Genomic DNA, 84752 nt, shown 5'->3' with positions numbered 1-84752 from the left:
TTTTCGTTTCAGTGCATAGGTATTTGATGTATAATTAGCCATAGGGAATCTCCTTCTTTTTTGTTTAGTAAGATTTTTCTTTGATAGCTTAATTTTACATCAAAAAGGAATCAGATTCCTTATATTTGGGGCATTTTTTGAAAGTTGTTTATAAAGACATGGTTTAATTCAGGTCTATGTGGATAAAACTGCGGAAACTCAAGTAGACTTTTGTCTTGACAACTGTACCAGTATAGCCGATAATAAGAAACAGTTCATATAGAAACGCTTAAAAATCGGAAAAATTTGGGATAGGAGAGAATATGGATTTAATAAAAATAAGTATAATAGTCCCTGTATATAATGCTGGTATTTATTTCAAGCAATGTATCAATAGCATATTAGATCAGACTTATACAAATTATGAGCTTATTTTGATTGATGATGGATCCAATGACGGTTCAAGAGAAAAGTGCTTATTTTATGCTGAGAATAATAATAAAGTAAAAGTATTGCTTCAAAACCGCAAAGGCGTATCAGCTGCCAGGAATAAGGGAATAAGTAATGCCATTGGTGATTATTTAATGTTTATGGATAATGATGATTTTTATAAAAGTAATGATGTATTCTTCAATGTAGTTAACTGTTTATCTCAAACCCATCCAGATGTACTTATATTTGGAAGAATTAATTTCTGGGAAAATGGAGAAAATTCAGAAAAAGCCGGCTCAGTAAATAGAAATATAATTAATACTTCTTCAAAAGCTGAAGCCTTAAAATATTGTATTGAAACAGATATTTTAACTCGTGCAGTCTGGACAAAAGCAATTAAACGCCAATTAGTAATTGATTGCAATATTCTTTTCCCTGAAGGCAAACGTAATGAGGACACCTATTTTACAGGTAAGCTTATACAATATGCTAATACCTTTGACTGGTGTGATTCAGCTACATATATGTACCGAAAGGGTACCGGAAAATCACAGTCCGATCAGAAAGTGTCTTATCAAATAGTCAAAGATTTAAAAGATGTATGTATTGAGTTCATAACAAATATTAAGGAATCAAATGAATCAAATGAATTAAAAGAAGCATATTATTCCTATATTGCTTATCCATATGCTGTTTTAATGATGTTTTCTGGTGAAATAAAAGATAATAGAATCAAGCAGGATGCTATGGACATAAAAAAATATGCTTTTGTATTAAATTATGATATAAATCCTTATGTGAAGGTAATTAAAAAACTTTATAAATTGTTAGGATTTTCATTCACAATCAAAGCCTTAAATCTATATGATTTCATTAAAAAACATAAGAAACGAAATCTCTTCTTAAGGACAGTAGCAATACTTGCAAAAAAATTTACAACAAGAAAAACAACTAAATAATGGTGCAAAGCAGCAAACCTCGTTTCCCATTTTGCACCATCTTGTTACTTAATATGTATTGTCATATCATAAATCATCCGCTCATACATCTCCTGCAGATCAACCTCCGGCTGCCAGCCTAATGCCCGCATTTTTTCACCACTTAGTTTCAGTTTCACTGCCGGAGCATAGCCAAATGTCTGAGCCGATTCTGGTATCTCGAACCTGACTTTGATCTTTCCTCCGCTGATTTTCTCTGCCACCAGCTGAGCCATCTCTCGTATCTGCATGTGAGTATTTTCGTTTACGATGTTATAAGATTCACCCTTTTCTCCCTTATATCCCAAAAGAAGCAACGCCTTCACAACATCTCTGATGTAACAATAGTTTCCATCTGATGTGCCGTCTGTATGCAGTATGATATCTTCTTCGTGAATTGCACTTCTGGCGAACTGAACATATACCCTGTTATCATTGGGCAGTACTCCGGCACCAAAGGTCTGGGCCAGTCTTGCTGTCTTCACAGGTATATTGTACTCCGAGGCATAGGCCGTACATAAGCATTCGCAAATTCGTTTTCCTTCCGAATAGCCGCTTCTCACATTACTGATATCTATATACCCAAGATTATCCTCCGTCACATACTTAAGATCTGCTTCCGGCCTTCCGTATACCTCCATAGAAGACAAATATACCAGCCCGCTGACTCTTTTTTCCCTGGCGAATTCCAATATATTCCGGGTTCCCTGATAAGCGGTTTCTATCGTACAGGTGGGGTGCTCCACCATAGTTTTGGACGCAGTTACACTTGCCGTATGAAAAATATAGTCCACTTTACCTTTGTATTCCAGGGGCTCTGTAATATCACGGATATAAAGTTCCATATCCGCTCTCTGTATTAATTTTCCATATATCCTTTCAGCCTTTTCCCGGTTTCTGACAGCTGCAACCAAGTGAATATTTAGATTCTTCTTCCGGTTACAGCAGAGAAGGCTTCTTATAATTGAAGAGCCAAGCAGACCAGTCGCCCCTGTTACAAATACAGTGGTATTTATGTACCTGTCAAAATCAATGCCGCTGTCTGCAATCATTTCCAGATCTTCCTGCTGTTTTGAATTCTCTTTACACTCAGTTGATAACGCTGTGCTTTCTGTCATCCTGTCCTCCTAATCCCGATAAAATATATCCCTTGTATATACTTTTTCTTTCACATCATTCAGTACTTTGTCATAGCGGTTGGCAATAATTACATCTGCCTGATTTTTAAATTCCTGCAGATCATTTATTACCTCTGAATGATAAAACTCTTTTTCCTGTATTGTAGGTTCATGCACAATTACCCGGACGCCTTCTCCTTTTAGTCTCTTCATCACGCCTTGAATCGAAGAATGTCTGAAGTTATCCGAATTTGCTTTCATAGTCAAACGGTACACACCTACCGTCCGAGGATTTCTTTTTAATATCTGAGTTGAAATAAAATCTTTCCGCGTACGGTTGGCCTCTACAATGGCTGTCATAATGTCATTCGGCACATCATTATAGTTTGCAAGTAGCTGTTTTGTATCTTTGGGCAGACAGTAGCCCCCATATCCAAAGGAAGGATTATTATAATGATTCCCGATACGGGGATCTAAACCTATTCCCTCAATAATCTGTCTTGTGTCCAGTCCTTTTGTCTCTGCATAAGTGTCCAGTTCATTGAAATATGCAACTCTCAGCGCCAGATACGTATTTGCAAACAGTTTTATTGCCTCCGCTTCCGTTGTATCTGTAATTAAAACTGCAATTTTTTCTTTTATTGCTCCCTCTTCCAGAAGTTCGGCAAATTCCTGGGCCTTTTTATGAAGCTCTATATTCCCTTTTGGTGCTCCCACCACAATTCTGGAGGGATATAGATTGTCATAAAGAGCCTGTCCTTCTCTTAAAAATTCTGGTGAGAATAAAAAATTATGTCTGCCGTATTTATCAAGCATTCTTTCTGTATACCCCACGGGAACCGTTGATTTAATCACAATAACGGCCTCTGCATTCGCTGAAAGCACCTGTTCAATCACCGTTTCCACAGAAGAAGTGTCAAAATAATTCTTATCTGGATCATAATTTGTTGGCGTGGCGATAATCACATAATCCGCCGCCTGTAATTCTCCATCCAGAGTACTGCCCGCTCTAAGATTTAATTTTCTATGTTCCAGATATTCTTCTATCTCCTTGTCCTGAAGAGGAGATTTACGTTCATTAATTAAATTTGCCCTTTCCTCTGAAATATCATATGCATATACTTCATGGTTCTGTGATAATAATACTGCATTTGACAATCCCACATACCCAATACCTGCCACTACAATTTTCAACTTCTACTCCTCCTTAATGGCGCAATACCCTGACTTTATCTAATATTTTATTCTTGTATTCCTGTAAATACGGATCCCTTATCAACATCAAGATTACAAAGTACCCACATATACAGACCACTAACGTAATAAAAAGACGTGGCAACAGTCCTGTTACCAGCATATCTATACACCAGCGCACAGCGAAGAACCAGATACTCGCTGCCAGATAAACTGGAAGCCGTTTATACAGTGCCTTCACTTTCAATATATGCCCCGCATAATGGGTCAGTATCAAAAATACAATTATTTCCGCACATAATGTTGCGACAGACGCTCCATTTACCCCTGCCACAGGAATCAGTAGTGCATTTGCCGCCAGATTAAAGACTGCCCCTGCAGCTGTGGATATAAGCACCTCTTTGTCTTTCTGGTAAGGTGTACACACCTGATATGCTAAAACTCTGTTTACCGCACCAATCACCACTCTGACAGACAAAATCTTTGCCGCCAGACTACCAGACATAAACTCCTTGCCACTGAACAGATAGATGAGAATATCGCTGGTACATATCATCCCGATTGCAGCAGGTATAGATATCATAAGAAGTACATCCATGGATGCCTTCATCAGTTTTTCATATTCCTTTTTCAGTCCGTTGCCTATATAATATGAAACCCTCGGAAGAATCGTAGCTGATATAGTACCAATCAAGGTGCTGATTACCAGATTGATTTTTACTGCAGCAGTGTAGATTCCTACTGCTGAATCCCCCTGCATAGCCCCTAGCATTGTTGTATCCATTGTGGAGTAAATACTGGATGCAAGACTTGTCCCGAAAATAAGAAAAATTGGTTTTAAGTGCTTCCGGTATTCAAGAGAATACTTTCTTCTCCAGTCTACAAATTTTCTGGAGTGCCACAGGTTCAGTATGGCTGACCCACCGGAAGAAATCACTGTAAGTGCCGCATACCAGTAATAGTCGTCTTTACTTTTCACAAGAAGAAATAGTAATACAAGGGAAACTAATTGAAATACAATAGCACGCTTCGTAATATATGCATATTCTTCCTTAATAATAAAGAGCCATTCCGTACCTATGGTGGTAAATACAATTCCTGCACTAAATATGACCAGTAGCTTCTTGTACCCCTGCAGCACTGGCAGATTCAGAAAAACAAGCAGAAGCCCATAAGAAATCAGTGTGGTACACAAGTTGATATTTAATATTTCTTTTGCAAACTTATTAAATTTTTCTTTGTCATCCCGTATCCTGGCGCCTTCCCTCACAGCATAGGTGCTGATTCCCAGGGACGCAATAAGCATAAAATAAGAAATAATTGAACTGGCATAGTTCACCTTCCCAATGCCAACGGTCCCTAAGATCCTGGAAGCATACGGAAAAGTAATGAGTGGAAAAAGAACACTCATTAACGTCTTTATCCCATTTGCGATAAGATTAACGGTAATTGACTTTTGTTTTTGTTGCATGTTCATATCTCCAAATGAGCTTTTACTGCTCTTCTCCAAAATCAATCAAGTAAGGTCTGTGATTGATACGCTTGTCTTCGGGGGGGAGCTGCATATAATCACCAAAAATTCTGGTCAGAAGCTCATCTGTGTTTTTAGGCACCTTTACAGTAAAATCCATAAAAGGCATCTCCTTTAAAGGATACACATCATTCTTTCTCATGGCATTGACCCAGGGTTTAGGAGTCTCAAAAGCCGCATAATATTCTGTATGTCTGTTATTGTATCTCTGTGAAACCTTCTGGAACCTTCTGTACACTTTTATTGGAGTAATATGCAATACCCTTAAGCAAAGACGGGCCAGACTGCAGATCAACTCTGCCGCCTTTTTTTTCGCACCTGTATAAGGGATAAAAGGAGTTCCTTTTCCGCTTAAATACAACAGACGCCCCAGGAACCAGGTCATAAAGTACTGATACTTTCTTGCTATATACCCATCCGCCAGATGATCATATACAAAAATATCGATATTAATCCCCGGTGTATAGTCACAGTCCTTCACATCCCTTGAGATAAACTTCGTTCCCTTTTTCTGAAAATGTGTCACTGTACAGGCGTAATTCTTGTTTGTCTCGCAGGTAAGAAGCTCATACCTGTCCCCTAGTTCTTTTGCCGCAGCTCTTTTAAAACGCGGCAGATCTTCACGGAAAATCCCGATATCAATATCGTCGTCCCAAGGAATGAACCCCTGGTGGCGCACCACCCCCAGAGCACTTCCAAAAATAATAAACGTATCTATCCTGTGTCTGTCACATAAGGCAAGTACATCTTTTAATATGCCTGCCTGAGTCTTCTGAACCTTTTCCAGCGTCTCTTTATCATAAAATTCTTCCATAATTACCAGCCTTCGCCTTTATCCAAAAATCTGTGAATTTTCCTCTGCTTCCACAATCGCACGGAATGTATAAAAATCAGAGGGTGTAGTTATCTTTATATTGTCCGGCTTTCCTGTCACGGGATATAAAGTATATCCTGCTTCTGACATCATTGTGGCAGAGTCAATCATATTATCAATGCCTGCTGCTCTCGCCTTATCATGTGCATTCATCAGATTCTGATATATAAAGCTCTGAGGGGCCCGTACCACACGGCATTTATTTCTGTCAACGCTCTCCACAATCTGCTCATTTTCATCCACCAGCATCACCGTCTCGATTGCCGGTACAACTGTAACAGCGCATCCCTTTTCTTTTGCCGTTTTGATATTATCCGAAATGAGCTCTGCATCTATGAGCGGCCTGACACCATCGTGAACCAGCACGATTGAATCATCTGCAATGTCTCCGCGCATGGCATTGAGGCCGTTATATATGGACTCCTGTCCTGTACTGCCTCCGGTCGAAATCCATTTTGCCTTTTTTATGCGATAGCGATCCAACAAGTTTTTCAAATAGTCTATCCATTCTGCAATGCAGACAACAGAAATTCCATCTATATCAGGATGATTCTCAAAATGTTCCAGTGTATATATTATGATTTCTTTTCCATGTAGCTTGAGGAACTGTTTCGGACATGTTTTTGTATTCATTCTCGTACCAGTTCCTCCTGCAAATATCACTGCATAGTTCATCAATCTATCTCCTTTATATGGTTAAAAATCATCTTTCACATTCGTAAAGTATAACACTATTTCCAGAGTCCCGCAACCGGCGAATTATCAATATAGATTACTGTCTTTGGCCAATAATTTTAAGTTTGCTTCAGTACCTTTTCGCAAAATTTGCACTCTTAAATTTCTTGTTATACACCAAAAGGCTGCTCAGCGGAGAGCAGCCTTTGGTGTACTATTATACAATTCCTATTTCTTCCATTTTCCTACATAAGTAATGTCATCTTTATGGCCATATAGTACAATCTTATCTGCGCCCCCACTAGTAATGCTATTTTTGATATAGTAGGCATTCCCTCTTCTGACACAAATTGTATCTATATTGTCTCCATCCCAGTCTCCTACAAGGACTTGATCGGATATGTATCCGTAAGGCACAATGCTATCTGCCACTCCGGGAGCAAAGCTATTTTTAATATGGTAGACATTTCCACGGCGTACACAGAGGGTATCTGTTCCGTTTCCGTCCCAGTCTCCCGACAGTACGGTATCGTTTGATTTTCCATAATTCACAACCATATCTGCCTCCCCGGGAGTAAAACTATTTTTAAAATGATATGCATTTCCGCGGCGCACACAGAGAGTGTCTACTCCATCTCCATTCCAGTCTCCTACCAGCACTGAATCTGCAGCCTTTCCGTAAGAAACAACAATATCTGCCTCGCCAGACGAAAGACTGTTTTTAAAATAATACGTATTTCCACGGCGCACACAGAGAGTATCTACCCCATCTCCGTCCCAGTCACCAACCAGAATTTCATCCGACGAATAACCATACGGAACAACCAAATCCGCCTCTCCGTCACCCAGAGTATATTTGATATAATATTTGTTTCCTCTTCTTACAGCCAGAGTAGTTTCTGTAGAGATACCGCCGTTCTCTGTTCCCATGTCTGCATTCATCAGAAAATTAAAATCTACGTTCTCATTTATTCCCGAAACGCGGCCGGAGGATGTGCACTGCCACAAGTCATATGCCCCAGTATACTCACAGATTATATTATACTGCGCTACCCATTTTGACCAGGAATTGTTTTTAAATACCGAATCTGTGAGATAATTATTCCACCAGTCTAAATTCGCATAAATCCCCACATCATATCCTGCTGCGGCAATTTTATCACAGAAAGCTTTTGCCATAATTCCTTTCATAGCAGCACTTGTGCCAATCGTACAGGCATCCTCCATGTCGAAGTACACCGGATAGGACAGCTTGCGCCCGTTAATTAGTCTAAGTACATGTTCTGCTTCGCACTCTGCCATACTTTTATTCGTTGCGTATGAATAAATGTAAACTCCGTAAGGAATGCCAAGACTCTCACAGGCAGATACATTGGCCTTCCAATATTTGTCATCTTGGTATGTGTAATTATTTCCATATCCACAGCGAATTATGGCATAATTAATTCCATCAGCCTTCACCTTTGCCCAGTCAATCGCCCCCTGGTGTTCACTGACATCAATCCCTTTCTTCACCGCCCCCACAATTTCCTCACCAATACTGTTCACATAAACTCCGTTAACCTTATCCCATGCATTCGGATAGGATAATGTTCTTGCTCTTGGTTCCGGAGTGGAAATAGCTTCTCCCTGTTCATAGCGCCAACTGTTTTCCAGCTGTTCCGTTTGTTCCTGAAGATTTTCCTCTACTTCCGGGATAAGCTCCTCAGGAATTGTTGTCTCCTGTTCTTCCTCCTGTTCTTCCTCCTGTACTATCTCATCTGCTGCATAAACTTGATACTCCGTAAGTGAACCTCCTGCAAGCAGACTCACTGCAAGGATTCCTGCCATTACTTTTTTTATATTTCTTATCATACCATTTCTCCTTATAGCTCGATTATATACGAATTTTACTTTTTCCAGGTTCCCGCATAAGTGATATCGTTTGCCTTTCCATATAAAACTATAGCGTCTGCCTCTCCGACAGCAATACTGTTCTTAATGTGATAAGCGTTCCCCCGTCTCACGCACAAAGTATCTTTTCTATCTCCATTCCAATCTCCTGCCATAATCTGATCGTCAGCTTTCCCGTATATAATCTCAGCATCTGCCTCCCCATTTGACAGACTGTCTTTAAAGTAATAAGTCTTTCCTCTCCGCACACATAAGGTATCCATACCGTCTGCGTTCCAGTCTCCAACAAGAACATCATCATTTTTCCTGCCATATAACACTACATGGTCCGCCTTTCCTTCTGACAGACTGTTCTTAATATGGTACGCATTCCCACGGCGTACACACAGTGTATCCGTTCCGTCCCCGTTCCAGTCGCCTATGAGAACTTCATCCTCCGCTTTTCCATAACGCACAACAGAATCAGCTTCTCCAGGTGTCAGACTGTTTTTAAAGTAATACACATTTCCCCGGCGCACACAGAGTGAATCCACCCCGTCTCCGTCCCAGTCTCCGACATAGACTTCATCATTTTTATACCCATAATTTACCATCAGGTCAGACTCTCCGTCTGATAAAGTATATTTAAAATAATAAGCATTCCCTCTGCGCACCATCAGTGTGTCCCCGGTGCCCGTCCCCGGATTTGGTGATGGACTTACATTCCCGGATACAACTGTTAAATAATCCGCACTTGTGTAGGCATACATATTTGAAAAATTATACGCTCCGCTGGTACTGTTAATTGCTGTTCTACCAGCATTTAGCACAGGATCACTCTGAACCTTGTAAAAACCATTCTCCTTCCCTAAAATTAGGAACGAATAACCCGTCTGCCCGCCCGTCGTAAAGAAAGTGGTCGAAAGAGTGTTACTTCCTGCTCTGACATTCAAATCAGTATGGCTAGTACCACTGACATCCTTTATACCAATCGTATACTTGAATCTGTCCGTCGCTGCACTGTCCAGGCTCCACGCAATGTTGGCTGCCTTTTCACCCCAGTATGGATCAGAGGCATACTTCACATTAATTCCGCTTGCCTTGTTACCCAGAAAGCCACCATAATACACTCCGTTGTTTGGATTACAGTATCTTCTTGACATCCAGCCCTCCGCAAAGTTCTGGACACAGTTACTCGGTGAAGAAAAGGTGTCCGCATTACCTCCCGGATTGTTATCAACAGCATTTAATCCAAAGAGGTTATTTTTGCTCATTGCGATAGAACTTATACCCCAAGCGCTTTCATTGCCTGCTATTCCTGTCGCCAGAAGTGCGTTTATTCCATATGTATTCTGATTCGTAATCAGGCTGCTTCCCAGATTGAGCATTTTAGACTCTGCAATCGTTTGGGCCTGAATTTTGCTGTTTAACTGGGCATCTGTATAGGTCGTTTTGCTCCGCAATGGTAGGTATTGGAAATAGTTGTAATAGGGATTACTTGAATTTATGGAATTTTTTCTCGTTCCACTCCTGTAATCTGTCAACATAGCGGAATAACTTGTATAAAAATAGTGACCATCATAGCTATAGTATGTAGTTCCCGTTTTCATGTAAGACTGCTGTGGTCCGACATTTAACGTACTGGTCGCATCATCATCATTTAAATTTGTAGCAATATTATGTATGATGTTGGATCCATTTGCATAATAAGTACTGACTATAACGTTATTCATTTTTACAAGCTGAACATCTTTTTCAGAAACCTCTCCTATTACTCCGCTGATCATAAACCTGACTTTACCGCTAAATGTTCCCAAATAGGCAGCATCTGTCCCCATAGGTCCAAACACATATCCGGCTTCTCCAGTACCATATTCTGTGTAATTAACAGCTGTGTTGCTATCATATGCCTGGCCTTTCTGATTGGCCCGCAAATTTACAACTTTATCACCTAAAGTAATAGAGCGCGCCATCATGGGCGGTTCTTCTACCACCGGTGATTTATCATCCGTAATAAAAGTTATATTTCCTTCTTCGTCCATTACCTGAATTTCCACAGGAGTGACCTGTTCTTCAGTTTCTGGAGTCTCCCCCTCCGCTGCTAAAGCATTAGACTCACCCTCTGACGGCGGTGCCTCATCTTCTGCCGGTTCTTGTTCTTCTATTGGTGCATGTACTTCTTCCGGTACAGCCGTCTCTTCTTCGGCCGGGGCCTCCTGCGTGTCTGCAACAGCGTCATTCTCCTCCTGCCCCTGTACAGTTTCCCCTCCTTCTGTCTGAACTGTTTCCTGGTCCTCGGCAGAAACGCTTATTGCAGAAGAATAAAACATACCCGACGCCAGACAGATACTAAGCCCAATTGCTAACCATCTTTTTTTCATATACTCACCCTTATCGCTAGTACTCTAGTCCTTTCCATGATTTTCATCAATTTCCACAGTAATATGCTTCTATTTCCCCTATTCATTTAAAAATGAAGTGACATCGGTAACATAGATGTACTCTGTCTGACTTTTGTTTTCCCTCCCATCCGCTGCATAGTATTCTTTCTGCATGAAAATATTTATTTTTTTGCTCTGCTTCCACAGTGAAATATCGTAATTAGGTTCCCACTCCTCCAGACTTACACCTGTTACATCAATCAATTTCTCTGTTATGATTTCGGTACCATTCAGGCTTAATTTTGCGATGGATGCCTTTCCGCCTCTTTCATCATCTCTGAAGAGTACATAAATATCCGCCTCTTCTCCGGCACCATCCACTAAAATCTGAGGTCTTGCACAAGGAAGCTGTCTTGTACCTGTCCCGGATAAATCAAACCCAGTTTTTCGGATATCAGTGTTATAAATAATCCATTTTTCTCCTGTAAATCGAATGACGTTGTACTGTACTACATCATCAATTTTCCAATAGGAAATAATATATGGTCTGCCTTCATCGTCTGTCGTCATGGAAGTCTGGTTAATCAATGAACTGCCTTTTGGAATCTCACAAATAGGTTCCACCTTATCTTCTGTAATGGGAATTCTCAGAGATTCACCCTCATCGTCCACAAATTCACTACCGCTTGCATCTGTAGAAACTGCATAACACATATTATAATTGGTGGAGGCATCTCCTGTTTCTCTCCAGACCCAGGATATATGCAGACGTCCTACTTTGTCCACACATGCCTGCCAATAAGGAGAAATTTTCCCCTCACCTGAAATCAGGCTATTCTGCTCTCTCTGCCAGGTTCCCATTGCCACATTATATTTGTTCAAAACAAGATCCCCATTGCCTGAGCCCCCGTTTCTATACAAAAAGAACATGTCTCCGGAAGGCTGTACATAAAACTCTGGGTATGTGACTTTATCTTCCTGCATACCTATCATCTGGCCTGCTGCCATTGTCATTGCGCCGGAGGCAGTCGATTTTGCATACATTAAAGCGCCTGAATGCTGGCTCCAGGCCATGTGAAGATACCCGGCACCATCCACTGCCAGTGACACCGTATTGTGTGCATCTTCGATGTCTCCTTTAAAATCTGTCCACTGATAATTCCATTCACCCTCATTGACTCTTTCTGCCAATACAATCGTGCCGTCATAGGCATAAAATGCACAGTATTGAAGTTCGTTCCCCGCCCCGTCAACATAGGTCGTAATCGCATTTTTCCGAAATGCTGTTCCATTGATACTATTGCCTGCAAAGGCTTGTGGCAGCTGACTGTAAGCGAATCCCCGGGAGTTATTAAATGTCAGATTTTCGGCATTATTTGCCTGGACCTTAAACTGTGAGGTCCATACCCCTGCATAAGTGACATCGGCCGCTTTCCCGTAGAGGACAATGGAATCAGCCAGGCCACTCTGGATACTATTCTTTATATGGTATGCATTTCCTCGTCTCACACAGAGCGTATCAGTATAATTTCCATCCCAGTCTCCCGCCAGAACTTCGTCTCCTGCTTTCCCATAAATTATCACGGAATCCGCTGGGCCAGCAGATATACTGTTCTTAAAGTGATATTCTTTACCTCGTCTCACACAAAGAGTATCCCCCTTGTCTCCGTTCCAGTCTCCCACCAAAATCATATCTCCCGACTTGCCGTAATTCACGATAGAATCGGCCAGACCGGGCGATATACTATTTTTAAAGTGATATTCATTTCCACGCCTTACGCAGAGAGTATCTTTGCCATCTTTGTCCCAGTCTCCCACTAGAACTTTGTCTCCCGATTTCCCATAATTTATAACGACATCTGCTTTTCCGTCAGATATGCTGTTCTTAAAATGATACTCATTTCCCCGTCTTACACACAGTGTATCTCTGCCGTCCCCGTCCCAGTCTCCGACTAAGACTTCATCGCCTGTCCTGCCATATTTCACAACTTCATCTGCCTCACCGTTACTTAATGTGTTTTTGAAATAATATGTATTCCCTCTGCGGACGACCAGTGTATCGGCTTTTTTTTCAAACGCACAGGACAAAGTTCCTTTTTCAAATTTCTGGTAAACTCTTGAGTTTTCTATTCTCTGTTCCTCCACCGGAGCTCCAAGGCTTTCTGCCCCACCGGCGGAAATAAATGTATTTAAAATGGGAAGATGCACGCTGTAGGTTCCTCTGTCCGATGTAAAAATTATCAGATTTTTATACTCGCAAAAAGCTGTGTTTGTGTTTTGTATCTGTCCATGTTTCACTAGCGTCCCTATATTCAATTTCCCTTTGTTCTGCTTTATATATGAATCTATTTTATTTTTCAAATCAACTTTCATTTTACCAATTTTCATTCCAGAAGAAATGGAAGTAAACTGATCTTCATCACTGTCCTGAGTCTGGGGTGTAATTCCTCTGCCCATTCCCCAAATTACCTTTTCCTCCGAATCCCCTTCTTCTGTCTGCACAATAGCCTGCCCGGCATCCTGCGACTCATCCGGCATCAGCTGCTCATCCGGTGTCTGCTGCTCTTCCGGAGGCTGCTGCTCTTCCGGAGACTGCTGCTCTTGAGGAGCCTGTTGCTCTGAATCCTGCAGTTCTGTTCCTTGCTCCGGAATCTCTATGTCCCCTATGTCCTCTGCATAGCTCACATTAGAAACACTTAGCAGCATTGCCATCAGCAGGCCTGAAACCTTTTTCCATTTCATATATAAACTTGTCCCTTCTTTTTTTGGATACATATGTAAAACTGTCGTAAGATATATATTTATAATTTATTATATAATACTATCTTTGTCAAGCCTCTCCCTTTATATCAGCTGTTTCGCAGTAATATTATGTTATTTTTGTGTGATTTAACATTTTTGTAACATGTATAAACATCCATATTTACGAATATAAAAAGCTTTTATCCTCAAAATAAATTTTAGTCCACAGCTTTTCAAAAAGGTGGTAAAACACAAGAAGCATATGCACCCTACTTTTCGGATACATATGCTTCTCATCTCTTTACCTTAAAATAACTTTGCTGGATACACGCCTTCTTCAATCAGTCCTCTTACGGCTGAGACTACGGCATCTTTATCTTCCCTGTAAGTTACCCCAAACCATTTATCTTTTGATTTTAATACTCTGACCGACAGCTTGTCCTCTTCCAGCAGTTCCCCAATGATTGTCGGAAGCAGGTATTCAGCCTTTAAATCAGATTTTTCCAGGCGGGATAAAAATTCACAGAACCCTTTTTCCAATATTTGGAAGAATCTGGGTTCCAACCCCCACATATTCATGGAAACAGGTGATTCCAAGTCTATTTCCTGTCCACTGATTTCTTTTTTTGCGACAGCCTTTCCATCTATCTTTTCTATGCCATGTGTCTCTACTATCTGTGACAGCATTCCTTCGTCATCTACCCGGCAGACTCCGCGGGTCACCGCCCCGTTATCGCTCAATGTATTCTTCAGAACAAAGCTGATCATGCAGATTTCCATTCTGTCTTTTTGAGACTCCCCGGTCAGATATTCGTATCCTTCTTTAAAAGCCTGCTTTCCGTAGTAGTCATCCGCATTGATGACAAGAAATGGAGCGTCCACCACTTCTCTGCAGCAGAGTATTGCCTGCCCTGTCCCCCAAGGTTTTGTTCTGTCACGGAATGTTTCTTTGTATGTATCGGGTATATCGTCAATCTCCTGATATGCATAGTCCACATCTACAATCTTTTCGATGCGGTTTCCGATTACCTCTTTAAAATCTTTCTCCAAATCTTTCCTGATAACAAATACTACTTTGTCAAATCCTGCTTCCACAGCATCATAGATGGAATAATCCATGATGATTTCACCGTTTGGACCAACAGGCTCCAGCTGCTTGATGCCACCGCCGAACCTGCTGCCAATTCCTGCTGCCATAATTACCAATGTCGCTTTACTCATTTGTTTACTCCCCCAATCCATCTACTACAATGCGCACCATCTCCCCGAGGGCCGTTTCCTCATCCTCGCCCTCACATACAATGGTGATTTCATCACCACTCTTGATGCACGCTCCAAGAACGCTCAGAACGCTTTTTGCATTTGCAGTTATATCCTCCGTTTTTGACTTTTTTTCTATAGTAATTTTACTTTCATACTGCATAGCAGTCTTACAGAATAATCCTGCAGGCCGCAAGTGCAGCCCTGTAGGATTCTTAATCGTAACCTTCTCGCTAACCATACCTGAAATGTCTCCTCTTATAATTTATCTTCTGCCGCCATCGGGTTCTACTCTTGTTTCTTATCTTCACCCGTCTCATCCTTGGCTGACTCTTCCTTATTAGCCAAGGTTATTTTTACTTTTGGCTTTTCTACCAGATTAATGCTGGCTGCAGTTTCTATATCCACTGGCACCTCGTAACTTCCTGCCTTTGTATATTTCTCAAGATTTATAGAAACGGCATTCCTTATATCCAGGTTATTCAGAACTTCTTGTACCCCCCTGAACTGGAGTTCAATATCTGCATCTGAATCAAAAGAAACCTTTAATTTATCCTGCAGGTTATCCACACGGATAGCATACACCGAAAGTTCAATAGTGCGGGTTCCTTCCTCCTCTATAGATACTGTTACAACAATATTATTGGCAGTTTCATCCAAAAGTTCTATTTCCTCCGGCAGATAAGGCAGAATGTCGACTGTCTTCTCCATTTTTTCAGTTGCCCCAGTTACATCAAGTTCCGATGCCGGAATGTCCAGCTCATTAAATTCGGCAAGAGCTTCCGGTGTCCCGGACACTTGGATGTTATCCGGCTCACAGGTGATTCCGCTGACCAGATGCCCCTCCTGGGGAGTGCCGGAAGTGCTGAATTTAAGCGGCACGCTCTTCGTATTAAGCACCTGAATGTTTACAGTGATTCCTTCATCACCCAGATTATCTTTCAACTGAGTTTTGTCAAGAGGATTTCCGTTCTTGTCATAATACACCAATTCAGCCTTCTTTGTTGTAGTTTTTGACACACCGGACACATCCACTTTAGCAACAGCTTTATCTATGCTGTTAACAAGGGACTCCGCACCACGTACAGTAATTTTTACCGGATTTGTTGTCATTTCCCCTACAACATACCCATCTCTCGGAATTCCCGAAGCACTTACAGTCAATGGTATCACATTTTTTGTCTGTTCTTCTACTTTTACCCTCAAATTTCCGGGAGATGCTTCCGCGGAGTAATAACTTCCCTCATACCCGGGAATTGTTGCTTTGATAGGCACCAGCGATTCAAACTGCATCTCGGCCATATCAGCGGTTGCGACGATCTTATCAGCCTTCAGCTTAGATAACACAGAACGCTTAGCTTTTACAGAAACACTGACATTCTTTGTCTCATCCACAAATTTAAATGTTCTTCCTTTGTTTGTTATGACCTCCTTATTTTCCGGTGTCACGGGTATATTGCGATAAGTATAGGTTTCCACCGGATCATCAGCATTCACGACTACCAGCCACAGGAGAGCAGCAGAAAAGAGTGCCATTATTTTTAAGCCCAGGTTTTTCGTAAACTTATACTTTTTCATGTCCATGCCGTCCTTTCCATAAGTTTAACTTCTTAAGTTCTGAAGCTTTAAACTGGATCTGGCTTAGCCTTGTAGAAAGGTATTCCGGGGTAATTCCCCTTACCAGCTGCCCGCCCATGGCTACTGAGACCTGCCCGGTCTCTTCTGACACAACAATCGTCAGGGCATCACTAACCTCACTCATTCCGAGTGCGGCCCGGTGCCTGGTTCCAAGTTCTTTACTAATCTGCATGTTGTCTGAAAGAGGAAGATAGCATGTAGCCGATACGATTCTATCCCCCCGTACGATAATAGCCCCATCATGGAGAGGGGTATTGTGCTCAAATATATTCAGCAGAATTTGAGATGAGACTTTACAGTCCAGTTCAATTCCGGTGGCTTCATATTCTGTAAGCTGGGTAGCCTGTTCCACAACGATAAGCGCCCCTGTGCACACACTCCCCATATCGAAGCATGCCTTTACCAGAGCCTCCAGTGTAATATCGGAAAACCTGTGATTATCTCTGCTTCTGTCAAACGGATTGATATTGTTCAGCAGATTCTTTTCTCCCAGTTTTTCCAGTGCTCTCCGCAGTTCGGGCTGAAACACGACTACAGCTGCGGTGGCCAGTGCAGGTATCGATTCTCTGGCAAGAAATAGTATTGTATACATCCGCAATATGGCCGCCACCATAATAAAAGCTGCAAGAACAATCATTCCCTTTAGAAGCATCCATGCCTTTGTATTCTTTATCCAGAGCATAACACGGTATACGATAGCTGCTATAATGAGAATTTCTATAATATCGGTTAGGCGGACATCAGGAAAGTACATATCACTTACATAATTATCAAAAAAGCTTTTTATCCACTGTTCCATTTATGCACCTCCTGTTTGAATATTCTTAATTCTCAGACTAAATCGGGCAGCATTATTTGTCATCTGGTTTCCCCAGTCCAAGTTCTTTTGTGAGACTTCTTGTCAGCAAAATATCGTCTGCTGCCCTTGCATGATCTACCTCTTCTTCCCTGTCTTTTGCCTTTGGGTCAACAGGACTTACCCGGGGCTGACTTGCATTGATATGCTTTACACTGACCTCAGGTGCAGAGACTACAATCTTTGGAACAGCCTTTACATAATAATAGTATTCATCATCTTCAAAACGCATACGCTCCGTACTTGAATAATTCACTGAAAAAAAGAGAAATTCCAGAACCAGTCCTACAGCAAAAGCCAGCAGACCGCCAAGTACCATAGCACCGTAAGAAAGGTGAACATCCAGAGTTACATTTCCCACTGCCCCAATCACGATAGCGGCAATGCTTCCTGCCGCAGATCCAATCTTCCACGCATGATCCACAGATCTGGTACGGGCTGCATATACAATCAGAAGACTGACCGTAACTGCCAGAACCATGATCCACATTTCCTTATTTGCCAAAGACTGCTTTGTAAAAGCCATAAGGCTATCTGCCAGACCACTTGTACCTGCATCCTTTAATGCGGAAGCAGATATCTTCACGTAATGCAGTATATAATAAACAATCGTTCCCAATGCCGCCGGTACCACAAAGACCGGCGTTCCCAGAAGCCCAAATGCAACTGGTATCACAAAAGGAACCTTCAATGCAAATGCCACCGGAGTCAACAGAATGAGCCACGCCTTCCCGGGGGTAAATCTGAAATAAAAGATATACATAATGAGAAATATAGCTAAAGATACCAGTGCTATCGGTGCAGATAATGCATAGAAATGCAGTAGTATCAGAATGGTCGCCGCTACCACCATCACAATCAGCGGCAGAAATGCACATATGGCTGAAAGCCCTAAAGTACACAAAATCGATGAAGCAGTCTTCATAAATCCTATGTTGGAGTTAATAAGGCCAAACACACACAGGCCCAGAATAAATTGCAATGCTTTCACTATATATATGGAAAACCTCGCATAAATCTTCTGAAGTTGCTCTTTCCAGACAAGTAATGTACTCATATTCTTATTTTTTCTCCTTCACATACATCTTCCTCAACCGTGATAGATTCCGGTAATATCTTTTTACACGCTGCTTTGCCCGGCTGTGCTTCGAGTTATAGAAACTTCCCGCATAAACACAGTACACTACCAGCAATACAATATATATACCAACCGCAATTGCTACAATAATAATGAATTTCGCTATCGTCAGATTTTTCATCAGGGCGTCAACTTTGGCAAGCGCGATCAGCCCGGCCAGAAGAACATACCCGACAGTAACCCAGATAGCCGTAATGAGTGTATTCAGACTCGTATAATCTTTTTTATAATATCTGCTGATTTTCAGGTCTTCGGCTGCCTGAGACTTCTCGTACTTCGCCGTCTTTGCCATCAGTCTGATACGATTTTTATCTAACATTTCGTTCACCCAAAATATCCTTCCGTTCTAAACATTGTTTTTAGTATAGCATATACTCAGAGCCCTTGTCCAATGCTTACAGTCAAAAAATATACTTTTTCGGCACCCCCCAGTTTCAGCATGTGGGCCGCTTTTTTTATGGTGCTTCCGGTGGTATAAATGTCATCTATAATCAATACATTCTTCTTTACTCCATACTGCTTTGACACTGCAAAAGCCCCTTTCAGGTTTCTGCTTCTTTGTACATCATCCAGACTTTTCTGAGGCCGTGTATTTTGAATCCGGTACAGTGTTTGATTATGCACCGGAATGTCTACTATTTTCCCCAGTTCCTCAGCCAGTATCTGGGCTTGATTATACCCCCGCATTTTCTGTCTGGCAGGATGAAGAGGAACAGGGATAATTTCTTCGATTTTCCACCTGTGGATCTGTTCCCCAAATGACTTTGCCATCTCTTCGGCAAATATTCCGCCATAATATCTCTTGTTTTTATATTTAAAGCGGTATATCGCTGACGAGACAGGAACTCTATGTACCCAGAGACTCCGCCCCTGCTCATAGGGCGCATGGGAACGGGAACAATCCCTGCAAAATTCCTGTTCTTCTTTTCCCACAGGTTTTCCGCAGCGCATACATCTCGGCTCTTTTATATATATAACTTTCTTTCTGCAGGATCCACAGATTCCCTCCGCTGATATTTTTTTGCAAAATGGACAGACACTCGGGTAAAGAAGATTTAAAATTCCCGAATACGCTCTGCCAGACTTGTGTAACGGTTTTGCTCGTTTTTGTTTTGTATCATTTCCTGAAATGTTATATCACTCCCCACAATAGTCAGGCATTTTTTTGCACGTGTCACTGCTGTATAAAGCAAATTTCTGTTGTAAAGCATCCTCGGCCCCTGCAGTAAAGGTATAATAACAGCCGGATACTCACTGCCCTGAGACTTATGTACCGTGATAGCATAGGCCAGTTCCAGCTCATCCAGCAGCTCTAAGGGATACTTTACTTTCCTGTGTTCATCATATTCTACAATCACCGTATCCTCATAGGTGTTGATATCTGCTATTATTCCCATATCACCGTTAAAAATTCCCACGCCCTTGTCCACCGTGAGCCCATATCTGGTACTGATTTCCCACTCCAGCTGGTAGTTATTCTTAATCTGCATCACTTTATCTCCCACCCGGAAGATACGCTGTCCATGCTCCCTCTCCCTTTTTTCCGGTGCAGGAGGGTTTAAGTACTTCTGTAAAATTATGTTTAGACGTTCCACCCCCAGAAGGCCTTTTCGCGTAGGTGTCATGACCTGTATCTCATAAGGGGCTGCATCCACATATTTAGGAAGCTTCTTCTGTATCAATGTAAGCATTACACGAATGATAACGTTTGGGTCCTGACGCTTCAGGAAAAAGAAGTCCCTGCTCTTATTGTTCAGCTGCACCGGCTCTCCTGCATTAATTTTATGAGCATTGACCACAATGTCACTTTCTCCTGCCTGACGGAAAATTTTTGTCAGTGTCACAACCGGAAAGCGGCCGGATGCAATAATATCCTTTAAAACGCTGCCGGGTCCCACTGACGGCAGCTGATTCATATCGCCTACCAGTATCAGACGGGTTCCTTCCACCACTGCAGATAAAAGAGCGTGCATCAAAGGCAGATCCACCATAGACATCTCATCTATGATTAAAACATCTGTTTCCAGAGGGTTCTGCCGGTTTCTCATAAAACCGTTAACGTTTCCCTCTTCCTCCGGGTTGCCGCTTACCTCTAAAAGGCGGTGAATCGTTTGGGCCTCATACCCTGTCGTCTCTGTCATCCTCTTAGCCGCCCGCCCTGTGGGTGCAGCCAGAAGAATACTCATACCTTCGTTCTCGAAAAACTGTATCATGGTGTTAATTGTGGTGGTCTTTCCTGTCCCGGGACCGCCTGTCAGAACAAGAAATCCGTGCTTAATAGATGCAATCACAGCCTTGTGCTGCATCAGATCCAATCCGATCTGCTCCTTTTTTTCCACCTGATGCAGGCGTTTTTCCATCATATCCTCCGGCATGCTGCAGTCAATATTCAGATCGTGGAGCATTCTCGCCGTGTTCAGCTCCATATAATAATAATGAGAAGGGTAAACTCTGATTTCCCCTCCCACTTCTTTTTGAACCGTCTTTTTCTCAATACAAAGGTCCATCACATATTTTTCTATATCCTGAATTTCCACGCCGAGAAGACGTCCTGCTCTTGCCGTCAGAACCGGCCTGGGAAGATAAATATGCCCCTCTCCCACAGACTGCTGAAGGGTGTAAAAAATACCGCTTTGAATTCTAAAATCCGAGTCCATATGAATTCCTGCTTTAGCGGCAATTTCGTCCGCTGTCTTAAAGCCCACACCCTCTATATTGTCAGCCAGCTGATACGGGTTTTCTTCCAGAACCTGATATAATTTTGCACCGTAATATTTATAAATCTTAACCGCGAGGGTAGTGGAAATTCCATACTTCTGCAGATAGATCATTGCCTGGCGCATGTCCCTTTTTTCTTCCACCTGCTCTGCAATTTCCCTGGCTTTTCGTTCGCTGATTCCTTTTACTTCGGCAAGTCTCTCCGGCTCCTCTTCTATGATCCTAAACGTGTCCTTTTTAAATTTTCTCACAATCCGGTCCGCCAGGGCAGCTCCCACACCTTTTACCGCACCTGAACCCAGATAACGTTCAATGGAGATTAAATCCTCCGGTTCCTTCAGCTCATGGGAGCTGACCCGAAGCTGATTTCCGTAAATATTATGATTGACAAAATCACCGTGAAGCTCAAGCATCTCTCCCTCATTTATAAAATTAAAGTTACCGACACATGTCAGTTCCCCTTCTTTATTCTCCAGATTAAATACTGTATATCCATTTTCTTCATTGCGGAACACAATGTGTTCCACATATCCGGTAACTACTTCCACGATTGCCTCCTGGTTAAATGTCACTTCTCCCGCTCATAAATTCCACGAACTGGCCTGTCCCGATTGCAACGACTTTCATAGGATCTTCGGCCGTCATTGTATGGATTCCCGTCCTTTCTTCTATCATCTCTTCCATACCTCGCAGCATAGCGCCGCCTCCCGTCAGGACGATTCCCCTGTCCAGGATATCCGCCGATAATTCCGGGGGAGTCTGCTCCAGGATATTGATGACCGCCTCCACAATCTGGCCGGTAGACTCGCGAAGGGCTTCTTCTGTCTCTGAAGATGTCACTTTGACAGTCTTTGGAAGTCCTGTCACAAGATTACGCCCTCTTACTTCCAGACTTTCTTCTTCTGCAAGGGGATATGTTGTGCCTATCTTAATCTTGATATCTTCTGCAGTCCGCTCTCCTATTAAAAGGTTGTGCTTCTTTCGCATGTAGCGGACGATTGCCTCATCGAAATCATCGCCGGCTATCTTGATGGATGTATTGACCACAGTACCACCCAGAGAAATGACCGCAATATCTGCCGTACCGCCTCCGATATCCACAATCATATTTCCGCAGGGTTTGGAAATATCAATCCCTGCCCCGATAGCTGCTGCCACCGGTTCCTCTATAAGGTGCACTTCTCTTGCTCCGGCGGCGAAAGTGGCCTCTTCCACCGCTTTCTTCTCCACCTCTGTGACACCGCTGGGCACACAGATGCTGATCCGTGGTTTCTTAAATGTTCTCTTTCCCAGGGACTTCTGGACAAAATATTTAATCATCTTCTCAGTCACCGTATAGTCGGATATAACACCCTGGCGCAGTGGGCGGACTGCCACAATATTACCCGGGGTTCTGCCCAGCATAAGGCGGGCTTCTTCCCCGATTGCTTTAATCACATTCGTATCCCGGTCAAAAGCCACCACAGATGGTTCCTTAAGTACAACTCCCTTTCCCTTTACATATACAAGCACACTGGCTGTTCCTAAATCTATTCCAATATCTATAGGCATTTTAACTCTCCCTTCCAGAACCCTTATTGCATTTCTTAATTTTCTTTGTATCTCACTGCCGTCTCATTGACAAGGCATAATTCCTTTGTAAATATTTTTCCACTTCATCTTCTTTTCTATCACAGCTCTCCCCAAGCTGCAACACTAGTATAATAAAATTTCCCTGAAATGGAAACCCTTTTTTAAAATTTTACTTTTTCTTTATGATATACTGTTAGTATGGTGTCTGCAGGTATCTTTTTATACTCATGAAGATAATAATACAGAAAGCAGGAATATACAGAACAAACATTCGATTCATCTCTATACTTTTTGAACATATTCTGCTATAATCAATTTTAGCACAATGTAAGACTATTGCTAAATCATATGAGGTGACTATGAGCGAACAAAAGTTTAAATTACAATCCCCCTACAGCCCCACCGGGGACCAGCCCCAGGCAATTAAGGAACTGGTCCGGGGTTTTAAAGAGGGCAATCAATTTCAGACTTTGCTGGGGGTTACGGGATCCGGCAAGACATTCACTATGGCGAATATAATCCAGCAGATTCAGAAGCCGACCCTGATAATTGCACACAACAAGACACTTGCCGCTCAGCTCTACGGGGAGTTCAAGGAGTTCTTTCCCGAGAATGCGGTGGAGTATTTTGTATCTTACTATGACTACTATCAGCCTGAGGCTTATGTGCCTTCATCTGATACGTATATTGCCAAAGATTCCGCTATCAATGACGAAATCGATAAGCTGCGCCTGTCTGCCACCATGGCTCTGGCGGAACGCAGGGATACAATTATCGTTGCCAGTGTCTCCTGTATCTATGGACTAGGCAGCCCAGTGGATTACCAGAACATGGTCGTTTCTCTGCGACCGGGCATGACTCGAGACAGAGATGAAGTAATGGCAAAGCTTATTGAGATCCAGTACGACAGGAATGAAATGGATTTCCACAGAGGTACCTTCCGGGTGCGTGGCGATGTGCTGGAGATAATCCCCGCCAATTCTGCCGACACAGCGATTCGGATTGAGTGGTTCGGCGATGAAGTGGACCGGATTGCGGAAATCGACATTCTCACCGGAGAGATAAAAGATGAATTGAAGCATATCGCTATATTTCCGGCTTCTCACTATGTTGTAGACAAGGAAAATATATCCAGGGCCGTTAAGGCTATCGAAGCGGAACTGGAAGAGCGCGTAAATGAATTTAAACGCCAGGACAAGCTGCTGGAGGCACAGCGAATTGCAGAACGCACGAATTTTGATATTGAAATGCTCAAAGAAACTGGATTCTGTTCCGGAATTGAGAACTACTCCCGTCATATGGCAGGACTGGCACCGGGACAGCCTCCCTACACATTAATTGATTATTTTCCGGACGATTTCGTGATTATGATCGATGAGTCCCACAAGACTGTACCACAGATTGGCGGCATGTATGCCGGTGACCAGTCGCGGAAATCCACCCTTGTGGACTATGGATTCCGTCTGCCCTCGGCAAAAGATAACCGTCCCTTAAATTTTGAAGAATTTGAAAGTAAGATTAATCAGGTTCTGTTCGTCTCTGCCACACCCGGATCCTATGAAGATGAACATGAACTGCTCCGGGCCGAACAGGTGATTCGTCCCACGGGCCTTTTGGATCCTCACGTAGAAGTCCGCCCGGTGGAGGGCCAGATCGATGATCTTGTGGGCGAGATAAATAAAGAAGTTTCAAAGAAAAACAAAGTCCTTGTCACCACTCTTACCAAACGGATGGCAGAGGACCTCACCGACTATATGCGTGAAGTTGGTATACGTGTAAAATATCTGCACTCCGATGTGGACACACTTGAGCGCAGTGAAATCATCCGTGACATGCGGCTGGACGTATTCGATGTCCTTGTAGGCATTAACCTTCTGCGTGAGGGACTGGATATTCCTGAGATCACTCTGGTTGCTATCCTGGATGCGGATAAAGAAGGCTTCCTCCGCTCATCTACCTCTCTGATTCAAACTATAGGGCGTGCAGCGAGGAATTCCGAAGGGCATGTCATTATGTATGCCGATACTGTCACAGACTCCATGCAGATCGCCCTGGATGAAACAAAAAGACGGCGCGAGATTCAGATGAAGTACAATGAAGAGAACAATATTACACCTCAGACCATACACAAAGCAGTCCGGGATTTAATCAGTATCTCTAAAAAGGTTGCCGCCGAAGAGATGAGAATAGAAAAAGATCCGGAATCCATGAGCAAAAAAGAACTGGAAAAATTAATCGCAGATTTGTCAAAGCAAATGAAAAAAGCTGCTGCAGAACTGAATTTTGAAGCTGCTGCGGAGCTTAGAGACAAACTGATAGAGTTAAAGAAAACTCTGAATGAAATAGATAAGTAAAAAGCAAGGAGATAAGATGGGGAAAAAAATGAACGCCAGAGAATATATTAGGATACGAGGCGCAAATGAAAATAATTTAAAAAATATTGATGTAGACATTCCGAGAAATGAGCTTGTTGTACTTACGGGACTCAGCGGCTCCGGAAAGTCTTCTCTTGCATTTGACACGATTTATGCAGAGGGACAGAGAAGATATATGGAATCTTTGTCCTCCTACGCAAGACAATTCCTGGGTCAGATGGAAAAACCCAACGTAGAAAGTATAGAAGGGCTCTCTCCTGCAATTTCCATCGACCAGAAGTCTACGAATCACAATCCCCGTTCCACCGTGGGGACCGTGACGGAAATTTATGACTACCTTCGTCTGCTTTACGCCCGTGTAGGAATTCCACACTGCCCGAACTGCGGAAAGGAAATCACAAAGCAGACAGTGGACCAGATGGTAGACCAGATTATGCAATTGCCGGAACGCACAAAAATCCAGCTTCTGGCCCCTGTCGTCAGGGGGCGAAAGGGAACCCACGTTAAACTGCTGGAAAGGGCCAAAAGAAGCGGATATGTTCGGGTAAGGATTGACGGCAGCCTGTATGAGCTTTCTGAGGAAATTGTCCTGAATAAAAATATGAAACACAATATTGAGATTATTGTAGATCGTCTGGTTGTGAAGCCCGGCATTGAAAAGAGGCTCACCGATTCAGTGGAAAGTGTGCTTTCTTTAGCCGAAGGACTTCTTATTGTAGACATTATCGATGGTGAGCCCATGAATTTCAGTCAGACTTTTTCATGCCCGGACTGCGGCATCAGTATTGACGAGGTCGAACCTAGAAGTTTCTCTTTCAATAATCCCTTTGGGGCATGCCCGGTCTGCTTTGGTCTTGGGTATAAGATGGAGTTTTCTGAAGATCTCATGATCCCGGATCCGTCACTTAGCATTAACCGGGGGGCAATCGCAGTCACGGGCTGGCAGTCCTGTACGGACAAATCCAGCTTCACCAGAGCAATCCTCGACGCTTTATGCCAAGAGTACCACTTCGATCTGGATACTCCATTTGAAGACTATCCCAGACAGATACATGATGTTATTCTCTATGGCACCAACGGCAAATCCGTCAAAGTTTATTATAAAGGGCAGCGTGGCGAGGGCGTCTATGATGTTGCTTTTGAAGGTCTAATCAAAAACGTAGAACGTCGTTATCGAGAAACCGGCTCGGATACCATGAAGACAGAGTATGAAAGTTTTATGAATATTACCCCCTGCCCCGAGTGCGGCGGGCAGAGGCTGAAGAAGGGTGCTCTGGCCGTCACCGTAGGAGACAAGAATATTTCTGAAGTCACCACTTTGTCCATTGACAAATTCCAGAAGTTTTTGAAGGAACTTCAACTGACTCAGACACAAATGATGATCGGAGGACAGATTCTCAAAGAGATTACCGCACGCATTCAGTTTCTGATGGACGTAGGGCTGGAATACCTGACTCTGGCAAGGGCAGCCGCATCCTTATCAGGGGGTGAAGCACAGCGAATCCGTCTTGCCACACAGATTGGTTCCGGTCTGGTGGGCGTAGCATATATTCTGGATGAGCCAAGTATTGGTCTTCATCAAAGGGATAACGATAAGCTGCTTGGTACCTTAAAGCATCTCCGTGATCTGGGAAACTCATTGATTGTTGTGGAACACGACGAGGACACCATGCTGGCAGCGGACTGTGTGGTCGATATTGGCCCGGGAGCCGGCGAATTCGGCGGTGAGGTTGTCGCCATAGGCACAGCCCAGGAGATTATGAAGAATAAAAACTCAATTACCGGCGCATATTTGAGCGGCAAAATCCAAATTCCGGTTCCCGAAAAAAGAGAGAAGCCAACTGGTTTTCTCAAAGTGATCGGAGCGAGCGAAAACAACCTAAAAAATATAGATGTGGATATTCCTCTGGGGATCATGACCTGCGTAACCGGGGTATCCGGTTCCGGAAAGAGTTCTCTGGTAAACGAAATATTATATAAAAAACTGGCAAAAGAGTTAAACCGGGCAAGGACAATCCCCGGAAAGCACAAGAGAATTGAAGGAATGGATCAGATTGACAAGGTCATCAATATTGACCAGTCTCCCATCGGGCGCACGCCACGGTCCAATCCCGCAACATACACTGGAGTATTTGACTTAATCCGGGATTTGTTTGCCGCAACGCCGGATGCAAAGTCCAGAGGCTATAAAAAGGGAAGATTCAGCTTCAATGTAAAGGGCGGACGCTGTGAAGCCTGCAACGGCGATGGAATTTTAAAGATTGAGATGCACTTCCTGCCGGATGTCTATGTCCCATGTGAAGTGTGTGGCGGAAAACGCTATAACAGGGAAACACTTGAAGTTAAATATAAAGGGAAAAATATTTATGATATTCTAAATATGACTGTGGGTGAAGCTCTGAGCTTTTTTGAACATGTTCCCAGTATCCGCAGGAAGATGGAGACACTTAACGATGTGGGTCTTTCTTATATCCGTCTCGGCCAACCCTCCACAGAGTTGTCCGGAGGTGAGGCACAGCGGATAAAGCTGGCCTCCGAACTAAGCCGACGCAGCACAGGAAAGACTGTTTATATTCTGGACGAACCGACGACAGGGCTTCATTTTGCCGATGTCCATAAACTGACGGAGATTCTGCGCCGGCTTTCTGGTGACGGAAACACTGTTATTGTTATTGAACACAATCTGGACGTCATAAAGACTGCGGATTATATAATTGACATAGGTCCCGAAGGCGGGGACAAAGGCGGAACTATTGTAGCCACCGGTACCCCCGAGAAAGTGGCACATAACCCCAAATCTTATACCGGAAAATACATCGCTGAAACTCTCAGCAAAAGCAAATAATAGTGTGAGGAGTCTGGCAGTTCAGACTCCTCATTTCTTTTTATCGGGTTCTTCTCTTAAGCCCAGAATTCCATCCACCAGAAGCGTCACATCGTTTAAAATATAATCAAAAGCTCCTGCCCGTATCATATTAATCAGTACCATGCCGATGGGCACTGCCAGAATCATTCCAAGGATACTGCTCACCTTATATCCTATATAAAGTAAAAGAAGTGTCACAAGTGGGTTCAAACCCATGCTGTCTCCCACAAACTTGGGCTGAACCAGCTGGCGCATCAGCTGCGTCAGAATATAGACAATGATAAGAGCAACTGCCATCTTATAATCTCCCATGAGTCCCTGGTAAAGAGCCCACGGTATCAGTGCGGTACCCGTCCCAAAAAATGGGAGAAAATCCAAAAAAGAAATTAAAAACGCAATTAATATAGAATAATGCACGTCAAGCACTACAAAACTAACAAAAAGAACTACGAACACAATCGCCATAATTTTGAATTGCGCTTTAAAATATCCTCCGACTGCATATTTCAGGTTATCGCTTACCAGTTCCATTCTCTTTGCAATCGAAGGCGGTGAAACCTTTTTCATCCATTGAATTACTTCTTCTCTGTTCACCGTAAACAAATAGGCCGACATCATTGTCACAATAAATGAAATCAGATAAGACGGAAGGCGCTTTGCAAAGTTTCCGGCCGCAGCCACTGTCGGTTCGCTGATGTTTGCAACCACTTTGGCTGCATACTCATTCAGGTTATCTACCGCAGTGTCCCAGCCACTCTCCACTCCCTGGGGCAGCCTGGAAAACACACCTGAAAGCGCGTCTCCGATTTGTTCCAGTCCTGATTTAAATTGAGCATATAAATTCGGCGAATTTGATATCAGATCTCCTATTTCTCCGACAATATGGCTGATTGCAAAATAAATCACCAATACAATCAAGACCAGAACTATAACTACAATAAGAGCAGATCCCAGCTTTTTAACAATCTTCAGTCTTTTCTCCAGCCAGTTAACTACCGGGGTGGCAATTGTAGACATAATCCACCCAATAACAAAGGGCATAAAAAACCCCAGCGCTTTTATTCCAATAATCACAAAGGCTGCTGTCGCAGCCAGACTAAACACAAGACTCACAATAATCTGCCAGTAGGGCCGTCTGCTCTCCATTGTCATACCCCCAGTTGTGTCTCCACAAACTCCCATATCTCATCCCGACCTTGTTTTGTCACAGATGAAAAGGGAATAATCTTTGCATCTTTTTCAAGTTCCAGTCCTTCTTTGACCATTTTTATATGCTTCTGGATCTGGCTCCTCTTTAGTTTGTCCAGCTTTGTCGCTATGATAATCGGCTTGTAGCCCTGCTCCACAATCCATCGGTACATCATCTTGTCATTGGAAGAAGGTTCGTGCCGGATATCAAGCAAAAGGAAGACAGTTTTCAGCCGGGAAGAGCTGTGCAGATAACGTTCCACCAGCCTTCCCCACTGCTCCTTTTCCTTCTCGGAAACTTTAGCATACCCGTAACCCGGAAGATCTACAAGGTACATCTCTCCATTGATGTTGTAAAAGTTGATTGTCTGCGTTTTTCCGGGTGTTGCCGAAATTCTGGCATAGGATTTTCGATTCATCAGCGCGTTGATTAATGAAGATTTTCCTACATTAGACTTCCCTGCAAATGCGATTTCCGGCTTATCATTATCCGGAAGCACACTTGTTATGCCGCATACCGTCTCCAAATTAATATTCTTGATAACCATCCCATGTCCTTTCCGCAGACTTATTTTTCTGTTACAAGAGCTGTTTTGAGTACTTCATCCATATTTTCCACAGGCAGAATTTCCAGACCTTTTGTAATCTCACCGGATAGTTCTTCCACATCCGCCTGATTTTTACCGGGAACAAGTACTGTCTTAATACCGGCGCTTTTTGCGGCAAGCAGCTTCTCCTTCAGTCCTCCGATGGGAAGAACTCTTCCCCGGAGTGTAACCTCACCCGTCATTGCCAGGTCTGCTCTGACCTTATATCCGGTAATAGCTGACAACATTGCAGTCGCCATAGTAATTCCTGCAGACGGTCCGTCCTTAGGCACTGCTCCCTCCGGTATATGTACATGAATATCGTGCTTTTCAAAGAAATCCTCTGCAACCTTGTACCGGTCGCTTACAGACCGTATATAACTGATTCCTGTACGTGCAGATTCTTTCATTACATCACCCAGCTTCCCGGTGAGCATAATTTCCCCATCTCCGTGCATGACGTTCACTTCAATCTGAAGTGTATCGCCTCCTACACTGGTCCAGGCAAGCCCTCGCGCAATGCCTACTTCATCAGAAGGATTTACCATCTGATATGTATACTTTTCCTTCCCCAGATATTTATGGATATTCTTTTCTGTTATTATAACCCTCTTTTTCTTTGTTGTCAGTATTTCTTTTGCAGCTTTTCTGCAAATGTCTCCTATCTTTCTCTCCAGCTGTCTGACTCCCGCTTCTTTTGTGTAGTTGCGTGCCATCTTCCAGATTGCAGGTTTACTAAAAGACAGTTGTTCCGGTTGTAATCCGTGCTTTTGAATCTGCTTTGGTATCAAATGCTCCACCGCTATGTGCAGCTTCTCATTTTCCGTATAACTGCTGATTTCAATAACCTCCATACGGTCGACAAGTGGTCTGGGTATGGTCTGGAGCGTATTTGCTGTCGTAACAAATAAAACTTCAGACAAATCCAGGGGGAGTTCCAGATAATGATCCCTAAACTTGCTGTTCTGTTCGCTGTCCAGCACCTCCAGAAGGGCGGAAAACGTATCCCCCTTATAATCTGTACTCACCTTGTCAATCTCGTCTAAGAGCATTACAGGGTTCTTCACTCCCGCCGATTTCATCGCCTCTGCTATCCTGCCCGGCATCGCTCCCACGTAAGTCTTTCTATGTCCTCTGATTTCCGCCTCGTCCCTGATTCCTCCCAAAGAGATTCTCACATAAGGCTTCTTCAATGCTCTTGCAAGAGATTTTGCAATGGAGGTCTTCCCCGTCCCCGGAGGGCCTACAAGACATAAAATAGGGCTCTCACCCTTCTTTGTTAAAGAACGAACCGCCAGAAATTCCAACACTCTCTCCTTGACCTGTTCCAAACCATAATGGTCCTCTTCCAAAATCTTCCGGGCATATTCTATATCCCGGCTGTCCTTTGCCACCTTGTCCCAGGGCATTTCCAAAAGATTCTCAATATAAGTACGGATGACTCCTGTCTCCGCCGGACTGTTCAGAGAATTTTTAAAACGCCCTATTTCCTTTGTAAGCTTCTCTTTTACTTCTTTAGGAGCCTTCAGTGCTTTTGCTGCCTTTTCAAACTCATCTGCATCCGAAAGTGTGGTATCATCTCCCAGTTCCTCACGTATTAGTTTTAACTGTTCCCGTAGAATATATTCTTTCTGATGCTTGTCTACTCTCTCTTTTACTTTTATCTGAATCTGCTCTTTGATATCCATAATCTGCACTTCATTCACAAGCTTGAATGCCAGTGCTTCATATCTCTTCCAAAAATCTGTCTCATTTAAGATTTCCTGAAGATCTTTATAAGGCAGCGGTGTGTTTGCGGCGACTTCATCCACCAGCTTTATCAGACCCTGCACCTCCAGAATCTGAGCAACCGACTCTTTGGACATCTTACCGTTTTTTGCAGCGAAATCTACAAACATATCCTTTAAGCCGCGCTCCATAGCCTCTCCGTTCAAATCATCCGGTATGGTAATTTCAGAATCGTCAATTTCCTCCACGCTGGCACGCATATAGGGTTCTTCATACTCTATATTCTGAAGCACACCTCTTTTTTCTCCTGCCACAAGAACCCGGACAATATGTCTGGGCAGCTTGATAATCTGCTTGATTGTCCCGATAGTTCCTACCTCGAACAAGTCCTCCTGCTTTGGTTTCTCGACTTCAGCGTCTCTCTGGGTTATCATAAAGATCTTCTGGTCTTCCACCATAGCTTCTTGAATCGCTGCTATAGACTGCTCCCTGCTTATGTCAAAATGTACGACCATCTCCGGCATAATCGTTATGCCTCTTAAGGCTACCATAGGAAGGCTCTGTGTCCCACTATTCATATATGTCTTTCCTCCTGCGTTTCAAAATATAGTATAAGAAAGGCGGATACTATTGCACCCGCCCAATTTCCTATGCACTCTCTGATGTAAGAAATGATCTGCGTTCTTCCCCGTCACACTCATAAAGGGGATTTCCTGTTCCTTTCACCACTTCTTTTGTTATCCGGCATCCCTTGATTGTATCATCAGACGGCACCTTAAACATCGTGTCCATCATAATGTTTTCCATAATAGCCCGCAGGCCTCTGGCTCCGGTCTTTCTCGCAAGAGATGTCTCCGCAATTGCCAGAAGAGCATCTTTATCAAATTCCAATCGCACTCCGTCTAATTCCAGCAGTTTTTGATACTGCTTTACGATTGCGCTCTTTGGTTCTGTTAAAATTCTAATCAACGCTTCTTTATCCAGCATATCCAGAGATACTGTAACCGGCAGACGTCCCACCAGCTCCGGTATCAATCCAAACTTCACCAGATCCTGAGGCAGTACCTGATGTAAAAGAACATCCACATTCTCCTCGTGTTTAGAAGCAATTTCAGCATTAAAGCCGATAGATTTCTTATCAAGACGTGTCTCAATCAACTTATCTATCCCTTCAAAAGCGCCTCCGCAGATAAACAGGATATTGGTGGTGTCGATCTGTATCAGCTCCTGATGGGGGTGCTTTCTTCCGCCCTGAGGCGGAACAGAGGCCACTGTGCCTTCGATGATTTTCAGCAGGGCCTGCTGAACTCCCTCCCCCGACACATCACGGGTAATGGAGGGATTCTCTGACTTTCTCGTAATCTTGTCAATCTCATCAATATAGATAATACCATGTTCAGCACGCTCTATATCTCCGTCCGCAGCCTGAATTACCTTCAGCAGAATATTCTCCACATCTTCCCCCACATAACCTGCCTCAGTCAATGCTGTAGCATCTGCAATCGCAAAAGGTACATTTAATATCTTTGCCAATGTCTGGGCAAGCAGGGTCTTTCCGCAGCCGGTAGGCCCAAGCATCAATATATTGCTTTTCTGCAGTTCGACGCCCAGATCCTGTTCAGCCATAATCCGCTTGTAATGATTGTAAACGGATACAGAAAGAACTCTTTTCGCCTCATCCTGTCCGATGACATATTCATCCAGAAACGTCTTTATTTCTTCCGGTGTCAGGAGGTTAATATCTTCGTATTTGCTTCCTTCCTCGTATTCAAATTCTTCTTCAATAATTTCAGAGCACACCTCGATGCACTCGTCACAGATAAATGCTCCGTTGGGTCCCGCTATCAGTTTCCGCACCTGCGACTGTGTCTTATTGCAGAAGGAACATCTCACTGCTTCTTCGCTTACTCTTCCTGCCATAATGCTATCTCACCTCATATTGCCATCAATGATTGGCAATTACTTCGTCTATTAATCCATATTCCTTTGCTTCCTGGGCAGTCATAAAATTATCTCTCTCTGTATCGACTTCAATAACTTCCAAATCCTGCCCTGTATTTGCAGCCAAAATCTCGTTTAACTTCTTGCGGGTCTTTAAGATATGGTCCGCCGCAATCCGAATTTCAGTTGCCTGTCCCTGAGCTCCGCCTGAAGGCTGATGAATCATAATTTCTGAAGAAGGCAGCGCAAAACGCTTTCCCTTCTTTCCGCCTGAAAGCAGGAATGATCCCATACTTGCTGCCATGCCGATACATACTGTAGAAATATCGCACTTAATATACTGCATCGTATCATAAATTGCCAGTCCGGCTGTTACAGATCCTCCCGGGCTGTTAATGTAAAGCTGGATATCCTTGTCCGGATCGTCCGCCTCCAGAAATAGAAGCTGCGCAACAATCACACTTGCCGACACGTCAGTTACTTCTTCTCCCAGAAAAATGATTCTTTCTTTTAATAATCTTGAATAAATGTCGTAGGAGCGTTCCCCCCGGCTGGTTTGTTCAATGACATAAGGTACTAAACTCATTTAAATTCCTCCTGTCTACTCTTCAACTGCAGCATCTGCAATAAATGTAACTGCCTCCTGCACTGCGATATCTTCTTTCATTTGTTCTTTCTCACGATCACCCATGAATTCTTTAAGCTTATCCATTTCCATCTGGTAAGCATCCGCCATCTTCTGCAGTTCTTCATCCAGGCGCTCATCAGAGACTTCAATATTCTCAGCTTTTACAACTGCTTCCAGAACCAGCCTCGTCTTAATCTGTTTCTCTGCCTGTGGCCTCATCTCTTCTTCCATCTTCTGTGCTGTCATTCCCGTAAACTGAAAATACTGCTCAACTGACAGACCCTGCTGCTGAATGCGGCGTGCAAAGTCTTCTGTCATCTGTTTCACCTGACCGTCGATCATGGCCTTAGGGATGTCCATCTGTGCATTCTTCACAGCCTGCTCTACGGCCTGATTTTCTTTCTGTTCTTTATATTCGCGCTCCTTGCGCTCTTCAACATTCTTCTTTACTTCTGCCTTGTACTCTTCCAGTGTATCATGCTCCGACACTTCAGATGCAAACTCATCATCCAGTTCAGGGAGCTCTTTTGCCTTGATTTCATGTACAGTACATTTGAACACCGCCTCTTTACCGGCCAGCTCTGCTGCCTGGTAATCCTCCGGGAATGTCACCTTTACTTCCAGCTCTTTATCAATCTCAGCACCGATCAGTTGTTCCTCAAATCCCGGGATAAATGAACCGGAACCAATTGTAAGAGGATAATTCTCAGCCTTTCCGCCTTCGAACGCCTCCCCGTCTGCAAATCCTTCGAAATCCAATACTACCTGATCTTTGTCCTGTACTGATCGGTCTGTCACCTCGATAGTTCTTGCGCTCTTCTCACGTTCCTTATCAATCTCTGCGTTGATCTCTTCTTCTGTGACTCCCTCCGGTGCCTTTTCCACTTTCATTCCCTTATATTCGCCCAGTGTAACTTCCGGTTTTACTGCAACTTCAGCTGTAAAAATAAAGGGTTTGCCTTTCTCTATCTGAACCACATCAATCTGAGGCTGGGAAACCAGCTCCAGCTCACACGCATCGTATGCTTTGCCGTATGCGTCAGGAATCATACGGTTTACCGCTTCATCATAAAACACTTCCGGTCCATACATCTTTTCAATCAGCTGCCTCGGAACCTTTCCCTTGCGGAATCCGGGAATATTAATCTGTCCGCGCTGTTTCAAATATGCGGACTGAAGTGCTTTCTCTACATCCTCTGCACCGACTTCGATGGTTAGTTTGGCCATGTTATGTTCTAAATTTTCTACCTGTAAACTCATTTTTATTTTCCTCCTTGATTTGTAACATAATAGATAATATGAAAATCATTCGAATGGTAATTTTGCTTTCGCAGTCATTGAAAGAGTATATCACATTCAGTACTAAATTTCCAGTATTTCTTATATAAAGCTTCTATTAAGCTTCTATAAACACACTTGACTTCTTTATATTTTATTCCCTTCTGCCTTAGAATTTACCTGCAATTTCCACATGTTCTCAGTGTAACAAATGATAAATAAAAATGCAATGGTTTACATTTCAAAGCGGGCATATTAAGATGGTACCAGATTCACAGAGTGCGGAGCAATCCGCACATATCATACATTAGTCAAATACCCCGGCTCGTTGCTCGAGGGAATAAAGAAGGAGTCAGCCATGGAAATTGAACGTAAATATCTGATAAATGAGAAAAATGTTCCTGCCAATCTACATGACTATCCCTGCCGGAATATTGAACAGGGTTATCTCTGCCGGGAACCTGTCATCCGTATCCGCAGGGATAATGAGGAATACATCCTCACCTACAAATCAAAAGGACTTATGGTGCGAGAAGAATATAACCTTCCTCTCACAAAAGAAGCATATGAACATTTAAAACCCAAAACAGACGGAACATTTATCCGCAAGACCCGGTATATGCTGCCCTTGAGGGATAACCTGACTATTGAACTCGACATATTTCTGGGGAGCCTCGCCCCACTGGTTTTAGCCGAGGTCGAATTTCCCGACGAGGAATCTGCCAATACTTTTGTGCCTCCTGTCTGGTTTGGCGAAGATGTCACCTTATCCTCTCGTTACCATAACAGTACGCTGAGTATTTAGCAACTTTCTGTTGCACTTTTATGTAATACTACGTTTTGTCGCAATCATTTCTATTTACAGGGAAAATTGTTATAATTTATAACATCTGTACAGAAGAGCAGAAATATCCACAAGCAGCTCTTGCAAGCTTGCTTGCTAACGAGCTGCTTGTGGATATTTCTATCCGGCGTTCAGCTGCAGCAAGATGAAGCAAAGCGCAATCGAGATGCTCTCCGGAAGAGTTATAAATAATTCCCTGTAAGTGGAGGTGACGCAGCATTGTCTAACATACAACTGGTAGAAAACTTATGCAACTTGCGGAAAGCAAAAAAGTACACACAGGAAGCTTTGGGCGAAAAGCTAAATATCTCCAGGCAGGCATATTCAAATTATGAGACAAGTAAGCGGGTTCCTGATTTGGATCTTCTGATTAAGCTCTCACAAATTTATAATGTAACACTTGATCAGCTGGTCAATCAGCCTATCTCGCCGGAAGGTATTATACGGGAGCAGAAAGGGCCCTATACATCTGCTATGGAAATTGAGACCGCCGACACAATCTATCTTACAGCGGAGGAAGTTAACTTCATCAAGAGATACCGAAGGACAGACCATGAATGTAAAATCATCATAAATAAACTCCTAAACCAATAAAGAGCTCCCCTTTTGAAACAAGATTCTCTTCTTTCAAAAAGCAGCTCTTTTTATATTATTCTTAATCTGCCAGTCCGAACCCATCGTGTACTGCACGCATAGCTCTTTCCACATCATTTTCATCTATCAGAACAGTTATCCGCACCTCAGATGTGGATATCATGCTTATGTTTATATTTGCATTGAAGAGTGCTTCAAACATTTGGGCCGCAACTCCCGGATTGCTCATCATACCTGCCCCTACTATAGATATTTTTGCTACATTGTCTTCATAGCTGATTTCCTGGATCGTCAGCATCTCTTTGTTATTATCCAGCACTTCCAGTGTCGCATCCCGGTCATCCTGAGCAACCGTAAAGGAGATATCTTTTGTCCCCTCACGGCCTACAGACTGCAAAATGATGTCCACGTTGATACCGTTTTTTGCAAGCGTATTAAATATCTTAAATGCCACGCCGGGCTTATCATCTATTCCAATTACAGATATCCGTGATGTATTCTTATCGGATGCAACTCCACTTATTAACATTTTTTCCAATTTTCCCACCTCCTTGACAACCGTTCCTTCTTCCCGGTTCATGCTGGAACGCACTACCAGCCGCACGCCATATTTTTTTGCCATCTCCACTGATCGGTTATGGAGAACTTTCGCTCCCAGCGAAGCAAGCTCCAGCATCTCATCATAACTGATAGTATCCAGTTTCCTTGCATTTGGCACAACTCGTGGATCTGCTGTATATACACCGTCCACGTCTGTATAGATTTCGCAGATATCCGCATGCATTGCGGCTGCAATAGCTACAGCTGTAGTGTCAGAACCGCCTCTGCCTAAGGTGCTGTAGTCCTCATATTTATTTATTCCCTGAAAGCCTGCTATAACTACAATTTTTTTGGAATCAAGTTCATGTCGTATCCGCTCGGCCTCCACACGCTTCATTCGAGCTTTTCCGTAGGCAGAAGTGCTGTGCATTCTTATCTGAAATGCATTCAAAGAAACTGCAGGGATCCCCATTGAATTAATCGCCATAGCCATCAGAGAGACCGAAACCTGCTCCCCTGTTGTCAGCAGCATATCCATTTCCCGCTTTGACGGCTGCGCTGTAATATTTTTAGCCTTTTCAATCAGCTCGTCCGTTGTGTCACCCATTGCAGATAATACAACAATGACCTCATTTCCGTTTTTGTAATCTTCTACACAGCGCTCTGCCACACGGAAAATACAATCCCGGTCTGCAACTGAGCTGCCTCCAAATTTTTTTACTATCAGCATATTCTCCTCCTGGCCGCCTATATTTCATCTTACCTCTCCCCATAAAATCCCGGTCATTCTTCTATACGTATCATATGCAGAATTCCCGGAAACTCTTTTGCCTGCTCTACATATGCACCTTCCGTCATCTCTTCGGTCACAAAGCCGAACTCCTGTCCCAGCTCCTCAACCTGCACAATTTCAACAGGACCGAATTTGCTTTCCAGATGTGCTTTCAGGGCATCCGGGTTCCCCTTGATTCTCACAAAATATTTCTTACTTGTATCTTCTATAGGCTGCAGCTTTAACTTTTCACTGTCCCACATAGTCAGGATGTTTCTGTTTAAATGCTTTGCCTCATCCACAATATCGGCAACTACCGCACTGGCAGTGGGCAGTTTGCCTGCACCGCTTCCATAAAACATAAGGTCGCCCGCCACGTTGCCGTGAACAAAAATAGCATTAAATACATCATTTACATTATAAAGAGGATGATTTCTGTGAAGCATATAAGGAGCCACAATAGCATGCAGATGATCACTGTCCCTCCTGCTGGAGGCCAACAGCTTGATTGTCATGCCCAGAGCCTTTGCATACATCATATCCTGGGTCGTGATTTTCGTAATTCCCTCTGTATGGATATCCTCAAAATCAACCTGCCGGCCGGAAATCAGTGAAGATAAAATAGCAATTTTTCTGCAGGCATCATAGCCTTCTACGTCGGCTTCCGGATTGCGCTCCGCATATCCCTTTGCCTGGGCTTCTTTCAGGACCTCATCATAATCGGCCCCCTCATAAAACATTTTGCTTAACATATAATTTGTGGTACCGTTTAAAATGCCTGTGATTTCTTCAATCTCATCTGCAGTCATGGAAGAATTTAAGGGACGTATAATCGGGATTCCACCTCCTACACTGGCTTCAAAGAGGAAGTTAATATTGTTTGCCATGGCAATGGACAAAAGCTCCGCCCCGTGTTTCGCCACCAGGGCTTTGTTCGAGGTGGCAACGCTTTTCCCGGCCTGCAGGCACCTTTTCACAAAAGTATATGCAGGTTCTATGCCTCCCATCACTTCCGCAACAATTTTGACCTCCGGATCCTTTTCAATGGTTTCAAAATCATGCACAATTTTTTCCTGCACCGGGTCTCCCGGGAAATCTTTCAAATCCAGGACGTATTTGATGTTGATGTGGTCTCCCGCTCTCTGATTGATTCGTTCTCCGTTAGTATTGATGACCTCCACGATTCCCGAGCCAACTGTACCATATCCCATTATCGCTATGTTAACCATCTTTTCCTCCTTTTGTCTCATTTCCCTTCTTTTATCTATGACTTTGCAGCCAGAAATGCGTTGATAAACAGGTCGATATCCCCGTCCATAACTGCATTTACATTGCCTGTTTCTACATTCGTCCTGTGGTCTTTTACCATGGTGTACGGCTGCATCACATAGGATCTGATCTGATTTCCAAATCCTATGTCCTTTGTCTCACCCCGAATGTCAGATACCTTTTCCGCCTGTTCTTGCTGCTTTAGAAGATACAGCTTTGCTTTCAGCATCTGCATAGCCTTATCTTTGTTCATGTGCTGAGAGCGCTCATTCTGGCACTGTACTACAATTCCTGTGGGCAGATGCGTGATGCGCACTGCAGAGGATGTTTTATTCACATGCTGCCCCCCTGCACCGCCTGAGCGGTACGTATCAACACGCAGATCATCTTCATTTATTTCAATGTCTATCTCATCTTCAATGTCCGGTATGACATCACAGGAGGCAAAAGAGGTCTGCCGTTTTCCCGCTGCATTGAAAGGTGAAATCCTGACCAGACGGTGCACACCTTTCTCAGAGCGGAGATACCCATAAGCATTCTCCCCCGCCACCTCAAAAGTGACTCCTTTTACACCTGCTACGTCTCCGTCCAGATAGTCCAGAACTTCAAGAGAGAACCCTTTTTTCTCAGCCCAACGGGTGTACATCCTGTACAGCATGCCGGTCCAGTCGCAGGACTCTGTGCCTCCTGCCCCTGCGTGGAGAGTAACAATTGCGTTGCAGCTGTCATACTCACCTGTAAGAAGTGTCTGGATTCTCAGGTCTTCAAATTTTTCCGAAAAACTGTTCAGTTCTTCCTCAATTCCTTTTACTGTCTCTTCATCGGAATCCTCTTCGCTTATTTCAATCAGAAGATTCATATCCTCGTAACCCGTGTAGAGATCTTCAATTTGTTTCACAGAATCCCGGAGCCCTTTCAAGAATTTCATAGTACGTGTGGAATCCTCAGGATTATCCCAGAATCCCGGTTCTTCAATCTTGCGCTCCAGCTCCTCTATCCGCTTTTTCTTTGACGCTAAGTCAAAGTGAATCCCTCAGATCTTTCAGCGGTTCTTCGTATGCACTCAGCCTTGTTTTCAGTTCTTCTAACAAAACCACCTCTATCACCTCTTTCTTATTTTAAATGAGAATCTGTTTTTGCAGATTCTCATATGGCATTCAGATTCTTTATTCTATTTAGGCCCTTCGTCCGTGGCATTGTTTGTATTTCTTACCACTTCCACAGGGGCATGGGTCGTTGGGATAAATCTTCTTCTCTGCCTTCTTTTTTGGTTCGCGCAGGGCACTCTCCTCTTTATTCGTACCTGTAGCCTGCGCAACCTGTTCTCTTTCTACTTTCTGCTCAATACGGATGTGGAACAAGGTGCGGACAGTGATCTCCGCTATAGCGTTTGTCATCTCACCGAACATATCATAGCCTATCATCTTATATTCCACCAGGGGATCCCTCTGTCCGTACGCCTGAAGCCCTATGCCCTGACGAAGCTGATCCATATCGTCAATGTGGTCCATCCATCTACCGTCAATTGCCTTCAGCAGCACAACACGCTCAATTTCACGCAGATGTTCTGCCTCCGGAAATTCTGCTTCCTTTGCCTCATATGCTTTTACCGCACGCTCTTTGAGCAGATGTTTCAATTCTTTCTGCTGCATGTCTCGTGCTTCCTCTGCAGTGGGCAGCTGAAGTTGAGGAATAACACCATGCAGAGTAACATCAAGACCCTGCATATCCCACTCCTCTGCTTCTGCCTCAGAAGAAGCAAAACGGTCTGTCACATTTTCCACATACTCAGTGATCATGTTGTAGATAGTGTCCCGCATGCTTTCGCCGTCCAGAACCCGCCGCCTCTCTCCATAAATGATCTCACGCTGCTCATTCATGACCTGATCATATTCCATCAGATTCTTACGGATACCAAAGTTGTTACTTTCAATCTTCTGCTGAGCCTTCTCAATTGCATTGGAAAGCATCTTATGTTCAATCTGCTCTCCCTCTGCCACTCCAAGAGTGGTAAAGACATTCATTAATTTCTCGGAGCCGAACAGACGCATCAAATCATCCTCCAGCGAAATGTAAAACCGTGACTCGCCCGGATCCCCCTGACGTCCGGAACGTCCGCGGAGCTGATTGTCGATACGTCTGGATTCATGGCGCTCAGTACCAATGATTTTTAGCCCCCCGGCAGCCCTTGACTCGTCGTCCAGCTTAATATCCGTACCACGGCCCGCCATGTTGGTAGCAATAGTAACGGCACCGTGAATACCTGCATCCGCCACAATTTCAGCTTCCAGTTCATGGTATTTTGCATTCAGTACCTTGTGGGGTATACCCTCTTTTTTCAACATTTTACTCAGAAGCTCGGAAATCTCTATAGTAATAGTACCTACCAGCACCGGCTGTCCTTTTTCGTGAGCTTTCTTCACTTCCTCCACAACAGCCTTGAACTTCTCTTTCTCAGTCTTATAGACAGCATCCTGCAAATCCACTCTTCGAACCGGCTCATTGGTCGGGATCTCTATAACATCCATCCCATAAATATCGCGAAATTCTTTTTCCTCGGTGAGAGCTGTACCGGTCATACCGCTCTTTTTGTCAAATTTATTAAACAAATTCTGGAATGTTATATTAGCGAGAGTCTTGCTTTCTCTTTTTACCTTCACATGTTCTTTTGCTTCAATTGCCTGATGCAGCCCGTCCGAATAGCGGCGGCCCGGCATGATACGCCCGGTGAACTCATCAACGATCATAACCTCCCCCTCCGGGGTCACTACATAGTCCTGATCACGGAACATCAGGTTATGTGCGCGCAATGCAAGTATAATGTTATGTTGTATCTCCAGGTTCTCCGCATCTGCCAGATTATCGATGTGGAAAAACTTCTCTGCCTTTTTAACCCCGTCTTCTGTAAGGTTGACCGTCTTTTCCTTTTCATTTACAATGAAGTCTCCGGTCTCTTCAATCTCTTCCCCCATAATGGCATTCATCTTGGAGAACTCACCGCTGGCTTCTCCCCTTTCCAGCTGACCAGCAAGTATATCGCACGCCTCGTACAGTTTTGTAGATTTGTCGCTCTGTCCGGATATAATCAGCGGAGTCCTTGCCTCGTCAATCAATACCGAGTCAACCTCATCAATAATTGCATAATGCAGTCCCCGCTGAACAAGCTGTTCTTTGTAGATAACCATATTATCACGGAGATAATCAAATCCCAGCTCGTTATTCGTCACATACGTAATATCACAGTTGTACGCCGCACGTCGCTCATCGTTGTCCATGGAATTTAAGACGACGCCAACCGTCAGCCCGAGAAACTCATGCACCTTCCCCATCCACTCGGCATCACGTTTTGCAAGGTAGTCGTTGACTGTTACAATATGCACGCCTTCTCCTTCCAGCGCATTCAGATATGCCGAAAGAGTGGAAACCAAAGTCTTTCCTTCACCTGTCTTCATCTCAGAGATACGCCCCTGGTGAAGTATAATACCGCCGATAAGCTGCACCCGATAATGGCGCATTCCCAGGCTTCTGGAAGCAGCCTCCCTTACAACGGCAAATGCCTCGGGGAGAATATCATCCAGAGTTTCTCCTTCCTCGAGGCGTTTTTTAAATTCTCTTGTTTTATCTTTTAATTCTGTATCAGACAGGGCCTGCATCTCTGGTTCCAAGGCCTCTATACGGTCTACAATCGGATAGATACGCTTCAATTCATTTTCGCTGTGCGTTCCGAAAATCTTTTCAATCAAACCCATAATATAAAATTACTCCTTGTCTAAATTTACTCTATTGCTCATTTTAACACTATCCTTTCGTTTATTCAACATATTCCGTACCTGCCTGTCCGATCTACCGCAAGAACAAACTTAAAATAAATATTTCCAATATGCCGGCAATACCTAAAATCAGTGTTGCCACAGTCTGTGTCTTATATCCCTTTTCCGGAGTCATGGCTCCAAAGTTGGTCACTACCCAGAAATAGGAATCGTTTGCATGGGAAACAGTCATGGCACCTGCACCGATAGCCATAACAACGAGCGTAACACGAACCGGACTGTCAAATCCCAGTACCGGAAGCAATGGCGCAATAATTCCGGCAGTGGTTGTCAGTGCTACTGTAGAAGATCCCTGGGCAGTCTTTAAAATAGCCGACAAAAGGAATGGGAAGAAAATACCCATAGCACTTAGGGCTGTGGCGTGTGCTTCAATATAGTTTACCATGTCAGTGGAAGCAATCACCTTGCCCAGCACACCACCGGCTGCCGTTACGAACAGGATAGGGCCGACAGTTTTCAAGGTATCATCGGTTAGTTTATAAAACTCACTCATTTTCCCCGCCCCCATCAGCTGGAAAATACCGCATAGGGTTCCCACTGCCAAAGCGATAATGGGAGTTCCTAAAAATTTGACAATATCTGCTCCAAGTCCTGCTATTCCCGCCATGGATATAATGGAAGAAGCCGCCATGAGGAGAATAGGAATGATAATCGGCGCAAGGGCATTAAACCCGCCGGGAAGTTTTCCATATTCAGCAACCAGTTCCTCATAAGTCTTTGCCACTTCACCCATATCGGCTTCATCGTCAGCCTTTACCTTCCCTCCGATATATTTTGCGAAGGAAAATCCGGCAATCAGCGGAAGTATGGAACACAAGGTACCCATGCCCATAACCAGGAGCAGATTATCCCCAATTCCCAGAGTGGAAGCCGCAGCAATAGGCCCCGGTGTGGGCGGAATGAAAACATGAGAAATGTAAAGTCCTGATGACAGACCTACGGTCATTGCCACAGAAGATGCCGCGGTCCTGTTTACCAGGGCTTTCCGGATAGGATTTAAGATGACGAATCCGGAATCACAGAATACCGCAATGGATACTACCCACCCCATCAACTCTACAGCGAGAACAGGATTGTTTTTCCCCACCACCCGGATCACCATATCGGCAAGCTTTAAAGCCGCGCCGGTTTTCTCCAGAATATTTCCTATTAGTGCACCAAGAATGATAACAATACCGATGCTGGTAAACGTTCCCGAAAATCCGGCACCGATAATAGTCGCCAATCCGCTTACTTCAGTGCCGTCTGCCAAAGTTTTATCCACCAGAGGAATCCCGGCAATTAACCCTAAGAGCAGGGAAATGGCCATGATGGAAAGAAACGGATGAATCTTCCATTTGGAAATGGAGACAATCATTAGTATGATTGCCAGTACAAAAATAAAAATTAATGGTAAACCTGTCATAATGTAACCCCCTTTTTATAATTTTAACGCACGCAATAGCTATAATGAATTATAGCACCATTGTCCCACATTTTCCATAGGAACAGTACTGATGTTTCCGGCTACAGCTTTGCGATAAATTCATAGGGAATATTTCCGCCGAATAAATCCAGGGCACTTCCGATAGTAAAGTCAAGGTTTCCGCCGCTCATTTTTCGGAACCTTTCCAGATCCTCTAAACTGCCAATCCCCCCTGCATATGTGATTGGTATTTGATCCCATTGCCCCAGCATACGCACAAGTCCTGTCTCCACCCCTGAAGACCTGCCTTCCACATCTACTCCGTGTACAAGGAATTCATCACAATATCCGGATAAATCAGACAGTAACTCCCGGGTAAGGCATAAGTTTGTAAAGTTCTGCCAGCGATCCGTCACAATGTAATAATACCCTTCCCTTCTCCGGCAGCTCAGGTCCAGCACCACATGTTTTCTGCCCACAGCCTTTACCAGCTCCTCCAGCTTCTCCCTGCAAAACATTCCGCCCCTGAAAACATAAGAAGTCACAATCACATGGCTGGCCCCGGCCTGCAGATACCCGGCAGCGTTTTCTACCGTAATTCCGCCGCCTATCTGCATTCCTCCGGGGTATGCCGCTAGAGCATTCAACGCCTGATTTTGTGTCGCCTCAAAGTACTCTGACTCCCGGGAATTTAAAAGAATAATATGCCCCCCTGCAAGGTTTTCTCTCCGGTAAAGGTTTGCATACCATGCAGCATCAAGCTGAGAGGAGAAATTCGTCACTGCCTGATTCCCCTCATCCTTAAGACTCCCGCCTACAATCTGTTTCACCTGTCCATTATGAATATCAATACACGGTCTAAATCTCATAAAAACCTCACATTCCTGTCTCAAAGGGGTCTTCAAAAGGGTCAGACCCCTTTCTCCACTAATATCTGTTGTCAAATATTCTGGTTGATTTTTTTTCGCTTCTTGGCAGATCTCCGATGGAGACTGGCATTACTTTTACCGTGATGCCAATTTTTGTTTTGAATTCTTTTTTCACTGCACTCTCAGCCTGTTTTTTATCAACACCTGGGTTGATTTCCACAAACAGGGTGCAGACATCTTTTCCGTTCAAATGGTCCAGCATGAATTGATACTCGCTGGATGCCTCCGGTACGATTTTGAGCATTTCCTCTATCTGACTCGGGAAAATATTGACACCCTTTACTTTTACCATATCATCTGTTCTTCCGATCAGGGTATCAATTCTGGGAAAATGGGAACCACATTTGCATTCCCCGGGCAGAAAACGGGTCAGGTCATGGGTGCGGTATCGAACCAGAGGGGCCCCCTGCTTGCGCAAGGTTGTAATAACCAGCTCTCCGATTTCTCCGTCGGGAACATTTTTACCTGTCTTCGAATCCACAATTTCAAAGTAGAGATAATCGTCCCAATAGTGCATTCCGCATTCATAATCACAGCTCATGGCAATGCCGGGTCCGTATACTTCCGTAAGCCCGTAAATGTCATATAGCTGTACTCCCAGCTCATCTGCAATGCGTCTCCTCATTTTTTCACCCCAGCGTTCGGAACCGATGACACCCTTTTTTAAGTGAATTTTATTTCCTATTCCTCTCTTTGCAATCTCCTCTGCCAGAAGGAGGGCATAGGAGGAGGTGGCACACAAAACCGTTGCCCCCATGTCCTGCATCATCTGGAGCTGTTTATCGGTATTACCAGGTCCCATAGGTATGGTCATAGCTCCCAGATACTCTGCTCCCGCCTGAAAGCCGATTCCGGCGGTCCACAGTCCATATCCCGGCGTAATCTGTATCCTGTCCAGGGTGGTAATTCCCGCGACTTCATAACAGCGGGCAAACATCTTTGCCCAGTCGTCCACATCCTTCTTTGTATAAGGAATAATTACTGGGGTGCCTGTTGTCCCTGAGGAAGAATGGATGCGAACAATCTCCTCGTCCGGTACAGCCTGCAGTCCCAGGGGATAGGCTTCTCTCAGGTCCCCTTTCCAGGTAAATGGGAGTGTTTCGAATTCTTTCTGGCTTTGAATAGATGAAATGTCAATGTCTTTGAACTTTTCCTTATAAAAGCAGTCCTTTGAGGTAAGTTGTCTTAAATTTTCCTTTATCAGTTCTAACTGAAGATTTGTCATTTTCATCCCATATTCTCCTCTATATCTGTTCAAAGGCTGCTTTTCCAAGCTCCAATGCTTTATGATTCATTTCCTGGTATTTGTCTTTTACATTCTCTCTCACAGCCCGGCTCATTTCTTCTATAGAAATATCAAGTGACCCGCTGGCTGCGGCCGCTCCCAAAAGTGCCACGTTCAATACTTTTGCCGATCCTGCCTGTCTGCAGATATACTGGGCGTTTAGTACAGCCACTTTAGCCACCTTTTTCTTCAGATAGTCCAGCATTTCTTTTCCGTCATAGGCGCTGCCGCCCAGAGTAGAGGTCACCGGCTTTATGGGCTGACTGCTCACGATTACTGTGCCTCCCTCTTTTAGATAGGGCAGGCTTCGCACCGCCTCTGCCGGTTCAAAGGCAAGAATCAGATCTGCACTTTTCAAAGGAATCTGGGGAGAATATATTTCTTCACCAATGCGTACATGGCTGACAACGGATCCTCCTCGCTGTGCCATCCCAATAGTTTCCGCAGTGCGTACAAGTTTTCCCTTTTCCATTGCCGCAAATGCAATCAATTTGGAGGCAAGAACCACGCCCTGTCCGCCTACACCACATAACAGACAACTTTTACTCATTACATTTCACCTCCCCAATTGCATGGAACGGGCAGACCTGACTACACAGCCCGCAGCCATAGCAAAGTGACGATTCTATCTCCACTGTACCACCGTTTATTGTAATTGCCGGACATCCCAGCTGATTGATACAGGTTTTACATTTTCTGCACTCATCCGGATCTATGCACAAAAGTTTTCCCGGCCCGGAAACCGCAATACATGGGGACTTAAATATGACTGCACGGACTCCCGGTGCATCTGCTGCCTGTTTCACTGCATCCACAGCGGCATCCAGCTGCAGCGGGTTCACCGTCTCTACAAAGGTCACGCCAATCCCCTTTAAAATATTTTCTATACTGATTTTTGCTACTACATCTCCCATCATAGTTCTTCCTGTACCCGGATGAGGCTGGTGCCCCGTCATGGCTGTTGTAGAATTATCCAGCACGATCAGGACAATATCGGTCTGATTATAGACTGCATTTACAACACCTGTGATTCCTGATGCGAAGAATGTAGAATCCCCTATAAATGCAAAATTTACCACATCCTTCTCAATAATATGTAGTCCCTGGGCAATGGTTACATCGGCACCCATGCACAGGCAGGTGTCCACCATATCTAGGGGTTTTGCATTACCCAGAGTATAGCATCCTATATCTCCGCTGAATATAGCCTTCTTCCCCTTCATAGCCTTTTTCACAGCATAAAAAGACGCCCGATGAGGACAGCCCGCACATAGGACTGGCGGTCTGACTGGCAGGGCAGGCACTTTCTCCGATACCGGCTCCGTTTTTTTCTCTTCGTCCACGCTTTTCAAAAAACGTTCCAGGTCTCCTGCGATACTCTCCACACTATTCTCGCCGGCATTTTTCGTATCGTGGGTCAATTTTCCCCGTATAGTTACATCGAGATGATATTTGCCAACAATCCGAAGCAGCTCCTTTTCAATCACGGGATCAAGCTCTTCCAGAACCAAAACCTCATCCAGCTGCTCTATAAACTCCTTTGCAAGGCGCTCCGGGAAAGGGCAGGGTGTACCGACTTTTAATAGTGGAACTTCTTGGGGCAGCACTTCCTTTATGTAAGCATAACTCACCCCGCCTGAGGCGATGCCTTTTTTCCCTTTTCCCCCACTCACACTGTTTCCTGCATAGAAGGAAAGCATTTCTGAAAGCTTTTCATTTCTGGCTTCAATTTTTATATGGTTCTCGTAAGAGGTTCTTGGAAAAATTACCCACCCCATTGTATCTCTCACAAACCCCTCCGGCTCAGGCACTTCCAGATCCGGAAGCAATGTAAGGCTGAAACAGGCATGGCAGATTCTGGTGGTCGGCCGGAAGAGAACCGGAGTCTGGTATTTCTCCGAAAGCTCGAAAGCATCCGCTATCATCAGGTATGCTTCCTCCGGAGAAGAAGGGTCAAAAACAGGCAGCTTGGAGAACTGGGCAAAATTTCTGGTATCCTGCTCAGTCTGGGAGGAAATGGGACCCGGATCATCTGCGGAGATTACTACCATCCCGCCTTTTACTCCTACATAGGCAAGACTCATCAGTGGGTCCGACGCCACATTCAACCCAACCTGTTTCATCGTCACCATGGTTCTGGCCCCTGCATATGCCGCACCTGCGCCGACCTCCATTGCCGCCTTCTCATTGACGGACCACTCCACATGGATATTGCTCCTATTCTGCTTTGCGACTGTCTCCAGTATTTCCGTAGAAGGTGTCCCCGGATATCCGGTCACCATGCGCACACCGGCACGAATGGCCCCCAGAGCAATTGCTTCATTTCCCATCACAAGTTTCCTGTTTGCACTCATATGACTCTCCCTTTCAATTTTTAAATATCTCACTGTACCATTTTACCACATTAAAGTCGAAAAAGAAAGTAAAAAGGGGGAGCCCCCCCCTTTTCAATTATTTATCATTCGTGTTTCTTTCATTCAGGTTGTCTTTCTTAGGTCCGTTGTCATCCGTCAGATCATCTGTAGCGTTGTCTACTTTGTCTGTAGCCTTATCCACTGCATCATCCACTATTCCGTCATTTTCGTCATCGACAGTCGTGTTATTTCTGTCATCCGTATCGTTTACTCCGTTATTGTCGGTCGTATCGTTTACTCCGTTATTATCGGTCGTATCTGTCGTATCTGTCGTTCCATTGGTTGTGTCTTTGTTGTTGCCGCAGGCTGTCATGCTTCCAAGTACGCCTACGCACATCATTAATAATAAGAATCTTTTTATTTTTTTCATTTTATTTCTCCCTTTCCATAAATAATCTTGCGTTAGTAATATTTGCATTTTTAGATTCTTTATGTATGGGAATTTTTTCTAAATTTTTTCTTTTATCTCACCGCTTCGATATGCACCCAATAAACGTTCCAAATCTGTTACCTGATCCTTTAAGTCTTTTCCGATATCTGTATCTCCGACCAGTCGGCGTTCCATTACACGTTTTACAATCATATAATCGGAATGAATGTCACTTCCCTTCTGAATCGCCGCCTCTGTAGATTCAAAAGGTTCATGGGCAACGAGAAGGAGCCCATAAGAATTGTAGATTAATGTATATCCTGCAATTCCTGTTTCTTTCTGATATGCTTTGGAAAACCCGCCGTCTATGACAAGCACTTTGCCACCGCACTTTATCGGGCTTTCTCCGTTTTTGCTTTTTACAGGCACATGACCATTCACGATATGCGCCTCCTCGGCGCTCAGGCCGAATTCCCGGAGGATACTGTTCACCACTTTCTCCTCTTCCAATAGACTATAGTAAGGATTTTTTCTCTCCAGATGGGTCTCCTTCTCCGCAAGAAAATATCTCTCAAAGGTGGCCATTTTATCCTTGCCAAACAAAGGCGAACCGGGGTGCAGCCATATATACCACATCATATCCTTGCCCTCCTCCTTCGCCTGTGGATCCAGAGCAAAAAAGCCTTTTCGTATATATCGTTCCAGGGCATCGTACAAAGACTTTCCTTTAAACTTTTTGCCAAACAGAGAAATTTCCTTAAAGCTGCCATCTTCATTCAAAGGAACACATCCGTGATACAATAAATTGTTATTATAAACCTTATACAATCCTCCTTTGGCAAGTAAAAAGCGTATATGCCTCTGGAGTTTCTCACAACCCAGAAAAGCGCGTTCCAGACGTTCCATTACTCCTTCTTCTTCCTCTGACAGGCGATAAGGATCTTTGGGGTCTATTGTGGGAAAATTTGTATCCAGAAGCTGATATTCCTTTTCCCCCAGCATAATAGTTCCCTTCTCATAATCAATGCGGTGCAGAAGTGCCCTATCCTCCAGTCCCAATTCTTTCCGTCTCTTAATAATCTGGCCTTCCACCTTAAACTGTATGACAGAAATTGCCTTGTGCATCCTGAGATCCATCTCCATCTCAGCCTTGTTCGGCTTTTCCGGGCCTTTCAGTGCAAAACAAGTGCAGGGATCCTCTTCGTAAGTCCGCAGTGAAAATGTGGCCAGCGGCAGAAGATTGATTCCATACCCATCCTCCAGAATATCCAGGTTTCCATATCTGGCACAGATGCGGATCACATTGGCTATACACCCTCTCTGGCCTGCCGCTGCCCCCATCCAGAGAACATCATGGTTTCCCCACTGAATATCAAGAGAATGATAGGTCATCAGTTTGTCCATAATGATATGAGGACCCGGTCCTCTGTCATAGATATCACCCACAATATGTAAATGGTCAACCACCAGCCGCTGAATCAATTCAGAAATTGCTTCAATAAACTCTTCTGCGCGGCCGATCCTGATAATCGTCATTATAATCTCACTATAGTAAGATTCCTTGTCATTAACCTCAGATTTCTCTGTAATCAACTCTTCAATTACATAGGCAAAATCCTTTGGCAGGGCCTTCCTCACCTTTGATCTGGTGTACTTGCTTGCTGAACGCTTGCTAACTTCAATCAGACGGTACAGATTAATCTTGTACCAGTCCTCCATATTGGCTTCCACCTTCTTCACCTGAGCCATCTTTTCCTTCGGATAGTAAATCAGTGTGGCAAGAGACTGCTTATCCCGCTTGCTCAATGTATTACCGAACACATCATCAATCTTCCTCCTGATGGACCCGGAACCATTTTTTAGCACATGGGAAAATGCTTCGTATTCCCCGTGTATATCGGTGAGAAAATGTTCCGTTCCTTTGGGCAGGTTCAAAATAGCCTGCAAATTAATGATTTCTGTGGATGCCGCTGCAATGGTTGGGTAACACTCCGAAAGCCGCTCCAGATATCTGGTTTCCAAGTTTTTCATAATCTCTCCCCTGTCTCACCCGTTTAAAACTGAATCACGTCACTCATATCATACATTCCGGCTGGTTTTCCCGCTAAAAATTTTGCCGCCTCCACAGCGCCTTTCCCAAAAACACTTCTGGAATATGCCGTGTGTTTAAACTCTATGACCTCGTCCGGACCCGCAAAGATTACCTCATGATCCCCTACAATTGTACCGCCGCGGACCGATGAGATGCCCATTTCCTTTTTGTCACGTTTTCTTCTCACCTGACTTCGGTCATATACATAAGTATATTCATGATCTAAAGCATCATTCATAGAATCCGCCAGTGCAAGAGCTGTTCCGCTGGGCGCATCCACTTTCTGGTTATGGTGACGCTCCACCAGTTCAATATCATAGCCCGCAGGTGAGAGTACCTTTGCTGCATCCTTCAGCAATTTTAAAAGCAGATTAATTCCCATAGACATATTGGCGGATTTAAGCACTGCAGCCTTACCAGAGGTTTCCCGAACCCTTTCCAACTGTTCTTCCGTAAGTCCCGTTGTGCAGAGCACTACCGGAACCTGCTTTGCGGTGCAATAGTCCAAAAGTCCCTCCACCGCATTTGCATTGGAAAAATCAATCACCACGTCTGGCTTTAAGTCACATGACTGAATATTTTCAAAAACCGGATAAGTATTGGCAATTCCCGTAAATGTATCCACCCCGGCGATAACCTCCATCCGCTCATCTTCTCTGATAAGCGCGGTTACCATCTGTCCCATCCTTCCATTACATCCATGAATCAATACTTTCACCATATTCGTTCCTCCTGACCCTTTTTCTTAAAGTTCTTAACCATTATTATTTGCAGAAAAAAGGATACCATATCTGAGCCTGTTACTCAACGCATGATATCCTTTTCACAATTATCTTTGTCTACTATGCCAGCTTTATACCAAAATCAGTCATTGCTTTTGCAAGACCTGCCGCATTTTTCTCTGTCATCTCTGTAAGAGGCATTCTCAGTCCGCCAACTTCCATTCCCATCAGATTCATAGCCTTCTTAACCGGAATGGGATTCACCTCGCAAAACAGCTTCTCGACCAGCGGAAGTGCTTTGAATTGCAGTGCCCGGCTGCCTTCCAGATCTCCGGCAAAGAACTTTGCACAGATATCGTGCGTTTCTCTGGGTGCAATATTGGACAAAACTGATATAACACCCTTAGACCCAAGTGCAAGAAGCGGCAGAACCTGATCATCATTACCGGAATACAGATCGGCCTTGCCTTCCGTCATCTGCATAATCCTGGAAATCTGAGAAATATCACCGGAAGCTTCCTTAATCCCTACAATATTCTCCACCTTGTTCACCAGGCGGGCTACCGTAGCAGGCTCAATATTCACTCCTGTTCTGCTCTTCACGCTGTATAAAATAACCGGTATCTTTGCTTCATCTGCCACAGCCTTATAATGGGCAAAAAGTCCGTCTTGTGTAGCCTTATTATAGTAGGGTGTCACCAAAAGCACACCGTCAGCCCCTGCCTCCGCAGCTTCCTTGGACATCTCCATAGCGGTACGTGTACAATTGGACCCGGTCCCTGCTATCACCGGAATCCGTTTCCTTGTATGCTCTATTGTAAACTTAATACAATTTATGTGCTCCTCTTCTGTTAACGTGGAAGATTCGCCGGTCGTGCCACAAATAATAATACTGTCAGTGCCGTTCTCACAATGGAAATCAATCAATTCATCCAGCTTATCGTAATTTATACTTCCGTCTTCATGGAACGGCGTAACAATCGCCACCCCGGCTCCCTTGAATAATGACATATACATCCTCCTAATCTAAACGCTCCTCTTTCTTCAAATTTTAACACTAATTATATCTACTGTCAACGCAAAGAAAGGGCGCCATTTGTGGACATGGCGCCTGTTTTTTTTACATTCTATTCCTCTACACATTCCAGTTTACTGACGGAAACTTCATATGCAATGCGAGTTTCAGTCTCTGTCTCAGATAATTTCTTTACATACTCCCTGCTTTGTATTCTTCCCAGTAACTGTACATGGTCTCCTACTTCGAATCCTGATGCATACCTGGCATTTCTGCCCCAGCAAATACACGGAATATAGTCTGATTTTCCATATGGTCTGTTTACTGCCAGAAGCAAATCTGCAATTTCTCTTCCCAGCGGCGTTTTTCTGTATACGGGTTTTTTGCAAATATATCCTTCCAGCAAAATATTATTAGTCTTTGCTCCGTCCAACTCTTCATCAATAAATTCAACCTCACGGACGAAAACAGACAGAATCAGTCTGTTCTTCTGCTCTTCATGCCGGTTATAAGACCGGAACTGCCCCAAGGCCATAATAAACTCTCCCGTATAATCCTGCGTCACATCGATGAGTCTCTCTGAAATCATGAGCGGAATCCTGTCTTCCGAATTGCTGAGCCTCTTTACCAGCACATCCACCATATAAAAGCCTTCTCCAAAGACCTCGTGGCTGTATGTAAAACCGGAAGCCACTTCCCCCATAATTGTTACCTGATTGTTTTCAATAATCTTATCTGACATGATTTGTAGCTCTCCCTTCCTCTGATTGGTATTTTTGAGTCAATACTAAGTTTATGAATATAGTACATGCATTAGAACGAAAATGGCCCGGTAATCGCTCGACAAAGTTCTGAGGAAAATGCATATTTGAAGGAAAACCCTCTTATTTTGTCAGAAAAAAGAACTAAAAATAATATCTTCCCATATTAGATGTTTTGTGATAGAATAACAAAGTTGCAAGCACATAATAATACACATAATATAAGTAGAAAGAGTGTTGAATTTTTATGAAGACAAAACGTGAAGATGTTAGAAATATTGCGATTATCGCCCATGTAGACCATGGCAAAACCACTTTGGTAGATGAACTTTTGAAACAGAGCGGTGTATTCCGCCAAAACCAGGAAGTAGCCGAGCGTGTCATGGACTCTAACGATATTGAGAGGGAGAGAGGCATTACGATTCTCTCCAAAAATACTGCCGTAACCTACAAGGGGACAAAAATCAATATTATTGATACTCCCGGACATGCAGATTTCGGCGGTGAGGTTGAGCGTGTACTGAAGATGGTAAACGGTGTTATCCTCGTGGTGGATGCTTTCGAAGGCCCCATGCCCCAGACTAAATTCGTGCTCCGCAAGGCATTGGATCTGGACCTGCCGGTCATTGTATGCATTAACAAGATTGACAGACCGGAGGCAAGACCCGACGCAGTAATCGATGAGGTGCTGGAGCTTTTCATGGATCTGGATGCGTCCGACGAACAGCTGGACTTCCCCTTTGTATATGCCTCGGCCAAGACAGGCATTGCAGTTCTGGACCTGACAGACGAGGAAAAGAACATGCAGCCCCTGTTTGAGACTATTCTGGATTATATTCCTGCGCCTGAAGGTGACCCTGAAGCTCCAACTCAGGTTCTCATCAGTACCATAGATTACAATGAATATGTAGGGCGTATCGGTGTAGGAAAAGTGGATAACGGAGCTATCGCTGTCAACCAGGATATGGTTCTGCTCAATCACCATGATCCAGATAAACAGGAAAAAGTAAAAATCAGCAAGTTATACGAATATGACGGATTGAAGAAAGTAGAAGTCAAAGAAGCATCCATCGGTTCCATAGTAGCTATTTCCGGTATTTCCGACATTTCGATCGGAGATACCCTATGCTCCCCTGAGAACCCGGTGGCAATTCCTTTCCAGAAAATTTCGGAACCCACGATTTCCATGCAGTTTATTGTCAACGACAGTCCTCTCGCAGGCCAGGAAGGAAAGTATGTCACTTCCCGCCATATTCGTGACCGGCTGTTTAGAGAACTGAACACCGATGTCAGCCTTCGTGTAGAAGAAACAGAAGATACAGACAGCTTTAAAGTGTCTGGCCGTGGTGAACTTCACCTTTCTGTTTTGATTGAAAATATGAGACGTGAAGGGTATGAATTTGCTGTAAGTAAAGCAGAAGTGCTTTATAAGACAGATGAAAACGGGAAGAAACTTGAGCCTATGGAGATGGCTTATATCGATGTGCCTGACGAATTTACAGGAATTGTCATTGAAAAGCTGGGCCAGCGCAAGGGTGAACTGCGAAACATGGGTACTTCCAACGGAGGGTATACACGCCTGGAGTTCTCCATTCCGGCCCGCGGGCTGATTGGCTACAGAGGGGAATTTCTTACAGATACAAAAGGTAACGGAATTCTGAACACTATCTTTGACGGATATATGCCCTATAAGGGTGATATCCAGTACCGCAAGCAGGGCTCTCTGATTTCCTTTGAAACCGGGGAATCTGTCACTTACGGATTATACGCAGCTCAGGAGCGCGGTACATTATTCATCGGTGCCGGACAAAAAGTATATTCCGGCATGGTAATTGGACAGAATGGGAAGGCTGAGGATATCGAACTTAATGTATGCAAGACAAAGCATCTGACAAATACCCGCTCCTCCGGCGCCGACGATGCCCTGAAGCTGACAACTCCTCATATTTTAAGCCTGGAAGAGGCTCTGGATTTTATTGATACGGACGAGCTTCTGGAAGTAACGCCAAAATCCTTACGTATCCGCAAAAAGATTCTGGATTCAAGAATGCGCAGAAGAAGCACTTTGAAATAGGAAAAAATGATTCATTCTATACAATAAAGAGTATCCATGCTATAATATGGATATAATACAGACAAGATTTTTATTCCGCCTGTATAATATGAACAAAGGAGTTGATCATCATGAATTTTATTATTAGCGGAAAGAACATTGATGTAACGCCAAGCCTTAAAGACACTATCGAAAGTAAATTGGGAAAACTCGAAAGATATTTTACTCCTGAAACAGACATTATCGTAACCCTCAGTGTGGAAAAGGAAAGACAAAAGATTGAGGTAACTATTCCTGTAAAAGGGAATATTATCCGCTCCGAGCAGACAAGCAGTGATATGTATGTATCCATTGACCTTGTAGAGGAAGTTATTGAACGTCAGCTTCGCAAGTATAAAAATAAACTGATTGCCAAAAATCAGGGACACCCCACAGCGGCCACCGGCGGAAGCAATTTTAAGAAAGAATTCTTCGAATCGGAGAATGAAGGCCAGCAAGATGAGGAAATCCGTATCGTAAGAACTAAGCGTTTCGGGATTAAGCCAATGTACCCGGAAGATGCATGCATTCAGATGGAGTTGCTGGGGCATTCTTTCTTTGTATTCAGCAACGCAGAGACAGACGAGGTAAATGTAGTATACAAGAGAAAAGACGGCTCCTTTGGATTGATTGAACCTGAATTCGATTAATATTCAAAAAAGAGACAGGTACCTTTGAGTTTATAGGTACCTGCCTTTTAATATCCTCATTTTCATTTCTGAGCTGCCTGTTCAAAAGTTTTTATCTCAGTTCCTAGCTGTGCATACCAGTACTCTCCTTCTTTCCTGATATCACTCTTTCCGTTGGTCTCGTCTATAATACTTGCAGAGACCTTGTCTGCCTCATGCAGAGGAACCATAATTTCCATCTCGACTTTTTCTGTGTACTCTGTCCCAAGGGGGACCAGCCCCCTATCTGCAATAAAATACTGTATCTTTCCCAATTCTGTATAATCCATTGTTATTTTCAGTTTTACCCCGTGAATTCTGGTAATAATTATACTATGTGCAAGACTTTCACAGGCTGCAGCCGTATATGCCCTTACAAGGCCACCGGTGCCAAGCAGTGTCCCTCCGAAATAACGGGTCACCACAATCAGTACGTTACACAAGTTCTGTCCTCTGAGCACCTCCAAAATGGGTTTCCCTGCAGTGCCTCCCGGCTCGCCGTCATCACTGAAGCGTTCCAGCATGCCCGCTGTCCCTATGATGCAGGCCCAGCAGTGATGTTTTGCATCCCGGTATTGCTTCTTTACATGCTCCAGGCAGTCCGGGATTTCCTCCTCGGAGGTTACAGTAAATACATCGGCAATAAATCGCGACTTTTTTTCGACTATTTCCGCACTTCCACCCTGGTATACTGTTTTGTAATCCATTGACCTACCTCGTTTTCTGTATTTCCGACACCTGTGGATTGCAGCACACTGGTATCAGTATATATACAACAATACATCAAATTTATGAAAAACCGCAAGACTTTATTAAGATTCTTTTAGAAATGTGAACTTTTCTATTTTTTCTTTATTTAAGCAGGCAAATTTGTTATAATAGGTAGAATGAATAAAGGAGGATATTATTCATGAACTTTGGAAAAGAAAATCTCACGAAAAAGAAGAAAGATATCTCTTCAAAAAAAAATATGAAAAAAAAGCGGGTGGGAGTCCGACTATTCAAAGCCATCATTATCTGCCTGCTGCTGATAATTGTAATCGGCGCCGCCGGTGCCGGCCTATTTGTTAAGAAAATCATAGACAACACTCCAAAGGTCACCCCTGCCGATGTAAGGCCTTCCGGAGCTACTTCTTTTGTCTATGCCGAGGATGGTACAATGCTGGACACGTTTTTGCAAAAAGGGTCCAATCGTATTTATAAAAATTACGATGATATTCCCATTAATCTTACCCATGCCTTCGTGGCAATAGAAGATGAACGTTTCTACCAGCATAACGGTATTGACATGCAGGGTATTTTGAGAGCCGGAGTCGTTGGACTGACGTCCGGAAACTTTTCAGAGGGTGGAAGTACACTGACACAGCAATTAATCAAGAACAATGTCTTCCCTAACTTCACAGAAGAAAAGACCTTCTATGACCGTTTGGAAAGGAAACTTCAGGAGCAGTATCTTGCCGTGAACATCGAGAAACAGATGAGCAAGGAAGAAATTGTGGAATCTTACATGAACACCATCAATCTTGGGCAGAACTGCCTGGGGGTACAGACGGCTGCAAAGAGGTATTTTGGCAAGGATGTGTCGGAACTGAATCTTTCGGAGTGTGCAGTTTTAGCAGGAATTACACAGAGTCCTTCTGATTATGATCCGGTTACACACCCGGAGGATAATAAAAAGCGCCGGGATAAAGTCTTGAAGAATATGCTCAAGCAAAAATATATCACCCAAAAGGAATATGATGAAACCGAGGCCGACCCCGTATATGACCGAATTCAGGCGACGGCACAGGAAACTACGACCGATACGCCCAATTCCTACTTTATAGATGAACTGGCACAGCAGATTATCAAAGATCTCCGGGAACGGAAGAACTATACGGAGACACAGGCCTACAATGCTCTTTACAGCGGCGGTCTTAATATTACCGCCACACAGGACCCTGCCATTCAGCAGATTTGTGATGAAGAGGCGGCTAATCCCGCTAATTATCCTTCCACTGTGGAATATGGACTGGAATATGCCCTTACTATCACACGGGCAGACGGTACTTCAGAAAACTATAGCAAGGAAATGCTTGCAGAATACATCAAAGTTGCCTGGGGAAGAGAATTTCCTCTTGTTTTCTCCTCACCGGATGAGGCTAATCAGGCCATTGCAGAATACAAAGGCACATTGAACATTGTCGAGGGAGACACTGTCAATGAGACAATTGATATCACACCACAGCCACAGATTTCAGTAGTCGTGATGGAGCAGTCCACGGGTCAGGTCAAGGCTATCGTGGGAGGGCGCGGTGAAAAGACAACCAATCTTTCGCTGAACCGTGCAACCGATTCTACGAGACAGCCTGGTTCCTGCTTTAAGATTGTTTCCACCTATGCACCTGCGCTGGATTCCGGCAAATACACTCTGGCCAGCACTATATTGGACGAGCCGTATGCCTATGCAGACGGCAAGCCAGTCAACAACTGGGATAACAAATACATTGGCAATACGAGAGTAAGGTATGCAATCGAACACTCCATGAATATCTGTGCAGTGAAAACTCTGACAGATATTGGTCTTCAAACCGGCTTTGACTCTCTGCTCAACTTCGGCTTTACCTCACTTGTAAATTATGATGATCCCAATTATCCTAACTATACCGATGTAGCGCAGGCTACTGCGCTGGGAGGAATTACGCGGGGTGTATATAACCTGGAAATGACCGCTGCATATGCGGCAATTGCAAACAACGGCACCTACACAGAACCCATTCTATACACAAAGGTTCTGGATCGTGACGGGAATGTCCTTTTAGACAACACTTCCCCCGCCACCCATCAGGTGATCAAGGACTCCACGGCTGCACTTCTTACCAGTGCAATGCAGGATGTTATTAATCAGGGAACCGGTACTACGGCAAAGCTTAACAATATGCCGGCAGCAGGAAAGACCGGTACTACAGAGAACAGCACAGACCTCTGGTTATCAGCCTACACACCGTACTATACCTGCTCTGTATGGACCGGATTTGACTCTAATAAGCCAATGGAAGGCTGGGCATATGCGTCACAAAACTGGCATGAGGTTCTCTGGAAAAGTATTATGGACAGAGTACATGCGGATCTCCCATATAAGGACTTTACGATGCCTACTTCTGTCGAGCAAAAGACTGTATGTACCATAACCGGGCTTCTTGCAACTTCAAGCTGTCCTCCGCTAACGGAATATTTTGCCCAGGGAACTGCTCCCACGCAGAGCTGTCCCGGCCATGTGGTAGAAAGACCGTCAGAGAAAACTACGGATGATGAAAGCAAAGAAAAGCCCAAAGATGAAAAGGACGAAAACTCCCCGGAGAATCCCGAAGAGGGCAGCGAAACGCCCGATACAGAAAAACCCAATCCGGAGGAGGACGGCGACACTGAGCCAGAAAAGCCGGATGACAGCAGTACACCTGATCCCGGGAACTCAGGTGGCGGTGAAGAAGGCGGCGATGCTGAAACAGCACCATAATCCCGACTCTCAGATGATTTTAACTAGAAGAAAGTGGCAAAGAAGATGTCAATTTTTCTCATCTTCTTTGCCACTTTTTTATTCCCGCAAGCAACGAGTCAAGCGGAAATGCCAGCATTTCCATTTGGTATTGTTGTGCCGGTCTAAAGAGATTAGCCTTCTATAATCATTTTAGCTGAGCCACAAATCCCGGCATCATTCCCAAGAGTTGCCAGCGCAAATCTTACATCCTTTATAGCAAAAAAAGCGCTCTCACGATACGGCTCTTGTATAAAAGGAATCAGTATCTCCCCAGCCTTAGATACACCGCCTCCAATGACAAAAACCCCCGGGTCCACTGCTGTTGCCATCCTTGCAAGTGCATGTCCCAGATAACGTCCAAACTCCTTTGCTACTTCCACCGCAACAGCATCTCCTGCCTTTACGGCATCAAACACGGCTTTGGCAGTCACGGTGCTTTCTGTCAGCATGGTGTTTCTTTTGTCTATTTCCAGCTTTCTTTTTGCCAGCCGCACAATTCCTGTGGCGGAGGCATATTGTTCCAGACAGCCGTAATTTCCACAGCCGCACTGTTCTGTTTCCGCGTCATTCACGTGCATATGCCCGATTTCCCCGGCTGCACCGTGAGCACCGTTTACAATCCGGCCTTCCGAGACAATACCGCTGCCCACGCCTGTGCCCAGTGTCACCATGATTAGATTTTTCTCTCCGAGACCGCCGCCTTTCCACATTTCCCCCAATGCGGCTACATTTGCATCATTTCCAAACAGTGCTCTTAGTCCTGTGAGATGTTCCAGTTCGTTTTTTGCTTCCTTATATTCCCAGCCAAGATTCGCGCTGCCGTGGACTACTCCGTCATCACTGACAGGTGCGGGCACTCCCACGCCTACACCCAGGACCGCGTCCATGGGAATTTCTCTTTCTTTCATTTTTTTAAGGATAGAGGACGCAACATCCGGGAGGATGGCTTCGCCTTCATTTTCCGTACGGGTTACAATCTCCCATTTGTCAAGAATTTTCCCCGTTTCTTTAAACATTCCCATCTTTACTGTTGTTCCGCCGATGTCTACGCCAAAACAATATTTCATAGTTCTTCTCCTGATCTTCTGTACTTTTTTCTGCCCTAATGTGCTATTTGTTTTTATTCAGGTTCTCCTGCACCCGTTTATATAGTGCCTGTGCTGCATTGTACCCCATCTGTTTCTGTCTGTGGTTTACAGCTGCAGACTCTACAATAATCGCAAGATTACGTCCCGGACGCAGTGGAATCCTATGGCAGACCACCCGATTTCCCAAAAACTCTGTATACTCTTCCTCCAGTCCAAGCCGGTCATATTGTTTATCTCTATCCCATTCCTCAAGGGTAATTACAAGATCTATATTCTGTGTCTCTCTAACACTCTGTACACCGAACATAGATTTCACATCTACAATGCCAATTCCTCGAAGTTCTATAAAATGCCTGGTAATATCAGGCGCCGCGCCTACAAGAGTAACGTCACTTACTTTTTTAATCTCTACCACGTCATCGGATACAAGACGGTGTCCTCTCTTAATAAGCTCCAGAGCAGCCTCGCTTTTTCCTATTCCGCTCTCTCCCATTATCAGAACCCCTACACCATACACATCCACAAGTACACCATGGATAGATATACAGGGAGCAAGTTCTACATTCATCCAGCGGATAATCTCCCCCATGAAAGAGGATGTGGCTTTTGAGGTGCCAAAAACAGGAACTTTGTATTGCACGGCTTTTTCCAGAAGGACCTTCTCCGGTTCTAAATCTCTGCTGAATATAATACAGGGAATCTGGTTGCGGAGAAGCTCATCATACATTTTATTTTTTTTCTCTTCGGACAAAGTCTCCAAGTATGTGTACTCCACATATCCGATGATCTGAACCCTGTCAGAATCAAAATGTTCGAAAAATCCAGCCAGCTGCAGTGCAGGCCTGTTAATGTCCGGAATATTAACCTCTTTGCCAGTCAAATCCACCTCCGGAGTCAGATTCTTCAAATCCATAGTTTCAACAATTTTTTGTAATTTCACGCCTCGTCCCATTGCGTTCTCCTTTTCTATGTTTTTCAGGTACAGCATCTTTTTTCTGCTCATGGAAAAACTGATGCACTGCCTCTGCTGCCTTTCCATTCATGGACGGTACCGCAGCCAGCTCTTCCACTGTTGCAGCCCTTATGGCATCCAGATTCATATAATGGCGCATGAGCGCCTTGCGGCGGGCCGGTCCTATTCCGTCAATATCATCTAAAATGGAGTGTACCTGTCCCTTTCCCCTGAGCTGTCTGTGATATTCTATGGCAAATCGGTGGGCTTCATCCTGAATTCTTGTGATTAGCCGGAAGGCCTCAGAGGATTTGTCAATAGGAATCTCTTCATTGTGGTAATACAGTCCCCTGGTTCTATGGTAATCATCTTTTACCATGCCACACACCGGAATATTAAGATGGAGTTCCTCCAGTACCTGCAGAGCTACATTCACCTGTCCTTTTCCTCCATCCATAAGAATCAGGTCAGGAAAAGCAGTAAAGCTTCCCAGATTCTTGTTCTCTTCTCTCTCTCGCAGTCCGTGGGTAAATCTCCTTGTGAGTACCTCCCGCATGCTACCGTAATCATCTGCTCCCTGGATTCCTTTAATCTTAAACTTCCGGTAATCGTTTCTCTTAGGTCTTCCCCTTTCATATACAACCATAGAGCCGACAGACTCAAACCCATTGGTATTGGAAATGTCAAAAGCCTCCATACGGCTGATATCTTCCACCTCTAAAAGTTTCTCGATTTCTTTCACCGCTCCGATAGTCCTGCCTTCTTCCCTCTTCAGTCTTTCTTTATCCTTGCTCAGCACAAGGCTGGCATTATCTGCAGCCAGTTCCACAAGCTTTTCTTTTGTCCCTTTCTTTGGAACTCTGATAGACACCTTTTGTCCCCGCTTTGCACTCAGCCACTCTTCCAGAACATGCACATCATCCGGTTCTTCAGGGAGCATCAGCTCTCCGGGAATAAACGGAGTGCCGGCATAATACTGTTTAATAAAACTGTCCAGAATCTCAACAGCCGGTTCATCCTTTGTGATGCGGAGATAAAAATGATCTCTGCCGATAAGTCTTCCTCCACGGATAAAGAAGACTTGAACTACGGCGTCCTCCTCCTTTGATGCCACTGCCAGGACATCCCTGTCCTCCCCGCTGCTGTCCGTAATCTTCTGCTTCTGCGCCACCTTCTTCACACTGTCCATAAGTTCCCGGTATTCAATGGCCTTTTCAAACTCCAACTCCTCTGAAGCCTTATGCATTTTGGATTCCAGGTCCTTTATAACGTCATCAAAATTTCCGTTTAAAAAACGAAGGACCTCCTGTACAGACTTGCCATATTCCTCCTGGGAAACATACCCCTGACACGGGGCATCACACTGCTTGATGTAGTAGCTCAGACAGGGACGCTCCTTTCCTGTATCTCTTGGCAGATTGCGGCTGCAGTTTCTTATATGGTACAGTTTATGCGTCAGGTCAATTGTATCCCTAACCGCCTGTGCGCTCGTATAAGGCCCGAAATACCTGGACTTATCTTTCTGCATCTTTCTGGCCAGCATCACCCGGGGAAAAGGCTCATTTACTGTTACCTTAATGAACGGATAGGCCTTATCGTCCATCAGCATGGTATTATACTTTGGCCTGTGCTCTTTGATCAGATTGCATTCCAGAACAAGTGCTTCCAGCTCCGAATCCGTCACGATGTACTCAAACCGACGAATATGAGTGACCATCTGCTCTATCTTAACCCCCTTATTCCTGCTGCTCTGGAAATACTGACGAACTCTATTCTTCAGGCTGATGGCCTTGCCTATATAAATGATGTTGTCCTTCTCATCATGCATAATATAAACCCCGGGTCTTCCGGGGAGTTTTTTTAATTCTTCCTGTATGTCAAAATTATACGTATCCATATCTGTATTATAATTGTTATCCCAAATAATTGCAACGCGAAATCGAGTCTGTCCCCTTGAATTGTTACAAGTAAAGCCGGTTGATTAATCAACCGGCTTCATGGAAACCCGTACTTCTTTTTTCGGTTCCGCTCCTTCTTCTGGTTCTTCGATTCCTTTTACTTCGCGGAAAATCTTCATGAATTCTTTTCCTGTGATTGTTTCCTTTTCTATCAGGAAGTCCGCTATCTTATCCAGAGCCTCTCTATTTTCACTCAGGAGACTCTTTGCCTCCTCATATGCTTTCTTAAGCATCTTCATAACTTCTGTGTCGATCTCGCCCGCCGTTGCATCTCCGCAGTTCATAACCGGACGTCCGTCCAGATAGCGGTTTTGAATAGATTCAAGTCCAATCAGACCAAACTTGTCGGACATACCATACTGGGTAATCATAGCTCTTGCAATCTTGGTGGCCTGTTCAATATCATTGGAAGCACCTGTCGTTACGGTATCAAATACGATTTCCTCGGCGGCACGCCCTGCAAGCGCACCCACCAGCATAGCCTGTAGTTCCTTCTTGGTATTAAGGAACTTCTCTTCCTCCGGAGTCTGCATTACATATCCGAGTGCGCCCATGGTCCTGGGCACGATTGTAATCTTCTGTACCGGTTCTGCATCTTTCTGAAGGGCTCCTACCAACGCATGACCCACCTCATGATAAGATACGATTCTTCTCTCCTCTGTACTCATGATGCGGTCTTTCTTCTCTTTGCCAACCAGCACAACCTCTACTGCCTCAAACAAATCTTTCTGACGCACTACTTTCCTTCCATGCTTTACAGCATTGATGGCGGCTTCGTTAATCATATTAGCCAAATCGGAACCTACAGCCCCTGAGGTTGCCAGGGCAATTGCTTCCAAATCTACGCTCTCATCCATCTTTACATCTTTAGAATGTACCTTCAAGACATCTACACGACCCTTTAAATCCGGCTTATCCACAATAATACGCCTGTCAAAACGGCCGGGACGCAGAAGTGCGGGATCCAGCACTTCCGGACGGTTTGTGGCAGCCAGCAGCAGTAATCCTTTGTTGGTATCGAATCCGTCCATCTCAGCCAGAAGCTGATTCAGCGTCTGCTCACGCTCATCATTTCCACCGCCCATTGCAGTATCACGTGACTTTCCTATTGCGTCAATTTCATCGATAAATACGATACACGGTGCCATCTGCTGTGCCTGCTTAAACAGGTCACGGACACGGGAGGCACCTACGCCTACATACATCTCGACGAAAGCGGAACCTGACAGAGAAAAGAACGGTACCTTAGCCTCTCCGGCCACTGCTTTTGCAAGCAGTGTCTTTCCTGTTCCCGGAGGTCCCACCAGCAATGCTCCTTTCGGGAGTTTGGCACCGATTCCTGTATATTTCCCTGGATTGTGCAGAAAGTCCACTACTTCCTGCAGTGATTCTTTTGCCTCATCCTGGCCCGCCACATCCTGGAAAGTGACGCCGGTCTCCTTTTCTACGTAAACTTTTGCGTTACTTTTGCCGATTCCCATCATACCGCCGCCTTTTGACATGCGCTTCATCAGGAAATTAAATAAAACAAGCAACATGATAATGGGGAGAATTACTGTAACAAATATCTCGAAGATCATAGACGATGCGGTGTCAGGAATCTTCTGTTCATATTCCACCCCTGCCTTATACAGGCGGTCCGATAATGTATCATCTTTCACAACACCGGTGTAATAATCCGGCTCTTTCTCTCCGGTTCTCTGCTCGATCTGTGCGACGAGGTCTGTGGCAGTACCTTTCTTCTCGGCAGCTCTTGCTTTGTCTGTAAGGGTAATATAAATCTTTGTTGAATCGATGGTGACCTTATCCACCTCTTTGTCATCCACCATCTGAAGAAATTTACTATAACTGATTTCATCAGGGGTCTTATCCTGCATCATAGAATACAGACCCATTACTATAAAAACGGTCAGTAGTGTGGTAATAAAAATAATACCCCACCCCTGCCGGTTATTCTTGGGATTATTATTTCTGTTTTGATTATCCATTCTTCGCCTCCTAAAATCCACTACCTTCATTATAAGTACAGCCACCCTATAAATCAATAAAAAGATTATGAAAATATTGTAAACACAAGGCGCTTTATAGTATACTAGGTAAGAATATGTAATGGTTTAGCCAAGTTGAGCTGATAGCTGAACCGTTAAAGGAAAAGGAATAATAAAATGAAAATAGGATTTGACAACGAAAAATACTTGACTATGCAGTCAGAACACATCCGTCAGCGGATTGACCAATTTGACAACAAACTTTACCTTGAATTTGGAGGGAAATTATTCGACGACTATCATGCAGCCAGGGTGCTGCCCGGTTTTGCGCCCGACAGTAAGCTCCGCCTTCTAGAGCAACTTGGAAGTCAGGCAGAGATTGTCATCGTCATCAGTGCAAAAGACATTGAAAAGAATAAAGTCCGCGGAGATTTAGGGATTACCTATGACCTGGATGTCCTGCGTCTTATGGATTCTTTCCGCGACAACGGCCTATATGTGGGCAGCGTTGTCATCACCCAATACTCAGGCCAGGAAAGTGCAGCGCTTTTTAAACACCGTCTGGAGAATTTGGATATCCGTGTTTATATGCACTATAACATCAACGGTTATCCATCCAACACCCCACTGATTGTCAGTGATGAGGGCTACGGTAAAAATGATTATATTGAAACAACACGTCCTCTGGTCATCATAACCGCCCCCGGTCCGGGAAGCGGCAAAATGGCAACCTGCCTTTCTCAGTTATATCATGAGCATAAACGTGGAATCCATGCGGGGTATGCCAAATTTGAAACATTTCCCATCTGGAATCTTCCACTGAAACATCCTGTCAATCTCGCTTATGAGGCAGCCACTGCAGATTTGAATGATGTGAATATGATTGATCCTTTCCATTTGGAAGCATATGGTATTACAACAGTAAATTATAACAGGGATGTAGAAATCTTTCCGGTGCTGAATACTATTTTCAAAAAAATCTATGGCAAGAGTCCCTACAAATCTCCTACCGATATGGGGGTCAATATGGCGGGAAACTGTATTTGCGACGATGAAGTCTGCCGTGAAGCATCGCGGCAGGAAATTGTCCGGAGATATTTTACTGCGCTTGGCCGTCTGTTGAAAGGGACATGCTCAGAGAAGGAGGTTCAGAAATTGGAGTTACTGATGAATCAGGCTAATGTAACTGTGCAGGACCGGCAGGTAGTCGGAGAAGCGCTTAAGCGCGCCAGGGAAACTCGTGGTCCTGCCGCTGCCATGGAATTGGACGACGGCCGCATTATAACCGGCAAGACCTCCAACCTGCTGGGGGCCTCCGCTGCACTGCTTCTCAATGTACTAAAGGAGCTGGCCGGCATTGACCATGAGCTGCACGTGATTTCTCCGGAGTCCATTGAACCGATTCAGAAATTAAAAGTAGATTATCTTAAAAGCAAAAATCCCAGACTGCATACAGATGAGGTTCTGATTGCACTGTCCACAAGTGCCGCCGGAAATCACGATGCGAGAAAAGCCTTGGAACAGCTTCCGAAATTAAAAGGCTGTCAGGCCCACACTTCTGTTATGCCCTCAGACGTGGATATCAAGCTTCTTAAAAAGCTCGGCGTACAGCTTACCTGTGAGGCTGTTTACGAGACAGATCATATTTACCATTAGAAAAAGCTGTATTTTTTCTCGGAATTGGTGTATACTCTTTAAGTATTTTTTTAATGTTCATTACTAAAGGAGGAACGTATGGCAGTAAAATATGTATTTGTCACCGGTGGGGTTGTTTCTGGTCTGGGAAAGGGTATCACTGCCGCATCACTGGGCCGTCTGCTGAAGGCGCGCGGATATACGGTGACCATGCAGAAGTTTGATCCCTACATCAACATTGATCCCGGAACCATGAACCCGGTACAGCACGGAGAGGTATTTGTAACAGACGACGGAGCGGAAACAGATCTGGACCTGGGACATTATGAACGTTTTATTGATGAGAGTCTCACAAAGAATTCAAATGTCACAACGGGAAAGATTTACTGGTCTGTCCTGCAGAAAGAGCGCCGGGGCGATTTCGGCGGAGGAACCGTACAGGTCATTCCCCACATCACAAATGAAATCAAAAGCAGATTTTACCGCAATCCGGCTGCTGCCAAAACAGAGATTGCTATCATAGAAGTGGGCGGAACCGTCGGAGATATTGAGAGTCAGCCTTTTCTCGAGGCCATACGCCAATTTCAGCATGAGAAAGGGTTCGAGAATGTTATTTTGATACATGTAACTCTGATTCCTTATCTGAAAGCCTCCCAGGAAATGAAGACTAAGCCAACCCAGGCAAGTGTAAAAGAGCTGCAGGGAATGGGAATCCGGCCGGATATCATTGTCTGCCGCTCGGAATACCCGCTGGATAATACCATGAAAGATAAGATTTCCCTCTTCTGTAATATCCCGGCAAAGCATGTTTTACAGAACCTGGATGTGGAATATTTGTATGAAGCACCTCTTGCCATGGAACGTGAAAATCTAGCCCAGGTAGTGTGTGAATGTCTTCATCTCGACTGCCCCAAACCGGATCTGGAAGACTGGACAGAGATGGTGGATAATCTCCGCCACCCTACCCAGGAAGTAACCGTTGCACTTGTAGGTAAATACATTCAGCTTCATGACGCTTACATAAGCGTGGTGGAAGCATTGAAGCACGGAGGCATCTACAGTCATACTACGGTCAATATTAAGTGGATTGACTCCGAGACAGTTACCCCCGACAACGCAGCTGATTTGTTCCGGGATGTCAGCGGAATACTTGTACCGGGAGGTTTCGGTGACAGAGGCATTGACGGCAAAATAGAATCCATACGATACGCACGCACTCACAATATTCCATTCCTCGGCCTGTGCCTCGGAATGCAGCTTGCCATCGTAGAATTTGCACGAAATGTTCTCGGCTACAGTGATGCACACAGCATGGAACTAAATCCAGACACGACCCACCCTGTGATTCATATTATGCCGGATCAAGTTGGTATTGAAGACATCGGCGGAACTCTTCGACTAGGTGCCTATCCCTGCGTTTTAAAGAAAGAATCCAAAGCTTACACATTATATGGCACAGAGGAAATCAAAGAGCGCCACCGTCACCGCTATGAAGTAAATAACGACTATAGGGAAGCTCTGGAGGATCACGGCATGATCCTCTCCGGACTTTCACCTGACGGACGCATTGTAGAAATGATCGAGATACCAAAACATCCCTGGTTTATTGCCACACAGGCCCACCCAGAGCTGAAATCCCGGCCAAACCGCCCCCATCCGCTATTCAAAGGATTTGTGGAGGCCGCGGTGGCAAAGGGCGTCTGACACTTTAGTAAAAGGGGTCAGTCCCTTTTGCAGCTCGTTTTCAGAATATTCTTAAGATTTATAGAGATCGATAGTGTTTCGTCTCATTGGCTTCCCCGCAAGCTATTGGGGAACGTTAATGAGACAGTACGCTAGGCAGAGTAATCTGTATCAGATTTGATTTTCCGGTCTATGTATTCAACAAGGCGCAGGGCTGCCCATGCAGCCAAAATGCCGATTGCCGCACCTGCCAGGACGTCCGTCGGATAATGCACTCCTACGTACAGACGGGAAAAGGCAATCAGGGCAGCCAGCACAACTGCCGGTATTCCCCACTTTTGAGGCAGCCTCAGAAAATATACGGAAGCTGCGGCAAAAGAAGCACATGCATGGCCTGAAGGAAAAGAAAAATCACGCTGTCTTGCAATCAAAAGTTTCAATCCCTCCACAGTTTCATACGGGCGTACTCTCGCCACTACATTTTTCAATACCAAATTTGTTATTAAAAACCCTACGGCCATCGCCAGCAGCGCGGTAATTCCAATCTTCCTCGTTCTCTTCGGGAACAACAGCAATGCAGAAACCATCAGCCAGAACCATCCCTCATTTCCCAGTGATGTTATGAACACCCAAAAAGGAGTCATCCAGTCCTGTCTGATATGTTCCTGTATAAAAAGTAAAATATTTCCATCCATTTTAAATTCTCCTAAAAAGGGGCGGCCCTCTTGCGATCCGCTTCGGGATCTTTTATCTGATATTTACGATACCATTCTTTACTTGCATCGTTTCTTAGTACTTCAGACCTGTTCTGTGACAGGAACCTGACCAGAGGATAGACATCCACCCATATCTCATGGTTTCCTTCTCTCTGTGATTCATCGAATATAAGCTGCAGTCCGAAATGCAGGTGATAGATGTCAATGTTGTTGACGTTTTCCTTCGTACTGTACCCGGTTCTTCCCATATATCCGATGACGTCCCCGGCCTGCACTACATCTCCCTCTTTCAGCGATTCTGCAAAGGGGATGTTCTGCCTTAGATGAGCATAATAGAAGTATTTCTTCCCGTCAAAGCTGCTGATTCCAATCCGCCATCCACCGTACTGATTCCACCCCAGAACCTTTACATAGCCAGTTTGTACACAAATCACCGGCGTACCGACCTGGCCCATCATGTCATGTCCTAAATGGTTTCTCCGGTAACCATAACTTCTGGATACGCCGAAATCATCAAAATCAGAATAGGGAAATCCTTTGGCAATCGGTCCAAACGCCTTTAGCCCGTAACGCTTTTTCCATATCTGCTTTTCCGCTTTCTTAACGGGTGCGGTCTCCCCAGCAGTCTCTTTTGTCTCAACGGCTTCCTCAATCTCATATTCTCCTACCATGCCATCCAGCACCGTACCATATGCTTCATGATAATATGGATAATACTGCATATCTGCAGTCAGCTTTTCCATTGTTACATCACCTGAAAGAAGCTTTTCGGCCACTTCTGACATATCTTTTTCTTTGTATCGGGTAAAATCTCCCCCATATTTTGCTCCCAAATAGGCCAGAAGTTCCACCCAGTCCAGGTGTACATCTTCCATGTAAGTTTCCACATCATATGTATAGGCCCGATTCAAAGCCTCATAAGTAACATTAAATTCCACCCATTTAATAAAATCCTTTTTCTTCTCCGGGGTTCCTGTAGAGCCGGTATCTTCCTCTGATAAAAGGTCGGCTTTCGTCTCCCTGTCTTCAAAAACGGAATGATTTTTGCTCTGCCAGACACCCAGCACAAGAAGCAGCAACAGTATTTCTGCCATAATCCCAATAGGGGAAATGATATGTTTGCGCATGTACAGGCTCCTGATAAATCAACTCTTAATAGTCTATGCATAAGGAACGCAACAAATACTTCTGAATATACTGAAAAAAACAGCTGCCATGAAATGAGGAAAAGATTATGCATCTTATTTCATCACTTCTATTTGCTATTTCCGCAAACATAGACAGTTTTATTGTTGGATTGTCCTATGGAATTAAAAAAGCAAATATCAGCCTCCTAAAAAGTACTATCATCAGTTTGGTCACCCTGGTCGGAACAGTAACAGCAATCTTACTGGGAGCCGAAATCTCCCAGTTCCTCCCGTCCTCCTCTTCCCAGGCCATCGGATGTGCACTGTTAATCGGTCTTGGAATGTATTATATCATAAAATCCCTTTATACTTATCTCTGTATACAAATAAAAAAAGCGGAGGTAAAAGCCAGCGAATCTTCATCCGAGCCTAAAGACAGCAGCCAGACTGAAGATTCCCTTCTCACTATAAAAGAAGGACTTTTTCTGGGGCTCACCCTCTCAATAAACAATGTAGGCATGGGCATCGGTGCCAGTATCACCGGATTAAAGCTCTTGCCTACCGCCATCCTTTCTCTCATTGTATCCGTAACATTTCTTTATGCCGGAAATGTCATAGGTAAGTCAAAGGTTCCACATATTTCCGACCGGGCGGCAGATGTACTTTCCGGCCTGATTCTGGTGGGACTTGGCATTTATGAGCTGTTTTAACTCTCCAAGATTTCCTGTTCAGCAAACAGTGCCTCCACGGTATTTTCATACACTGTCAGTCTCTCCGCTTTTTTTATCCTTTTTGCATATTTCTCATAATTGGTAAAAATAGCGGCCATGTAAGACCATAATTCCTTCATCTTAAATAAAATATTTTTCTCGCCGTACAATTCTTTCTGATATGCCTCATATATCTGATTATGAAATGCCTCAAATGTAGATTTATCCGTTTCTGCTTCACCACGGATAGAACCTGCCAGTCCCGGGTGAAAGAGAATTCCCCGTCCCAGCATGATACAGTCCGCTCCCGGAAATGCCGCAGTAAATTTTTTATAATCCGCCACCGTAAAAATATCTCCATTGTAGCATACACTACATTTACAGCTTTTCAGTGCACCTCCAAATATCTCCCAGTTGGGTGTATTCTTATAGAAGTCCGTTTGAAGCCTTGGGTGGATAATCAGCTCCTTTAGAGGGTAGCGATTATATATTTCCAACAGCCCCTCGAATTCCTTGGGGCTTTCCTTTCCGATTCGGGTTTTAATTGATATCTTCATATCTGTGTGATCAAATATCTCTTCCAGAAAACCATCCAGTTTATCCGGAAATGCCAGGAACCCGGAACCCCGCCCCTTCGACACTACTGTCTTTGAAGGACACCCCAGATTCAGGTTTACTTCACAATATCCATATTGTTGGAGCTTACGCGCTGTCCTGATAAAGTCTTGGGCCGAGTTCGTCAAAATCTGTGGAACTGCATGCATTCCCTCATTGTGCTCTGGTAGAATATTATTTTTCTCTTTTGAGCTAAGATGCCCAAACTGATTGGGGTTGATAAAAGGAATAAAATACTTGTCCATCTGGCCAAAGTATTTATAATATGCATTTCGGTATATATAACCGGTGATTCCCTCCAAAGGGGCTAAGTATAATTTCATTCTGCTATTCTTCCTTTTCCCAATTTGCATTTTTCGGTACACTACTCTACTCTTTCGACGGCTTAAACAATACTTTTAAATCCACTCTGCCTTCTGAAAGTATCAGTCCTGCCAAAGCCAGTCCTGCCCCAACCGCCACTACTCCTGTTAGTTGCTCATGCAAAATTAGAACAGAGGTGATAATTGTCACCACAGGGGTTATATAGATATACACGCTGGTCTTTACCGCCCCCAGCGTCCTCACTGCAAAATTCCATGTCGCAAAGCACACAGCAGATGCCACCGCTCCTAAAAACAAAAGGTTTAACAGATTAACAGGATTTACAAATGCCGCCGGCTCCGGATGAAAGCCCAGTATAAGTGACGCCGGAATCATGAACAAAATCCCATAGCCGAACATGTGCCGTGTCATCTGGATGGTCGGATACCCGTAGCTGCTGATTTTTTTCGACAATACAGAATAGCACGCCCATATAAACGCCGCCCCAAGAGCCAGCAGATCACCTGCAGGATTCAAGTGCAGGCTCTTGCTGCCCCCAAAACTTATCATCCCGATACCTATCATTGCGAGCACGAAGCCCACAAAAAAAGGAACCGTCAGCTTCCCGTCAGCTTTCATAAATATATGGCTCAGAACAGCGGTAAAAAACGGAGCTACCAGTATGATAACTCCTACATTTGATGCCAATGTGTATGTAAGCGCAATATTTTCCATAAGATAATAAAGACAGATGCCGCATAACCCTGCTCCTGCAAATATCCACTCATGACTTTTCTGCTTTACTTTAAATTTCCCGGGCTTTGCAAGAAATAAAAGCACAAACCCGAGTACCATTCTGATTAAAAGTATCTCAACTGGCTGAAAACTCCGGAGCAGAACCTTCGTGGAAATATAAGTAGTACCCCAGACTACAATCGTAAACAATGCCGCTACATGCCCAATTCCATTATTTTTCATTTGCATACCTTCTTCATTTATCTCTTTTTATTATCTGTCGGGTAAGTTTAAAATATATTTTCAGCCATCTTACATTACCCGACTCTGTTACCTCAGCATAAAGCTCGCTGTCCATTTTTTCCGCAAGATACTTTGCGATTGAAAGTCCAAGACCAGTACCATCCCGGCTCCGGGAACTGTCGGCAGTATAAAATCTTTTAATAGTGATACTGCCCCCTTCTGACTCAAATGTTCCGTATCTTCCGCTTCTCCTTTTGCCATGTCTACTAGTTTACACTATAATGCAGGAGAAAAAAAGTGTGATATTTATCCTATATGAAAAGAAGAAACAGAAAAAAGCAAAAGAACAAAAAGATAACAACGTAAGCCAACTTGTCATTTTTCCCATATATGAGGGGATACATTCTGGATGTCTGTTTCTCACCAGTGTAGCCCCTCGCCTCCATAGCCATTGCCAGGTCTGATGCTCTGCGTACCGTAGATAAAAACAATGGAATAAGTATAGAAAACAGATTTTTGCATTTCTTTACAAAGGAACACTTTTTAAATTCAGCTCCCCTTGCCGCCTGAGCGTCCATCAGTACATTTAACTCTTCAATCATAATCGGTATAAAACGAAAGGCAATCATTGTGATTACAGCCATATCCTGTATAGGTATATGTATTTTTTCTAAAAATGACAGTGACTTTTCCAGTCCATCGGCTAGCTCCCTTGGAGTGGACGTATAGGATAAAAGGGAGGCCCCGACAATCATTAAAGCAATTCTTAAGGTCATTCCTATGGCTTTTATGACGCCTTCCTCTGTCACTGAAATGATTCCCCAGTGGTATAAAAGTGTGCCCGGAGTTGCAATCAGGCGGAAAATAAATGTAAAAAGCAAAAGAATAATGATACCTTTGAGCCCCTTCAAAAAATACGACAGCGGCACCTGTGCCAAACGGTACAGTATCAGCACTGCTGCAAGACATAGAATATACCACCATGGATTCTTCACCAGAAATAACGTAATTATATACACCAGTGCCCCCATTAGTTTTGTGCGCGGATCTAATTCATGAATCACGGAGTTCCCTGCATAATACTGTCCAATTGTAATATCACGAATCATGCTGTTCTCCTCTCTCTAAGTAAAAGTTCTGTACAATCATCTCCTCCGCCTCGCTTACTGTAACCGCTGGGTTTTTTATTGGAAAGCCTTCTTGCATAAGCTTTTTTGTAACGCTTGTAACCTGCGGCACTCCAATACCAATTTCACGTAAAACTTCTGTCCGGGAAAATATTTCTTTGGGAGAGCCAGTAAGCTGAAATTTTCCCTCATGCAAAACCCAGACTTTATTGGCATAGTCGGCCACATCCTCCATGTGATGTGATACGAGTACAACTGCGATATTCCTTTTCTTTTTTATTTTCTCTAATAATTCAAACACCATCTTCTTTGTTTCAGGATCTAATCCCGCTGCAGGTTCATCTAAAACCAGGATTTTGGGATGCATTGCAAGTACCCCGGCAATAGCCACACAGCGCTTTTGGCCCCCCGACAAATCAAAAGGACTCATTTTATAACAGGACTCATCCATTCCCACCAGCTTTAAGCTTTCTTTGGCAGAAATACCAGCTTCTTCTTTTGTCATGCCTAAATTTAATGGTCCGAACATCGCATCCAGAAGGACCGTTTTTCCAAATAACTGCTGTTCAGGATACTGAAAAACAAGGCCTACTTCTTTTCTTAAATATGTCAGGGAATATTTCTTATTATAAATATTCTGGTTTTCAAAATATATAGTTCCTGAATCTGCTTTCAGCAGCCCGTTCAGGTGCTTCATTAATGTGGTTTTACCTGAGCCCGAGTTACCAATGAGTCCAATAAAGTCCCCTTCCTGTATTCCAAAAGAAACGTCATCTAAAATTGTGTGCCCATTGCCGGTGTCACTTCCATAACAAAACCTTAGGTTTTCCCCTTTGAGCAGCGCTTTTCCCTTTCTTTCCGACTGCATGCTTCCGCTTGGTTCAAAATCATTTTGCGAAGACTTTAGAAGCATATTTTCGTTCTTCTTTCCTTCCAGATTCTTAGAGTATGCCTTAATTACCTCTTCAACGAGCTGCTCCTCTGTTAAAACAGGAACATCAATTGGTACACCCCTTTCTTTTAATCTATAAGCCAGTTCTGTCACCTGAGGCACATCCATTTTCACTTGATGCAGTAATTCTAAATCTCCAAATATTTTCTCTGGAGTCCCCTGCGCTAAAATTTGCCCTTTATCCATTAATATCACGTTATCTGCCTGCATGACCTCCTCGGTATGATGCGTAATTAGAACAATCGTAATTTTGCTCTCCCTGTTTAACCTGTGAACAACCTCTAAGACCTCTCTTCGAGATTTTGGGTCCATCATAGCCGTAGGCTCGTCCAGAACAATGCAGCCGGGCTTTTCCGCCAGGACTCCGGCAATTGCAACCTTCTGCTTTTGCCCTCCTGACAGCCGGGAGGGAGAATCCTTCCTTCTATGCAACAGGCCAACAGTACTAAGACTGTCGGCCACCTTTTTTTGAATAACATTAGAAGATAGGTTTTTATTTTCGGGACCAAAAGCCACATCTTCCTCCACACTTGTACCAATGATCTGGTTGTCCGGGTTTTGGAAAACCATTCCTACTGTACTGCGGATTTCCCATAGTTTTTCCTGATCTTCGGTATTTTTTCCGTCGATCCACACCGTTCCTTCATCCGGCAGTAAAAGAACATTTAAATGCTTTGCCAGAGTAGATTTTCCCGAGCCATTTGGTCCGAGTATGGCAGTAAACTGACCGGACGGTATATCCAGGGATATTCCATCCAGTGCAGTTTTTTTGGCTTTTTTATTATCATCTTCCCATACAGTATAATTATGTACCAGACTTTTTATATTGATCATACTCTGCTCTCTTTTGCATCCTTTTTAAAGTTTTCTAAAAAGCGCATCGGCATTGCCTTGATCAGAAGACATCCAATTATACATGTCCCAATTTTGTCTATTAAATTTGAAGCCACATTTCTTAAGAAAGAGGCCTGGAAAATGGTTTTCCCACCTTTTACCAAAGACATTACTAAGACATCAGAAAATGATCCGTTGAGTCCTCCATACACAAAAATCCCAATAGGTGTCCCGATTGCCGGGCAGATAAAGCTCAGTGCAAGACCGGTAATAACTGCGGGTATCAGTCCAAAATTGAACTTTTTAGCAACGAGGCCCACAACGAGTCCAACTGCCAGGTTTACCAGGAAGAAGGGGATGTCAGACACACTATAAATTAACCCTGTAATAATATTGCTCAGCGCTCCTACAATCATGCCCGGTACCGGTCCAAGAATTGCTGCGGACAATACCGTTCCTAACGTATCCAGATAAAGTGGAATTCCCAAAGCGGATGTAATAATTCCAAGTACAATGTTCATGGCAACTGCTACCCCGCAAAATGCAGTTACGTATACCTTTCTGTTTTTCATTGATAGTTCTCCTCCCTATTCACTTAACAACTAATTTAGGAAAGCCTTTCTATTGCTTCCTCCATGCTCACGATTGGTATGTTCATATTCCTTATATCTAGCTCCTCCTTCAGTATCTGCATAAATGCTCCCGGTTCCTTCTTTAACTCCAGGCCATTGTGTATATCTGCAAGCCTTTGAGGATCCTCTCCTATTTCTCCGCCCCAGTCCCCGGTACATGTCAGCTTATAGCCACAACTTGGACTTCCCTCAACCGAAACAACTCCAAGTACTTTAAATTCTTCAGAATACATCAGGTATTCCTCCAGCTGCAGCAAAACTGGCTCCAACATTTTTCTGCTTTCTTCCCGAAAATGTGGATGCAAAAACTGATCCTTCACATGCCCCCACCTCCTGGAGCCATACATAATAAACTCCGGACACGGAAGCTGCAGCAATTGGATGTCCCGCTCCAAAACAAGATGAAGCAGTTTATTTTTCACCTTATATTCCTCGGTAAGCTCCTCTTCATTCTGGGCAACTTTTGATGCTGTGTTCAAAATACAATGGGATACAACTAAAAGAGTTTTCATAGGCTATTCCTTTCTTTCCAATCCGCACATATTATACCACCTTATATATCAAAGCTTCCAATAGAATTTTGCGATAAGTTCCTCTTACTTATAATTTTTATCTATATATTCTATTGAGTAATTAGTCCATTTCTATTTTCACACAAAAAACAGGACCTGATATCCCAAAAAAATACCCGTCCTGATGTATTTCAGCAACAATCGACTGATTCAGGAGAATAATCTTCCCCTGAATTTCCCCCATATATGTCTCTGTACGTATTCATATGCCCTGTCATATATCCAAAGAGCAATCTGCCCTATTGCAGCTGCACCGATCATCCATACAGCAGGCAGACTTCTCCCAAATAGAAACTCCTGAAAAAAAAGAAGTCCCGGGATATAAAGTAAATTAAAAATTACATATTTCACTACCCAAAATACAGATCTTCTGTTCATTTTGTCCGTTCTCCTGCCAAGCTGTCTCCCAGTAAACTCTATGGCCAGGATATAAAAACCCATGGCTGCAAAAGAGACTACATACAACTTGTTAGGTGCCAGCAAAAAACCCAGCAATACTGCCCCAAGGTAAAACGTCAGTCCTGTCAGCATTCCAGCCTCACGGATAACAATTCCCACAAAATAGGATGCCGCTGCCAGCAAAAAAAGCGTATTGCTCTCAATCACACTGCCCATCACCATACACAAAATAGCCAACGCAAGCATCAGACCGCCAAAAGCTACTCTTTTCGCATTTACATGCATGAACAAAGGTCTCCTCCCATACATTCACATAAACTGTCCGCACACCATAAGTCACAGCACAGATTCCCGGTACTGCAGGAAGGACTTTCTGCGCCGTATCCGCCGCCGTAAGGATTGCCCTGATATCTTCGGCTGTTCCACTCCAGCTGACTTAAAAGCTGCCGGTACTGGGGATTATTTGGCTCCATATTCACTGCCTGGCCCGCATGGTCTCTGGCAAGCACATTGTTGCCTATTCCCGCATTGGCAGCCGCACTTAAATAATACCACTGAGCCGAACGATCCGGCATCCTGTTCAACAGATTTACTGCATCCTGAAAACGCCTGGCGTTGATAAAATTATAGGCTGCCTGCATCTCTGCATCCATGTCTCCTGTGTAGGAGCTGCTGTTCTGCCGATATCCACGGCCGCCGAATCCACCGTAACTGGCCCCTGTGCCGTAGCCTGCATAGCCACTGCCGCCCTGCTCACGGTCTTTCATAATAACATCATAGGCTTCCTGCACTTCTTTAAACTTCTCCTCCGCCAAGTCAGCCAGAGGATTGTTCACATTCGCATCCGGGTGGTATTTTCGTGTCAAATCTCTATATGCCTTCTTTATCTCATCTTCTGATGCATTTGCAGGTACTCCCAATACATCATATGGGTTTTTCGTCATGATTTTCTTCCTCGCTTTTCTTCTTTTGTTCCTGTATCTTCCGATACCGGGACCACACACCATCATATAATATATTTCTGAGAATGTCTACATCCAGAAGGCAGGGCAGTGTCTCGAAAGAGGCTGTACATTCCGCAATCATCATACAGAGCATTTCTCTGCATTTTGTTTCATACTCTTCGTTTTGGCTCAGCTCTTTTAAGGGGTTATAGCTGCCTGTCTTCAAATCCTTTTCCAAATCATCGTAGGCATCCATAATATAAATAAACTTTCCCAGAAAGAAACCCATTTTCCGCAGGCGCTCTTCCCACATATCCTCTCTGTACACAAATAGTTCGGACATCAGCTTGCCAAAGCAGCCTGCAGTTCTGTCTATATCTGTGCATCCATCCTTTTCGCAGGCAGAAAGCCGGCTTAATTCTTTCTCAATTGTGCGGCTCTGCCTTGGATAGGCAAGAGCAATTTTTTCAGCCTTTCCTTTCAAAGCATAGGTTCCGGCAAAACCGCCCGCCTTTCTCTCATCTTTCCAGTCGTCCTTCATGTGATAGTATGCCAGGATAACATTCATATCCGCCGCATATTCTGTAATCTCATTCCGGAGCACATTCTGCTTCTTCACCGGATGAACCTTACACCTGTGGCCGGATAGTCTCGTCTCACTCTCATACAGCGAAGTCAGCAAAATAACGGCAAAAGTCATGTCATAGGTCAGTGTCATCTGTCCCAAACTCCCATGCCGCTCTTTCAGTGACCTGCAAAGTCCGCAGTAATAGGCCTTATATTTTTTCCAGTCCTTCATCTTAAGTTCAGGCTCATTAATTTTCACATAGCCAAACATAAATCACCTTCGTATCTCCCATATATTTTCTTTTCCGGTACTGTGCTATTATAACACCAATTTTATTAGTTGAAAAGTAACTTGAGAACAGTGCAGCCATACGGATCTTTGATAGCTTATGCAAAAGAAAGCTTGCTTTCGCATGCGTAAGCTGACGAAAAATCATATAGCGCTCTGCCACAGCGAGATGAAGCACAGCGAAATCGAGCTGATGACTGAACTGTTATCTGTCAGCTGATTTTCTTTTTCACAAGCCGAATCACAAAAAATAGTACTGTCACAACCAATGCAGCCTTTATAAATGCCGAATATCTTCCTATATATACCAGAACGATTTCCCAGGAAGCTCCCAGAATTGCTCCCAGGGACACGAGCAGAATATTCCAGACAGTACTTCCAATCATTGTATACGTGAGAAACAGGGGCATGCTGATTTGTGCCATGCCTGCCGGGACAGACACCAGGCTTCGTATAATAGGAACACAGCGCCCCAGAAGAATGGCTTTTTTCCCATGCTTATCGAACCACTGCACTGTTTTCTCCATGTCTTCTCTCTCAAACCCAAGCAACGTAAATGCACGGCCCTTCATCAGCGTATCCAGCCGCTGGGGACTAAGGGCTGTTCCTGCCCAGTAGAGCACCAGTGCCCCGATTGTGGAACCCAGAGTTGAAAATATTACTACGCCTGGAACGGTCAATCGCGTATATGTAGTCATAAACCCCCCGAAGGTCAAAATTACTTCCGAGGGAATCGGCGGAAAAATGTTCTCTACTGCAACTAAAAAGCAGACTCCCAGATATCCAAACTGATTCATAACCTGAATGATAAATTCCTGCATATATCCATCCTTATTTTTCTATATCATCTGTTAAATAAATATATGACAATCCCGGAAAATCATTCCTTATCATTACTTCCCGCCTAAAGAGCTGTTCCTTTCTTCGGAATGTAAAGACCCTCCATATCAGCACGCTCCAGTTCCAGCAGCTTTACCTTGGTGTGAACTCCGCCCGCATATCCCGTAAGGCTGCCATCCGCACCTACCACACGGTGGCAGGGAATCATAATAGAAATCGGGTTGTGCCCCACGGCACCCCCCACAGCCTGTGCAGACATGTTCTTTTTCCCTAATTCTTTCGCCAGAGCTTTGGCAATATCTCCATAGGTCACCACCTGCCCGTAAGGTATATCACAGAGTATCTTCCACACCTTGTGACGAAAAGGGCTTCCTTTTGGTGCCAGAGGCAGGGGGAATTCCGGTTCTTTTCCGGAAAAATAAGTGTCCAGCCATAGCTTTGCCTGCTTAAATACCGGGCGCATTTCTTCTCCAATATTTTCCTCTGTACTGCTCTTTTCCATTGTACTTCCATAATACTTCTGCCCCTGTATCCATAGTCCGGTAATGTTTTTCCCATCCGAGGCAAGAGTTATTCTTCCTATGTCTGATGGATAATAATATATAAATCCTTTCGTGTTTTGCTCCATTTTTTTCCTCCTGCGCATCAGTCCGCTTTCTCTCTACAGTTCTACCCCAAGCATAGAGGAAGGAAAATCTCATGTCAAGTCCCGGATAAGCCAATCACTTTTCTCAATAAGATCTTCTATGGTATCAAATCCCGATTCTTCCAGTAGTTTCATTACATAAGGATTTTCAAGAGGTGTGGCAAACGGAGCCTTTTCTCCATAGTCATTGACATGCTGCCGCCCTGCCTCTCTATTCAGAATCACTCTTGGACCTCCCACACACCCCCCGGGGCATCCCATTCCTTCAAAGAAATTTGCCTCTGTCTCTTTATTTTGTATACGTTTTATCATTTCACGGCAGGCAGGGATTCCATCTGCCTGTTCTGCCCGAACCTTTATCTTCCTGTCCGGCCGCAGCTGTTCTGTAGTCTTTTGTACTGCCTCACTTACACCGCCCGTGCGTGCATAGATCCGTCCGGCCCGGGAAGAATGCTCCTTCTCATTGTCCGCCATTTCCTCGGGATGGATATCTGCCGCTTCAAATATATCCTGTACTTCCTGAAAAGTAAGCACATAATCCACCGCTCCGGCGATATCCGGTTCTCTTGCCTCGCTTTTCTTTGCCAGGCAGGGCCCTACAAAAATCGTAACTGCATCCGGGTGCAGCAATTTTATCATCCGCCCGCAGGCAATCATAGGCGATACCGCTCCCGGCACATGTGGCATCAATTCATGGTATATCCTGCGTATCAAGGATATCCACACCGGGCAGCAACAGCTTGTAAGCTGATAATCCCCGATTTCCAGAACATTCCTGTCAAATTCCAGTGCCTCTTTTAAGGTAAGAACGTCCGCCATCAATGCTACCTCGACCATTCCTGTAAAGCCCAGGGCCTGAAAAGCTGTGCGCAGTTTTCCAGGGGTGGCCTCTTCACTAAACTGTCCCAGAAACGCCGGAGCGGCCAGTACATAGGCAGGGCCTTTCGCTTCTCTGACAGCTTTCATTGCAGGAAGCACATCTTTTCCCGCAGTAATTTTTTCTGATTTACATGCTTCTATGCATGCTGCGCACCCGGTACATAAGTCGGGGTTGATACGCAGCTTTCCATCCCTGTCCTCTTCTATTGCATCGAAAATACAGCTGTTTTTACATGCTCGCTCGTATTCGCATTTCTCACAGGGTTCATTAAAGACAACAGGTGCATAATCATGTGGTTTCAGGAGACAATCCAGATGATAAGGTTCATATTCCGGCGGTAATGGAATTTTCAATGATATTTTCTGATTGAGAATGTCGCTGTATAACTCTTCCAATGTTTTCATTTATTTCTGCCCTTCTAAATATTTATCTAATAGTATAAGTAAATTTTATATTATTATTCTCCTCAAAATCTATTGACAAACAGAAGGGAACTTCATATACTTAGTGGCTAAGATTTGATGCGCTTTGTGTTGGCCCGCTGCCTTCGCAGAATAAAACTGAATACAGGTTTTGGAGGTTTTAAAGTGAATATTAAAGATGTCTTATTAGGCAAACCATTGAAGAACAATGAGCTTGCACATGAAAAATTATCAAAGTTGTGGGGGCTTCCTATACTGGCCAGTGATGCCGTATCTTCGGTTGCCTATGCGATTGAGGAAATTCTACTTGTTCTTATACCGCTTGTGGGAGCCGCAGCATTTCATTTTGTGCCATATGTTGTCATACCGATACTGTTTCTCTTACTTATTTTAGTATTTTCTTACTCGCAGATTATTAATCACTACCCGCAGGGCGGTGGTGCCTATGCGGTAGCGCAGGAAAATATTGGTAATAAAGCAGCACTTTTGACAGCAGCTGCTCTGATTATTGATTACATCATGACTGTGGCGGTCAGTATATCATCTTCAACCGCAGCCCTTGTATCTGCCTTTCCGGCTTTTCACGACTATAAGGTAGTGATTTCCCTGATTTTTGCCTCCATTATTACACTGATCAATCTCAGGGGGGCAAGAGAAGCTTCGAAAATATTCGGACTGCCGACTTATATTTTTATTTTTTCCATGGTGATGCTTATTATTGTTGGATTCTTCAGACTGGCAACCGGCAGCCTTCACCCTATTGAATACTCGGCAGGGGTGTTTCCTAAGGAATCAATACAAGGAATCGGAGTCCTTATGCTGCTAAAAGCATTTTCCTCCGGCTGTTCCGCAATGTCCGGTATAGAAGCAGTGAGTGATTCGGTTCCAAGCTTTAAAGATCCGGCAGTACGAAATGCAAAGATGATTTTACGTACACTGGCAGGAATCATTGTATTTATCTTCGGCGGCATTTCACTGCTGGCGATACATCTAAGGGTTGCTATTGTTCCGGGCCATACTGTGTTATCTCAATTGTCCTCGGCAGTTTTCGGACATACCTTTATGTTTTATATAATTCAGATATTTACCTCCTTAATATTGAATAATCTCTCGGAATCTCTAAGCCAGTAAATCCAAGGCTTTCAGATCCCTTTTTTATTAAAATCCCCCACTTTTTTGTCAAAAAACACTTGACAGTTTACTCGAAAAATGCGGCGCTTCGCGCCTA

General features: G+C 44.1%; 68 protein-coding genes. 12 read left to right on the top strand and 56 right to left on the bottom strand.

Features of this window, described 5'->3' with window-relative positions; all coding sequences use genetic code 11:
• The first annotated feature begins 302 nt into the window (after nucleotides 1-302).
• Entirely contained in the window at nucleotides 303-1370 is a 1068-nt protein-coding gene (locus tag BN3456_RS06075; protein WP_089983252.1) for a glycosyltransferase family 2 protein, read from the top strand.
• A gap of 44 nt (nucleotides 1371-1414) precedes the next feature.
• On the opposite strand, the gene BN3456_RS06070 is transcribed toward BN3456_RS06075, so the two are convergent.
• The 17 genes from BN3456_RS06070 to BN3456_RS05990 form a co-directional block, all read right to left on the bottom strand.
• Complete coding sequence (locus BN3456_RS06070; RefSeq protein WP_089983251.1) at nucleotides 1415-2506, bottom strand: NAD-dependent epimerase/dehydratase family protein; 1092 nt, start codon at nucleotides 2504-2506, stop codon at nucleotides 1415-1417.
• A 9-nt stretch (nucleotides 2507-2515) separates the two neighbouring features.
• Nucleotides 2516-3700: a nucleotide sugar dehydrogenase gene (locus BN3456_RS06065; RefSeq protein ID WP_089983250.1), complete on the bottom strand. Its 1185-nt coding sequence runs from the start codon at nucleotides 3698-3700 to the stop codon at nucleotides 2516-2518.
• A 13-nt stretch (nucleotides 3701-3713) separates the two neighbouring features.
• A complete protein-coding gene (locus BN3456_RS06060) occupies nucleotides 3714-5171 on the bottom strand; it encodes an oligosaccharide flippase family protein (protein ID WP_176699114.1) in 1458 nt (485 codons plus the stop codon).
• A 22-nt stretch (nucleotides 5172-5193) separates the two neighbouring features.
• Complete coding sequence (locus tag BN3456_RS06055; RefSeq protein WP_089983248.1) at nucleotides 5194-6045, bottom strand: LicD family protein; 852 nt, start codon at nucleotides 6043-6045, stop codon at nucleotides 5194-5196.
• A gap of 18 nt (nucleotides 6046-6063) precedes the next feature.
• Nucleotides 6064-6780: a 2-C-methyl-D-erythritol 4-phosphate cytidylyltransferase gene (gene ispD, locus BN3456_RS06050; protein ID WP_089983247.1), complete on the bottom strand. Its 717-nt coding sequence runs from the start codon at nucleotides 6778-6780 to the stop codon at nucleotides 6064-6066.
• A gap of 228 nt (nucleotides 6781-7008) precedes the next feature.
• Nucleotides 7009-8634, bottom strand: a complete 1626-nt coding sequence (locus BN3456_RS06045) for a glycoside hydrolase family 25 protein (RefSeq protein WP_089983246.1) — start codon at nucleotides 8632-8634, stop codon at nucleotides 7009-7011.
• Nucleotides 8635-8669: 35 nt separating this feature from the next.
• Nucleotides 8670-11033, bottom strand: coding sequence for an N-acetylglucosaminidase (locus tag BN3456_RS06040; protein ID WP_089983245.1), 2364 nt, complete (start codon nucleotides 11031-11033; stop codon nucleotides 8670-8672).
• A gap of 78 nt (nucleotides 11034-11111) precedes the next feature.
• Nucleotides 11112-13775, bottom strand: a complete 2664-nt coding sequence (locus BN3456_RS06035; RefSeq protein WP_176699112.1) for a BNR repeat-containing protein — start codon at nucleotides 13773-13775, stop codon at nucleotides 11112-11114.
• 306 nt (nucleotides 13776-14081) lie between these two features.
• Nucleotides 14082-14996, bottom strand: a complete 915-nt coding sequence (locus BN3456_RS06030) for a nucleotidyltransferase family protein (RefSeq protein WP_089983243.1) — start codon at nucleotides 14994-14996, stop codon at nucleotides 14082-14084.
• Nucleotides 14997-15000: 4 nt separating this feature from the next.
• Nucleotides 15001-15276: an HPr family phosphocarrier protein gene (locus BN3456_RS06025; protein ID WP_089983242.1), complete on the bottom strand. Its 276-nt coding sequence runs from the start codon at nucleotides 15274-15276 to the stop codon at nucleotides 15001-15003.
• Between the two features lie 47 nt (nucleotides 15277-15323).
• On the bottom strand, nucleotides 15324-16613 hold the full coding sequence (locus BN3456_RS06020) for a CdaR family protein (RefSeq protein ID WP_089983241.1): 1290 nt from the start codon (nucleotides 16611-16613) through the stop codon (nucleotides 15324-15326).
• Entirely contained in the window at nucleotides 16600-17472 is an 873-nt protein-coding gene (gene cdaA, locus BN3456_RS06015; protein ID WP_089983240.1) for a diadenylate cyclase CdaA, read from the bottom strand. Before cdaA ends, BN3456_RS06020 begins: the two co-directional genes overlap by 14 nt.
• 52 nt (nucleotides 17473-17524) lie before the next feature.
• A complete protein-coding gene (locus BN3456_RS06010; RefSeq protein WP_089983239.1) occupies nucleotides 17525-18586 on the bottom strand; it encodes a hypothetical protein in 1062 nt (353 codons plus the stop codon).
• A gap of 4 nt (nucleotides 18587-18590) precedes the next feature.
• Nucleotides 18591-18986 carry a hypothetical protein gene (locus BN3456_RS06005; RefSeq protein ID WP_089983255.1) on the bottom strand — a complete coding sequence of 132 codons (396 nt, stop codon included), beginning with the start codon at nucleotides 18984-18986 and terminating at the stop codon, nucleotides 18591-18593.
• A 56-nt stretch (nucleotides 18987-19042) separates the two neighbouring features.
• Nucleotides 19043-19618: a ComF family protein gene (locus BN3456_RS06000; RefSeq protein WP_347457884.1), complete on the bottom strand. Its 576-nt coding sequence runs from the start codon at nucleotides 19616-19618 to the stop codon at nucleotides 19043-19045.
• Nucleotides 19619-19722: 104 nt separating this feature from the next.
• Entirely contained in the window at nucleotides 19723-21933 is a 2211-nt protein-coding gene (locus BN3456_RS05995; RefSeq protein ID WP_089983237.1) for an SF1B family DNA helicase RecD2, read from the bottom strand.
• Between the two features lie 13 nt (nucleotides 21934-21946).
• Nucleotides 21947-22936, bottom strand: a complete 990-nt coding sequence (locus tag BN3456_RS05990; RefSeq protein ID WP_089983236.1) for a rod shape-determining protein — start codon at nucleotides 22934-22936, stop codon at nucleotides 21947-21949.
• A gap of 380 nt (nucleotides 22937-23316) precedes the next feature.
• On the opposite strand from BN3456_RS05990, the gene uvrB reads away from it, so the two are divergent.
• Together uvrB and uvrA are read left to right on the top strand one after the other, a co-directional pair.
• Complete coding sequence (gene uvrB, locus BN3456_RS05985) at nucleotides 23317-25311, top strand: excinuclease ABC subunit UvrB (RefSeq protein WP_089983235.1); 1995 nt, start codon at nucleotides 23317-23319, stop codon at nucleotides 25309-25311.
• Between the two features lie 16 nt (nucleotides 25312-25327).
• Nucleotides 25328-28177, top strand: coding sequence for an excinuclease ABC subunit UvrA (gene uvrA / locus BN3456_RS05980; RefSeq protein WP_089983234.1), 2850 nt, complete (start codon nucleotides 25328-25330; stop codon nucleotides 28175-28177).
• A 30-nt stretch (nucleotides 28178-28207) separates the two neighbouring features.
• On the opposite strand, the gene ytvI is transcribed toward uvrA, so the two are convergent.
• The 6 genes from ytvI to tig form a co-directional block, all read right to left on the bottom strand.
• Nucleotides 28208-29380, bottom strand: a complete 1173-nt coding sequence (gene ytvI / locus BN3456_RS05975; RefSeq protein WP_347457880.1) for a sporulation integral membrane protein YtvI — start codon at nucleotides 29378-29380, stop codon at nucleotides 28208-28210.
• Nucleotides 29347-29934, bottom strand: coding sequence for a ribosome biogenesis GTP-binding protein YihA/YsxC (yihA, locus tag BN3456_RS05970; protein ID WP_089983232.1), 588 nt, complete (start codon nucleotides 29932-29934; stop codon nucleotides 29347-29349). The genes ytvI and yihA overlap by 34 nt, the downstream gene beginning before the upstream one ends.
• Nucleotides 29935-29954: 20 nt before the next feature.
• Nucleotides 29955-32279, bottom strand: a complete 2325-nt coding sequence (gene lon / locus BN3456_RS05965; protein WP_089983231.1) for an endopeptidase La — start codon at nucleotides 32277-32279, stop codon at nucleotides 29955-29957.
• Nucleotides 32280-32349: 70 nt separating this feature from the next.
• The gene (clpX, locus tag BN3456_RS05960) at nucleotides 32350-33621 is read right to left on the bottom strand and encodes an ATP-dependent Clp protease ATP-binding subunit ClpX (RefSeq protein ID WP_089983230.1); all 1272 of its coding nucleotides are present in this window, start codon (nucleotides 33619-33621) and stop codon (nucleotides 32350-32352) included.
• A gap of 25 nt (nucleotides 33622-33646) precedes the next feature.
• Complete coding sequence (clpP, locus tag BN3456_RS05955) at nucleotides 33647-34228, bottom strand: ATP-dependent Clp endopeptidase proteolytic subunit ClpP (RefSeq protein ID WP_089983229.1); 582 nt, start codon at nucleotides 34226-34228, stop codon at nucleotides 33647-33649.
• Nucleotides 34229-34243: 15 nt separating this feature from the next.
• Nucleotides 34244-35530, bottom strand: a complete 1287-nt coding sequence (gene tig / locus BN3456_RS05950) for a trigger factor (RefSeq protein ID WP_089983228.1) — start codon at nucleotides 35528-35530, stop codon at nucleotides 34244-34246.
• Nucleotides 35531-35906: 376 nt separating this feature from the next.
• Between tig and BN3456_RS05945 the strand changes: the two genes are divergently transcribed.
• Both BN3456_RS05945 and BN3456_RS05940 read left to right on the top strand, forming a co-directional pair.
• Entirely contained in the window at nucleotides 35907-36353 is a 447-nt protein-coding gene (locus BN3456_RS05945) for a CYTH domain-containing protein (RefSeq protein WP_089983227.1), read from the top strand.
• 258 nt (nucleotides 36354-36611) lie between these two features.
• Nucleotides 36612-36986 (top strand): helix-turn-helix domain-containing protein, encoded by a 375-nt coding sequence (locus BN3456_RS05940; RefSeq protein WP_089983226.1) that lies wholly within the window; start codon nucleotides 36612-36614, stop codon nucleotides 36984-36986.
• Nucleotides 36987-37047: 61 nt separating this feature from the next.
• Here BN3456_RS05940 and BN3456_RS05935 read toward each other — a convergent pair whose 3' ends face one another.
• The 14 genes from BN3456_RS05935 to BN3456_RS05870 form a co-directional block, all read right to left on the bottom strand.
• The gene (locus tag BN3456_RS05935) at nucleotides 37048-38256 is read right to left on the bottom strand and encodes an aspartate kinase (RefSeq protein ID WP_089983225.1); all 1209 of its coding nucleotides are present in this window, start codon (nucleotides 38254-38256) and stop codon (nucleotides 37048-37050) included.
• A 53-nt stretch (nucleotides 38257-38309) separates the two neighbouring features.
• A complete protein-coding gene (locus BN3456_RS05930; RefSeq protein WP_089983224.1) occupies nucleotides 38310-39527 on the bottom strand; it encodes a homoserine dehydrogenase in 1218 nt (405 codons plus the stop codon).
• 35 nt (nucleotides 39528-39562) lie between these two features.
• Nucleotides 39563-40664, bottom strand: a protein-coding gene (gene prfB, locus BN3456_RS05925; protein WP_207644089.1) for a peptide chain release factor 2 whose coding sequence is annotated in 2 segments (ribosomal slippage) — nucleotides 39563-40600 and nucleotides 40602-40664 — 1101 coding nt in all. Because the reading frame shifts where the segments join, the coding sequence is not laid out codon by codon here.
• Nucleotides 40665-40742: 78 nt separating this feature from the next.
• Entirely contained in the window at nucleotides 40743-43316 is a 2574-nt protein-coding gene (gene secA, locus BN3456_RS05920; RefSeq protein WP_089983222.1) for a preprotein translocase subunit SecA, read from the bottom strand.
• 94 nt (nucleotides 43317-43410) lie between these two features.
• The gene (locus BN3456_RS05915) at nucleotides 43411-44802 is read right to left on the bottom strand and encodes a GntP family permease (protein WP_089983221.1); all 1392 of its coding nucleotides are present in this window, start codon (nucleotides 44800-44802) and stop codon (nucleotides 43411-43413) included.
• A gap of 101 nt (nucleotides 44803-44903) precedes the next feature.
• Entirely contained in the window at nucleotides 44904-45671 is a 768-nt protein-coding gene (gene hisA, locus BN3456_RS05910; RefSeq protein WP_089983254.1) for a phosphoribosylformimino-5-aminoimidazole carboxamide ribotide isomerase, read from the bottom strand.
• A gap of 58 nt (nucleotides 45672-45729) precedes the next feature.
• The gene (locus BN3456_RS05905) at nucleotides 45730-46962 is read right to left on the bottom strand and encodes a phenylacetate--CoA ligase family protein (protein ID WP_089983220.1); all 1233 of its coding nucleotides are present in this window, start codon (nucleotides 46960-46962) and stop codon (nucleotides 45730-45732) included.
• A 13-nt stretch (nucleotides 46963-46975) separates the two neighbouring features.
• On the bottom strand, nucleotides 46976-47566 hold the full coding sequence (locus BN3456_RS05900) for an indolepyruvate oxidoreductase subunit beta (protein ID WP_089983219.1): 591 nt from the start codon (nucleotides 47564-47566) through the stop codon (nucleotides 46976-46978).
• Complete coding sequence (iorA, locus tag BN3456_RS05895) at nucleotides 47559-49370, bottom strand: indolepyruvate ferredoxin oxidoreductase subunit alpha (RefSeq protein WP_089983218.1); 1812 nt, start codon at nucleotides 49368-49370, stop codon at nucleotides 47559-47561. The genes BN3456_RS05900 and iorA overlap by 8 nt, the downstream gene beginning before the upstream one ends.
• A 97-nt stretch (nucleotides 49371-49467) precedes the next feature.
• Nucleotides 49468-49800, bottom strand: a complete 333-nt coding sequence (locus BN3456_RS05890) for a hypothetical protein (protein ID WP_089983217.1) — start codon at nucleotides 49798-49800, stop codon at nucleotides 49468-49470.
• Between the two features lie 78 nt (nucleotides 49801-49878).
• Entirely contained in the window at nucleotides 49879-51831 is a 1953-nt protein-coding gene (locus BN3456_RS05885) for a fructose-1,6-bisphosphatase (protein ID WP_089983216.1), read from the bottom strand.
• Between the two features lie 23 nt (nucleotides 51832-51854).
• Nucleotides 51855-52613 carry a 4-hydroxy-tetrahydrodipicolinate reductase gene (gene dapB, locus BN3456_RS05880; RefSeq protein WP_089983215.1) on the bottom strand — a complete coding sequence of 253 codons (759 nt, stop codon included), beginning with the start codon at nucleotides 52611-52613 and terminating at the stop codon, nucleotides 51855-51857.
• 121 nt (nucleotides 52614-52734) lie between these two features.
• On the bottom strand, nucleotides 52735-53625 hold the full coding sequence (dapA, locus tag BN3456_RS05875) for a 4-hydroxy-tetrahydrodipicolinate synthase (protein ID WP_089983214.1): 891 nt from the start codon (nucleotides 53623-53625) through the stop codon (nucleotides 52735-52737).
• 116 nt (nucleotides 53626-53741) lie between these two features.
• Nucleotides 53742-54371, bottom strand: a complete 630-nt coding sequence (locus BN3456_RS05870; protein ID WP_089983213.1) for a single-stranded DNA-binding protein — start codon at nucleotides 54369-54371, stop codon at nucleotides 53742-53744.
• Between the two features lie 266 nt (nucleotides 54372-54637).
• Here BN3456_RS05870 and typA point away from each other — a divergent pair, with 266 nt between their 5' ends.
• Both typA and raiA read left to right on the top strand, forming a co-directional pair.
• Nucleotides 54638-56464 (top strand): translational GTPase TypA, encoded by a 1827-nt coding sequence (gene typA / locus BN3456_RS05865; protein ID WP_089983212.1) that lies wholly within the window; start codon nucleotides 54638-54640, stop codon nucleotides 56462-56464.
• Nucleotides 56465-56574: 110 nt separating this feature from the next.
• Entirely contained in the window at nucleotides 56575-57132 is a 558-nt protein-coding gene (raiA, locus tag BN3456_RS05860) for a ribosome hibernation-promoting factor, HPF/YfiA family (RefSeq protein WP_089983211.1), read from the top strand.
• 62 nt (nucleotides 57133-57194) lie between these two features.
• Here raiA and BN3456_RS05855 read toward each other — a convergent pair whose 3' ends face one another.
• A complete protein-coding gene (locus BN3456_RS05855; protein ID WP_089983210.1) occupies nucleotides 57195-57857 on the bottom strand; it encodes a YigZ family protein in 663 nt (220 codons plus the stop codon).
• Between the two features lie 203 nt (nucleotides 57858-58060).
• Between BN3456_RS05855 and BN3456_RS05850 the strand changes: the two genes are divergently transcribed.
• The gene (locus BN3456_RS05850; protein ID WP_089983209.1) at nucleotides 58061-60646 is read left to right on the top strand and encodes a PBP1A family penicillin-binding protein; all 2586 of its coding nucleotides are present in this window, start codon (nucleotides 58061-58063) and stop codon (nucleotides 60644-60646) included.
• Nucleotides 60647-60798: 152 nt separating this feature from the next.
• On the opposite strand, the gene BN3456_RS05845 is transcribed toward BN3456_RS05850, so the two are convergent.
• The 4 genes from BN3456_RS05845 to ftsH all read right to left on the bottom strand — a co-directional run bounded on the left by BN3456_RS05845 (nucleotide 60799) and on the right by ftsH (nucleotide 66653).
• Nucleotides 60799-61734 (bottom strand): ROK family glucokinase, encoded by a 936-nt coding sequence (locus tag BN3456_RS05845; RefSeq protein WP_089983208.1) that lies wholly within the window; start codon nucleotides 61732-61734, stop codon nucleotides 60799-60801.
• 43 nt (nucleotides 61735-61777) lie between these two features.
• Complete coding sequence (gene hprK, locus BN3456_RS05840; RefSeq protein WP_089983207.1) at nucleotides 61778-62707, bottom strand: HPr(Ser) kinase/phosphatase; 930 nt, start codon at nucleotides 62705-62707, stop codon at nucleotides 61778-61780.
• Entirely contained in the window at nucleotides 62673-64604 is a 1932-nt protein-coding gene (gene uvrC / locus BN3456_RS05835) for an excinuclease ABC subunit UvrC (RefSeq protein WP_089983206.1), read from the bottom strand. Before uvrC ends, hprK begins: the two co-directional genes overlap by 35 nt.
• A gap of 84 nt (nucleotides 64605-64688) precedes the next feature.
• Nucleotides 64689-66653 carry an ATP-dependent zinc metalloprotease FtsH gene (gene ftsH / locus BN3456_RS05830; RefSeq protein ID WP_089983205.1) on the bottom strand — a complete coding sequence of 655 codons (1965 nt, stop codon included), beginning with the start codon at nucleotides 66651-66653 and terminating at the stop codon, nucleotides 64689-64691.
• Between the two features lie 177 nt (nucleotides 66654-66830).
• On the opposite strand from ftsH, the gene BN3456_RS05825 reads away from it, so the two are divergent.
• Both BN3456_RS05825 and BN3456_RS05820 read left to right on the top strand, forming a co-directional pair.
• Entirely contained in the window at nucleotides 66831-68309 is a 1479-nt protein-coding gene (locus BN3456_RS05825) for a DUF1846 domain-containing protein (protein WP_089983204.1), read from the top strand.
• A gap of 78 nt (nucleotides 68310-68387) precedes the next feature.
• The gene (locus tag BN3456_RS05820) at nucleotides 68388-69992 is read left to right on the top strand and encodes a CTP synthase (RefSeq protein WP_089983203.1); all 1605 of its coding nucleotides are present in this window, start codon (nucleotides 68388-68390) and stop codon (nucleotides 69990-69992) included.
• Nucleotides 69993-70123: 131 nt separating this feature from the next.
• Here the strand turns inward: BN3456_RS05820 and BN3456_RS05815 are convergent, their stop codons facing one another.
• Nucleotides 70124-70666, bottom strand: a complete 543-nt coding sequence (locus BN3456_RS05815) for a phosphatase PAP2 family protein (protein ID WP_089983202.1) — start codon at nucleotides 70664-70666, stop codon at nucleotides 70124-70126.
• An 11-nt stretch (nucleotides 70667-70677) separates the two neighbouring features.
• Nucleotides 70678-71814 carry a peptidoglycan DD-metalloendopeptidase family protein gene (locus tag BN3456_RS05810; RefSeq protein ID WP_089983201.1) on the bottom strand — a complete coding sequence of 379 codons (1137 nt, stop codon included), beginning with the start codon at nucleotides 71812-71814 and terminating at the stop codon, nucleotides 70678-70680.
• Nucleotides 71815-71921: 107 nt separating this feature from the next.
• Between BN3456_RS05810 and BN3456_RS05805 the strand changes: the two genes are divergently transcribed.
• Nucleotides 71922-72524 carry a manganese efflux pump gene (locus BN3456_RS05805; protein WP_089983200.1) on the top strand — a complete coding sequence of 201 codons (603 nt, stop codon included), beginning with the start codon at nucleotides 71922-71924 and terminating at the stop codon, nucleotides 72522-72524.
• On the opposite strand, the gene BN3456_RS05800 is transcribed toward BN3456_RS05805, so the two are convergent.
• From BN3456_RS05800 to BN3456_RS05740, 12 genes are all read right to left on the bottom strand, one after another.
• Entirely contained in the window at nucleotides 72521-73462 is a 942-nt protein-coding gene (locus BN3456_RS05800) for a tRNA dihydrouridine synthase (RefSeq protein WP_089983199.1), read from the bottom strand. The two genes, BN3456_RS05805 and BN3456_RS05800, sit on opposite strands and share 4 nt — an antisense overlap.
• Nucleotides 73463-73508: 46 nt before the next feature.
• A complete protein-coding gene (locus tag BN3456_RS05795; protein WP_089983198.1) occupies nucleotides 73509-74420 on the bottom strand; it encodes a DMT family transporter in 912 nt (303 codons plus the stop codon).
• Between the two features lie 311 nt (nucleotides 74421-74731).
• Entirely contained in the window at nucleotides 74732-75529 is a 798-nt protein-coding gene (locus BN3456_RS05790) for an energy-coupling factor transporter transmembrane component T family protein (protein WP_089983197.1), read from the bottom strand.
• On the bottom strand, nucleotides 75519-77333 hold the full coding sequence (locus BN3456_RS16240) for an energy-coupling factor transporter ATPase (protein ID WP_089983196.1): 1815 nt from the start codon (nucleotides 77331-77333) through the stop codon (nucleotides 75519-75521). Before BN3456_RS16240 ends, BN3456_RS05790 begins: the two co-directional genes overlap by 11 nt.
• Nucleotides 77330-77905, bottom strand: a complete 576-nt coding sequence (locus BN3456_RS05780; RefSeq protein ID WP_089983195.1) for a CD3073 family putative ECF transporter S component — start codon at nucleotides 77903-77905, stop codon at nucleotides 77330-77332. The genes BN3456_RS16240 and BN3456_RS05780 overlap by 4 nt, the downstream gene beginning before the upstream one ends.
• A 35-nt stretch (nucleotides 77906-77940) precedes the next feature.
• Nucleotides 77941-78477 carry a CD3072 family TudS-related putative desulfidase gene (locus tag BN3456_RS05775; protein WP_089983194.1) on the bottom strand — a complete coding sequence of 179 codons (537 nt, stop codon included), beginning with the start codon at nucleotides 78475-78477 and terminating at the stop codon, nucleotides 77941-77943.
• Nucleotides 78478-78687: 210 nt separating this feature from the next.
• Entirely contained in the window at nucleotides 78688-79221 is a 534-nt protein-coding gene (locus BN3456_RS05770; protein WP_089983193.1) for a hypothetical protein, read from the bottom strand.
• Nucleotides 79212-79880, bottom strand: coding sequence for a J domain-containing protein (locus BN3456_RS05765; protein WP_089983192.1), 669 nt, complete (start codon nucleotides 79878-79880; stop codon nucleotides 79212-79214). The genes BN3456_RS05770 and BN3456_RS05765 overlap by 10 nt, the downstream gene beginning before the upstream one ends.
• Complete coding sequence (locus BN3456_RS05760; RefSeq protein WP_089983191.1) at nucleotides 79861-80718, bottom strand: DUF5685 family protein; 858 nt, start codon at nucleotides 80716-80718, stop codon at nucleotides 79861-79863. Before BN3456_RS05760 ends, BN3456_RS05765 begins: the two co-directional genes overlap by 20 nt.
• Before the next feature lie 230 nt (nucleotides 80719-80948).
• Nucleotides 80949-81557, bottom strand: coding sequence for a DedA family protein (locus BN3456_RS05750; RefSeq protein ID WP_089983189.1), 609 nt, complete (start codon nucleotides 81555-81557; stop codon nucleotides 80949-80951).
• Between the two features lie 83 nt (nucleotides 81558-81640).
• Nucleotides 81641-82204, bottom strand: a complete 564-nt coding sequence (locus BN3456_RS05745; RefSeq protein WP_207644088.1) for a methylated-DNA--[protein]-cysteine S-methyltransferase — start codon at nucleotides 82202-82204, stop codon at nucleotides 81641-81643.
• Between the two features lie 69 nt (nucleotides 82205-82273).
• Complete coding sequence (locus tag BN3456_RS05740) at nucleotides 82274-83506, bottom strand: [Fe-Fe] hydrogenase large subunit C-terminal domain-containing protein (protein ID WP_089983187.1); 1233 nt, start codon at nucleotides 83504-83506, stop codon at nucleotides 82274-82276.
• A gap of 183 nt (nucleotides 83507-83689) precedes the next feature.
• Between BN3456_RS05740 and BN3456_RS05735 the strand changes: the two genes are divergently transcribed.
• Entirely contained in the window at nucleotides 83690-84655 is a 966-nt protein-coding gene (locus tag BN3456_RS05735; RefSeq protein ID WP_089983253.1) for an APC family permease, read from the top strand.
• The last annotated feature ends 97 nt before the right edge of the window (nucleotides 84656-84752 follow it).

This window comes from Clostridium sp. C105KSO13 (assembly GCF_001517425.1).
GTDB lineage: Bacteria > Bacillota > Clostridia > Lachnospirales > Lachnospiraceae > Muricomes.
This window is presented reverse-complemented; position numbering and strand designations above follow the sequence as displayed.

Coding starts and splice junctions, on each gene's coding strand:
- BN3456_RS06075 (WP_089983252.1), top strand. CDS start 303: ATGGATTTAATAAAAATAAGTATAATAGTCCCTGTATATAATGCTGGT.
- BN3456_RS06070 (WP_089983251.1), bottom strand. CDS start 2,506: ATGACAGAAAGCACAGCGTTATCAACTGAGTGTAAAGAGAATTCAAAA.
- BN3456_RS06060 (WP_176699114.1), bottom strand. CDS start 5,171: ATGCAACAAAAACAAAAGTCAATTACCGTTAATCTTATCGCAAATGGG.
- BN3456_RS06055 (WP_089983248.1), bottom strand. CDS start 6,045: ATGGAAGAATTTTATGATAAAGAGACGCTGGAAAAGGTTCAGAAGACT.
- ispD (WP_089983247.1), bottom strand. CDS start 6,780: ATGAACTATGCAGTGATATTTGCAGGAGGAACTGGTACGAGAATGAAT.
- BN3456_RS06045 (WP_089983246.1), bottom strand. CDS start 8,634: ATGATAAGAAATATAAAAAAAGTAATGGCAGGAATCCTTGCAGTGAGT.
- BN3456_RS06040 (WP_089983245.1), bottom strand. CDS start 11,033: ATGAAAAAAAGATGGTTAGCAATTGGGCTTAGTATCTGTCTGGCGTCG.
- BN3456_RS06035 (WP_176699112.1), bottom strand. CDS start 13,775: ATGAAATGGAAAAAGGTTTCAGGCCTGCTGATGGCAATGCTGCTAAGT.
- BN3456_RS06030 (WP_089983243.1), bottom strand. CDS start 14,996: ATGAGTAAAGCGACATTGGTAATTATGGCAGCAGGAATTGGCAGCAGG.
- BN3456_RS06025 (WP_089983242.1), bottom strand. CDS start 15,276: ATGGTTAGCGAGAAGGTTACGATTAAGAATCCTACAGGGCTGCACTTG.
- BN3456_RS06020 (WP_089983241.1), bottom strand. CDS start 16,613: ATGAAAAAGTATAAGTTTACGAAAAACCTGGGCTTAAAAATAATGGCA.
- cdaA (WP_089983240.1), bottom strand. CDS start 17,472: ATGGAACAGTGGATAAAAAGCTTTTTTGATAATTATGTAAGTGATATG.
- BN3456_RS06010 (WP_089983239.1), bottom strand. CDS start 18,586: ATGAGTACATTACTTGTCTGGAAAGAGCAACTTCAGAAGATTTATGCG.
- BN3456_RS06005 (WP_089983255.1), bottom strand. CDS start 18,986: ATGTTAGATAAAAATCGTATCAGACTGATGGCAAAGACGGCGAAGTAC.
- BN3456_RS06000 (WP_347457884.1), bottom strand. CDS start 19,618: ATGCGCTGCGGAAAACCTGTGGGAAAAGAAGAACAGGAATTTTGCAGG.
- BN3456_RS05990 (WP_089983236.1), bottom strand. CDS start 22,936: ATGCCTATAGATATTGGAATAGATTTAGGAACAGCCAGTGTGCTTGTA.
- uvrB (WP_089983235.1), top strand. CDS start 23,317: ATGAGCGAACAAAAGTTTAAATTACAATCCCCCTACAGCCCCACCGGG.
- uvrA (WP_089983234.1), top strand. CDS start 25,328: ATGGGGAAAAAAATGAACGCCAGAGAATATATTAGGATACGAGGCGCA.
- ytvI (WP_347457880.1), bottom strand. CDS start 29,380: ATGGGAGTTTGTGGAGACACAACTGGGGGTATGACAATGGAGAGCAGA.
- yihA (WP_089983232.1), bottom strand. CDS start 29,934: ATGGTTATCAAGAATATTAATTTGGAGACGGTATGCGGCATAACAAGT.
- lon (WP_089983231.1), bottom strand. CDS start 32,279: ATGAATAGTGGGACACAGAGCCTTCCTATGGTAGCCTTAAGAGGCATA.
- clpX (WP_089983230.1), bottom strand. CDS start 33,621: ATGGCAGGAAGAGTAAGCGAAGAAGCAGTGAGATGTTCCTTCTGCAAT.
- clpP (WP_089983229.1), bottom strand. CDS start 34,228: ATGAGTTTAGTACCTTATGTCATTGAACAAACCAGCCGGGGGGAACGC.
- tig (WP_089983228.1), bottom strand. CDS start 35,530: ATGAGTTTACAGGTAGAAAATTTAGAACATAACATGGCCAAACTAACC.
- BN3456_RS05945 (WP_089983227.1), top strand. CDS start 35,907: ATGGAAATTGAACGTAAATATCTGATAAATGAGAAAAATGTTCCTGCC.
- BN3456_RS05935 (WP_089983225.1), bottom strand. CDS start 38,256: ATGCTGATAGTAAAAAAATTTGGAGGCAGCTCAGTTGCAGACCGGGAT.
- BN3456_RS05930 (WP_089983224.1), bottom strand. CDS start 39,527: ATGGTTAACATAGCGATAATGGGATATGGTACAGTTGGCTCGGGAATC.
- secA (WP_089983222.1), bottom strand. CDS start 43,316: ATGGGTTTGATTGAAAAGATTTTCGGAACGCACAGCGAAAATGAATTG.
- BN3456_RS05915 (WP_089983221.1), bottom strand. CDS start 44,802: ATGACAGGTTTACCATTAATTTTTATTTTTGTACTGGCAATCATACTA.
- hisA (WP_089983254.1), bottom strand. CDS start 45,671: ATGAGATTTAGACCGTGTATTGATATTCATAATGGACAGGTGAAACAG.
- BN3456_RS05905 (WP_089983220.1), bottom strand. CDS start 46,962: ATGAAAATGACAAATCTTCAGTTAGAACTGATAAAGGAAAATTTAAGA.
- BN3456_RS05900 (WP_089983219.1), bottom strand. CDS start 47,566: ATGAGTAAAAGTTGTCTGTTATGTGGTGTAGGCGGACAGGGCGTGGTT.
- iorA (WP_089983218.1), bottom strand. CDS start 49,370: ATGAGTGCAAACAGGAAACTTGTGATGGGAAATGAAGCAATTGCTCTG.
- BN3456_RS05890 (WP_089983217.1), bottom strand. CDS start 49,800: ATGAAAAAAATAAAAAGATTCTTATTATTAATGATGTGCGTAGGCGTA.
- BN3456_RS05885 (WP_089983216.1), bottom strand. CDS start 51,831: ATGAAAAACTTGGAAACCAGATATCTGGAGCGGCTTTCGGAGTGTTAC.
- dapB (WP_089983215.1), bottom strand. CDS start 52,613: ATGGTGAAAGTATTGATTCATGGATGTAATGGAAGGATGGGACAGATG.
- dapA (WP_089983214.1), bottom strand. CDS start 53,625: ATGTCATTATTCAAGGGAGCCGGGGTGGCGATTGTTACGCCGTTCCAT.
- BN3456_RS05870 (WP_089983213.1), bottom strand. CDS start 54,371: ATGTCAGATAAGATTATTGAAAACAATCAGGTAACAATTATGGGGGAA.
- typA (WP_089983212.1), top strand. CDS start 54,638: ATGAAGACAAAACGTGAAGATGTTAGAAATATTGCGATTATCGCCCAT.
- raiA (WP_089983211.1), top strand. CDS start 56,575: ATGAATTTTATTATTAGCGGAAAGAACATTGATGTAACGCCAAGCCTT.
- BN3456_RS05855 (WP_089983210.1), bottom strand. CDS start 57,857: ATGGATTACAAAACAGTATACCAGGGTGGAAGTGCGGAAATAGTCGAA.
- BN3456_RS05850 (WP_089983209.1), top strand. CDS start 58,061: ATGAACTTTGGAAAAGAAAATCTCACGAAAAAGAAGAAAGATATCTCT.
- BN3456_RS05845 (WP_089983208.1), bottom strand. CDS start 61,734: ATGAAATATTGTTTTGGCGTAGACATCGGCGGAACAACAGTAAAGATG.
- hprK (WP_089983207.1), bottom strand. CDS start 62,707: ATGGGACGAGGCGTGAAATTACAAAAAATTGTTGAAACTATGGATTTG.
- uvrC (WP_089983206.1), bottom strand. CDS start 64,604: ATGGATACGTATAATTTTGACATACAGGAAGAATTAAAAAAACTCCCC.
- ftsH (WP_089983205.1), bottom strand. CDS start 66,653: ATGGATAATCAAAACAGAAATAATAATCCCAAGAATAACCGGCAGGGG.
- BN3456_RS05825 (WP_089983204.1), top strand. CDS start 66,831: ATGAAAATAGGATTTGACAACGAAAAATACTTGACTATGCAGTCAGAA.
- BN3456_RS05820 (WP_089983203.1), top strand. CDS start 68,388: ATGGCAGTAAAATATGTATTTGTCACCGGTGGGGTTGTTTCTGGTCTG.
- BN3456_RS05815 (WP_089983202.1), bottom strand. CDS start 70,666: ATGGATGGAAATATTTTACTTTTTATACAGGAACATATCAGACAGGAC.
- BN3456_RS05810 (WP_089983201.1), bottom strand. CDS start 71,814: ATGCGCAAACATATCATTTCCCCTATTGGGATTATGGCAGAAATACTG.
- BN3456_RS05805 (WP_089983200.1), top strand. CDS start 71,922: ATGCATCTTATTTCATCACTTCTATTTGCTATTTCCGCAAACATAGAC.
- BN3456_RS05800 (WP_089983199.1), bottom strand. CDS start 73,462: ATGAAATTATACTTAGCCCCTTTGGAGGGAATCACCGGTTATATATAC.
- BN3456_RS05795 (WP_089983198.1), bottom strand. CDS start 74,420: ATGAAAAATAATGGAATTGGGCATGTAGCGGCATTGTTTACGATTGTA.
- BN3456_RS05790 (WP_089983197.1), bottom strand. CDS start 75,529: ATGATTCGTGATATTACAATTGGACAGTATTATGCAGGGAACTCCGTG.
- BN3456_RS16240 (WP_089983196.1), bottom strand. CDS start 77,333: ATGATCAATATAAAAAGTCTGGTACATAATTATACTGTATGGGAAGAT.
- BN3456_RS05780 (WP_089983195.1), bottom strand. CDS start 77,905: ATGAAAAACAGAAAGGTATACGTAACTGCATTTTGCGGGGTAGCAGTT.
- BN3456_RS05775 (WP_089983194.1), bottom strand. CDS start 78,477: ATGAAAACTCTTTTAGTTGTATCCCATTGTATTTTGAACACAGCATCA.
- BN3456_RS05770 (WP_089983193.1), bottom strand. CDS start 79,221: ATGCATGTAAATGCGAAAAGAGTAGCTTTTGGCGGTCTGATGCTTGCG.
- BN3456_RS05765 (WP_089983192.1), bottom strand. CDS start 79,880: ATGACGAAAAACCCATATGATGTATTGGGAGTACCTGCAAATGCATCA.
- BN3456_RS05760 (WP_089983191.1), bottom strand. CDS start 80,718: ATGTTTGGCTATGTGAAAATTAATGAGCCTGAACTTAAGATGAAGGAC.
- BN3456_RS05750 (WP_089983189.1), bottom strand. CDS start 81,557: ATGCAGGAATTTATCATTCAGGTTATGAATCAGTTTGGATATCTGGGA.
- BN3456_RS05745 (WP_207644088.1), bottom strand. CDS start 82,204: ATGGAGCAAAACACGAAAGGATTTATATATTATTATCCATCAGACATA.
- BN3456_RS05740 (WP_089983187.1), bottom strand. CDS start 83,506: ATGAAAACATTGGAAGAGTTATACAGCGACATTCTCAATCAGAAAATA.